The organism is Nostoc sp. FACHB-152, assembly GCF_014697475.1.
In the GTDB taxonomy this organism is placed as follows: Bacteria; Cyanobacteriota; Cyanobacteriia; order Cyanobacteriales; family Nostocaceae; genus Nostoc_B.
Genome location: NZ_JACJRV010000009.1, coordinates 1 through 115,343, shown reverse-complemented (window position 1 = coordinate 115,343; position 115,343 = coordinate 1). Strand labels below are relative to the sequence as shown.

Annotated in this window: 84 protein-coding genes, 1 tRNA gene, 3 pseudogenes and 1 CRISPR repeat array (1 of these 89 running past the window's edge); of the genes and pseudogenes, 45 read left to right on the top strand and 43 right to left on the bottom strand. The window is 40.8% G+C overall.

Annotated features, from left to right (window positions below; all coding sequences use genetic code 11):
- Together H6G76_RS10590 and H6G76_RS10585 are read left to right on the top strand one after the other, a co-directional pair.
- Positions 1-226: the 3' end of a histidine kinase dimerization/phosphoacceptor domain -containing protein gene (locus H6G76_RS10590; RefSeq protein ID WP_190699490.1), read on the top strand. 1,694 nt of this gene lie to the left of the window's left edge; only the last 226 of its 1,920 coding nucleotides appear in the window; its start codon lies beyond the left edge, outside the window; the stop codon is at positions 224-226.
- Between the two features lie 14 nt (positions 227-240).
- On the top strand, positions 241-1,737 hold the full coding sequence (locus tag H6G76_RS10585; RefSeq protein ID WP_190699487.1) for an ATP-binding protein: 1,497 nt from the start codon (positions 241-243) through the stop codon (positions 1,735-1,737).
- A gap of 135 nt (positions 1,738-1,872) precedes the next feature.
- Here H6G76_RS10585 and H6G76_RS10580 read toward each other — a convergent pair whose 3' ends face one another.
- A complete protein-coding gene (locus H6G76_RS10580; protein WP_190699485.1) occupies positions 1,873-3,981 on the bottom strand; it encodes an ATP-binding protein in 2,109 nt (702 codons plus the stop codon).
- 711 nt (positions 3,982-4,692) lie between these two features.
- On the opposite strand from H6G76_RS10580, the gene H6G76_RS10575 reads away from it, so the two are divergent.
- Positions 4,693-5,619, top strand: a complete 927-nt coding sequence (locus H6G76_RS10575) for a cobalamin-binding protein (protein WP_190699481.1) — start codon at positions 4,693-4,695, stop codon at positions 5,617-5,619.
- 48 nt (positions 5,620-5,667) lie between these two features.
- On the opposite strand, the gene H6G76_RS10570 is transcribed toward H6G76_RS10575, so the two are convergent.
- The 5 genes from H6G76_RS10570 to H6G76_RS10550 all read right to left on the bottom strand — a co-directional run bounded on the left by H6G76_RS10570 (position 5,668) and on the right by H6G76_RS10550 (position 11,710).
- The gene (locus tag H6G76_RS10570; protein ID WP_190699478.1) at positions 5,668-5,967 is read right to left on the bottom strand and encodes a protealysin inhibitor emfourin; all 300 of its coding nucleotides are present in this window, start codon (positions 5,965-5,967) and stop codon (positions 5,668-5,670) included.
- A 171-nt stretch (positions 5,968-6,138) separates the two neighbouring features.
- Entirely contained in the window at positions 6,139-7,215 is a 1,077-nt protein-coding gene (locus H6G76_RS10565) for a M4 family metallopeptidase (RefSeq protein WP_190699475.1), read from the bottom strand.
- Between the two features lie 141 nt (positions 7,216-7,356).
- Positions 7,357-9,609, bottom strand: a complete 2,253-nt coding sequence (locus H6G76_RS10560) for an O-linked N-acetylglucosamine transferase, SPINDLY family protein (protein ID WP_190699472.1) — start codon at positions 9,607-9,609, stop codon at positions 7,357-7,359.
- A gap of 97 nt (positions 9,610-9,706) precedes the next feature.
- Entirely contained in the window at positions 9,707-10,264 is a 558-nt protein-coding gene (locus tag H6G76_RS10555) for a type IV pilin-like G/H family protein (RefSeq protein WP_190699469.1), read from the bottom strand.
- A 111-nt stretch (positions 10,265-10,375) separates the two neighbouring features.
- Positions 10,376-11,710, bottom strand: coding sequence for a class I SAM-dependent methyltransferase (locus H6G76_RS10550; protein ID WP_190699466.1), 1,335 nt, complete (start codon positions 11,708-11,710; stop codon positions 10,376-10,378).
- 171 nt (positions 11,711-11,881) lie between these two features.
- Between H6G76_RS10550 and trxB the strand changes: the two genes are divergently transcribed.
- The 4 genes from trxB (at position 11,882) to H6G76_RS10530 (ending at position 15,536) form a co-directional block, all read left to right on the top strand.
- Positions 11,882-13,252, top strand: a complete 1,371-nt coding sequence (gene trxB, locus H6G76_RS10545; RefSeq protein WP_190699463.1) for a thioredoxin-disulfide reductase — start codon at positions 11,882-11,884, stop codon at positions 13,250-13,252.
- Positions 13,253-13,367: 115 nt separating this feature from the next.
- Positions 13,368-14,264 (top strand): ABC transporter permease, encoded by an 897-nt coding sequence (locus tag H6G76_RS10540; RefSeq protein WP_190699461.1) that lies wholly within the window; start codon positions 13,368-13,370, stop codon positions 14,262-14,264.
- A gap of 100 nt (positions 14,265-14,364) precedes the next feature.
- Positions 14,365-14,565 (top strand): hypothetical protein, encoded by a 201-nt coding sequence (locus H6G76_RS10535; RefSeq protein ID WP_190699458.1) that lies wholly within the window; start codon positions 14,365-14,367, stop codon positions 14,563-14,565.
- 44 nt (positions 14,566-14,609) lie between these two features.
- Positions 14,610-15,536, top strand: coding sequence for an ROK family protein (locus H6G76_RS10530; RefSeq protein WP_199337323.1), 927 nt, complete (start codon positions 14,610-14,612; stop codon positions 15,534-15,536).
- Between the two features lie 172 nt (positions 15,537-15,708).
- Here the strand turns inward: H6G76_RS10530 and H6G76_RS10525 are convergent, their stop codons facing one another.
- Positions 15,709-15,852, bottom strand: coding sequence for a hypothetical protein (locus H6G76_RS10525; RefSeq protein ID WP_190699456.1), 144 nt, complete (start codon positions 15,850-15,852; stop codon positions 15,709-15,711).
- Here H6G76_RS10525 and H6G76_RS10520 point away from each other — a divergent pair.
- Positions 15,851-16,216 carry a hypothetical protein gene (locus H6G76_RS10520; protein WP_190699453.1) on the top strand — a complete coding sequence of 122 codons (366 nt, stop codon included), beginning with the start codon at positions 15,851-15,853 and terminating at the stop codon, positions 16,214-16,216. The two genes, H6G76_RS10525 and H6G76_RS10520, sit on opposite strands and share 2 nt — an antisense overlap.
- A 76-nt stretch (positions 16,217-16,292) precedes the next feature.
- Here H6G76_RS10520 and H6G76_RS10515 read toward each other — a convergent pair whose 3' ends face one another.
- The 3 genes from H6G76_RS10515 to H6G76_RS10505 all read right to left on the bottom strand — a co-directional run bounded on the left by H6G76_RS10515 (position 16,293) and on the right by H6G76_RS10505 (position 18,983).
- On the bottom strand, positions 16,293-16,589 hold the full coding sequence (locus H6G76_RS10515; RefSeq protein WP_190699449.1) for a hypothetical protein: 297 nt from the start codon (positions 16,587-16,589) through the stop codon (positions 16,293-16,295).
- A 308-nt stretch (positions 16,590-16,897) separates the two neighbouring features.
- Positions 16,898-17,068, bottom strand: coding sequence for a photosystem II assembly protein Psb34 (gene psb34, locus H6G76_RS10510; RefSeq protein ID WP_190699446.1), 171 nt, complete (start codon positions 17,066-17,068; stop codon positions 16,898-16,900).
- A gap of 160 nt (positions 17,069-17,228) precedes the next feature.
- Positions 17,229-18,983, bottom strand: coding sequence for a ShlB/FhaC/HecB family hemolysin secretion/activation protein (locus H6G76_RS10505; RefSeq protein ID WP_190699443.1), 1,755 nt, complete (start codon positions 18,981-18,983; stop codon positions 17,229-17,231).
- An 851-nt stretch (positions 18,984-19,834) separates the two neighbouring features.
- Here H6G76_RS10505 and H6G76_RS10500 point away from each other — a divergent pair.
- Positions 19,835-21,616: an ATP-binding protein gene (locus H6G76_RS10500; protein ID WP_190699441.1), complete on the top strand. Its 1,782-nt coding sequence runs from the start codon at positions 19,835-19,837 to the stop codon at positions 21,614-21,616.
- A 128-nt stretch (positions 21,617-21,744) separates the two neighbouring features.
- On the opposite strand, the gene H6G76_RS10495 is transcribed toward H6G76_RS10500, so the two are convergent.
- Positions 21,745-22,236 carry a hypothetical protein gene (locus H6G76_RS10495; RefSeq protein WP_190699438.1) on the bottom strand — a complete coding sequence of 164 codons (492 nt, stop codon included), beginning with the start codon at positions 22,234-22,236 and terminating at the stop codon, positions 21,745-21,747.
- A gap of 228 nt (positions 22,237-22,464) precedes the next feature.
- Positions 22,465-24,099, bottom strand: a complete 1,635-nt coding sequence (locus H6G76_RS10490) for a DUF3352 domain-containing protein (RefSeq protein ID WP_190699435.1) — start codon at positions 24,097-24,099, stop codon at positions 22,465-22,467.
- A 118-nt stretch (positions 24,100-24,217) separates the two neighbouring features.
- On the opposite strand from H6G76_RS10490, the gene H6G76_RS10485 reads away from it, so the two are divergent.
- The 5 genes and pseudogenes from H6G76_RS10485 to H6G76_RS10465 form a co-directional block, all read left to right on the top strand.
- Entirely contained in the window at positions 24,218-24,577 is a 360-nt protein-coding gene (locus H6G76_RS10485) for a rhodanese-like domain-containing protein (RefSeq protein WP_190699431.1), read from the top strand.
- Between the two features lie 372 nt (positions 24,578-24,949).
- Positions 24,950-26,026, top strand: a complete 1,077-nt coding sequence (hrcA, locus tag H6G76_RS10480; RefSeq protein ID WP_190699429.1) for a heat-inducible transcriptional repressor HrcA — start codon at positions 24,950-24,952, stop codon at positions 26,024-26,026.
- Positions 26,027-26,140: 114 nt separating this feature from the next.
- Positions 26,141-26,818 (top strand): DUF2834 domain-containing protein, encoded by a 678-nt coding sequence (locus H6G76_RS10475; RefSeq protein ID WP_190699427.1) that lies wholly within the window; start codon positions 26,141-26,143, stop codon positions 26,816-26,818.
- A gap of 229 nt (positions 26,819-27,047) precedes the next feature.
- Positions 27,048-27,716: a hypothetical protein gene (locus tag H6G76_RS10470; protein ID WP_190699649.1), complete on the top strand. Its 669-nt coding sequence runs from the start codon at positions 27,048-27,050 to the stop codon at positions 27,714-27,716.
- Between the two features lie 424 nt (positions 27,717-28,140).
- Positions 28,141-28,374, top strand: a pseudogene (locus tag H6G76_RS10465) (SDR family NAD(P)-dependent oxidoreductase); the annotation flags it as partial.
- A gap of 295 nt (positions 28,375-28,669) precedes the next feature.
- Here the strand turns inward: H6G76_RS10465 and trpE are convergent.
- The 3 genes from trpE to H6G76_RS10450 form a co-directional block, all read right to left on the bottom strand.
- On the bottom strand, positions 28,670-30,199 hold the full coding sequence (gene trpE, locus H6G76_RS10460) for an anthranilate synthase component I (protein ID WP_190699421.1): 1,530 nt from the start codon (positions 30,197-30,199) through the stop codon (positions 28,670-28,672).
- Between the two features lie 128 nt (positions 30,200-30,327).
- The gene (locus H6G76_RS10455) at positions 30,328-30,747 is read right to left on the bottom strand and encodes a photosystem I reaction center subunit II PsaD (RefSeq protein ID WP_190699418.1); all 420 of its coding nucleotides are present in this window, start codon (positions 30,745-30,747) and stop codon (positions 30,328-30,330) included.
- A gap of 202 nt (positions 30,748-30,949) precedes the next feature.
- Positions 30,950-32,983, bottom strand: coding sequence for a DICT sensory domain-containing protein (locus H6G76_RS10450; protein ID WP_242056364.1), 2,034 nt, complete (start codon positions 32,981-32,983; stop codon positions 30,950-30,952).
- Positions 32,984-33,632: 649 nt separating this feature from the next.
- Here H6G76_RS10450 and H6G76_RS10445 point away from each other — a divergent pair.
- Complete coding sequence (locus tag H6G76_RS10445) at positions 33,633-35,921, top strand: amylo-alpha-1,6-glucosidase (protein WP_190699415.1); 2,289 nt, start codon at positions 33,633-33,635, stop codon at positions 35,919-35,921.
- 107 nt (positions 35,922-36,028) lie between these two features.
- Here the strand turns inward: H6G76_RS10445 and H6G76_RS10440 are convergent, their stop codons facing one another.
- Together H6G76_RS10440 and H6G76_RS10435 are read right to left on the bottom strand one after the other, a co-directional pair.
- Positions 36,029-36,343: a DUF2973 domain-containing protein gene (locus tag H6G76_RS10440; RefSeq protein WP_190699412.1), complete on the bottom strand. Its 315-nt coding sequence runs from the start codon at positions 36,341-36,343 to the stop codon at positions 36,029-36,031.
- A 259-nt stretch (positions 36,344-36,602) separates the two neighbouring features.
- The gene (locus tag H6G76_RS10435) at positions 36,603-36,920 is read right to left on the bottom strand and encodes a DUF2605 domain-containing protein (RefSeq protein ID WP_190699409.1); all 318 of its coding nucleotides are present in this window, start codon (positions 36,918-36,920) and stop codon (positions 36,603-36,605) included.
- 405 nt (positions 36,921-37,325) lie between these two features.
- On the opposite strand from H6G76_RS10435, the gene thrS reads away from it, so the two are divergent.
- The 4 genes and pseudogenes from thrS (at position 37,326) to H6G76_RS10415 (ending at position 40,594) form a co-directional block, all read left to right on the top strand.
- Positions 37,326-39,167: a threonine--tRNA ligase gene (gene thrS, locus H6G76_RS10430; protein ID WP_190699407.1), complete on the top strand. Its 1,842-nt coding sequence runs from the start codon at positions 37,326-37,328 to the stop codon at positions 39,165-39,167.
- Between the two features lie 86 nt (positions 39,168-39,253).
- A pseudogene (locus tag H6G76_RS10425) lies at positions 39,254-39,670 on the top strand (XisH family protein).
- The gene (locus H6G76_RS10420; RefSeq protein WP_190699404.1) at positions 39,658-39,993 is read left to right on the top strand and encodes a XisI protein; all 336 of its coding nucleotides are present in this window, start codon (positions 39,658-39,660) and stop codon (positions 39,991-39,993) included. Before H6G76_RS10425 ends, H6G76_RS10420 begins: the two are co-directional and overlap by 13 nt.
- Before the next feature lie 133 nt (positions 39,994-40,126).
- A complete protein-coding gene (locus H6G76_RS10415; RefSeq protein ID WP_190699401.1) occupies positions 40,127-40,594 on the top strand; it encodes a hypothetical protein in 468 nt (155 codons plus the stop codon).
- A 45-nt stretch (positions 40,595-40,639) separates the two neighbouring features.
- Here the strand turns inward: H6G76_RS10415 and H6G76_RS10410 are convergent, their stop codons facing one another.
- Positions 40,640-40,864 (bottom strand): hypothetical protein, encoded by a 225-nt coding sequence (locus tag H6G76_RS10410; RefSeq protein ID WP_190699398.1) that lies wholly within the window; start codon positions 40,862-40,864, stop codon positions 40,640-40,642.
- A gap of 109 nt (positions 40,865-40,973) precedes the next feature.
- Here H6G76_RS10410 and thrB point away from each other — a divergent pair, with 109 nt between their 5' ends.
- The 3 genes from thrB to H6G76_RS10395 all read left to right on the top strand — a co-directional run bounded on the left by thrB (position 40,974) and on the right by H6G76_RS10395 (position 44,335).
- Positions 40,974-41,888 carry a homoserine kinase gene (gene thrB / locus H6G76_RS10405; protein ID WP_190699395.1) on the top strand — a complete coding sequence of 305 codons (915 nt, stop codon included), beginning with the start codon at positions 40,974-40,976 and terminating at the stop codon, positions 41,886-41,888.
- Positions 41,889-41,913: 25 nt separating this feature from the next.
- Positions 41,914-42,420 (top strand): hypothetical protein, encoded by a 507-nt coding sequence (locus tag H6G76_RS10400; protein ID WP_190699392.1) that lies wholly within the window; start codon positions 41,914-41,916, stop codon positions 42,418-42,420.
- A gap of 301 nt (positions 42,421-42,721) precedes the next feature.
- Positions 42,722-44,335, top strand: coding sequence for an NAD(P)H-quinone oxidoreductase subunit 4 (locus H6G76_RS10395; RefSeq protein ID WP_190699389.1), 1,614 nt, complete (start codon positions 42,722-42,724; stop codon positions 44,333-44,335).
- A 215-nt stretch (positions 44,336-44,550) separates the two neighbouring features.
- On the opposite strand, the gene miaA is transcribed toward H6G76_RS10395, so the two are convergent.
- The gene (gene miaA / locus H6G76_RS10390) at positions 44,551-45,456 is read right to left on the bottom strand and encodes a tRNA (adenosine(37)-N6)-dimethylallyltransferase MiaA (RefSeq protein WP_190699386.1); all 906 of its coding nucleotides are present in this window, start codon (positions 45,454-45,456) and stop codon (positions 44,551-44,553) included.
- A 379-nt stretch (positions 45,457-45,835) separates the two neighbouring features.
- Here miaA and gyrB point away from each other — a divergent pair, with 379 nt between their 5' ends.
- Together gyrB and rpoD are read left to right on the top strand one after the other, a co-directional pair.
- A complete protein-coding gene (gyrB, locus tag H6G76_RS10385) occupies positions 45,836-47,773 on the top strand; it encodes a DNA topoisomerase (ATP-hydrolyzing) subunit B (RefSeq protein ID WP_190699384.1) in 1,938 nt (645 codons plus the stop codon).
- A gap of 1,718 nt (positions 47,774-49,491) precedes the next feature.
- Positions 49,492-50,667 (top strand): RNA polymerase sigma factor RpoD, encoded by a 1,176-nt coding sequence (gene rpoD / locus H6G76_RS10380; protein ID WP_190699381.1) that lies wholly within the window; start codon positions 49,492-49,494, stop codon positions 50,665-50,667.
- A 250-nt stretch (positions 50,668-50,917) separates the two neighbouring features.
- On the opposite strand, the gene H6G76_RS10375 is transcribed toward rpoD, so the two are convergent.
- The 3 genes from H6G76_RS10375 to gyrA all read right to left on the bottom strand — a co-directional run bounded on the left by H6G76_RS10375 (position 50,918) and on the right by gyrA (position 54,428).
- A complete protein-coding gene (locus tag H6G76_RS10375; RefSeq protein ID WP_190699378.1) occupies positions 50,918-51,103 on the bottom strand; it encodes a chlorophyll a/b-binding protein in 186 nt (61 codons plus the stop codon).
- Positions 51,104-51,234: 131 nt separating this feature from the next.
- Positions 51,235-51,921, bottom strand: coding sequence for a phosphatase PAP2 family protein (locus H6G76_RS10370; RefSeq protein WP_190699375.1), 687 nt, complete (start codon positions 51,919-51,921; stop codon positions 51,235-51,237).
- A 5-nt stretch (positions 51,922-51,926) separates the two neighbouring features.
- A complete protein-coding gene (gene gyrA, locus H6G76_RS10365; protein ID WP_190699373.1) occupies positions 51,927-54,428 on the bottom strand; it encodes a DNA gyrase subunit A in 2,502 nt (833 codons plus the stop codon).
- Positions 54,429-54,655: 227 nt separating this feature from the next.
- On the opposite strand from gyrA, the gene H6G76_RS10360 reads away from it, so the two are divergent.
- Positions 54,656-55,051, top strand: a complete 396-nt coding sequence (locus H6G76_RS10360; RefSeq protein WP_190699370.1) for a response regulator — start codon at positions 54,656-54,658, stop codon at positions 55,049-55,051.
- Positions 55,052-55,413: 362 nt separating this feature from the next.
- On the opposite strand, the gene H6G76_RS10355 is transcribed toward H6G76_RS10360, so the two are convergent.
- Both H6G76_RS10355 and H6G76_RS10350 read right to left on the bottom strand, forming a co-directional pair.
- The gene (locus H6G76_RS10355; RefSeq protein ID WP_190699646.1) at positions 55,414-56,274 is read right to left on the bottom strand and encodes a tetratricopeptide repeat protein; all 861 of its coding nucleotides are present in this window, start codon (positions 56,272-56,274) and stop codon (positions 55,414-55,416) included.
- Positions 56,275-56,703: 429 nt separating this feature from the next.
- On the bottom strand, positions 56,704-56,967 hold the full coding sequence (locus H6G76_RS10350; protein WP_190699367.1) for a SemiSWEET family sugar transporter: 264 nt from the start codon (positions 56,965-56,967) through the stop codon (positions 56,704-56,706).
- Between the two features lie 590 nt (positions 56,968-57,557).
- On the opposite strand from H6G76_RS10350, the gene H6G76_RS10345 reads away from it, so the two are divergent.
- The 3 genes from H6G76_RS10345 (at position 57,558) to H6G76_RS10335 (ending at position 61,784) form a co-directional block, all read left to right on the top strand.
- On the top strand, positions 57,558-58,910 hold the full coding sequence (locus H6G76_RS10345; protein WP_190699365.1) for an NAD(P)/FAD-dependent oxidoreductase: 1,353 nt from the start codon (positions 57,558-57,560) through the stop codon (positions 58,908-58,910).
- A 191-nt stretch (positions 58,911-59,101) separates the two neighbouring features.
- Complete coding sequence (locus H6G76_RS10340; protein ID WP_190699363.1) at positions 59,102-60,388, top strand: FAD-binding oxidoreductase; 1,287 nt, start codon at positions 59,102-59,104, stop codon at positions 60,386-60,388.
- A gap of 40 nt (positions 60,389-60,428) precedes the next feature.
- Positions 60,429-61,784 carry a (Fe-S)-binding protein gene (locus H6G76_RS10335; RefSeq protein WP_190699361.1) on the top strand — a complete coding sequence of 452 codons (1,356 nt, stop codon included), beginning with the start codon at positions 60,429-60,431 and terminating at the stop codon, positions 61,782-61,784.
- Between the two features lie 16 nt (positions 61,785-61,800).
- Here H6G76_RS10335 and H6G76_RS10330 read toward each other — a convergent pair whose 3' ends face one another.
- Entirely contained in the window at positions 61,801-61,941 is a 141-nt protein-coding gene (locus tag H6G76_RS10330; RefSeq protein WP_190699358.1) for a hypothetical protein, read from the bottom strand.
- A gap of 302 nt (positions 61,942-62,243) precedes the next feature.
- Between H6G76_RS10330 and H6G76_RS10325 the strand changes: the two genes are divergently transcribed.
- On the top strand, positions 62,244-62,828 hold the full coding sequence (locus tag H6G76_RS10325; RefSeq protein ID WP_190699356.1) for a pentapeptide repeat-containing protein: 585 nt from the start codon (positions 62,244-62,246) through the stop codon (positions 62,826-62,828).
- A 22-nt stretch (positions 62,829-62,850) separates the two neighbouring features.
- On the opposite strand, the gene hisC is transcribed toward H6G76_RS10325, so the two are convergent.
- Positions 62,851-63,900 (bottom strand): histidinol-phosphate transaminase, encoded by a 1,050-nt coding sequence (hisC, locus tag H6G76_RS10320; protein WP_190699354.1) that lies wholly within the window; start codon positions 63,898-63,900, stop codon positions 62,851-62,853.
- 421 nt (positions 63,901-64,321) lie between these two features.
- Between hisC and H6G76_RS10315 the strand changes: the two genes are divergently transcribed.
- Positions 64,322-67,162 carry a CHAT domain-containing tetratricopeptide repeat protein gene (locus H6G76_RS10315; protein WP_190699351.1) on the top strand — a complete coding sequence of 947 codons (2,841 nt, stop codon included), beginning with the start codon at positions 64,322-64,324 and terminating at the stop codon, positions 67,160-67,162.
- Positions 67,163-67,261: 99 nt separating this feature from the next.
- On the top strand, positions 67,262-67,885 hold the full coding sequence (locus tag H6G76_RS10310) for an NUDIX hydrolase (protein ID WP_190699644.1): 624 nt from the start codon (positions 67,262-67,264) through the stop codon (positions 67,883-67,885).
- Positions 67,886-68,079: 194 nt separating this feature from the next.
- Here H6G76_RS10310 and H6G76_RS10305 read toward each other — a convergent pair whose 3' ends face one another.
- The gene (locus H6G76_RS10305) at positions 68,080-71,922 is read right to left on the bottom strand and encodes a PAS domain S-box protein (protein WP_190699348.1); all 3,843 of its coding nucleotides are present in this window, start codon (positions 71,920-71,922) and stop codon (positions 68,080-68,082) included.
- Positions 71,923-72,484: 562 nt separating this feature from the next.
- Here H6G76_RS10305 and H6G76_RS10300 point away from each other — a divergent pair.
- The gene (locus H6G76_RS10300) at positions 72,485-72,952 is read left to right on the top strand and encodes a hypothetical protein (protein ID WP_190699346.1); all 468 of its coding nucleotides are present in this window, start codon (positions 72,485-72,487) and stop codon (positions 72,950-72,952) included.
- A gap of 81 nt (positions 72,953-73,033) precedes the next feature.
- Here H6G76_RS10300 and H6G76_RS10295 read toward each other — a convergent pair whose 3' ends face one another.
- Positions 73,034-73,675 (bottom strand): transaldolase family protein, encoded by a 642-nt coding sequence (locus H6G76_RS10295; protein WP_190699342.1) that lies wholly within the window; start codon positions 73,673-73,675, stop codon positions 73,034-73,036.
- A gap of 84 nt (positions 73,676-73,759) precedes the next feature.
- Positions 73,760-74,242, bottom strand: coding sequence for an adenosine-specific kinase (locus tag H6G76_RS10290; RefSeq protein ID WP_190699339.1), 483 nt, complete (start codon positions 74,240-74,242; stop codon positions 73,760-73,762).
- Positions 74,243-74,770: 528 nt separating this feature from the next.
- On the opposite strand from H6G76_RS10290, the gene H6G76_RS10285 reads away from it, so the two are divergent.
- From H6G76_RS10285 to H6G76_RS10275, 3 genes are all read left to right on the top strand, one after another.
- Entirely contained in the window at positions 74,771-77,539 is a 2,769-nt protein-coding gene (locus tag H6G76_RS10285; RefSeq protein ID WP_190699337.1) for a zinc-dependent metalloprotease, read from the top strand.
- A gap of 220 nt (positions 77,540-77,759) precedes the next feature.
- Positions 77,760-78,026, top strand: coding sequence for a type II toxin-antitoxin system ParD family antitoxin (locus H6G76_RS10280; RefSeq protein WP_190699334.1), 267 nt, complete (start codon positions 77,760-77,762; stop codon positions 78,024-78,026).
- Positions 78,023-78,322: a type II toxin-antitoxin system RelE/ParE family toxin gene (locus H6G76_RS10275; RefSeq protein ID WP_190699331.1), complete on the top strand. Its 300-nt coding sequence runs from the start codon at positions 78,023-78,025 to the stop codon at positions 78,320-78,322. Before H6G76_RS10280 ends, H6G76_RS10275 begins: the two co-directional genes overlap by 4 nt.
- Before the next feature lie 382 nt (positions 78,323-78,704).
- Here H6G76_RS10275 and pgmB read toward each other — a convergent pair whose 3' ends face one another.
- From pgmB to H6G76_RS10260, 3 genes are all read right to left on the bottom strand, one after another.
- Entirely contained in the window at positions 78,705-81,605 is a 2,901-nt protein-coding gene (gene pgmB / locus H6G76_RS10270) for a beta-phosphoglucomutase (RefSeq protein WP_190699328.1), read from the bottom strand.
- A gap of 110 nt (positions 81,606-81,715) precedes the next feature.
- Positions 81,716-84,133: a sucrose synthase gene (locus H6G76_RS10265; RefSeq protein WP_190699325.1), complete on the bottom strand. Its 2,418-nt coding sequence runs from the start codon at positions 84,131-84,133 to the stop codon at positions 81,716-81,718.
- A 312-nt stretch (positions 84,134-84,445) separates the two neighbouring features.
- Positions 84,446-85,342 carry a metallophosphoesterase gene (locus tag H6G76_RS10260; protein WP_190699322.1) on the bottom strand — a complete coding sequence of 299 codons (897 nt, stop codon included), beginning with the start codon at positions 85,340-85,342 and terminating at the stop codon, positions 84,446-84,448.
- Positions 85,343-85,510: 168 nt separating this feature from the next.
- Here H6G76_RS10260 and H6G76_RS10255 point away from each other — a divergent pair, with 168 nt between their 5' ends.
- Positions 85,511-86,446, top strand: a complete 936-nt coding sequence (locus tag H6G76_RS10255) for a hypothetical protein (RefSeq protein ID WP_190699319.1) — start codon at positions 85,511-85,513, stop codon at positions 86,444-86,446.
- A 286-nt stretch (positions 86,447-86,732) separates the two neighbouring features.
- Here H6G76_RS10255 and H6G76_RS10250 read toward each other — a convergent pair whose 3' ends face one another.
- Together H6G76_RS10250 and H6G76_RS10245 are read right to left on the bottom strand one after the other, a co-directional pair.
- A complete protein-coding gene (locus tag H6G76_RS10250; RefSeq protein ID WP_190699317.1) occupies positions 86,733-87,425 on the bottom strand; it encodes an N-acetylmannosamine-6-phosphate 2-epimerase in 693 nt (230 codons plus the stop codon).
- A 98-nt stretch (positions 87,426-87,523) separates the two neighbouring features.
- A complete protein-coding gene (locus tag H6G76_RS10245) occupies positions 87,524-89,458 on the bottom strand; it encodes a GAF domain-containing sensor histidine kinase (protein ID WP_190699314.1) in 1,935 nt (644 codons plus the stop codon).
- A 136-nt stretch (positions 89,459-89,594) separates the two neighbouring features.
- Here H6G76_RS10245 and cobN point away from each other — a divergent pair, with 136 nt between their 5' ends.
- A complete protein-coding gene (gene cobN / locus H6G76_RS10240) occupies positions 89,595-93,428 on the top strand; it encodes a cobaltochelatase subunit CobN (protein WP_190699311.1) in 3,834 nt (1,277 codons plus the stop codon).
- Positions 93,429-93,446: 18 nt separating this feature from the next.
- Entirely contained in the window at positions 93,447-94,637 is a 1,191-nt protein-coding gene (locus H6G76_RS10235) for a peptidoglycan-binding protein (RefSeq protein ID WP_190699308.1), read from the top strand.
- 123 nt (positions 94,638-94,760) lie between these two features.
- Here H6G76_RS10235 and H6G76_RS10230 read toward each other — a convergent pair whose 3' ends face one another.
- From H6G76_RS10230 to lipA, 4 genes are all read right to left on the bottom strand, one after another.
- Positions 94,761-95,216, bottom strand: a complete 456-nt coding sequence (locus H6G76_RS10230; protein ID WP_190699306.1) for a Fur family transcriptional regulator — start codon at positions 95,214-95,216, stop codon at positions 94,761-94,763.
- Between the two features lie 449 nt (positions 95,217-95,665).
- Positions 95,666-96,916, bottom strand: coding sequence for an RNA polymerase sigma factor SigC (gene sigC / locus H6G76_RS10225; protein ID WP_190699305.1), 1,251 nt, complete (start codon positions 96,914-96,916; stop codon positions 95,666-95,668).
- Between the two features lie 469 nt (positions 96,917-97,385).
- On the bottom strand, positions 97,386-98,309 hold the full coding sequence (locus tag H6G76_RS10220; RefSeq protein ID WP_190699642.1) for an NAD(P)H-dependent glycerol-3-phosphate dehydrogenase: 924 nt from the start codon (positions 98,307-98,309) through the stop codon (positions 97,386-97,388).
- 42 nt (positions 98,310-98,351) lie between these two features.
- Complete coding sequence (lipA, locus tag H6G76_RS10215) at positions 98,352-99,257, bottom strand: lipoyl synthase (protein ID WP_190699303.1); 906 nt, start codon at positions 99,255-99,257, stop codon at positions 98,352-98,354.
- Between the two features lie 181 nt (positions 99,258-99,438).
- Between lipA and H6G76_RS10210 the strand changes: the two genes are divergently transcribed.
- Positions 99,439-99,512, top strand: a tRNA-Pro gene (locus tag H6G76_RS10210).
- 323 nt (positions 99,513-99,835) lie between these two features.
- Positions 99,836-100,384: direct repeats of the CRISPR family, unit length 36 nt; unit sequence TTTCAACCCACCCCTAGCCGGAATGGTTGTTGAAAC.
- Between the two features lie 495 nt (positions 100,385-100,879).
- Here H6G76_RS10210 and cas12k read toward each other — a convergent pair.
- Positions 100,880-102,787 (bottom strand): type V CRISPR-associated protein Cas12k, encoded by a 1,908-nt coding sequence (cas12k, locus tag H6G76_RS10205; protein ID WP_190699301.1) that lies wholly within the window; start codon positions 102,785-102,787, stop codon positions 100,880-100,882.
- A 162-nt stretch (positions 102,788-102,949) separates the two neighbouring features.
- Here cas12k and H6G76_RS10200 point away from each other — a divergent pair, with 162 nt between their 5' ends.
- From H6G76_RS10200 to hsdR, 5 genes are all read left to right on the top strand, one after another.
- On the top strand, positions 102,950-103,123 hold the full coding sequence (locus H6G76_RS10200; RefSeq protein ID WP_190699300.1) for a hypothetical protein: 174 nt from the start codon (positions 102,950-102,952) through the stop codon (positions 103,121-103,123).
- Positions 103,124-103,390: 267 nt separating this feature from the next.
- Complete coding sequence (locus H6G76_RS10195; RefSeq protein ID WP_190699298.1) at positions 103,391-104,905, top strand: N-6 DNA methylase; 1,515 nt, start codon at positions 103,391-103,393, stop codon at positions 104,903-104,905.
- Positions 104,902-106,122 (top strand): restriction endonuclease subunit S, encoded by a 1,221-nt coding sequence (locus H6G76_RS38015; protein WP_190699296.1) that lies wholly within the window; start codon positions 104,902-104,904, stop codon positions 106,120-106,122. Before H6G76_RS10195 ends, H6G76_RS38015 begins: the two co-directional genes overlap by 4 nt.
- Entirely contained in the window at positions 106,119-107,165 is a 1,047-nt protein-coding gene (locus tag H6G76_RS10185; RefSeq protein WP_190699294.1) for a YhcG family protein, read from the top strand. The genes H6G76_RS38015 and H6G76_RS10185 overlap by 4 nt, the downstream gene beginning before the upstream one ends.
- Positions 107,165-109,519 (top strand): EcoAI/FtnUII family type I restriction enzme subunit R, encoded by a 2,355-nt coding sequence (gene hsdR, locus H6G76_RS10180; RefSeq protein WP_190699288.1) that lies wholly within the window; start codon positions 107,165-107,167, stop codon positions 109,517-109,519. The genes H6G76_RS10185 and hsdR overlap by 1 nt, the downstream gene beginning before the upstream one ends.
- A gap of 134 nt (positions 109,520-109,653) precedes the next feature.
- Here hsdR and H6G76_RS38220 read toward each other — a convergent pair whose 3' ends face one another.
- The 4 genes and pseudogenes from H6G76_RS38220 to H6G76_RS10165 form a co-directional block, all read right to left on the bottom strand.
- Positions 109,654-110,808, bottom strand: coding sequence for a S1C family serine protease (locus tag H6G76_RS38220; protein ID WP_397333675.1), 1,155 nt, complete (start codon positions 110,806-110,808; stop codon positions 109,654-109,656).
- A gap of 111 nt (positions 110,809-110,919) precedes the next feature.
- Positions 110,920-112,248: pseudogene (locus H6G76_RS38215) on the bottom strand (AAA-like domain-containing protein); the annotation flags it as partial.
- Entirely contained in the window at positions 112,248-114,383 is a 2,136-nt protein-coding gene (locus tag H6G76_RS10170) for an AAA-like domain-containing protein (protein WP_190699285.1), read from the bottom strand. The pseudogene H6G76_RS38215 and the gene H6G76_RS10170, both read right to left, overlap by 1 nt.
- A 9-nt stretch (positions 114,384-114,392) precedes the next feature.
- Positions 114,393-114,737: a CU044_2847 family protein gene (locus H6G76_RS10165; protein ID WP_190699282.1), complete on the bottom strand. Its 345-nt coding sequence runs from the start codon at positions 114,735-114,737 to the stop codon at positions 114,393-114,395.
- A 364-nt stretch (positions 114,738-115,101) separates the two neighbouring features.
- Between H6G76_RS10165 and H6G76_RS10160 the strand changes: the two genes are divergently transcribed.
- On the top strand, positions 115,102-115,281 hold the full coding sequence (locus H6G76_RS10160; RefSeq protein WP_206757039.1) for a hypothetical protein: 180 nt from the start codon (positions 115,102-115,104) through the stop codon (positions 115,279-115,281).
- The last annotated feature ends 62 nt before the right edge of the window (positions 115,282-115,343 follow it).

Sequence of the window (115,343 nt, the reverse complement as noted above, 5' to 3'; positions counted from 1 at the left end):
AGGTACTATCTCTATAAATCTTCACACTGTTGGCGGTGATATTGAAATGTCTGTGATAGATGATGGGATTGGTATTCCAGATGATTTAGATTGGAATAATACCGAGTCTTTGGGCCTATCTTTGGTTTCTGACTTGGTTACAGAACAATTGGAAGGTAGCATTACTTTAGAACGTCATCATGGCACAATGTTCAAAATCCAGTTTCCCCAGTTAACATTGCAATAATAAATTTCTTTCAAATGGGTCAAGTAAGAATTTTAGTTGTAGAAGATGAGGTAATCGTTGCTAGAAACATTGTCAACCAACTCACCCAATTAGGATATACAGTTATTGGGACAGCTTCTTCCGGACAAGCAGCCATTGCTAAGGCCTTAGAAAGCAAACCAGAACTAATTTTAATGGATGTTATCTTAAAAGGTGAAATGGATGGCATCACAGCAGCATCTCAGATTCGGGAACAGTTAGATATCCCAGTTATATTTCTAACTGCTTATGGTGACGATCATACTGTACAACGCGCAAAATCTACACAACCTTTTGGATACGTCGTTAAACCATTCACTCCTAAAGATTTACGTATAGCTATTGAAATTGGTTTATTAAAATACCAACTTGAACGTGATTTAAAAGAAAATCGAGATAGATTAGCAACTTTATTAAACTCAATGAGTGATGCGGTAATTGCCACAGATGAACGAGGAATTATCACATTTATTAATCCAGCCGCAGAGTCACTCACCGGTTGGCAGCAAGTAGATGCATTAGGGCAAGACGTATCACATATTTTTCAACTGATTGATGAAGTTACCGAAGCTAAATTAGAAAACCCTGTGGCAAAAGTTCTGCGAGAACGACAGGTAATTTATTTAGATGATTTTACATCTCTAGTTACTAAAAATGGCTCTAGAGTTCCTATTGGTGATAGTGCATCACCGATTATGCAGCAGCCTCACCAAATCAATGGTGTAGTAGTGGTTTTTTGGGATCTGAGTGAAAGACGACAAGCACAACTACTAGAGCAAGCATTGCATAAAGAACGAGAACTTAACCAACTAAAATCTCTCTTTATTTCTACAGTTTCGCATGAATTCCGTAATCCTCTGAGTGTGATTCAATCATCGGTAGAACTGATAGAACTACAAGGAGATAACTTAACAGCAGAAAAAAGAAATACATATTTAAAGCGAATTAAAGGTGCAATAGAATCCATGAAACAACTCATGGAAGATGTACTATTCATGGGTAAATCTGAAGCTGGAAAATTAGAGTGTCATCCTACGCCTCTGCATTTGGAGAAATTCTGTCGAGAGTTAATTGCCGAATTTACTGCTATTCACCATTACAAGCCGGAAATTATCTTTAATAGTAATAGCGATCGCACCTACGCTTGCATGGATGAGCAACTTTTACATTACATATTTACTAACTTACTCGTTAATGCTGTAAAGTACTCTCCTAAAGGCGGAAATATTCAGTTTAATCTAACTTGTGATCTTCTAGAGGGACTAGCTATTTTTCGCATTCAAGACCAAGGAATTGGTATTCCTGAAGCAGATCAAACTCGACTCTTTGAATCATTTTATCGAGCCTCTAATGTCCACTCTATTCCCGGTACAGGTTTAGGTTTGGTGATTGTTAAAAAATGTGTAGAAGCTCATAACGGTAAAATCCACTTTAATAGTCAAGCTGATGTTGGTACAACATTTACAATTACTTTGCCGTTAAATCCTGAGTAGCAATTAAACTCAATGCTGGATAGTTAATTATAGCAATAGCCATTTTGTTAGGACACTGGTACAAGGATACAATCTCGACAGCAAAAAACTTTTAACCCTGTCACCTCTCACCTATTACCTGTTCACTGCTATATATTAGCTCAAATATCGCATTAAAATTGATTCTAACTGTACTATGCGGATTGGTTGCACAAGATATCCATAATTTTTTCCGTGCAGAGTAGTAAATTCGGCAAAATCATTTTCACTATTACAGATAATCACAACTGGAATATCTTGTAAATTGTCTTCTTGTCTGAGAAGATTCAGCAAATCTCCCTTATATAATGCTTTGAATGATTCTTCATCGAGCAAAATTAAGCTTGGGCTAAAATTCTTGATTTCTTCTAAAAATTTGGCAGAATTGTTTAACCATCTGACTTGATAGCCAATTATTTGAAGATAATCTTGCAAAAGGATAGCTATATTTTGCTCTTGTTCAGCTAGGAGAATTCGCTTTTTATTTAATGCAGTTGGTAATGGAGTAGATGTAGTTGTTGCTTCATCAACTTCGTTATTTGATATTAAATCTAATTGATCTGGGATAAATAGCGTAAAACGACTACCTTGCCCCAATGTTGATACCACTGTGACATCTCCACCATGCAAGCGTGCTAACTTACGTGTTAATGCTAATCCTAATCCAGTACCTTCGTACTGACGATTTAATTGACTGTCTAACTGTTTAAATGGTTCAAAAAGAAATTGAAATTGATTGTTATCAATTCCAATCCCAGTATCGATAACTGTAAAAGTAATTCCTTTGACTACTTTTTTGATTTCTAAAGATACCTGACCAGATGGAGTAAATTTAATAGCATTAGTCAAAAGATTCATTAGCATTTGTTTGATGCGTCTAGCATCACCCATGCAGGTTTCTACCTGTGGATCAATTTCACTTGTGAGTTGTAATCCTTTTTCGGCAGCCTGATCACGCACACTCGAAATCACATAATTACATAAATCTACTACCGATACAGGCAATATATTTAAATCTTCTTTACCTGCTTCTACTTTAGAGAGGTCAAGTATATCGTTAATTAGGGCTAGTAAATGTTCACCACTACTATATATACAACTGATATATTCTTGCTGCTTTTCATTGAGAGAACCCACTATTTCTTGTTGCAGTAACTGCGATAAGCCCATAATTGCATTCAAAGGCGTTCGCAGTTCGTGACTCATTATAGATAAAAATTCATTTTTTGCTCTGTTACCAGCTTCTGCTGCTGTTTCCGAGGCACGTAACTTTAGCTGAGTTTGTTGGCGTTCAGTAATATCTTCAATAAAGGCTAGCAAAAATTCTGGTGTATTGTTATTCCCCAGAATTGTAGAAATGGAGAACTTAGCCAGAATTAACCTCCCATCTTTGTGTAGTAAGTGCCTTTCGATTTCAATGCGATCGCTTATTCCTGATACTAGTTGTTGATATAGCTCTACATCTTCTGTCTGATGGGAAATAAAATTTTTAAAACATTTGCCGTATAGTTCTTCTCGGCTATATCCTAGCATCTGACATAGTGCCGGATTAATATCTACTATCTCTCCTTTAATATCTGCCAACCCAATACCAATTGAAGAGCGTTCAAAAATGGCTTGCAATTTTGCCTGAGTTTTTTGTAATTCTGTTTGTGCAGTGTGGCGATCGCTTGATCCGATAGCCAATGCTACGTAGTCTGCAATAGAACTCGCAAAGTTTTCTTCCTCTACACACCAATGACGTACTTCACCCAATTGTTCATAACAAACTACTCCCACCATATGCCCTCCTAGCCAGATTGGTACATCTAATAATGATGTAATACCCAATAAGTTTAAATAAGATGCAGATAACTCTTGGGTTCTTTTGTCATTAATAGCATCATCTACAGCAATCAGGCGTTCCGTCTCTAAATTGAGAAAATAATTAGGGTAATTTACTTTTAATAAAACTTGTCCCGATGAATGCTCGTTTTTCCCAATATCGTATACATCCAAGCATTCAATTGCTGTACGCTCTTGATTGTATAACCAAACGCCAACTCGGTTTACTAAAAGTGTCCTAGCTACTACTTCTGTAATCTCTTGTAATGTGGCTTTGAGATTGCCTCTTTGTAAGTTATTGCTCCTTGCTAATTGCACTAAGATTTGGTTTCGTTGTCTCTGCTTGTGATCTTTTATCGGCACTATCCTTTGTGTATCATCATTAACCACTACCACCTGCATTCTTTGCCTCTATTAAAAAATTTTTTGACGCGGATCTCTTGCAAAAGTAGAACCATATTTTATAAATACAATTACTCCACAGAATTTTTCATAACAGGATAGTATATTTTTTTTCATCAAAACTTTTAATTCGATTGCTACACTGATCACTACAATTGCCGGTCAAGACGATATTTCTATTTCATATCAATCTAATCTATAAATAAGCGTTTAATTGCTGCTCGTTAAAAAAGTAACATTCTGAATAGATAAATATAATATAACTACTATGGTTGTAAAATTGAGTCTGTCAGATATGTATAATCTCCAAGAATTTTTGGGTTTAAATTAGTACCATCTAAAAGTATAGGAATCTGGTTTGATTACTGAACATACTGGTGTAGTCAGGTAATAGGCATCAGCAAAGAAGGCCGCTAAGAATCGGATTTTTTCAAAAATCTAATATGAGTCCTATATTAGGTAGTCTTAATTAAGACTTACATGGACATAACACATAAAATATAAAAATAGCATCAATCTCAAAGAAGATATCTTACAGAGTAAGAATTAATTAATTTAAATATTGTATTAATTTATGCAAAAACCCTGAATAGTAAATTTTGTAGCTGAATATTGACTGCTTTAAATTTGTACATTCTCCTACAGAAAGATACTAAATTGCTGAAAATTTGGGAAAATTGAGGTATGAGAAGCTGTCGCAGAGGTGGAACAATGACTAATGATCGTGTAAGAATTGTTTCTCTGATACCCAGTGCAACGGAGATTCTGGCAGTATTGGGATTAACTAATGCTATTGTTGGGCGATCGCACGAGTGTGACTACCCTCCAGAGATTCAAAATCTTCCTGTTTGCACCGCAGCACGCTTTAATACCGATGCCCCTAGCAGCGAAATTCATGATAAAGTCAATGATTTGTTGCAGTCAGCACTGAGTATTTATGAAATCAAAACCGATGTTCTAAAGCAATTACAGCCTACCCACATTCTTACTCAAGACCAGTGCGATGTCTGTGCGGTGAGCTTACAAGAAGTTGAAAAAGCAGTTGCTCATTTAGTCCCGACTGCACCAAAAATAATTTCTTTGCAACCCCAGGTTCTTAAAGATGTTTGCGCTGATATTGAACGAGTCAGTAATATATTTGATGTAGACTCAGTGCAAGTCTTAGAAAATTTAGAAGCTCGCGTCAAAATTTGCCAGCAAAAAATCCAGGGACTTTCGCTCACAGAATTACCAACTGTCGCCTGTATCGAGTGGACAGATCCTTTAATGACAGCAGCAAATTGGATTCCAGAATTAGTTAACTTAGCAGGCGGCCAATCGATGTTTAGCGTTATTGGTGAACCTTCGGCTCAGTTAGACTGGGATACACTCATAGCCAGCAACCCAGATATAATTGTTTTTATGCCCTGTGGTTTTGCCTTAAGTCGCACTCGCCAAGATGCCGAATTATTAACTCAACGTTCAGAGTGGCAAAAACTCCACGCCACTCAAACGGGCAGAGTATATATTACTGATGGCAATTCTTACTTCAACCGTCCAGGGCCACGCTTGGTAGATTCTTTAGAAATTTTGGCAGAAATCTTACATCCAGAAATTTTTGACTATGGTTATAAAGGCACAGCTTGGGAACAGTTATAAAATTGCCGAGTAAAAAATACTAGCCCCTAGCCTCTCATCTCTAGTCTCTTATCTTTGCACTGCTGCGTTATTTAACCATTCAATTAGTGGTCTTAAAGTTCCTGGCAAGCCTGCTTCACTGACAATGATTGTATGTTGTTTACCGTTGTCTTCTACGGTTAATTTATACTGAAAGCGATCGCTCTGAGGATGAGGCGACGGAATTTGATCTGGCAAATTAAATAAATCTGCGGCGGTGGCTAGTCGCAGAACATCGTTAGCTTCGTTTACTGGGAGAATGGCAGTATCAAAGGTTTTTTTTCGAGTTATCCCAGCAAACCCTCCCGTGCGTTCCAATGTGATTTGCATTGTTTTGCTCTTTGTTGTGCTGTTTATCGGTAAAAATGCAAAGCCTGGGAGATAGTAATTATCTTCTCCCAGTTTAGCAACACAAGAACACACGTTAAAAAATCACAGGGAAATTCCCAATTTTTTCCTGTTAAGTGTTAACCGTCAACTATCAACAGTTTACAAATTAGTTTAAAGCACTCCTACTTGTTGCCAAGCATTCTGTACAGCTTTCTGTTCTTTGCTGTCATTACCATATAGTTCTCCAGCAACTTCAATAGTTGCTTTTGCAGCTGTTTTGAATTGTGCTTGGTTACGTAAGCGATCGCGCAAAGTTATATACCAAATTTTACCAGCTTTCTCCCATGCATAACCGCCAATTTCCATAGCTGCTATATAGAAAGCATAGTTGGGAATACCTGAATTTATATGCACTCCCGCATTATCATCCAAGCCAGTATATTTGTTACGCATATGTGCAGGTTGTGGATCTTTACCTAGCACAGAATCATCATATGCTGTTCCTGGTGCTTTCATAGAGCGAATACCAATGCCCTTAACACCTGGTGCTAAAACACCTTCACCAATTATCCAGTCTGCCTGCTGCACGGTTTGATTTTTTAACTTTTGTTTCACCAAGCAGCCAAAAACATCAGCAAAAGACTCATTCAGTGCGCCTGGTTCACCATAATATTGCAGACCAGCTTCGTACTGAACCACTCCATGAGTTAGCTCATGTGCAATAATATCAATTGATTTAGTAAAACATTGGAACATTTCACCATCACCATCACCATAAACCATTTGATCTCCGTTCCAAAAGGCATTGTCATACTTAACACCATAATGTACGGTAGAGTCTAAACGCAGACCCTTATCATCAATAGAATTACGTTCAAAAATCTCATAAAACAAGTCATAAGTAGCACCAGCAGCGTCATAAGCTGCGTTTACCGCTTCATCATTGCTAGGAGGATCGCCCTCTCCACGTACTAGAGTACCAGGAAGTTGTTGTCCATTTTTTGCATCATATATAGTACGTCGCTTCTCACCAGGAGAAGGAGCTATGAACAAGTTTCCAACAACATCTCGTCGTCCACGCAACTGTGCTGACACATTTAATGTATGAAAAGCCCAAGAACGTTGTTGAGGATTTCCATTTACAGCTACATTTTCCAGCATATGTGGTGGAACAATACAACAGATAGGGCATCTAGTATGCAGTGAATGCTGAAATTTAGAACCCGATGATTTTTTCTTACGAGCCATCTGAGGTATTCTCCTTTAAAAGCTAAGTGATGGCCAAAATTGGCATTAATTCCAATGTCAAAATCCGTAGACTAGCTCATGCGAATGAAACTTTGAGCCTCTTTAGCAAGCCTAAACAGAGAACTTTATAATCTACTAAACCTAAGAACTAATTTCGTTGGCATCAATATACTTCTGCCACATTTGCTCGTAAGCCTTTTCCATCTCGCAAGCAAACTGCTTACCATTCCACAGTGGCGCAGTTTGTCGAGATAGTTTCAGCTTTTTGACTACTTGCTGACGTAAACTTTCATCCTTACCTAAACGCATACCCCACTCTACATACTCTGCATCTGTCCAGGCTATACCTTCTGTAATGCCAGCATTAACCATCATGGTGTAGCTATTACGCGCTGCGAATTGCTCACCAACTCGCGTCACTAAAGGAATTCCCATCCATAAAGTTTCTAGAGTTGTTGTCGCACCATTATATGGATATGTATCTAGCACTATATCGACAATGCCTAAATTTGCCCGGTGAGTTGCTTCTGATGGTGCGTTTGGTAGAAATCGTAATCTTTCAATTGCTACGCCTTCTTCTTCTGCTAATTGATAAAAGAAGCCGTTCATCGATTCTTCGTCAGCGTCACCTTTAATTAAAAAGTAGCTATTGGGTACTTCTTTAATGATTTTTATTTGCAGGCGTGCAGTATCGGGATGTCGCTTAAAACCTCGTTGTCCGCTAAAATAAACCACTGCATCAGCAGGAATATTCAAATCATCACGGCGTAATGTAGGAACACCTACCTCAAAACCATCTACTGCTATGTATGTTTGTGGCAAACGCCAGATTTTTTCGCTGTAATATTCCTCAGCCGCGTTTGGCAAAACATAAGGATCAGCAATAAAGTAATCAACAGCCGGAATACCAGAAGCATCCCAGCCCAACCAAGTAGCTTGAATTGGTGCAGCCTTGAGAGATACCAATATACAACTTAAGTCTAGAGTAATACTATCTAAATCAATCAAGATATCAATTTCATCGTCATAAATTTTGTTGGCTAGAGCCTGAACATTTTCACTTTTATGGGTGTTGTCAAAGTGATTTAGATACCATTCATGTAAAGGATCAAATACTGGATCAGTATAAATACAATAACCATTTATTTCAAAGCGATCGCGGTTATGGTGCTTAATTAGCCATCTCGCTAACCAACCCACAGAATGGCTGTTAAAACAATGAGACAAGTAGCCTATTTTTAACTTTTTAGTTGGTGTTATTAGTTTTTTACGCTGTATATGACCTTGCTGATATCGCTCTACTGCTTCATGATAATAAGTATTAATATTTTTTTTGCAAATCTCAGCTAATTGAGCGCGTAATCTGCGATATTTTTGCGGCTCATCTTGCAAATATGGAGTGAAGTAATTAGTATTAAACACCCGTGATACTTGCAGAATTGGTAAATCTTCTGGATGCTGTTTTACTAGGTCTTCTAGCAATAATTCATGCTCTGCCCATGTTTGATCGGCAGCTTGCCAATTCGTACCACTGGAACTAATCAGACCTTTTAAAATTAAATAGTGAGCAAAAATTATATCGGGTAGCTGTTGAGCTATAGAATAAACTAATCTAGCAGTTTCTAGTCCTTGTGCATATTTAGACTCCATGTAATAAAAACTAGTCCGATGAAAGAGCATTTCTTGATTCTTCGGCTCTAGTTTTAAACCTAAATCTATAAAATTACCTGCAATTTCGGGTTGTTTTAAAGAATAGGCAATGCTCACACTGTATGGAATTAAATTTTTTAGAAAATCCTTAACTCTTCCTGGGCTATTAACATACGGAATAATAGCAGTCGCCAGTTCTAAAGATGAAGAATGTAATGGAACAGTCTCTAAAACATTTTGCAAGGTAGAATTTAACAGTTCCCAATTCACTGCTGCTAATTCTTCTTGAGACTGGAGTAGTGTAATTATGCCTAAATCTGTTAATTCATCACCAGTATAATTTTTCTGCTCAACTTCTAGCAGTACCAAATGTAATAAATTTTTAATGTCTGTAGGGCAAATTTCTTTAATCTGCTGCCTAATTGTTAGGGATATTTCAGCTTCTTTTAATGCCTCTTGTCTTGTGGCTTCCTGAGATAAAATCGCTCCTAATTCCTGTGTACACTGATTGATTTCGCTTTCATCATCCTCCATCATCACCATCAGCCAAGTTGCCTCAGCTTCTGCCTGTTGCCCTTGTAACAACAATACTAGTCCCAGATATAAGTAATTTGACTTCACATCTGGTTCAAAGGTAATTGCTTGTTCGTAGCAGTTTGCTGCCAAATTATAGTTACCTTGAACCAGATAGTTATAGGCTGTTTCTTGCCAAGTTGCTGAAGTCTTGGTTGCTTCTATTAACATAATTTGAAAAGCTCCTAATAAATAAAGTGAGTAGCTTAATTGAAGACTACCCACTTCTAAAAAAGTACCTATCCAACAACCTTTTCTTATTTGTTGCTTATCTTGCTAGAGATTTGTAGTTTGCTGGGCAACCAAGTCCTGTACCAGTAATGGGAGTAGTTACTACACCTGGGTCATTAGACTCACAAGCAAATGCTACTGTCAAAGCTTCACTAGTTGAACCAGCACCTTGTGCAGTACCTACAACGCCTACATAGCTTTTGAGTGCAGCTTTTAGGGACAATGCATTATGAGAGATCACAGCAATGTTGGCACCACTAGTAGCACCGTTAATTACGCTGGTGTAGCCATAGTTGTCGGTTTGGGTTTTGATACCAATACCCAATTGAGTTAAGTCAGTATTGAATGCTTGGTATTCCAAAAAGTAAGCTTGTTGAGCGCGGTTGATTGCACCAATGTTGTTTTTAGCTTCTGACTGCTTGGCTTTGTTAACTTGACCGAGCAAAGAAGGTAGAGCGATCGCAGCAAGAACACCGATAATAATTACTACTACGAGCAATTCAATTAATGTAAAACCTTCTTCGGCTTTATTTTTACGATTGTTGAGGTGTTGTAAGAATTTAGCTTGAAGTTCTGGTTTGATGGCGGGCTTCATTTATAGATTCTCCTTAGGGGGGTCAAATGTATTTTTCTTAACCTCTGGGCTTAATTTACCCACTTGTTTTCGGTTTCATATCATCCCCACTGAAAAATTCTGGAAATGTGGTTATGAATTGTAGACACCGCGTTCTAAGAGAACGTACAGAAAGACTTCCAGTTTGCTCAAAAGACTTTGTATTTGATAGCAAGCTTGTTCGTAACTGGTCGGTTTTAAAGTGACAATATTTATTGGCTTAATCACTAGCCATCGTTGTACTAGAGAGTCGAATGGTTGTTCTCCCTCCCATAGAGGTAGCAAGCAAGCGGCTAAGGTAGGGTCTAACTCTACAGGCCCCTTCAACGGAAGATTTATATAGTTACCAACAGACCATAAACGGCCTTGAGCAATGCAGTTAATTAAATCTTGTTTAATTTGTTCTGTTCTTAATTGGGGGTGGAGATGTACTTTAGTACTTTGCCAGTCTCTCAATGTCCACTCAGCAACTCTTTCAGGTAAGTTTGCTTGGTTTGGATGACCACACCAAAAATCTAGTAAACGATGAGCAGGATGTAACAGTTCAAATATATGTAACTGCTCTTCAATAGACAGTTCGGGTAGACTCATGGCTAAAAATGCTGGCAAATCATCTCGATTTTTGAATAAATCTATTAATTCCCAGTGTCGCCATTCCACCATACTGATAAATTCGAGGTCAGCAGCTTGCAGCATGGTAAACATTTGCTTAACTGTGTAGCCTTTGTCTCCTTGGAGTAAATGATTAATTAAAGCTAGGCTAGGTGATTGTTCAAATGTGTCATCCCAGACTTTTTGCTTGAGTACAACATCATCTCTCAAAGCTCGCATCGTTTCTCTAACTAATTCAGCTTCAAATTGTTGGGGAGCATCGTCCAAGAATCCCATTAGTTGAAATAGTTCTTGAGCTTGGTAATAAAAAAATCTCTGGCGATAACTATGTAGATTAGTATGAATAATGCCATGCGGTTGTAAAACAGATTTCATCGCTTGCAAACCCAAGACTGGTTCTGGCAACAAATAAAGGGTTTCATCACAGTTGATGTAATCAAATTGCATTCCTAACTGTGATAAATCTTCGATGGAAAGTGTATAAAACTCTGCATTATCAAAGCCATGATATTGCAATCGCTGACGGGCTAATTTTACAGATTCTGCTGATAAATCAACACCAATTATCTTGGCATCGGGGTTTGCCTCTGCTAAAGCTAATGATGTATAACCAGAACCACAACCCGCATCTAAAATAAGTTTATCTTTAGTATTTATAAGTTCTTGGTTTCTTAAATAAAAAGGTGTGACAAAATTATAAACGTATAGTAAGTTCAGCTTGTTTTTAGGGGATTCCTCTAGGGAATTATTAGGATATGGAGTTGCTTCAAACTGCTGACGAATTTTTTCTTTTAAGTCTGATGTTGGGTTAGTCATAGGTAAATTGCTCCTGTGATTGCATTCTTCGCAGTCTGTCCACATAGCCTTTAGCAGTAGCAAGACCAAAAAGAATTGGCTTAAGTTTGAGTATTCCCATTTATGTGCCTTTGCTCTCACACGATGGTTATGTTATATTAAACGTAGTCGTTATGAGTTCGTTATAAACATATGTCTAACCCAACTGTAGAAAACGTAGTGATTATCGGTTCCGGGCCAGCAGGTTATACTGCTGCCATCTATGCAGCACGAGCTAACTTAAAACCTGTTGTGTTTGAGGGATTCCAAGCAGGGGGTTTACCGGGTGGACAACTCATGACAACCACTGAGGTGGAAAACTTTCCCGGCTTCCCTCAAGGTATTACTGGGCCTGAACTAATGGATCGTATGAAGGCGCAGGCAGAGCGTTGGGGGGCTGAGTTATATACTGAGGATGTGATATCTGTTGATTTAAGCCAGCGTCCGTTTACTGTGCGCTCAGAAGAAAGAGAAGTTAAAGCCCACAGTTTGATTATTGCCACTGGTGCGACGGCAAAGCGTTTAGGTTTAGATAGTGAACATCTATTTTGGAGTCGCGGGATTTCTGCTTGTGCGATTTGCGATGGTGCAACACCAATTTTCCACGGTGCAGAGTTGGCGGTAATTGGTGCTGGTGACTCGGCGGCGGAAGAGTCGATTTACCTGACTAAGTACGGTTCCAAGGTAAATCTGTTGGTGCGATCTGATAAAATGCGGGCTTCTAAAGCTATGCAAGACCGAGTTTTGAGTAACCCCAAAATCCAAGTGCATTGGAATACAGAAGTTGTGGATGTGTTCGGTAATGGTCACATGGATGGGGTGAAAGTCCGCAATAACAAAACGGGTGAAGAAAGCGAAATCCATGCTAAAGGATTATTCTACGCCATTGGTCACAGACCTAATACTTCTTTATTTCAGGGACAACTAGAACTAGATGAGGTGGGTTACATCGTCACCAAAGATGGTTCTGTCGAAACTAGTGTAGAAGGCGTTTATGCTGCTGGTGACGTGCAAGACCATGAATATCGCCAAGCAATCACAGCTGCGGGTACTGGCTGTATGGCGGCGTTGTTGGCAGAACGTTGGTTATCTTCTAATGGTTTAATTCAAGAGTTCCATCAACAGCCAACAATTAATAATGAGTTAGAACATGAGCCAGTACAGCAAAAAACTGAAGCTGAACAGGAAGCAGGGTTTGATTTAAATGCAACGCGCCATGAAGGTGGTTACGCTTTACGTAAATTATTCCACGAAAGCGATCGCCTGCTCATTGTCAAATATGTCGCGCCCGGTTGTGGCCCATGTCATACTTTGAAGCCGATACTAAATAAAGTCGTGGATGAATTCGACGGCAAAATTCACTTTGTCGAAATTGACATCGATAAAGACCGCGAGATTGCGGAAAACGCTGGCGTGACAGGTACACCAACAGTGCAATTTTTCAAAGACAAAGACCTACTGAAGGAAGTTAAAGGTGTGAAGCAAAAGAGCGAGTATCGCCAGTTGATTGAAAGCAATCTTTAGGGAGTAGGGAATGGGGAATAGGGAGGAATATTTCTAATTCCTACTCCCTACTCCCCACTCTCTACTCACCTATGTACAATGGTCAGCGTATCTTGCTCTATGCAGGCGATCGCACATGACCATTACTAAACGGCAACTGCCAACTTTTTTACGTTTTGCTAAAAATTCCAACCTTTCGCAGAAATTAATGATCATCGGGTTAGCCATCACCCTGTTTTTTATTTTTCTGGCATTTTTTACCCCGGTATTGCAGGCTTGGGGATGGCTACAAAACCCCAAAGATTTTCTTTCTAACCCTATTCAAGAAGCACCATCCGCTAAACATTGGTTTGGTACTAGTCGCTTGGGTCATGATGTATTTTCTCGTACGTTGTTTGGCGCGCAAGCCGCTTTACAAGTAGTCATTTTAGCCACCGCGCTAAGTATGATTATCGGCGTACCTTTGGGAATGGTAAGTGGCTATCTTGGCGGTAACTTAGATAAGGTATTGCTGTTTCTCATGGATAGCATTTACACCTTACCGGGATTATTACTTTCTGTAACGCTGGCATTTGTTGTTGGTAGAGGAATATTAAATGCTGCGATCGCTATTAGTATTGCTTACGTCCCTCAATATTACCGGGTTGTTCGTAATCATACCGTGAGTGTAAAAACAGAAGTATTCATCGAAGCAGCGCAAGCAATGGGTGCTTCTACCTGGACTGTTCTGTCTCGCTATCTATTTTTCAACGTTATTCAAAGTGTACCTGTATTATTTACCCTCAACGCCGCCGATGCAATCTTAGTATTGGGCGGTTTAGGCTTTTTAGGCTTAGGGCTACCAGAAGAAGTGCCAGAATGGGGGCATGATTTAAAACAAGCTCTCGAAGCACTACCTACAGGAGTTTGGTGGACTACTTTATTTCCTGGTTTAGCGATGACACTAATGGTAGTAGGGTTATCCCTACTTGGAGAAGGGTTAAATGAATTTGTCAATCCTCGTTTACGGGGAGAAAATAGGATTCGGAAATAGTCAATAGTCAATGGTCATTTGTCCTTGGTTAATGGTTAAAGTCAACTACTCTTGACTATTGACTTTTGACCAAATTTGTAATTTATACTGAGAGATTAGTGTGAAAGATAACCTTACTTTAATTGCTGCTGCTGCTGGTGGGTTTATGCTATCTATAGCTTTGTCTGGAATTTTGCGCGGTACACCAGTCACAGCTTTGCAAGGACAATCAAGTATTAATTATTACTCAATGAATAATTTTCAGGTTGCGTCTGTACGTTCTGAAGAAACAACCGATTACATCCTAGAAAAGCAAAAGTAAAATATTTCTCTTAGATGTAGATTCAGTAACTATATGATACAGTGCTGAATCGCAACTTAGATGTTGGATGTGCAATTGTGGATAAACCGGAAGTAATTGGTATTGATATTGGGGGAACAGCAATTAAGTTAGGGCGGTTCAGCCAAGATGGTAGTTGTGCAAAATATTTAACTGTGCCTACTCCTCAACCGGCGACACCAGAGGCAGTTTTGGCGGTAATAGTAGATGCGATCGCGCAAATTGACCCTGATAATCAAACTATTGCCATTGGTGTTGGTACTCCTGGCCCGGCTGATGCGACTGGACGTATTGCCAAAATCGCTATTAATCTACCTGGCTGGCACAATATACCTTTGGCTGAATGGTTAGAGGCGAAAACAAGCAAACCCACTGTGATTGCTAACGATGCTAACTGTGCAGGAGTGGCAGAAGCTTGGTTGGGTGCGGGTCGCCACTTTCAAAATTTTATCATGTTGACCTTAGGTACAGGGGTTGGTGGAGCAATTATTCTGGATGGAAAGCTATTTATTGGACACCAAGGCGCAGCTGGAGAATTAGGTTTAATTAGCTTTAACCCCGACGGCCCAATGTGCAACAGTGGCAATCAAGGTTCTTTAGAACAATATGCTTCAGTTATTGCCATTCGTCGCCGCACTGGGAAGGAACCGGCCCAATTAGGTGAACTTGCTCAAGCAGGAGATGCTGATGCTTTAGCTTTTTGGCAAGAATATGGCAGAGATTTGGGTATTGGTTTAGTTAGTTTAGTTTACGTCCTCACACCAGAAGCGATCGTTATTGGTGGCGGCGTTAGTGCGAGTTTTGAGTTTTTCTTACCAGCAGCCAAGGCAGAAATTGAGCGGCGAGTTATGCCTACATCTCGTACAGGTTTACACATTTTGCCAGCAGAGTTGGGTAATTCTGCTGGAATTGTAGGTGCGGCAAAATTAGCATGGCAGAAGGTTGCTTTTTAAAAAAATTTATACTTTATTTACTGGCTATCTGCGAATTTAAAAACCATACCACTATTACTTTAGATAGATATGTTAATCGCAGTGCAATTCGTGTTTTGGGCTATATAACCTTAAATATGCATCTCTTGGGCAGAAATAAGCTCTGACTTCTGCTAGAGGAATACTTAGCTTTTTACAGATAATCTTTATATGTGGTTAAAAGAGCTAATTGGCTAATTAAAAGGTTGGGATTTGGCTGAATTTCATTACTAACATCTATTTCCAGCCAGCCGAGGAGTTCCAAAAACGTAAAAATAATGGAGTACAGTCTGGTCATGATAAAGTTAATCTCTAAAGCATTTTCTCAAATCAGTTCCCTGCTTAATGGACTTCAAGCAAAGCGTTTTTTGGCTGTTGTTCTAGTTGGATTTATAGTGCTGACAACCAATGTTAATGCTGACCGTGGCAACACTAAGGCTGTAACTAAAGAGCTTGATAGAGTAGTACATCAAGACAACGCCGACAGACCAAAAACCACAGGTGAGTGGAATAGAGAAGCCCGCCAAACAGAAGATGCTCCTGGCAAACGCGTTCAAAGAATTGCCAAAGAATCAGCTGAGGCTGTAAAACAATTTGGTGGCGTTTATCCCGATACTGCTAAGAGAAGCGCAAATAGCGTAGATGAAAATGTCAACAGATAAGCAAAAGTTGGTCAACTTTCTTTAAATTTGCATTAGGTTTTTGAATCTGCACTGACTTATCCAGTGCAGATTTAGGTTATTGTTCGGTAATAGTCCACTTCCACATTGTTATCAGAAATTCCCTTAATTGGTAACTCTCCTCATACCATTCGAGTTGATCGGCATTGAAACATTGCCAAACTATAGGATTTATTTTGCTCAGGTCAGTCTTCAAAATTCCCCAGTAAGTAATTCCTTGATTCTCTTCCATGAATCCAAGTTTATCGTCAATCCATTCTAGTTCTTCTATATTTAAAAGGCAGTTGTGATTTTTGTTAATCCAATGCTGCCCTGCTAATACATAGTAATCAAAAAGTGCTTGAAGAATTATCAATCACTGCTATATTAATTTTGTTTGAACAGTATCTTCACTAAGACCGTCTGATGGCTTTAGAGGCAATTCCAAAATTTTGCTGAATTGATGTTTGTAATATTCTTTAAACAATGCGATCGCTCCAAAACGAAAGTTTAAAACACTGTTCTCAAATGATTTATGACTGCTATGCAAGGTAAAAATTTCAATGTGATGGTCAACCAATGAATCGCACTCCCAAACACCAAAAACCCCGGCTTTAATTACCGAGGTTTACATCAGAAGTCCTTTGGGTTTATAGGAGATGCCGATACTGAAATTTACAAATATTAGCTAACCGCAGACGCAAGCAAAACTAGAGTAGTAACAAACACAGCTGCAATCGCACCCTGTATAACGTAGTTCCGTTGTTCCCAAATTGCGGGGTACTCAGCGTAGTATACCTGGGGTTCAGTGGGGTAGTTGTTGAGAACGCCGTTTTCATTAACTGTGGTGTACATAGTTTTTTTATTGCTATTTATTAACTTATGTAAATAAGTATAACAATATTGTTACAAATCGTCAACATGACTTGACAAAAAAAGGCTGATAGCGTTATTAAAATTCGCTAATCAGGATCAGTGATTCAATCAGCTACACCTGTTTCCCTACTTAAAACCTCTACAATCGATACCCGACACTGAAGTAAAAACCATCATCTTGAGCATTTCTGCCTCGATCATCTAGATCTACCAAGGGAACACCATAATCGAGCCTGATATCAAGTTGCGGTAGTGGTTGGTATAAAACCCCTAGACCCAAACCAGCGATGAATTTTTGACGTTGTAAAGTGTTGGGATTATCATCTACATTCCAGATGTAGGCCATATCAAAAAAGGGAGCAACTTGCAGTGTGGCGTTACCCGCTACATCTCGTTGCACTGTTAGGCGGTCTTCTAAGGAAAATCGCACACCGTTGTCACCAGCACGGACGTTTTGACGATAGCCACGTACTGACTGACCACCACCAACGACAAATTGCTGGGAGGGTAACAAGCCATTAGGCGTAAGTTGTAACTCAGCTTGAGCAATTAATATGTTATCTGTACTCAAGCTTTGCACCCGTTGGACTTGTGCCAACCAACTAAAAAAACGCCCATCGGGGATAGGATCTGAGTTAATTGTGGCATCAAATATACCAAGTCCAAAGCTTAATAGCGATCGCAACGCCCAAGCACCGTTAACATCTCGCCGCACATAATCTTGTCCGAATTTAATTACACGGGTGCGACTGTTACCCTCTTCATCAGGGCCAAAACCAAAGGGTGTCGCTCCAGCAAAGGTAAAGGTTTGACCATTCTGCGCCGTAAAACCTAGAGATAGCGCAAATTCTTCGCGGGGTGTTCTTAATAGTGGTTGTCTAAAACTAATTTCGTATAGTTGCGATTCACCACTTATATCTAAACTCTTAAACGGCTCTTGAACAACATTAGTATTATTAAACGATGTTCTCAGTTGTAACGTGCCATTCATCGGATTTAAAGGCACAAGATAATTAAAATCAAAAATATCTGCGCCTCCCTGGGTTGTTCGGTAATAAGATGCTGCTATTTCGTCACCATTACCTGAAAGGTTGCGATAACTAGCATTTACACCCAATCTTTCCGAACCGATGCTGGGGGGAGAATAGTTGTCAACACCTAAAAATGCGTTGAAGTTTTGTGCTTCTGTCACACGTACTATCAAAATACTTCGACCAACACCACTACCAGCACGTAAACTCGCTTCTACGTTAGATAATAGAGGATCAGCCCGTAGTAATCGCAATTGGTCTTCTAATGCAGATGTTAACAGTGGCTTACCCGTACCTAAAGCTAGACGCGATCGCACATATTCTGGGTTTAAGCGTTTCGTACCCTGAACTTCAATTTTTTCAACAATACCTTCAATTATCCGAATTTCTACTACCCCATTATTCACTGTTTGATCTACCAAAATTGCTCTGGAGGTAATGTAACCTATGTCAAGATAAAGCTGAGTTATAGCATCAGCAATTTTACGTAATTCTTCTATGGTGACATTACGCCCTTCTGCTGGCTGAGTAATCTGTTTAAATTTTTCTGCGGTAAATACGGTACTGCCAATGACGATAATTTTTTCTACTCTAATAGTCTGTGAACTTTCGGATGTCGGAATTTCTGGGGTAGGAGTAGGCGCTGGCTGAATAGGTGGTTCTGATTGCGGCAGTAAGGGTTCTGGAATTGTTCCTGGTTGCGGAAAGCGGTCTTGGTTAGGGTTTCCGGCTGGATTTGGTGCTTGTGCTAGTGATGGCTGAGTCAAAAGTACACAGACACAATTAAAAATTAAGCTAGCAGTCAGCCAACGTATGGTTTTTAGTAGTGAAATAATATAATTTAGATACTGTAAATTTGGCATATTAATTTTTTTAGCGATAAAAAATGGCGAATTGGGAGTTTATCCATTACTCAAGGACTTATGATGAAAGCGATCGCCTGTTTTGCCTCCCTACGAATTTGCATCACCTTCGCTACCGTCAAATTTTATACTTGACAGTTTAAGCAATTCATATCTGCTACTGCTAAGGCTACCCCAGCAACTTTCAAAAAGTAATGGTACGTTGCTACTTAGATGAACTTCAGCAGCATTTAGCAGTTATATCAATTCGTAATTTGTAATGTCCTATCCTTTGACTTCTCCTGTGGAATACGGTCAGCAGTTCACAGCGCGCTACATAATGAAGAGTACAGAATTCCTGCCTTCTGCCTCAAAAACCGTAACTTTGTAGTTCCTACCACAGAAAACTTCTATTTGCTTGGGCTAATCTAAAATTTAATTTCTAACACATCCTGTTGAGGATGCAACCTATGTATATTCACTTACAATCAAAAAATCAATGAATTTACGGTGAAATTTATTAAATTAAAATTTTATAATAGCAGCAAATTCTGTGTAAAATATATTTGATTTTTGCCTCACTCAAAAGTTTTATAGTTAATGGTAACTATAAGAATAGGGACTTTAGTTTAGGTTTATTGATGTTACACCCAGATTTTAAAAATTAACTAGTGGTGACTAACAGAGATAAAAATTTCCTAGAATGAAATAGGAGTCAAAAGATCGTGAGTCTAGTTTATTTTTATTTTAATAATTTTTATTTGTCTAATTATAATTAAAATAATACTTTTGTTAGCTATTATTTGCTAAGTTTCCGACTTCATAAACCTTTTGGTTAAGCAAAATCCTAAATGGGATAAAGGTGGGTGCAGATGTTAAAAGTTGATTTTAAAAAGCTGATTTCCAAAAAAGATATCATTGCTCTTTTAGATGATTTTGCTAACACGATTGGTAGTCAATTTAACATAGAAGACACAGCAGGTAAAACATTATTTGGTACAGCAGATAAATCTGTATTTATTAAACATCCTGTAGAGTTCTCTGGAGAATTGATTGGGTGGGTAAACGGTTCGCAAAATGCTGCTGGTGTTGTTTCATTACTTGTATATGCACTGAAACAAGAATTTGAGAAAAAAAATCTAGCTCATGAATTACTAGAAAGGTATCAAGAAATTGATTTACTTCATGATATCTCTATTCAAGTTACTGCTAGCCTGAATCTTAAACAAGTGTCTCGACTACTAATTCAAGAGGCTGGACAATTAATCCCATCAACTGGTGGTGCTATTTTATTGTTAAATAAAAAGACAAATATCTTTGAAATTCTGGCTGAAATAGGTGGTATTAGTTACCTCAAAACCCCAATAAAATTAGGCGAAGGCATTATTGGTAATATTGTCCAGATGGGCAGAGGAGAAATAGTTAATAATATAGTAACTTATCCGATATTTGCTGGTGAAGGGAAACAATTTAATTCCTTGATTTGTGTGCCACTTAAAGTCGAAGAACGAGTAGTTGGTGCAATTGTCATTGGCAGCGAAACTCCTATCAACTATACAACCAGAGACTTAAAACTATTAAGTATATTAGCAATGCAAGCTGGAGTAGCAATAGAAAAAGCACTACTCTATGAGCAAAGCTGTGAAGCTGTGAAAATCGCCCAAACTCAAGCGCAACAACTACAAAATACGCTCCATGAATTGCAGCAAACACAAGCGCAGTTAATTCAAAGTGAAAAAATGTCGAGCTTGGGGCAGTTGGTAGCAGGAATTGCCCATGAAATTAATAATCCAGTTAACTTTATTAGCGGCAATATTAGCCATGCTCAACAATATGTTGATGATTTATTGCGTTTAGTACAAAGTTATCAAAATAATTGTAGTTACGTACCTGAAGTTCAAGCCATCACAGAGGAAATTGATCTAGACTTTCTCACTGAAGATTTGCCTAAGCTGATCGGTTCGATGAGTTTAGGAATTAAGCGTGTGCGTGAGATTGTTTTGTCTTTACGCAACTTTTCCCGCTCAGAACAAGCTCAGATGACTGTGACAGATATTCATGAAGGTATAGACAGTACACTGCTGATTTTGAATAATCGTTTAAAGACAAGATGTGGAAAATTTGGGATTGAAGTAATCAAGAATTATGATGTGCTGCCTTTAGTGGAATGCTATCCCAGCCAACTTAATCAGGTATTTATGAATATTATTGCTAATGCGATCGATGCCGTTGAAGGTCAAGAAAAAGAAGGTATCATAACTATTAGCACCTCATTAGAACATAGCAACGCATCTGCAAATTCTCCTAGTGCAGTGATTCGGATTCAAGATAATGGTGCAGGGATGACTAAAGCAGTACGCGATCGCTTATTTGAACCTTTTTTTACCACAAAACCTGTCGGTAAAGGTACTGGTTTAGGGATGCCAATTTGTCGCCAAATTATCGAAAAACACAACGGTATCATTGAATGTCTATCTGAACCTGGACAAGGCACTACTTTTTACATTCAGATTCCGCTCGCTTCTCGCAAAAATTCTGAATCACCAAAAAACATTCTCACAGGAGCTTCTTTTAGCTTTAAAGCTCCCATTAATACTGTTGGCGCAACTACAGTTCATAGTAGGCCAGTAACAGTATTCACACCAGCCACTTGAGATGGATTTGGGATTTTTTATATTTTGGTTCAGTCCTAGAAGTTGACGTACTCACCGGGCTAAAAGCTTGCTTCCCCGTAGGGGTACGGGAAGCCTCCCAAAGAGTGTCTACAGACTTCAAACTTTATTTATAACTGCTGAACCGTCAGCGTATACTTACGCTTGACACCCGCATTAAATGTACCTACCCAAATTTGATAAGTACCTTTTTTCCAATTGCGATCGTCAATGCTGGCATCTTTACTCTTACCAGTATCATCACCACAACGAATTATGTTATCGTCTGGCCCTTGAATCAGTAAAGTTGTATCGGCATCACCAGTGTTAACCAGTATTCTCAGATGCTCAAAGTCTTTTTCTAGTACCATTATGTGATCTGGTTTAGGATCAGCAAAGCCAATACAAGCGTTTTTATCACGATCGCGGTTACTAATGGCAGACACGGAATAAGAACCACCCGTATAGCCCGAAAATTTACCTTGAGAAGCTTCAAAGCCCGGTAACAGACTGAACTTACCAAAATTTGGTGTCTCTGCTATTACTGGTGTAGTAGTTACAGCAGCTAGGACAGCTAAAACCCAGCCGATTTGCTGGTTAAGTCGGGGGCGACAGTCCTTCATAGTAGCCCTCCAACAGGCTTGAATAATTGTAGTTATATATACATATTGTAATTAAGTTATTTTATAAGAATTTGGTGTGTCTGTGTCACATCTTAATGTGGCACAGAAGTATGAAGTATAAAGTGTGAAGTCTGAAATTAAATCATTCATGATTTTGGAGTTGTCATAGTACAACTTTTATTGCCTTATTCTTGCTTAATTTCATACTTCATACTTCATACTTTTTAACTATTCTTGAAGCTGTAAGAAGACACCGCCTTTCAGTGCATTTATTTCGCTAGCGTAACTACTGACGGTAAGCGATCGCAAGTTGTTAAAAAATGGTTTACCCAATACTTCTATCAGTTTCAAAACAGGTAGTTGTCGTTCTAAAATCCCTTGACTTTTTGCCCAATCAAGATATAAATATCCCTGGTTAGGTTGAGGAATCGCAGCTACACTGTTTTGAAAATTGCGATCGTTAATCAAGGATTTTTCTTTACTTATGAGAACTTCGTTCATTGTTGCCAAGTCGGAAGTGAAAACTTCGTAATTGTCTAAAGTTGTATGTATCCCTTGGGCTTTAGCTTCAATGGCGAACGAGGGACGGTCTTTGGCTTGGGTTTGTTTAGCTGTTAACTGTGTCCAAGCCGAGATTTTTTGTTGATCTAAATTCAGGTTACTGCTGCTAAGTCCACTCTTAGATGCGATCGCATCTAAATTCGCAATAGCTTCGGGTACACCCTCTGTTCTCTCCACCACAAAAACCCAATCAGGAAGAGTTTGTTCTGCACGAGGTAAAAGTGCGATCGCATATTCTCCTTTCACCCAGCTAAAAATATCTTGTGCAAAGTTAATCCCCCAGGTTTTCTGCACTTGGGTTAATGGTGCTACCAATCTGGAAATCACATCTGTTCCTGAACCGGAGATGGCTGTTTTAATTTGTGTCCATAATTTGGCTAAATCGCTATCACCCAAATTGCTTAAATCTGCGCCGGAAATTGCCAACCCCGCCGATGCTGGGATATATTTCAACGCCCCTACTGGTTTGATTAATGGTGATGATGGCGGCGTAAGTTCTAATGCAGTTAAAAAACTGGTTTCTGCCAATAAACCTTTAGAGTTTAACCCCAGAGAAATAATTTCACTATCGTAGATTGGTTCTGGTAGTTCTAAACCTTGCCATTGGGCAATGATCGGCAAATTTAAGAAAGCTACCCCTAAGGAAACTTGAGGTAACTGCTGGGTGGCTTTTTGATATTGGGGAGAACTAGTTAAATTGAGGTCAGGTGCTTGGACATTGTTGATTGCATCCTTGACAACGCTGGGATTATTGGCAAATAAAACAAAGCCATCGCCAACCACTGCGGCTGAGAGTTGGCTGTCATAAAGCACTTTGACACCTTGATATTCTTCTACATCTAATTTACCACCAGCTAATACCCGCTTAGAAAACAACAAATCGATAAACTCGCGGCTTTTTTCTTGTTTATTGGTAGCTACAGCCATGAGATATCCTGGTTGTTTGCCGTTACTGGAATCGCGGTCTATATCTGTGGTGGTGACGGCTAATGTAATTTCGTTACCTAGCCAAGGCTGAACATCTTTTTGATAATCTATCCCACTCTTAGCCAATAAACTAGTTTTGATTTTAGAAATTTCCCCCTCCCGTTCTAAGGCTTGCAAGCGGTCGGGGTTGGTGAGTAACGATACCATCACAGGAGAGAGTTTCGACACGAAGATGGCTGCACCAGGCTGGGAGGTGGAGGCGACTAGGTTCACTGGGCTTTTGGTAGAAAACCAAAAACCGGCGATCGCAATTAATAAAAGTGCGATCGCACCCGCCACAATAAAACCAAAGAATGAGTTTTGCCGATTCACCATAAACCTATTAAATACTTAGTTTCACAGCCATTTAACCAGAATTAGTGAGGATGGATGCTCATGCTAAGGGAAAGATTTTCTGTAAACATAAATGTATAAGCTCGTTTACAAAAACTTCATGACAGATAAATCTTTTGGTCAAACCATGACTCAGATTAGTGTTAAGGAATTAGCAGAACGTTTAGCTGCTAGTGATGCAAGTATTCAGTTAGTAGATGTGCGTGAGCCACAAGAATTAGCGATCGCTAATCTTCCAGGGTTTGTTAACTTACCATTAAGTGAATTCGCCGACTGGAACCAACAAATATTTGCTATGTTAAATCCGGAAGCGGAAACCCTCGTACTCTGCCACCACGGTGTTCGTTCTGCTCAGATGTGTCAGTGGTTGGTTGCTCAAGGATTTACCAATGTCAAAAATATTGCAGGTGGTATTGCTGCCTATTCTCAACTAGTTGATCCAGCAATTCCGCAATATTAGTCAATGGTCATTAGTCCATAGTCAAAAGTTATTATCCTCTGCTCCCTGCTTCCCACACTCTTACATAATCAGCATTTATCCTGACGACATCTATCTCAAATAGTGAGAAAAATAAGTAGCGAACAATACAACTAATTTATGTAATTTGTGGGAAGATACTTAATAATTAAAAAATTTTAAATTGTAAATAAGCTTTTTTGCGGGAAATATTTAATAGTTCAAAAATAGCAATCTGAAAATGTTGCTATAAGTAACTATAATGTAAATACATATTTTGCCATCTTACTTAATTAATATTAATCTTTTTTTTGCATTAGCACAAAAAATTTTTTCAAACCTTACTTAACATTTGCTTTCAGTAATACATACCTTATGGAAGTCCAGTTGACAAATCGACAACAGCACATACTTTGGGCAACAGTACGTCACTACATTGCTACAGCAGAACCTGTTGGATCAAAAGTTTTAGTTGAAGAGTACGACCTTGGTGTTAGCTCGGCCACCATTCGGAATGTCATGGGTGCGTTAGAAAAATCAGGGCTACTTTATCAACCACACACCTCTGCTGGAAGAGTACCTTCCGACTCAGGCTATCGCATCTATGTTGATCAGTTAATTACACCTTCTGAATCATTGGCCAAAGCAGTAGAACTGTCATTTCAACAGCGTCTTCATTGGGAAGATTGGAGTTTAGAAGCCCTTATTCACGGAGCAGGGCAGATATTAGCTACATTAAGTGGTTGTATTAGCTTGATTACGATGCCGCAAACTTCGACAGCAGTGGTGCGACATTTGCAATTGCTGCAAATTGAAGCGGGTAGAATCATGCTGATTGTGGTTACAGATGGTTATGAAACTCATTCTAAAGTGATGGATTTGGCTTCAAAAAATCAAGATTCACCAATTGAGCCAGAAGTAATTGATCGTGAATTGCAGATTGTTTCTAACTTTTTAAATAGCCACTTGCGAGGGCGGAGTCTATTAGAAATAGCTAACCTAGATTGGAGCGAATTAGCTCAAGAATTTCAACGTTACGGAGAATTTTTGAAAAGTTCAGTTGCTGAATTAAGCCGTCGCACTCAAGCACCAACTACAACACAAATAATGGTGCGGGGTGTAGCAGAAGTCTTGCGTCAGCCAGAATTTTCGCAATTGCAGCAAGTAAAAACAATTATGCAATTGTTAGAAGAAGAACAAGACAAACTATGGCAATTAATCTTTGATGAACCAGAGACAGAAGATGCAGGTAAATCTAGGGTGACAGTGCGTATTGGTGCTGAAAATCCATTAGAGCCGATACGCACCTGTAGCTTAATTTCTTCTACCTACCGCCGAGGTTCTGTGCCTATAGGTAGTGTAGGGGTTTTAGGCCCAACACGGCTAGATTACGAAAGTGCGATCGCAGTAGTAACCGCCGCCGCAGATTACCTCTCAGAAGCTTTTAGCTAAGTAAATCAACATATCAGGCAACAGGCTTGAAAGTCTTTTTGTGTCTGGGTTTTACCGTCAGCTTATGACCTAAACTATGCTTCAATTGCTATAACAGATGTTTTAGCGATCGCTATGTTGAGGAAAGTAGTACTTTTTTCCCTTTGGGTTGTGTTGGCTATTTATGCTTTTTTCTTAGCACCACCAAATCAACCTGACACATTCGAGTTAATCAAGAAACTTTCTTTTGGTCAGTGGCAAGGGATTAATCCTTTAATTGTTTCGTTATTCAATATCATGGGTGTTTGGCCTCTCATCTACAGTGCAGTAGTATTTGCTGACGGTAGAGGTCAAAAAATCCCAGCTTGGCCGTTTGCTACTGCCTCTTTTGGTGTTGGTGCATTTGCATTATTGCCTTATTTATTTCTAAGAGAACCAAATCAAAACTTTGTTGGTCAAAAAAGTATTTTGATCAAGCTGCTAGATTCCCGTATTACTGGTATTTTACTTACAGTAATGGCAAGCATAATAGTTGCTTATGGTTTACAAGGTGGAGATTGGCAAGATTTTATCCAACAGTGGCAAACTAACCGCTTTATCCATGTGATGAGTTTAGATTTTTGCCTACTATGCTTGTTATTTCCGGTGTTACTAATAGATGATATGGCGCGTCGGGGTTGGAAAAATCCTCAAATATTTTGGTTAATCAGTTCGGTTCCGTTATTTGGGCCGTTGATTTATTTGTGTGTACGCCCAAATTTACCAGAAGTGGATGCAACAGGCATACCCAACAAACAAACGGCTATTAATTAACAATTCACTCATTCAAAAAACATAACAACAGTATCCCCGACTTTTCAAAGAAGCCGGGTTTCTTTAATTTCATACTTCATACTTTTTATCTATCTTGTGGCGGAAACATTTAATATTCATCAGACTGAATTATTTCCTGCATACTATATTTTTTCTCTGCCTTTAGAGCTTTGCATCCTTTGAAATTGTTGAGAATAATTTAGGTGTTCGGCTGACTTAATAAAATATGATGACAAAAAAACTTATATTGTGGCTAATATGGATTGGATTCATAAGTTATATTGTGTTGTTTGCCCCTCCTCTACACATTGAAGAAACCCTAACACTACTAAAAAATATAGTTACTTTTAATTGGGCTGAGATTAATCCCATTATTCTTTCGTTATTTTCTCTGGTTGGAATTTGGCTTTTAATTTACAGTGGGTTGCTGTTCATCGATGGCAGAATGCAATGGATTCCGTTTTGGCCTTTTGCTTTAGCATCAGTAGGTTCAGGTGTGTTGGGGCTTTTACCATATTTGGCTTTGCGTGAATCCAATCAAGAATTTTCTGGACAAAAAGATGCGTTTTTGCATCTGTTAGATTCTCGCTTGTTCGGGATAATTTTGAGCTTTAGTACTATTGTGATAATTGCCTATGGCTTGTTAGGTAATTGGGCAGATTTTGTGCAGCAATTTCAAAGCGATCGCTTTATTAATGGTATGAGTTTAGCATTCTGCCTATTCTGTCTTTTATTACCCACAGTTCTGGGTGATGATATGGTGCGTCGTCGCTGGAATAATCCTACAGTTTTTTGGATAGTATCACTTCTCCCGTTACTTGGCTCGCTGGCTTATCTTTGTCTACGCCCATCTTTGCAAGCAAATGTTGGTCAAGAGTTTGCTGTGGCAAATAGATGAACTTGAGTAGATAATCGTTGAGCGATCGCAAAATATTAAGAAAGGGGTTATAGGATTTATATATTCTCCTATAACCCCGTTGTTTTCGGAGTTTCCAACTTTAAAGGAATCTCATTATTCATGATTAATGTGCATTATAAGCAACTAAAATAATATAATTACAGTTTTTATACTAGTTAGCCAAGTAAATACTATTATCTGTCTATAGTTTCAAATAATAAGTAAACCTTGAGAAAGAGATTTCATAGACCAGTAATACCACAAAGGTTTAATAACTATTTTGTTATTTTCAAAGTTATTAGTTTAATTTGAATCATTAATAAGTATTTCTAAATTCTTTAGTAAAATACTACATAAGTTAGAAGGTATTTTAATTTTTTTTAATCAAACTAATATAAAGTTCCGAATATTTCTAGCTAAAATTATGGCTCCTACCGTATTAATTACTGGTGCTTCGCAAGGTATTGGCAAAGCAACTGCTCTTTTATTTGCCCGTAAAGGATATGATCTAGTGCTAACGTCTCTTAACATAGATACCTTACAGGCTGTAGCTCAAGAAGTGCAAAATTTGGGTAGCGCAGCACCACTAATTGTTACTTGCGATGTGAGAAATCCATCTGAAGTAAACACTTTAATGCAGAAAGCGTTGGAATATTATCGTTAAAAAATGATCACAATTAATGTGATACCAATTTGAAAAAAGAATGCGACACATAAATAAGACCCCTCCCCAACCCTCCCCTTGCCAAGGAGAGGGTGCCGTCAGGCGGGTGGGGTATCTGTCGCAAACATTATTTGAATTGGTATGAGTTCGACGGTTTAAAAAAACCTCTCCAAATCTTTTTGCTACCAGACGAGAAGCTTTAAAGGTTCAATTGTTCGTTGGTATGAAGGTGATTTAAAGCCCCTTTCCGACGTGGAAAGGGGCTGGGGTGAGGTTTATCGGAGTTACGTTAACGTAAACAGCGAATTGCTACTAGTAAACCTCTGGCTTTATTCAGCGTTTCTTCGTATTCTTTTTCTGGCTCAGAATCAGCTACCAAACCTGCGCCAGCTTGAACACTGACGATATTATCTCTTACTACCATTGTGCGAATAGCGATCGCACTATTCAATTGTCCTTCAAAATCGTAATGTCCATACACCCCAGAATAAACACCCCTGCGACTTGGTTCTAATTCGTTGATAATTTCCATCGCCCGAATTTTGGGTGCGCCGCTAACTGTCCCCGCAGGGAAGCAAGCTTTGAGTAAGTCCCAGGCGGTTTTATTGGGTGCTAATTTTCCTACCACATTGCTCACAATGTGCATCACATGAGAGTAGCGTTCCACTACCATCAATTCATCAACTTTCACGCTACCACTTTCGCAAACTCGCCCTAAATCATTTCTTCCTAAGTCAACCAGCATGACGTGTTCGGCTCTTTCTTTAGGGTCTTGGAGTAAATCTTCGGCGAAAGCTGCATCTTCTTTGCTTGTTTTACCGCGTGGACGCGTCCCTGCGATAGGACGCACTGTGGCGACAATTTCCCCATCAGGGTCGCATTCGGCTTTTACCATCACTTCTGGACTGGAACCAATAATCTGCCAATCTTGGAAGTGGAAATAAGCCATGTACGGCGAAGGATTAATCTGACGCAGGGAACGGTAAAGAGAAAAGGGGTCGCCTGTGTATTGGGTAGAGAGTCGCTGAGAAATCACGACTTGAAAGATATCACCTGCTTTGATGTAGTCTTTTGCTTTTTGTACACTGGCGCAGAATTCTTCGCGGGTGAAGTTGCTGCTGTATTCTACCTCTGTTTGTCCAGCTTTCTGACTGCCTGGAGGTGTCCATTCAAAGATGGTTTTTTGCGGTGACAGTGGTAGAGATAGCTTGCTGACCATATTGGTGACGCGATCGCAGGCTTTTTGATACGCTGCTTGTAAAGACGTTAAATTTAACGTCTCTACATTACGTAAATCAGCATAGGCGATCGCCCAAATTTTGCGTTTCACCTGGTCAAAAATTAACAAATGGTCTATTTGCATCCACAACCCATCAGGGATATTGCGCTCATCTTGTGGATGGACAGGTACACGCGGTTCAATCCAGCGAATCAATTCATAGCCCCAAAACCCAAACAAGCCGCCAATTCCCGGCGGTAGTTGTGGTAACTTGACTGGATGATAAGGTTCTAAACATTGGGCTAAAGCCGTAAAAGGATCACCTGCAAACTCAACTTGCGAACCATCACGATGGGTCTGAGTTGTTTTATCTCCCCTGGCTTCTAGCACCCATAGCGGATCGCAACCTACAAAACTATAGCGTCCGATTTTTTCACCGCCTTCTACCGATTCTAGCAAAAAGCTATAAGGCTGACCTGCACAAACTTTGTACCACGCAGAGACAGGTGTATCTAAATCTGCTACCCATTCCTGATACACCGGGACAAAGTTACCTTGCAAAGCTAACGCAGAGAAATCAGCGAAATCGGGAAAAATCATAGATTACTACAGAGATTAGGTTGAATGGGTTAGGGACTAGGAAGCAAAAGCATGAAATCTCAAGGATAAAGTTTCAGACTTCATACTTCACACTTCACACTTCATACTTCCTCTGTCCCTTCTAGTCCCTAGGCATCGTAGGTAGCTGTACCACTAAACTTAAGTTTTGCTGGGCTGGGGTTTTCGCCAATCCTACGGTCTGAGTAACGCATTTTCTCACGGCCTGGATTAACTTTTTCAGGGAAGACACCATCAGCTGGGTGAATAAAAGTGGTTTCTCCGCTAGCTAAAATCCGGTAGATTTTGTAATCTGTGATTTTGAACTTGCGGAGTTGACCGCCCAACGAAATGCCATATTCTTTACGAGCTAAGTAAAGCAAGTTTTGACCTTGACGCATAGTAGCAGCGCCACCTGTAGGTAATTCAAATACTTGCTCCTTGGGGCTAGTCCAAGTGATAGCGTACTTTTCTTCCTCTGTTGCTTTGTTTAGCAAGCCGCCAGTGTTACCGGCGAACAGTGGGGTTTGTCCAGAAAGTGTTTCTGCCATAGAACAATCTCTCAAGGTTTTTAGGGCATCGTAACACCGCCATTACGATCATATTGCGATCGCGTCATAGTCTGTAACAGTTGTTTGTCATTGGTCATTTGTCGATTGGCTATTTGTTACTTTTCATTACAAATTACCAATAACTATTGACTATTAGCCAAGCAATAGGTCATTCATCCCTGTTTCCTGTCCACGCCAGTCGCTACAAGTCGGCAGAGCCGCCCAACACACTGGCTCCCCTGCTCCCTGCTCTCCTGCCCCCTGCCTCCTGGTGGGCAATGGGAATAGTGAAATGAAACTGGCTACCTTGGTCTTTACCTTTTGACTCTGCCCAAATTTCCCCACCCCAACCATTGACAATTTGCCGACAAATTGCTAGCCCCAAACCTGTACCGCCTGCGGTACGCCGTAAAGCCCCCTCTTCTTGATAAAAGCGGTCAAACACGACTTCTAAACGGTTTGGTTCGATACCGCGTCCGGTGTCGGCCACTGTCACTTCAACCATCTGAGAGCCATTCTGAGCCGCTTTAATAGAAATTTTTCCATTGGATGGAGTAAATTTACAGGCGTTGTCTATCAGTTTGGCTAATACTTCCACTAGCCAATCGCCATCTGCTTTGACTAAAGGCAGATTTTCAGCAATTTGCGTTTTAATTTTGGGTGGTTCGTCCATTGTGGCGCGAGTGCGAGTCCGACTCAGGGCTAAATCTACACACTCTTGTAATGTGAGCGATTCTGGATGCCATTCTACGCGGCCACTTTCGAGGTTAGAAAGGGTGAGAAAATCTTGTACTAGTTTCCGCATCCGTTCGGAATCAGCCAGGGCGGTGGTCAACATTATCTGCTGTAATTCCAAAGGCATATCTGGCTCACTGACGAGGCTCTCTAAGCAAACTTGAATGGTAGATAGAGGGGTACGCAGTTCGTGTCCTGTGATAGCTATCAAGTTGCTGCGGGTGCGGTCAAGGGCTTCTAGTTGTTTGTTGAGTTCTTCTAGGTTGGCGTAAGCTTCTGCTTGAATTAGGGCGGCTCCGATTTGGGTGGCGATCGCTTTGACTAAATCAAATTCCCCAGCTTGCCAGTGATGGGTAGGTAAGCTGCAATAATGTAATTCGATTATGCCTAGTAATCGCCCTTGAGATAGCACTGGTTCTATCAACCAAGAACGAATACTAAATTTTTTTGCTATCAAGGTCAGCACTTTTGAACTACTGATCCGCAGATCATTGGCGGTATCCGCTACGCAAACGCCTTCACCTTGTTGAACAACTTCTTGAAATAAGGCATTGTTATCTAACTCCCAGGTTTGCCCGTAGACAGATAAAATACTAGGAGTCAAGAATTCATGTTCAATTGTGGCTTGGCCTTGTGTAGCTTGAGCGCGGTAAATTAAACAGCGATTAGCCCCTAAATGTTGCCCCAGTTCTTGGGCAGCAATTTGCAGTACTTGATGCGGATCGAGCGATCGCCGAATCGCTGTACTAATAGAATTAACCAAGCGTTCTTTTTGTGCCTGGGCAATAATCGAGCGATAGGCTTTGTGCAATTTATACTGACTAGCTTGCAGATAAGTCACCAATCGCTGCACAAATGGGTCTGTATCAATATCACAGGCAAATTCAGGTTGTCCGATTTGAGAGTAAGTTCTTGGCTCCCCAATGCCAAAGCGTTGGCGTGCCTCCTTAATTTTGCTGGCTAGTTCTGGTCTATAAACTAAAATCCTGTCTAATAGCAATTGTGCGGCTTTGATACTAACTCCCCGCTCTGATGTCCAAATACCCTCAAACCTGCGCGCTGTGTCCATATCCAGACCAGTGCTAAACTCTGGTACTTGCTGATTTTTGGCAATCGAACCCAGGCTTTCCCGACATACTAAGCAAGTAGCATAGTTATCAGCAATCACTACTAAGTGCCACTCTTGTGTTAAAGCATCATCTGCTTCAAAAGCCACCTTTTCGTAGTATTCCGAGCTATTAGCAAATTCCGTTTCTGGTGCAGATAAAACGTATATTTGATTACTACGCTGTGCTAGGCGTTGATAGCGATGAGCTTCTTGGCGATAATATCGTTCTCGCTGAAAGCTAGCAATGACCAAGGGCTTGTCTAAAGTCGCAGCCAAAACCTGATCTTCCATTGCATGGGAGAGGGCCGTTAACGAAGCTTTGAAATATAGCTGGGGACGGAGGTAAGGGATGGACTGTAGCAGATCACTCAGCACGGAAGTCGAAATGCTCATGAATATTGTTTAAGGAGCCACTTTCACAGAAAAATTCCACGTCACAGCTGCATTGTACAAACTACAATGGACTCTCAAGCCAAGGAAACAGTTGCATTATGTAAAGAATCCTAAACTGCACTGTTCATAAAGGCTGTAAAAAGGATTTGCATTTACTCAATACTGTTTGGTCTGGAGTTTGGGACTTCTAGCGTTGAGATGGCAAATTACTTCGGCCGAACTGCATAAGGCAAAGCTACTATAACTTTCTTTACAAATTTCCTCGCTGAGAGTAAAAAATAGACCAACAACGGCAATAGATGTCGTTTGCACCCAAGCGGAGAACGGCATAGACGTGGCATAGCCATGCGCCACAGGTGCAGTGGTCTTTACCGTTTACCTATATTGTGAACATCGGGATCTTTTAAATCATAAGCTACTAAGCTCAATATACATTCTCAGCCAGTACAGCTATTGCACTAACTAAAAGTTTTTTGACAGAGATTTATGTTCAAACTAGACCTTAGGGCTAACAAAACAAGAGTATCTAGCAAGATTGATGTAATTAAGCCAAAAACCCTTTATTATCAGCCTTGACTTTAAATTAAGACAATATAGATTTATAAAGATTTGCTACGACAATACAGACCTGTACACGGAATTTTTGCTGATGACACCGGATTTGCAAATTACTCAAGAAAAAATTTCTTTGGACGGAAAGACTTTTATTCCAGCAGAACAATTACCTATCCCAGAGTGGCCTTGTGTTGTGAGTGAAAGACCACAACCAACGCTGACAGTGAAAGATGATGATTTATTTTTAGTCACAGATACAATAGGGAACATTTCTGGCTGTTCCCTCAATGATGGCAATCCTAGTATGGGATTGTTTTGTTGTGATACGCGATTTCTCAACCGTCTAGAATTGCAAATTGAAGGGCGATCGCCTGTACTCCTCAGCAGCACAGCCGAAAAGGGATTTTCGCTTTCAGTTCTTTGTACAAACCCCAGAATTGACGACCGCCTCAAAGCCGATACTGTCGGACTACGCCGCGAACTTGTTCTGAATGGCGCATTATTTGAAGAAATAGAAATAGCTAACTACAGCACTACTACCGTTAGTTTTGAACTCAGTATTAGCTTTGATGCAGATTTTGTCGATTTATTTGAAGTGCGAGGCTACGACAGAGATAAACGCGGTAAACTTTTACGCTTAGTAGAACCGACGCACGAAGACGGAAGCACACTAAGCGGTGATGCTGTGTCTGTATCTTCTCACTCTGGTACACACAAAACAGAATTCCTAACTTTAGCCTATCAAGGTCTGGATGGCTTAATCATGGAGTCTCGTATCCAATTTCAGCATCGCCTACCAGATCACTTCAAAGGTTACACTGCCGTATGGTGTTTAGAGTTAGCTTCTCATGAAACTCAAAAAATTGGCTACCGCATCAATTTATTAACCAACAATACCTCTAGTTCTACCGTTAGTGCCGCTTTTACCTTAGGACAAGCCAAAGCCGCAGAATTGATGGAAGAACAACATTGGGTACAACAAACTACCCGTCTTACCTCAGACAAAAGTCTACTCAATCATGTAATTGACCGTGCTGAACAAGATATGTACTTGTTACGTCAATCCTTTGGCAAATACAAGACTGTTTCTGCTGGCGTACCTTGGTTTTCAGCACTGTTTGGTCGAGATTCTATCATTACGGCTTCTCAAACCTTGATGTTAAACTCGCAAGTCGCCAAAGAAACCTTGATGTTATTGGCAGAATATCAAGGAAAAGTTGAGGATGATTGGCGAGAAGAAGAACCAGGCAAGATTCTGCACGAATTACGTTTAGGGGAAATGGCACGCTGTCAAGAAATTCCCCACACACCATACTACGGTACAGTTGATGCTACGCCCCTGTGGTTGATGCTGTATGCAGAATACTACACTTGGACTCATGACCAAGAAACCTTAGAACAGCTTTGGCCGAATGCAATAGCCGCGATGGAGTGGATTGATCGCAATCTGCAAGAAACTGGCTATCTGCGCTACTATCTCAGATCTAAACGTGGTTTAGTTAACCAAGGTTGGAAGGACTCAGGCGACTGTATTGTTGACCGTAAGGGTGATTTGGCTAATGGCCCCATTGCTTTGTGTGAAGTACAAGCCTATGTTTACGCTGCTAAGACTCGCCTAGCTGAAATTGCCAGAATGAAGAAGCGGCTGGATTTAGCAGACCGTTGGCAAGAAGAAGCCAGAAATCTTAAGGTGCGTTTTAATCGTGACTTTTGGATGGCAGATGAAGATTTTTGTGCCTTAGCTTTAGATGGTGAGGGCAAACAGGTCGATAGTATTACATCTAACCCTGGTCACTGTTTGCACTTGGGCATCTTTACCCCCGAAAAAGCTTACAGTGTGGCAGAAAGGTTACGCGCCCCAGATATGTTTAATGGTTGGGGGATTAGAACTTTAAGCAGTTTATCACCTGCATATAATCCGATGGGTTATCACATCGGTTCTGTGTGGCCGCATGATAACTCTTTGATTGCGATTGGTCTGCGATCGCTCGGCTTAATTGATCAAGCTTTGGAACTTTTTCAAGGCATCTTCGACATGACTATTCAGCAGCCCTACCAACGTCCTCCAGAACTTTTTTGCGGTTACGAACGCAATGGTGACAATGCCCCTGTACAATATCCTGTTGCTTGTACGCCGCAAGCTTGGGCAACTGGTAGTGTATTCCAACTGCTGCAAATGATCGTCAACTTAGTACCAGACGCGCAAAACAACTGTTTACGAATTATCGACCCCGCTTTACCAGAGTCGATTAATCATCTTTCCTTTCACAATTTGCGAGTTGGCACAACTATTTTAGATTTAGAATTTGAGCGTTCTGGTAATACTACAGCCTGCCGTGTAGCTAAAAAACGTGGGAATCTCCGTGTAGTTATCGAAGCTTAATCACACAATGTGAAGTATCAATGAGGCTAGGGGCTAGAACGTGAAATTTGATTCTTGTCTGTTGGTTTATTAATAATATTTAGTCTCCAGTCTCTAGTCTCTAGCCCCTATTTTTCCTGATTTTCACTCTTTTGTCCTGGAGAAGCTTCGTAAATCGCATCTAGCTGTTGCCTAGCATCTTCAACATTAATCGAACGCATAACTAAAAGCGGTTCTTTAATTATGTTTCCAGCACTATCTAATAATTCTGGATGGGGTACTTGTTTTTTAGATGAATAATAACCTTGATTCCCCATTCCTGAAGTTCTAGCTGGATAGCTTCGCTCTCGGTCAAAACTAAACATAATTAGGTTACGAATTAAATTGGCAACCGCGATACAAGCAAGAATCGTAAAAGCGAGAATGTAAAGTAAGTGCAACATAAAGATTTCCTCCAGGGGCAGCAAGTTTAAAAAACTATAGACAAAAAAGCTTCGTTAATGATGCCAATTGCAGTGAGTGTAGATGTTTGACGCACTTTTAGTGCATCTATATTATTTATGTAAAAAAATCGTGAACCTTATTCAGTCAACGGTAGCATACGATACATTAGTTTGTTAATAAAAAATTTATTAAGGATTTTATAGTATCTATGCGATTGATGTCATGTATCTCTGGTGCGAATAAGTGATAATTACCTATTTAATTTTCTTTTTCTTGGTGGAAGCGCATAGCTACATTCCAGCATTGGGTTACCAGTTGATGCCAAGGCATTATGGTTGTCATATCAATTCCGACTTGTTGATCAGTGGCATTAAATAGCATCTTTGCTGTATTTAATTCTGCTTGTGCTTGCTTGACTCGTAACAGCAGGTCAGATTGTTCTTGATGACTCATAAATGATAGTTGCTCAGTTTCCAACAGGTTACGCGATCGCGAAAACCAATATTGAAAGTCTTCTAACAAAGGCTCTAAGACCGTTTTGAGCAACTCAGTCCCTGGTAAATTTGAGTCTTGCATAGATCTGAAGGATACTTCTATTCTTATGACTAATATTAACGTTTTTTACAAAACTTAACGTTATTATATGCTATGTCTCTAGAAAGATAGTTAAAAAAATCTGTCATAATAGTTACAATTTTTTAGTTTTAATAAAATAAATATAATTCTTTTTATATAGAAAAATTAAAGCTCAAGACTGTCGTCTAGAAGCACCCTGCCGCAAGCTAGGATTAATTTTTCATACTTCAGACTACCCTGCGGGAAGCCACCTATAGGGTGTCTACATACTTAAGACTTTTATAGAATGCTAGAGTGCATCCAGAGCAGCTAAAAGTCTGTCAAGCTGAAAGATAACCATATGTTATATTTGGGTAAGTTTTTCAGCATTTTAACTAATAAATTACCTTTTGTAATCCTTCGCCAATGGTTCAGCAGCCAATGTCGCCTAATCAAGATTTGCATCCAGCAGAACAACCAGAAAAAGTTTATTTACCCCGTACCAGCGAATCGGAGAATTTAAAAAAGATTCGCCACACAACGTCTCATGTGATGGCAATGGCAGTGCAGAAGCTGTTTCCCAAGGCGCAAGTTACAATTGGCCCGTGGATAGAAAATGGATTTTATTACGACTTCGACAGTCCAGAGCCATTTACTGACAAAGACCTGAAAGCCATCCAAAAAGAGATGGCTAAGATTATTAATCGCAAATTGCCAGTAATTAGAGAAGAAGTCAGCCGGGAAGAAGCCGAACGCCGCATTAAGGAAATTAACGAGCCTTATAAATTAGAAATTCTGGCAGACCTGAAAGAACCCATTACTATTTATCACTTGGGTGATCAATGGTGGGATTTGTGCGCCGGGCCTCATGTAGAAAATACCAAAGATTTAAACCCGAAAGCGATCGATTTAGAAAGCGTTGCGGGTGCTTATTGGCGTGGAGACGAAACCAAAGCGCAACTACAGCGCATTTACGGTACTGCTTGGGAAACTCCAGAACAACTAGCTGAGTATAAACGCCGCAAAGAAGAAGCCCTACGTCGTGACCACCGTAAACTCGGCAAAGAACTCGGATTATTTATCTTTTCTGACCAAGTAGGGCCGGGTTTACCTTTGTGGACTCCCAAAGGTACTGTATTGCGGAGTATCTTAGAAGACTTCCTCAAGCAGGAGCAACTAAAGCGTGGTTATTTACCTGTGGTGACTCCGCATATTGCTAGGGTGGATTTATTTAAAACTTCCGGCCACTGGCAAAAATATAAGGAAGATATGTTCCCTTTAATGGCAGAGAATGAAGCAGCCGCAGCTCTTGAGCAAGGCTTTGTCATGAAGCCGATGAACTGTCCCTTCCACATCCAAATATATAAGAGTGAATTGCGGTCTTACCGAGAATTACCGATGCGCTTGGCCGAATTCGGTACCGTTTACCGCTACGAACAGTCAGGGGAATTAGGCGGATTAACCAGAGTGCGCGGCTTTACTGTGGATGACTCACACTTGTTTGTCACCCCAGAACAGCTAGACGCAGAATTCCTCAGCGTAGTGGATTTGATTTTATCGGTATTCAATAAACTGCAACTGAAGAACTTCAAAGCCAGACTTAGTTTCCGCGACCCTGCTAGTGATAAATATATCGGTTCCGATGAAGCTTGGGAAAAAGCTCAAGGTGCAATTCGCCGCGCTGTGGAACAGCTAGGAATGGATCATTTTGAAGGTATTGGCGAAGCTGCATTTTACGGGCCAAAACTCGACTTTATCTTCCAAGATGCGTTGGAAAGAGAATGGCAACTAGGAACTGTGCAAGTTGACTACAACTTACCAGAACGCTTTGATCTAGAATACGTTGCTGAAGATGGTTCGCGCAAACGTCCGGTGATGATTCACCGCGCACCTTTCGGTTCCTTAGAACGGCTGATTGGAATATTAATTGAAGAATATGCAGGTGATTTCCCCTTGTGGTTAGCACCTGTGCAAGTTCGATTGCTATCTGTGAGTGATGCACAGCTAGACTTTGCGAAAAATGTCGTAGCGAAAATGCAAGCTTTGGGTATCCGTGCCGAAGTTGACACCAGTGGCGATCGCTTGGGTAAATTAATCCGCAACGCCGAGAAAGATAAAATACCTGTAATGGCAGTGGTAGGTGCAAAGGAAGTGGAAACCAACTCCTTAAGCATCCGTACCCGCGCTTCTGGGGAATTAGGCGCAATTTCTGTACATGAAGTAGTGCAGAAATTGAAAGATGCGATCGCTAACTTCGAGAACTTCTAGTAAAAAGTAGGCTGGGTAACACCCAGCCGAAAAAAATAATATTCACTAATCTATGACTCCAGTGAAAGCTAAATAAAAATCAAATAATGCCAGCTAAAGACATTTATCATGAATGTGTAAAAAATGCACTTATTAAAGACGGATGGCAGATTACCCATGACCCACTTAGCCTTAAGATTGGCAAGAAAGATATTTTTATTGACATAGCAGCAGAAAAACTTATAGCAGCAGAAAAATAAGGAACAAAGATAGCTGTAGAAATAAAAAGTTTTGTTGGAATATCAGAAGTAGAAGACCTCAAAAATGCTCTTGGTCAATACATCTTGTATGAAAAAATTTTGCAACGTCTTGAATCAGAAAAAATTCTTTATTTAGCTATTCGTGACACAGTATTTAACAAGATTTTTATAGAAGAAATTGGCAGGATTTTGTTAGAAGACAATACCATAAAACTGATTGTATTCGACTCGCAAGCGGAGGCAATTACCAAATGGATAGACTAGATAATTACCGAAATATAATCCGTAAAATACTCAAATCATATCTGGACATTTCCTATGCCAATGCTGATATCCGTAATCGAGCCGCATTTGATTCAGAAAATGATGAGTATTTGATTATCTCTGAAGGTTGGCAAGATAAACAACACTTGCACAGTTGTTTAATTCATATCGAAATTACTAATGGTAAAGTTTGGATTCAGTGCGACAATACCGAAGATGGTATTGCTAATGAACTGGTGCAAGCTGGTATTCCTAAAGAAGATATTGTTTTAGGATTTCACGAACCTAATGTTAGGCAATATACGGGATTTGCTGTTGCTTGAAAATACCTGCGATCTCTTGGGTAAATTAATCCGCAACGCCGAGAAAGATTGATTAGCTATTTAGGTATAGAAATTGACGATATTGCTCAAGTAAAGCTAAAGTAGCGATCGAAAATCTTTGGTAGGCAGAAGAATGAATTTTTCTCGTCTGGAATACATCAAGAACATAAGTGATGATGATAAAAAATGGGCATATGAGTACTACAAAGTTAGCGGTTACTACCATTTAAACTTTAAACAGAGTGCAGGAGTAGAGAATCATGCCTTACACTTACCTAAAGGCGCATTGATCATCCTGTCCCAAAATCCATTCGATCAAGAGCGGTACTTGACGCATATAGTTGAACTGGTTAATGAAGGAAGCGAAGATAAACTTCAATGGGACGAATTAGATATTTGGGGTATTTTTAGATGGGTGAAGGTTCATTGGGTGGTTGATTTCAATAATCCTAGTAATATTCCTCTTGATAAAGAAGTAATGCAAGCAAATTGGGGTTGGTACAATACACAAGCAAAGTTACTAACTGGCGAAAGACTGATGTCTCGCTGGGAAAATATAGAAAATTTGAGAACGCATTTGCAGAAAGTCTTTAAACAATAGCTACAAGGGACGAAAGTTTGAGTAATAGTATGCAAAAAATACCGACTACCATTCATCTCTCAACACTTTTTGCATTACTAGTGCATCTTCCTGCCAAACTAATTTACCAGCAAGATCGGAAAAATCATAATTAGATTTCTGTGTGCTGTCTGATGTAACCGGACTTAGCACAACCACAATATTTACCTGTCCAGGCGATAGCTGTGTTGGGATGTCAAGATGCAAATGCCCAGATGCATCAACAGTTGTCGTCAGTTGCAAAACTTCCATCCATACAACATCTATACGCTATCTATCTATACACCATTTGTACCTCAAATAATGACTAATCAACCAGTTACATGGGATGCTGGTTGATCGGTTAGGTGAGTATTTGCAGATGTCTGTTATTTCTTCTGTCACAGTTAATGTCCCCGCTACAACTGCTAATTTAGGGCCGGGTTTTGATTGCATTGGTGCAGCTTTGACGCTTTGCAACCAGTTTAAGTTTACACGCTTAGACGAAGGCGGTTTAACTATTCATGTCACAGGTGCAGAAGCCGAACGAGTGCAAACTGATGAGAGTAATTTACTTTATCAGGCGTTTTTGAAGTTTTATCAATATATAGATCAGACACCGCCGCCCGTGAAAATTGAGATTATTTTGGGTGTACCATTGGCGCGGGGTTTGGGTAGTTCAGCGACAGCAATTGTCGGCGGTTTGGTGGCGGCGAATCAACTGGCGAGTGAACCTCTGTCTCAAGTGCAGGTGATGGAGTTAGCGATCGCAATGGAAGGACACCCTGATAATGTAGTTCCAGCATTAATCGGCGGATGTCGTCTGGCAGCTACTAGTGAAACTGGTTGGGAAATTTGTGATGTTCCTTGGCATGAAAATATTGTCCCTGTAGTGGCAATTCCTAATTTTGAGTTGTCTACTTCAGAAGCGCGCCGCGTTTTACCCACCGAATTTAGTCGTGCAGATGCAATTTTCAATACTGCCCATTTAGGCTTATTGTTACGCGGTTTAGAAACTGGTAACTCAGAATGGCTAAAAGCAGCTTTACAAGATAAATTGCATCAGCCTTATCGTAAAGCTTTGATTCCTGGTTACGATGCTGTGAATGCGGCGGCTGTGGCGGCTGGTGCTTATGGCATGGTGATTAGTGGTGCAGGGCCGACGCTGTTGGCTTTAGCTGATGTCGCACATTCCCAAGCTGTCGAGTTAGCAATGATCACAGCCTGGAAAGTGGCAGGTATTGAAGCCGAGGTGCGATCGCTTGCTTTAGACACCCAAGGCGCAACCATTTTATAAAACTCTTTTACTCAGCATTTTAACTATGGATCAGATTCAGTCCGAGATAGCAGCACTCAAGTCTCACATTCAAGTTCTTCAGCAAGAACGCGCTGCTCTGACTATTAATAATGAGATATCTGGCGATAATACACCTTCAGCGATTGTTGAGGCTTACCGCCGCAAAGCTAGAGAAAATGCTCAACTGTCAGTGGAACTTAAAGGTATAGATGATGCGATCGCCGCTTTGTCAATGCAGTTAAAGCAGAAACAAGCCCAATTAGTTCGTTGGCAAGTTGAGTCTAAACAACTTACCCTACAGCAGCAGCTAGAAGAAGCAAAAAAGGTGGCGCAGGTTCACGCCGAACGTGTTAACGAACTGGCGGCGGAATTAGCCAGCGAAATCCGCCAATTAAAAGCCACTGCTGATTATCTCAGTCCTTTATATTGGCAGGTTTATTACAAACCCTTTATTACCGGGTTCAAGACTATCTCAGTTCCCTATGTCCGTTCTGATGGGGAAGTTTGGACAATTGTCAACCGCATAGTTTAAGCGTTGACCCAAAATCTTTAGGGTAAGATCGCTCTTGTGACATACTTTAAGTTAAGAAATGTAACGGTGGTATAAGCCACCGTTTTTATTGACTTTACAAAAGTTTATATCTAGAATGGATTTGCTTTTAAAAAGGATGAGTATTTATTCTTGTTTATCTTCTAAATTGCAGAATTGATGAGTATATATCCTCATCATTATCCAAAATTTCATTTTCTAGAGATAAATAACGTTTACAAATATACGAATTCCTTAATATAATGTAATTAAAAGCAAAAACAAAAAACGATTGTCAGAAGTGATGAATGTCGTCGAATTTCCTTGGCTAACTGCCATAATTGCCTTGCCCTTGGTGGCTGCCTTAGCCATCCCCATAATTCCAGACAAAGAAGGAAAAACAGTCCGGTGGTATGGTTTAGGAGTAGCGATCGCGGACTTTGCCTTAATGATTTATGCTTTCTGGCATAACTACGATTTTCAAAGCTCAACTTACCAATTCGTCGAAAAATACTCTTGGGTTCCACAAATAGGTTTAAATTGGTCTGTAGCAGTTGATGGCTTGTCGATGCCACTCATCTTGTTAACAGGCTTAATCAATACCCTCGCAATATTCGCGGCTTGGAAAGTTACCAACAAGCCGCGATTGTTTTATGGGTTGATGATGGTGATGTACAGCGCCCAGTTGGGTGTATTTCTTGCCCAAGACTTGCTAATGTTCTTCCTGATGTGGGAAATCGAGCTAGTTCCCGTATACCTGCTAATTTCCATCTGGGGCGGTGCAAAACGCCGCTATGCTGCTACCAAATTTATTCTTTATACTGCTGCTGCTTCCATATTTATTCTTGTTGCTGGTTTTGCGATGGCATTCTCTGGTGATACCGTCACCTTCGACATCGCTTCTCTAGGAATGAAACAATATCCTAAAGCTCTTGAATTATTAGTTTACGCTTGTTTCTTAATTGCCTTCGGTGTGAAGTTGCCAATCTTCCCCTTACACACCTGGCTACCCGATGCTCACGGTGAAGCATCTGCACCTGGTTCCATGATTTTGGCTGGTGTGTTGTTGAAGATGGGTGGTTATGCCCTAATTCGCTTCAACATTGAAATGTTGCCTAACGCTCATGTTTACTTCGCTCCAGTTTTAGCCATCTTAGGTGTAGTCAATATTGTCTACGGTGCTTGTTGCGCTTTCGCTCAAACCAACCTCAAACGTCGCTTGGCTTACTCTTCAATTGCCCACATGGGGTTTGTACTAATTGGTTTAGCTTCTTACACAGAAATTGGTATTAGTGGAGCCATGTTACAAATGGTTTCCCACGGTTTGATTGCTGCTAGCTTATTCTTCCTGTCTGGTGTAACTTACGAACGCACCCACACCTTGATGATGGATAAAATGGGTGGCATTGGTAAGGTAATGCCTAGAACCTTCGCGCTGTATACTGCTGGTGCAATGGCTTCTCTCGCGTTACCTGGAATGAGCGGCTTCGTCGGCGAATTGATGGTTTTCCTCGGTATCGCTACCAGTGATGTTTACAGTTCCAGTTTCAAGGTTGTAGTTGTGCTACTGTCAGCAGTTGGCGTAATTTTGACACCAATCTACCTGCTGTCTATGCTCCGTCAAGTATTCTACGGCAAACAAAGTGAAGATTTACATTTAGATGCTGTAGTCTCTGATGTTAAACCTCGTGAGTTGTTTATCACCGCTTGTTTGCTACTTCCCATCATCGGTATTGGCTTCTATCCCAAACTAGTAACGCAGACTTATGATGTGAAAACAGTAGAAGTAGCTACTCACGCTCGTCAAGTGCTACCAGTTGTGGCTCGTCAACAACCAACAAGTCTATACTCTCAAATCTTTACTGCACCAACCTTGGCTAATGCGCCAGTTGATAGTTTAGTTAATATTTCAAAGTAAAAATAGATTCTAAACAAAGGTGCTGAAAGTAAATTCTAATATGAGGGGAATATGGGGGTGATTACAAAATCACCCCTTAAATTTTGGATTTTTTACGCACATAAAACTATTGCGCTCTTCTCTGCGCGGCAGTTGCTTCAAGTCGGCATAGCCGCCCAACGCACTGCCTTGCCTTTGCGCCTTTGCGTGAGACAAAAAAGATTTATGCCAGAGGTCTAATGACCAGGGCAATTAATAAACTCATCAATACGTTGCCAAACTTTTTCTACTAAATCAGGATCATCTGCATTAAACCACTCAATTTGCGGATATGCTCGAAACCATGTACGTTGCCGCTTGGCAAATTGCCGGGTATGTAAAACTGTTAATTCTTTTGCTTCATTTAAGGAAATCTCACCAGCTAAATATTGCCTAATTTCTTGATAGCCCAAGGTGTTTAACAAAGATAAATCAGCACCATATTTTTGGCAAAGATATTCCACCTCAACGACTAAGCCATCAGCTATCATTTGTTCAGTACGCTTGTGAATGCGCGCATCTAATTTATCAACATCACAATCTAGGCCTATCTGCAAAATTGGATAATTTGGTGGGTTTTCGCCTTGTTGTTCTGAGATAGGAATTCCAGTTATGTAAAATACTTCTAATGCTCTTAATGTTCGCACAGGATCGTTAGGGTGAATCTTTTGTCCAGCAGTAGGATCAACTTGTTGCAACATCCTATACAGTTGATGTTGACCGAGAGATTCTAACTGCGATCGCAATTGGTAATGAGGCGCAACTGGGGGAATTTTCATCCCCTGCACAATTGAACGTATATATAAACCAGTTCCACCCACTAATAAAATCGGCTCAACCGGAACAGACGCAATCAAAGCTTGTGCTTGCTCTTGATAGTCTGCTACCGTCATTGTGTCTGTGGGATTGCAGATATCTATTAAATAATGCGGTACTAACTTTTGTTCCGCTAAAGTTGGTTTAGCTGTGCCAATATTAAACTCACGGTATACCTGACGCGAATCTGCACTGAGAATTACCGAACCTAAGCGCGTAGCTAAACTTAAAGCCAATCCCGACTTACCTGTTGCTGTTGCGCCACAAATTACAATTAATTTCGTCATTGGTCAATAGTCATTAGTCATTTGTGGCTTACCCTGCTCTTGAAGTTGCCTTCAAAATTTTTATGTTACAATCTCGCAGCATGGTAAAACAAATACTCACCCAGAAATAACATAAAGGCTTAATTATTCAACTTTCGTCGCTTCTGGACTTTTTAGAATAAACTTTCTGTACTCCAAATTTACGGAGTCTGGATTAAGTAAGTTCATTTTGAAAATAAGAGGCTATCCATACGAAAAACTTATGAGGATACAGCCCCTACATAAACTTCTCACAAAAAAGCCCTACAGTCGTCACGAAGGCTTTTGTGTTAGAATTTTGGTGTGATTTTGCTTTTTTAGCCTTTAGGCGATTTTAACCCCACGCATCAGGAGAATTTTCATGACGAGCAGTTACAGTGCCGATCAGATTCAAGTTCTGGAAGGTCTGGAAGCCGTCCGCAAACGACCGGGGATGTACATTGGTTCTACCGGGCCGCGAGGACTCCACCATTTAGTTTATGAAGTGGTAGATAACTCTGTTGATGAAGCATTAGCAGGATACTGCACTCATATAGAAATAGAGATTAATGCAGATGGTTCTGTGAGTGTAACAGATGACGGTCGGGGTATTCCTATTGACACTCATTCGCGGACGGGGAAATCAGCTTTGGAAACCGTAATGACAGTGCTGCACGCTGGCGGTAAGTTTGGCGGCGGTGGCTACAAAGTTTCTGGAGGATTGCACGGGGTTGGGATTTCTGTAGTTAATGCCTTGTCTGAAGTTGTAGAAGTTACAGTTTGGCGGGATAAAAAGGTTCACACCCAACGCTATGAACGGGGTGTTCCGGTGACTGAATTGATAGCGAAGCCATATAAGGAAGCAAGAACCGGAACTTCTGTAACTTTCAAGCCAGATGTTCAAATTTTTACTACTGGTATTGAGTTTGATTACATCACCCTATCAGGCCGTTTGCGAGAATTGGCTTATCTTAATGCTGGGGTGAAGATTACTTTCACAGATAACCGTTTAGAACTCCTCAAAAGCGATACACCCAAGGTTGAATCCTATGAATATAAGGGTGGGATCAAAGAATATATCGCCTACATGAACCGCGATAAGCAGCCACTACATGAAGAAATTATTTATGTGCAGGGAGAACGCAGCAACGTCCAGATAGAAGTGGCGTTGCAGTGGTGTACTGACGCTTATACAGACAACGTGCTAGGTTTTGCGAATAATATCCGCACCGTTGATGGTGGAACGCACTTAGAAGGTTTAAAGGCGGTGCTGACTCGCACATTAAATGCGATCGCCCGCAAGCGCAATAAAATCAAAGAGAATGAACCGAACCTTAGCGGTGAACACGTACGCGAAGGTTTAACAGCAGTAATTTCGGTTAAAGTTCCCGATCCTGAATTTGAAGGGCAAACTAAAACCAAACTTGGGAACACCGAGGTACGGGGAATTGTTGATTCTCTAGTAGGCGAAGTTCTGACTGAATACCTCGAATTTCATCCTGGGATAGCAGACTCTATTTTAGATAAAGCCATTCAAGCTTTTAAAGCCGCAGAAGCCGCACGCCACGCACGGGAGTTAGTTAGACGCAAATCAGTCCTAGAATCGTCTCCATTGCCCGGTAAACTGGCTGATTGTAGTTCTCGTGATCCTGCCGAATCAGAAATTTATATTGTAGAAGGTGACTCAGCAGGTGGTAGTGCTAAACAAGGACGCGATCGCCGCACCCAAGCTATCCTGCCCCTCCGTGGTAAAATCCTGAACATCGAAAAAACAGACGATTCTAAAATCTATAAAAATAACGAAATTCAGGCGTTAATTACAGCCCTAGGTTTAGGGGTCAAAGGTGAAGAATTCGACTCCACCCAACTGCGCTATCACCGTATCATCATCATGACGGACGCTGACGTAGATGGAGCGCATATCCGGACATTACTGTTAACTTTCTTTTACAGATATCAGCGATCGCTCATCGAACAAGGTTTCATATATATTGCTTGTCCTCCGTTATATAAGGTAGAACGCGGCAAGAATCATGAGTATTGTTATAGCGAACGAGAACTACAACAAGCAATTGCTAAGTTCCCTGCTAACGCCAACTACACCATCCAACGCTTCAAAGGTTTGGGTGAAATGATGCCAGAACAACTCTGGACAACCACAATGAACCCAGAAACTCGCACCCTGAAACAAGTTGAGATTGAAGATGCTGCTGAAGCTGATCGCATTTTTACGATTTTAATGGGCGATCGCGTTGCCCCTAGACGTGAGTTTATCGAAACCTACGGCTCTAAACTTAATTTGGCAGAGTTGGATATCTAGTATCAAGCGAATATCAATATTTGGTATCCTGATGAACAGTAATGGGGCGGTAATGGGCTGTTGCTCATTACCTTTTTTTTGGCAGTTTTTCTAAGATATGCTCTGTAAATCAAATCTTAAGGAGGCTTAAATCCTTACTGGGTTTAAGTTTCAGTGAATCTTAAGTGCTGCATTAACTTAAATTCCTGAGACCCTAGTAAAGCAAATACTTTACATTAGTTTACAAAATAGCTAAATTGTGCAGGGAACAAAGTCCTTGTTTTCAGTAAAAATACAGAAAAATTGTTTGTGAACATTTTCTTCTATAGAATTTGTTTGATAAAATACATAAGTATTAATTACTAAAATCATTAGCATTTTCCGCACAAGCACCTGCACAAAATAACAATATTGTCAAGCAGTCTGATTTATTGAGTTTTGCTTATGCATCGGAACTCCATTCTTATTCTCGGAGAATATAAAACTTTTAATAAGTTGTGTGGATAAATTTTATACAATCTAGAAGCGCATTTCTGCTGTTGGAGGTGCCAAGCCCAAGATTGCTTATTCCACAAACTTACCTGAATATCATAGTATTGTAAAAATTACAGTAAGTAATACTTTTTTTGAAAAAAAAGTATTATATTTCACATATGCTTACGTAAGATGAATAACTAACATATTCCTCACCCAGACACAAACTTCTCTATGTTCAAATTACTCGTTCCTGGCGACAGACAATTCCTGATAACAAACATGGACATATATTTACTCTTGTGCTAGCTAAATCTTTGATTTCATCTTTACCTCCAGAAATTTTGTCTTAAGTAGCTAAATATTCAAATTTCCAACTGCCAAATCCTTTATGAATTGTTTAAAATATCTTTGTATACAATAGGAACAGTTTGTCAAGATTCATAGGGTTGAAATCTCATCTGTGCGCTAATGTGTGAATAAGACCAAACAAGGAAAACCCAATTGAACGCTATCTGGCAGATTGTGCCGTACCCTCAACTCCTCAGTTAAGGTGGCTGGCATAAACCAAAGTTCAGTTGTTTCAGATCTACCATGCGGGAATTGTCGTCTAACTGTTTGGAATGAGTCATTTATGAAGGAAATGTAAAAATATCAGCCTAAATGATTCTCACTTCGGTTAATATAAAACACGCTGTTTCTAGGTAATTAATGTTGTAGTTAATACCTAAAATTGTGTAAAGATGGGAGCGATTCTCTTTAAATGTCAAAGTATTGCCACTGTTGAAAAAGGTTAAAAAAAATTTAATAGGGAAACCTACCATTTTTAATATCTTTTTGATAGTAGTGGCTTTAACTTACATAATGGCCTCACGATTAACACACAAAAAGAGTGCAATTTCTGTGAAACAGGCTACAATCGGAACAGTCTTTGTAAGAAAATATGCCAACAGTCATCACTGTTTATATGCAACGGTTAATTTTTTATCAAGACAAAGACAAGCCCTTTTTTCAACAAATCAGTTAAAAGTGGTGTGCGACAGCAACACGTGACTGTTACAAAAGTGAGTAAGTTAGCATTTAGTGCGACTTTTCACACTTCAATAATAAACTCCTGCAAACTGGAGTGAAACTGCCGAAAAAATTTCAGGGAAAACAGCCTAAAACCCGATTTTCGGTTGTTAACTAGCCCTCATAAAAAGAGTGCTAAATACATCTTGAGTAATTGAAGTAATTGATTCTGCAAGGAGCATGAGGAACGCGGCATGAACCAGGCTAACAACGTACTCGAAAGCAATTTTCAGCCTGACCTAGAAATAATAAATCAGCCTGATTTTGAGGAGTTAGAAGACCTCTTGATTGAAGAAGAGGATGACTTGCTCCTCGTTGATGAGGGCATGGAAGATGAATTTTTAGAGCCTCAGTCTGATGAGGACGACGCAAAGTCTGGAAAAGCCGCTAAATCGCGTCGTCGCACACAAAGCAAGAAAAAGCACTACACAGAAGATTCGATCCGCCTTTACTTGCAAGAAATCGGTCGGATTCGCTTGTTGCGAGCAGACGAAGAAATTGAATTAGCGCGGAAAATCGCAGATTTACTAGAATTAGAAAGAATCCGGGAAAAACTTTCAGAACAGTTAGATCGTGATCCTCGTGATAGCGAATGGGCAGAAGCAGTACAAATACCTTTGCCCGCATTCCGTTATCGTCTGCACGTTGGTCGCCGGGCTAAAGATAAAATGGTGCAATCGAACCTGCGGCTTGTGGTTTCGATTGCCAAGAAATACATGAATCGTGGCTTGTCATTCCAAGACTTAATTCAAGAAGGTAGTCTTGGTTTGATTCGTGCGGCTGAGAAATTTGACCACGAAAAAGGTTATAAATTCTCCACCTACGCTACATGGTGGATTCGTCAGGCGATTACACGTGCGATCGCCGATCAATCGCGTACTATCCGCCTACCAGTTCACCTTTACGAAACTATCTCCCGGATTAAGAAAACTACCAAGCTACTTTCTCAAGAAATGGGACGCAAACCCACTGAGGAAGAAATCGCTACTCGTATGGAAATGACCATCGAGAAACTCCGGTTTATTGCTAAATCCGCCCAGCTACCCATCTCTTTAGAAACGCCCATCGGTAAAGAAGAAGATTCTCGATTGGGCGATTTTATTGAGTCTGATGGCGAAACCCCAGAAGATCAAGTTTCTAAAAATTTGCTCCGCGAAGATTTAGAAAAAGTTCTTGATAGCCTCAGCCCCCGTGAACGTGATGTTCTCAGACTCCGTTACGGCTTGGATGATGGCCGGATGAAAACCCTTGAGGAAATCGGCCAAATCTTCAACGTTACCCGCGAACGTATCCGCCAAATTGAAGCCAAAGCCCTCCGCAAATTACGTCACCCCAACCGTAACAGCGTCCTTAAAGAGTACATTCGGTAGTCAATGGTCAATGGTCAACAGTCAATAGTGAAACACTTAATTGCTTTCTACTTTTGACAATTGACTAAGAAAATAAAAAACCTGGTAGTTAAATACTGCTACCAGGTTTTTATTTTTTATATTTCAACAATTTTGTTTTTTGTATAGCAATAGTCAAGGTAATTAAGACGTTGGTAAATAAGAAAACTGAGACTATAGAAGATTTTTAACTCTGTCTCTTGTCACCTATCACCTGTTCCCTGCTATAAAACTACAGAATGCCCCAAAAGTGGAGGAAACCTTGACCAGAGAAAATCTCAATCAATGCAGCCGCTAAAAATCCAATCATTGCCAAGCGACCGTTCCAAATTTCTGCTTGAGGAGTAAAGCCCCAACGCCAAGCGTTGCGGTCTTCAATTACAGGGGCAGTGATGTTTGTGGTGGTTGTGTTAGTCATGGTTTGCACTCTAATCAGGATTTACTAAGGTTTATTGCCTTATGTAAATTAATATAACAACTATCTTTAAAAAATGTAACGTTAATTCAGCTTTTTACTACTAAAGTTAGAAATCAATAAAAAAATTAATACTAATTTTGTCTAAGTTTTTGCAGTTTGAGCATTGTGATACAAATTGTTAGCCAGAGAAAGCCGACTCCGTAACCTGCAATGATATCTGTAGGCCAATGCACGCCTAAATAGAGACGACTGAAACCAATAGCAGCGATCGCAATAACTGCCACACTGTAAATCAATTGAGAAAATCTGGGATAGTGCGTTGCTAACAAATAAGCCAGCATTCCATACAGCACTAAAGAACCTAGCGCATGACCACTAGGAAAACTAAAAGATTTTTCAGTAATTAATTGAGGCCAAAGTTGAGGACGAGGTTTAGTAAAAAGTAACTTCAGTCCGGTATTGAGAATGAAAGCTCCCAAACAAGCAATGGCCAATACTCTGGCTTCCTGAAATAAACGTTGCCACTGGAGTAGAGATAAACTCACAACTACAACAATCACCACCACATTAGGATTGCCCAGGTTTGTTATAGCCAGCATCACATTGTCTAAGCTGGGGTTAGCGAACTGATGCAACCACAACAAGAAATGGGTATCAAATTCAAAAGCTTCTCGCTCTAAAACTTCTTCAAAAAGCTCTGCTAAAACAAACAGAATTAATAGACAACTAGCCAGCCCAAAAATACCAATTGTGGCAATCAAGGGGGCTATCCGTGGATGTATGTATCGCAACCAAAAATTTAAGATTTTTCGGAGCATCTACACTAACGTACTTCAACAACAGCGATAATTTTTTCATCCCGGTTGAGTTGTATGATGCTCTCACCTGTAGCATCACGACCCAAGATAGGTACTGTGTCTACAGCTAGTCGAACTACACGTTCTTTGTTGGTTACCAACGCCACTTCAGGAGTAATCGTCTTCACCATACTAGCTAAGTTGTCAGTTTTACTAGCAAATTTCAGTGCTTGTGTGCCTAAATCTCCTCGGTTCGCTGCTCTTAACTGGCTTGCAGCCATGCGCTTGGCATAGCCTTGTTGAGTGACTAATAGCAATTGATCATCTTTGCCTACAGTTGCACAGCCAACCATTTGCTGACTTCTCAACAGACGAAAGGCTTGTAAACCCATCGCTGTTCGACCCATAACGGGTAGTTGTTCGTCATTCAGGGCAAACCGCAATAACCGTCCACCGGAACTAGCTAAAATTAAATGTTCTCCTGTGTTAGCAGATTGGGTAAATAACAATTCATCATCATCTTTGAGTTTGACAATTGTAATGCCGCGACGAGTCAGGTTAGTAAATTCTACAAAAGATAAGCGTTTAATTCTGCCTTGTTTTGTGAGCAGAATCATTTGCTTGGAGTCGAAATCTTCTGGTAATAAAAAGCGACTGACTACAGCTTCTTGAGTACCTTGGGCAGTAGTTGTGAGTGTGGTAATTAATGGTGTTCCCCGTGGAGAACGCCCAGTGGTTAAAGGAATATCCCCAACTCGCACAGGGTAGACTTTGCCACCACTAGTCAAGATGAGCAAGTCTTGGTTAGTGTCGGTTAATTCAGTTTGGATCAGGAAATCATGATCGGGAAGACCGTTTTCTACTTTTGATTTTTTCCCAGAGGTGGACAGACGACGTACATAACCCCGTTGGGTAAACTCTAGAATTGCTTCTTCTGCTGGCTGTTCTGATTTGAGTTCCTCATCTTCTTCTGGGCTGCGGCTTCTTTTACCTTCTGCTGCTTTGTTTTTCGGCAATTCTTCAGGAATATGCGTTATTAGCTGAGTGCGCCGAGGATCGCTGTACTTACGCTTGAGCGATCGCAAATCTTTTTTCAGTGACTTTAATAATTCGCGGCGATCGCCAAGTAACTTTTGCAAGAGGGCAATCTGTTCAGTTAGTTGTTCAAATTCCTGCTGCAAGTTCTGTTGTTCTAAACTAGTTAAGCGGCGCAAAGGCATTGCTAAAATTGCATCTGCTTGTGCCTCACTCAAATCTAGTTGGTTGCTCAAATTAATTTTTGCTGTGCTACCATCAGCAGCTTGCCGCAAAATGCTAATTACCTCATCCACATGAGATAAAGCTGTGAGTAAACCGTCTACTATGTGCAAACGACTTTCGGCTTTACCTAACTCGTAACTATAGCGACGGTTTAAGGTTGCTTCACGGAAATTTAAAAACTCTAGCAACAATTGCCGCAGGCTTAATTGTCGGGGTTGTCCTTCGACAATCGCCAGAAGGATTGCTCCAAAATTAGTTTGCAATGCGGTTTGATGATATAAGTGTTGCAACACTTCTTGAGGGTTCGTATCGCGTTTAAGTTCAATTACGACGCGCATCCCTTCGCGATCGCTTTCATCTCGGATATCCGAAATTCCTTGCAAGCGACCTTGATTAACTAACTCCGCTACCTTTTCTATCCAGCCAGCCTTATTTACTTGATAAGGCAATTCGGTAATCACAATTGCTGTCCGGCGTTTGGTTCCTTTACTACCAGCAACCTCTTCTATTTGGGCAACTCCCCGCAGGACAATGCCACCTTTACCTGTGGTGTATGCTTCCCGAATTCCTGTATCACCAACAATTTCCCCACCTGTCGGAAAGTCTGGGCCGGGAATTAACTCTAGTAATTTCTCATCTGATAAATCAGGTTGGTCAATTAAGGCAATTAAACCATCGACTATTTCCCCCAAATTGTGCGGCGGAATATTTGTAGCCATACCAACCGCAATTCCCGCACAACCATTGAGTAATAAAAAGGGTAACTGTGCAGGTAATACAGTTGGTTCTTGCTGGGAATTATCAAAGTTGCCGATAAATTCTACAGTTTCGTCACCAATTTCTGACAGCATACCCTCATGGCTAATGGATGCTAGGCGAGTTTCGGTGTAACGCATCGCCGCCGGTGGGTCATTATCCACGCTGCCAAAGTTGCCATGTCCTGCCAGTAAGGGATAGCGGCTGGAAAATTCTTGCACCAGCCTGACTAAAGCATCGTAAACTGCTTGATCTCCGTGAGGGTGGTATTTACCAAGTACATCACCGACAACACGGGCGCATTTTCGATAAGGTCTGTCTGGCGTTAGACCTAGTTCATGCATAGCGTACAAAATCCGGCGATGCACAGGCTTTAAGCCATCGCGCACATCTGGTAAGGCTCGCCCAACAATCACACTCATGGCATATTCTAAGTAAGACCGTTGCATCTCGGTGTGCAGGGCTGTTGTAATTACCTGTCCCGTGGAGAGAAGGTTTAACTGTTTTGCCATGAGTTTTTTCCCTGAAATTTCACTATACAAAAATCGCTATAACTGAACAATGCAGCAAACACAGCATAACGGATGTAAAGGGATTCCTAACATAATCTTGCTAGTCAGAGGATAAAAAGCAGTAGTATTATCCTTGATGACGGGGATGCACTTTGATGATTAAAAAGGAGCTAGACAACTGTGTTGCTTAGGTCATTCTCCCCTTCACCTCTATAAATAAAATTCTCATGAAAACTGTTTTAATTGTTGAAGACGATCTCATTAATGCTCGCGTGTTTTCCAAAATTTTGACCAAGCGCGGTGGCTTAGATGTAAAACATACTGAAAATGTAGAAGAAGTGATCGAAATTGCTCAATCGGGGCAAGCGGACTTAATTTTAATGGATGTTTCTTTGTCTAGAAGTGTTTATCAAGGTAAATCTGTTGATGGCATTAAGATTACTCAAATGTTAAAGTCTGATCCGCAAACAGCAAATTTACCTGTAATTTTGGTGACGGCACACGCTATGGAAGGCGATCGCGAGAACTTCCTCAAGCAAAGCGGTGCTGATGGTTACATCTCTAAGCCTGTTGTTGACCACCAACTATTTGTTGACCAAATCATGGCACTTCTCCCCAAATAATGACCACTGAGAATTGACTAGACTTTATAAGGAATATTCGCCTGGGACATTGGTAGGCGAATATTTAACTTTTATCTAGTATAGACGTACTATATAATACTAGTTTTTCGCAAGTAATAGTCAAGAAGAGCCGAAATAAAGGCAGAGAGTAGGAGGTGAGACGCTGTACCGTTAGCAAAGTAGGAGCGTCACCTGTTCGGCGTAGCCTTTGCTGTAGACGCGTATCGGCTTGCTACAGGCTAGAGTAGGGCAGGAGATAGAAGATTATGTAAAATAATTCTTCGCTCTGTCAACAAGGTTAAAATGCCTAAATTTATTTATAGGAATTTCCTCCTGCTTCCTGCCTCCTGCCTCTTTAACAATTACTCCTGATTTGGCTGCTGCTGTAAAGCAGCTTGGATGCGTGGTAGTTCCAAAAATTTCTTTGTATCAGCTAGTAGACGTTCACCCCAAAGATTTTCTTTGAGGAAATCTAAATCAGCATAACGCTGATCGATGCGTAAAGCAGCTTCTCCGAATGTCAGACTTTGTTGACGATCGCCTTTGGCATATAATGCCACGGCTAAAGCCAATAAAGGCTCGGCTGCTTGTTTATCGATAGATATAGCTGTTCGCCATTGTTTAATTGCGACATCAGCATTACCCTGTTCGTATTGAATTAAACCGATGTTATTGATTGCCGCCCAGAATTTTTTATTTTGGACGACTGCCTGATTGTACTGCGCGATCGCCTCTGGTAGTTTACCAAGCATATAGTAGGCGTTACCTAAATCAAACAACGCTTCTGGGTCATTTGGTTTAAGTTTTAAGCCTGCTTGATAATTAGCGATAGCAGCATCGTACTTTTTCTGTTGGAAATTAGCCGAACCAATCGCAAAAACAACATCGGGATTTTTGGGGTTAAGCGATTGGGCCTTTTTTAAAGACGCGATCGCCATATCAAATTCCCGATTTTGTAAATGCAATCCACCCAATAGAAGCCACACTTTATCATTTTTGGGAGCTAATTGGCTAGCCAGTCGCGCTCGCGGCAAAGCTAAATCAATCTGCTGAAACTGGGCTAATTGAGCAGCTTCTTGCGCTAGAACCAACCCTTGCTTCTCTAATTTGGCTGGGTCTAATTGCAGTGTATGGGGAATTAGTGCCTGGGCGTGAGCCACTTTAGGCATACTCAATAAACTACAGGCAGCCAGAAACGAAATCAAACGAACGTGTTTAGGCACACTACCGCCTCTTAACCACAACTCAAATAATCTTTCAGCTAGCTTAAACGATCTGTTTAACTTTCGGTGAAAGGCAAAGTTTACAGTCGTTGGCACTGGCTGTATTCATCACCTTAGCTTAACTGCATTAAAAGTGCTGAGTGCAACAGCCTGAATTAAGCTGTTAATCACCTAATTTGCAGTTTAGACCGCAGAGGAGGGGTTTTAGTCAGTGATTCATAATTTCAATAGTGCAGTTTGCAGGCTGAACAGCTTAACTAATAACCCTGCCTATTTTGGCATCAACAAGCCTGAATCCTGAGAAGTTAGCACTAAAGATTACCGAAAGAATAATACATCAATTTAGGTAAACATCTTTTTACCTGCTCTCATCAATTACCTAAAATAAAAAACAAAAAACATTTGCGATCGCCATTCATCTACTAGTAACTATGCTTTTCTGTAGTATATTGCCAGAGATGTTACAGCAAAGCAACAAATAAAGCTAATCAAATTTCCATACATTAAAATCAAATCTTTTTGATAGTAACCATAAAGAACACTATTTAATTGAATCAAATTGAAGCCAACGAAAGTTATTAAAGAAATATTCCGCGCACTTTTAGTTTTAATAATTCTAATAGCTTGAGGAATAAATAGACTGGCATTAAAGACAAAGCCTAACCCAAATAAAAAGGTGACTATCTCTCTCATAGAAATTAATGAAGCCGAGAAAATTTAATATTGGATTTTGTTTTTATTTCCAATCTTTTACAGCTTATTGAAATTGGATATGTTTTCTATCTATCTAAGGTCAAAAAAATAATTGATTGTTTCTACCTGAAAGTAGGACATTAATCTAGACGAACTAAAAATTTATAGTAATTATCTACCTGACGCGGCTTGTTAATTTTTGTTAACGGTTTATGAATTACAACTGAATTATTGTGCATTCTACTGTGGCGATCGCTAAAACTCAATTAATTTACTAATCTGTGCAATTAAATTCGTTTTGATGTCGAAAAATATTATGCTCCCTAAACAATGTACAAACTTTTCAATATTGGTCTAAAACAAGCTAGAAATGCTCTAAACTCACAAGGAATCAGGTTTTAAGCTGGCCTAGCCACAGCAATAAATGTAGTTTACGTATACAAAGGTAATATCTGTTACCTTATTTATGTATCGCTGCTCACCTTGACATTTTTTTTGTTTGTGCAAAGTGAACAGAAAAACATATGACAAATTTGATACTTTTTTGTTAAGAATAGTTACAGCACTCGTAACACTAGGAAATATTTCTTATGGTAGACTCCCTTGACAATAAACCACCCCATCAGGTTGTAATTATTGGTGGTGGCTTTGGCGGACTGTACGCTGCAAAGGCACTTGCTAAGGCTAAGGTAGATGTTACCCTGATCGATAAAAGAAACTTTCACCTATTTCAACCACTACTATATCAAGTTGCCACAGGTACACTATCACCAGCTGATATTTCCTCACCCTTGCGTTCCGTACTCAGCAAGAGCAAAAATACAAAAGTATTATTAGGGGAAGTCAATGATATTGACCCCAAAGCGCAACAAGTTTCTTTGGGCGAACAAGTAATACCATACGATACATTAATAGTTGCTACGGGTGCTAAACATTCTTATTTTGGTAAAGATAACTGGGAAGAGTTTGCCCCTGGTTTAAAAACTGTTGAAGATGCGATAGAAATGCGCCGCCGAATTTTCTCGGCGTTTGAAGCAGCAGAAAAAGAAACAGATCCAGAAAAACGCCGGGCTTGGTTAACCTTTGTGATTGTCGGTGGTGGCCCTACCGGAGTGGAATTAGCAGGCGCGATCGCTGAACTAGCTTATCAAACCCTCAAAGAAGATTTCCGCAATATCGACACATCTGAAGCCAGAGTGTTGCTTTTAGAAGGATTGGATCGGATATTGCCACCTTTTGCCCCAGAGTTATCGCAACAAGCAGAAGCATCTTTAGAAAAATTAGGCGTAGTAGTCCAAACAAAAACTTTAGTTACAAACATTGAAAATGATGTTGTCACCCTTAAACAAGGTGATGAAGTCAAAGAGATTGCTGCCAAAACAGTATTATGGGCAGCAGGTGTGAAAGCTTCGCCAATGGGTAAAGTTTTAGCCGAACGCACAGGTGCAGAATGCGATCGCGCCGGACGGGTAATGGTTGAACCTGACTTAAGTATTAAAGGATATCCCAATATTCACGTAGTGGGAGATTTAGCTAACTTCTCCCATCAAAACGGCAAACCCCTCCCTGGTGTTGCACCAGTAGCAATGCAAGAAGGAGAATATGTTGCCACATTAATTAAGCAAAAACTCAAAGGTAAAACTCTATCTGCATTTAAGTATAGCGATCGCGGTAGTTTAGCGATGATTGGCCAGAACTTAGCCGTCGTTGATTTAGGCTTTATGAAACTGAAAGGTTTCTTTGCATGGATATTCTGGCTATTAATTCACATCTACTTTTTAATCGAGTTCGACAACAAACTAATAGTCATGATTCAGTGGGCATGGAACTACGTCACCCGCAAGCGTGGCGCAAGATTGATCACCGGGCAAGAATCGTTGCGAACAGTCGAAAATAGTCAGTATTACAAAGCATCAGATACGAGGCAACCTGTCAACGTTTAGTTTTTGATTTGTCAAAATCGGTAGGTTCAGATTCCCGGCTTTTTGCAAAAGTCGGGAATTTTGTTGTTCATGAATGATCTAGGATGGCTATAGCAGTCTTTAATATTCGTGAACAGCAAGATACCCAACTTCTTTAAGAAGTCGGGTATCTGAAAGCTTACTCATTAAATGTAAGGATAAGAAAATAACTAATGAAAGGTATCGCTTCTGATATTGCATCTATCGTTGGCGAAGAAAACATTGTTTGCCCTTGGGAAAATTTAGAAATCCGTCAGCAAAAATCTATTCAACGGACAACCACATCCGTCAATCCTCCTAGTTGTATTGTCTATCCATCTACACAAGAACAACTGGCCGTAGTCATTGCAACTGCCTACCGTAATCAGTGGCGCGTCCTTCCTTGTGGTAATAGTAGTAAACTTACCTGGGGTGGTTTAGCTAAAAGTGTTGATATCGTAGTTAGTACAGAACGCATCAATCGACTTATTGAACACGCGATCGGAGATTTAACTGTCACAGTCGAAGCTGGAATGAAATTCTCCCATCTCCAAGAAATGTTGGCTAAATCGCGCCAATTTCTCGCCCTTGATCCTACTAACCCAGAAGCAGCAACTATTGGTGGTATTGTTGCCACCGGTGATACAGGTTCTCTGCGCCAACGTTATGGTAGTGTGCGAGATCAGCTATTAGGTATTACCTTTGTCCGTGCTGATGGCCAAATTGCCAAAGCTGGCGGAAGAGTAGTAAAAAATGTGGCTGGCTACGACTTGATGAAGCTATTTACTGGTTCTTACGGTACATTAGGAATTATTAGTCAAGTTACTTTCCGTGTTTACCCTAGCCAAGAAGTATCGGGCAGCGTAGTTTTAACTGGTACAGCCGATGCTATAGCCCAAGCTGCATCTATCCTGCGCAGTTCAGCATTAACACCAACTCAAGCAGATTTACTATCTGCACAACTGGTATCTAACCTAGAGATAGGTAAAGGACTAGGATTAATTGCCCGTTTTCAAAGTATTAGTGAGAGTGTCAAAGAACAATCAAACCGACTTTTGGAAGTAGGGCGAAATTTAGGTTTAGATGGGGCAATATATGCTGATGAAGCTGATGCTAATCTATGGCAGAGATTGCAAAAACAAATCCACTTTCCGTCCACAGAAACTACAATTAGTTGCAAAATAGGAGTATTACCTAGTGCTGCTGTCGAAATTTTGAATCAGGTAAAAATTGGTTTAATTCACATGAGCAGTGGCTTAGGAATGGTGCAATTAGAGGAGCAAAAACAGGCTTTAAAAGTGCGCGATCACTGCCAAGCTAATCAAGGTTTTTTAACTATATTAGATGCACCTGTAACAGTTAAACAAAAATTTGATATTTGGGGATATACAGGTAACGCTTTGCCATTAATGCGCCGCATTAAAGAACAGTTTGATCACAAAAATATTCTAAGTCCAGGTCGGTTTGTCGGTGGAATTTAATTACAAACCACCAAGTTACAGGGATGCAAAGAGGGGAATTATGCAAGTTTCAGACAATTCTGTTAACAATACAGCTAGTTTAAAAAATTTAAAAGGATTTGATGCCAATCATCCGCCCGATCCAAAATTAATTGATACTTGTGTACATTGTGGATTTTGTCTTTCTACTTGTCCTAGTTATCGGGTAATTGGTAAAGAGATGGACTCGCCTAGAGGACGTATCTATTTAATGGATGCGATTAATGAAGGTGAAATTGCCCTTAATACAGCTACAGTCGAGCATTTTGATAGTTGTTTAGGATGTCTGGCTTGTGTTTCAACTTGTCCTTCTGGTGTGCAGTACGACAAGTTAATTTCAGCAACTCGCCACCAAATTGAACGGAATTATCCTCGCAGTTTACCAGATACACTTATTCGCAAACTGATATTTTCACTGTTTCCTAACCCCGACCTTTTAAGAATTTTACTTGTACCATTATTTTTCTATCAAAAGTTAGGAATTTATAAGTTAGTCCAGTCTACGGGAATTCTCAAGAATATATCTCCTCGGTTGGCAGCAATGGAATCAATTCTGCCAAAAATTACCCTCAAAACTTTTCAAGATAATTTACCAGATATTATTCCGGCAAAAGGCAAGAAACGTTACCGAGTCGGCGTGATTTTAGGATGTGTACAACGGCTGTTTTTCTCACCTGTAAATGAGGCGACAGTACGAGTATTAACAGCAAATGGTTGTGAAGTTGTCATTCCTAAATCGCAAGGTTGTTGTGCAGCACTTCCCGAACACCAAGGACAAACAGAACAAGCAAAAGCATTAGCAAGACAGATGATTGATAGTTTTGCTGATACTGATGTTGATTTCGTAATTATCAATGCTGCTGGTTGTGGTCATACATTAAAAGAATACGGTCATATCTTAGAAGATGACCCAGAATATCGGGAAAAAGCGCGAGATTTTGCTGCTAAAGTAAAAGACGCGCAAGAGTTTTTAGCAACTGTTGGCTTAACAGCAAAACTTTCACCACTCACAAATAAACCTTTAACTTTGGTTTATCAAGATGCTTGTCATTTATTACATGGACAAAAAATTAGCTTACAACCGCGTCAGTTATTGCGACAAATTCCAGGTGTAACTTTAAGAGAACCTTTAGATGCGGCTTTGTGTTGTGGTAGCGCAGGTGTTTATAATATGCTGCAACCAGAAGTAGCTGAGGAATTGGGTCAGCAAAAAGTACAGAATTTATTAAATACTGGTGCTGAATTAATTGCTTCTGCTAACCCTGGTTGTACTTTGCAAATTACCAAGCATTTGCAGTTGCAGGGTAAAAATATTTCTGTCATCCATCCAATGGAGTTGTTAGATTATTCCATTCGGGGTGTGAAGTTGAAATTATAACAAGCAGCAAAATTAATTAGACATAAAATGTAGCCAGTAGGGTGTGTTGTCGCGCAGCGCAACGCACCATTTTAATATTAGAATTACGAACCACAGAGGAGCCAGTCGCGTGGGCGGGCTTCCCGACTTGAGAGAACTGGCGTAGAGCAGAGGTCATGGAGATACTGTATATTTAACGTACTAGCGCGTTTATGCAGTTAGTTTTATTTATTCCTATCTCTCATATAACTAGGAACTATCAGCCAATAGCTGAGAAATTATTGTGATTTTGTAACGGTTTTGTTATATTTCTTTACATAACGAGACAAAAGATATCTCACACGCTTTACATTGTAGGCGGCAGACTCAAGCATTGTTTCTCAGTCTCCAATGGAAAAGCCTGTTCAAGCGTGCATTTATTAACCAATGTCAACTGACCCAGTGATTTTTAGGTAAATGAAGATTTGGAAGGCAGGCTGTATGAACGCTGATGAACTTCTCAGACGCTATCAGGCAGGAGAGAGAAATTTTACTCATGTATGCCTGCACTCAGTTAATCTCAGCGAGGTATGTTTAGCTGGGATTAACTTAGATAAAGCAAGCTTAGTGAATGTGACTTTATCTCATTCTAATTTGCGGGGAGCGAACTTAATTGAGGCAAATTTAACTGCGGCTTGTCTTTGGCGAACTAATTTAAGTGGCGCAAATTTAATTTGGGCAAATTTGAAAGCAGCTAATTTGATTCGGGCAAATCTGAATGATGTAGACTTACACAAAGCTGCGCTACAAAAAGCCGACCTGCGTTTAGCACAACTGCAAAAAGCCGACCTCAGTGGTGCAGATTTAAGTGGTGCAGATTTAAGCTATGCAAATCTCAGTGGGGCAAATTTGGCAGGCGCAAATCTTAATAGTGCCAACCTGACTGGGGCAATTTTGAGTAATACAGATCTGAGTTATGCCAGTCTGATTAAAACTATTTTGATTAAAACTGACCTGAGTAGCCTTGATTTATCACAGGTAGATTTGAAAAAAGCTGAGTTGTATGACTGTATGCTGAGTAGATGATTTCTGAGTTACATTAAAACTCTCATATTAACGCTTTTATTACATCTATTAAAACTTGATTTTGCTCATCTGTGCCAACGGTGATGCGGAGTTTATCTAACAGTCCGGGGTGGGGAAAGTAGCGGATGAGGATTTTTTGTTCTTTGAGTTTTTGATAGATAAATTCGGCGTTTCCTTGGGGTGGTTGCACTAGTAAAAAGTTGGTGTGAGAGTCCCAAACTTGGAAGTTTAATTGTTTTAATTCGCTGGCTAGTTGAGTGCGTGAGGCTTTAATTTTAGCTACGCAGGCGTTTTTATAAGCTTGGTCGGTGATGGCGGCTGTGGCAACTGCACAGGCGATCGCATCAATGTTATAACTATCCTTAACTTTAAATAATCCCTGCAACAGCTTGGGATGCGCTACACCAAAACCCAAGCGTAAACCTGCTAAAGAGTAACCTTTAGATAAGGTGCGGATGATTATTACATTCTCGTATTCTTTCACCAAAGTTAAGGCATCCCCTTCAGCAAAATCTACGTAGGCTTCATCAATAACTAAAACCCCAGATAACTGACTGGCGAGTTTTTCTAAGTCTTCAATGGGTACAACATGACCAGAAGGACTGTTAGGTGAAGCAATGAATGTTACCGCACCATTGGCAGCAATTAATTCTGCAATAGGTAATTGATAGTCTTCACTATAGGGAATTTCGACAATATCTGCCGCCTGCATCTCTGTAAGTGTACGGTAAAGGACGTAGGTTGGTGTGGGATAAACTACCTTGCGTCCTGGTTCTGTACAGGCGCGCATGATGACATTTAAAATTTCGTCGCTACCATTACCAACAATAATCCAATCACTCGGTACACCTAAAACCTGACTGGCGGCTTGGCGAAACTCTCCGCCAAAAGGTTCGGGGTAACGCCGTAACCACTCAGCGTCAATGTTTTGTAGTGTGGCTAAAGCTGCTGGTGAGGGAGGGTAAGCATTCTCGTTGCTGTTGAGTTTGATGACTCCAGTACCACGTTTCGGCTGTTCACCAGGAATGTAGCTAGCCATTGCATCAACATTGGCGCGGAAAAAATTGGTCATATGGTGGGGGATAGGTTACAGGTGACAGGTTACAGAGTAAAAAGTCTCGGTAAGAAATGGGTGGATGAGTATTTTAGCTTGTTAATTACTATTCAAGCTAGATTAATGAGGCTTTTTTCTTTATTAATGAGTATTGGAACTCCATTAATGAGGCTTTTTTCTTCATTAATGAGTATTGGAACTCCATTAATGAGGCTTTTTTGCTCATTAATGAGTATTGGAACTCCATTAATGAGGCTTTTTTCTTCATTAATGAGTATCGAAACTCCATGAATGAAGCTTTTTTCTTCATTAATGAGTATCGGAACTCCATGAATGAAGCTTTTTTGCTTCTGTCCGATACTGTCATGCGAGTTTTAGCTTATTTTTGGGAATTCTAACTCTAGAAAAATCTGAAACTGCAAAGAAACAAGAGGCTTTTATGAGCAAATGGAAGATATCTAAGTCACTACAACGGCAATCTCTTCTATTTGCATTTAGCCGCAGTATTTTTCTCTTAAGCAGTATTATATTATTTTCTCATTCAAGTTTGGCAATAACTGAACAGCATCCAGTCAATATTGCACAATTGAAACAGACAAAACCAGCAGATACAACTTCTACTGCTGCTGATGAAGCTTATCAAAAAGCAAAGCAACTATATCAGCAAGGTACAGGAGAGTCTCTACAACAAGCAATTGGATTTTTTGAAAAAGCACTTTTACTATATCGTGAAGCAGGCGATCGCACTTCACAAGCTTTTACTGTAGCGCACCTTGGCAAAATTTACTCCGATTTAGGACAACAGCGCAAAGCACTTGATTATTTAAATCAAGCCTTGGTACTTAGGCGAGAGATAGGAGATAAAAAAGGCGAAACTATTACTCTCAATAACATTGGCAATGTTTACACAGATATAGGCGAACTGCCAAAAGCTTTGGAATATTTTCAGCAAGCTTTATTACTCAAGCGGCAGATGGGAGATAAAGCAGGAGAAGCTATAAGTATTAATAATATTGGCAATGTTTATCTAGAATTAGGAGAACCACAAAAAGCTTTAGATAACTTCGAGCAATCTCTGATTATTAGGCGAGAAGTCAAAGACAAACTAGGGGAAGTTCGGACTCTCAATAACATTGGCGTAGTTTATTTAGAATTAGGAGAACAGCAAAAAGCTCTTGAGTATTTTCAGCAATGTTTGCCATTGTATAAACAAACAGAAGATAAATCAGCCCAATCTCATACACTCAACAATATTGCATCAATCTACTTAAATTCAGGAGACAAACAACAATCTCTTGATTATTTTCAGAAATCTCTAGCTCTCAGACAACTTCTAGGAGACAAATTAGGAGAAGCTAGAACTCTTAATAATATTGGTAGAGTTTATTTAGCTTTGGGAGATAAACAACAAGCTCTTGATTATCTTCAGAAATCCTTACCTTTATTTAAATCTGTAGAAAATAAATTAGGATTAGCTGCTAATCTCAATAATATTGGCTATGTCTATTTAGATGCCAAAGAACAACAAAAGGCACTAGATTATTTTCAGCAATCTCTACCTCTATATCAACAAGTCGGCAATAGAGGCGGAGAAGCTCAGGCTTTATATACCATTGCTACTGCACAACGCAATTTAGGAAATCTCCAAGCAGCCCTAAATAATATTAAAATAGTTATCAATATTATTGAAGACCAACGCACTAAAATTAACTCTCAAGAACTTCGCACATCTTATTTTGCAACAGTTCAAAACTATTATCAATTTTACATTGATTTGCTAATGCAGTTGCATAAACAGCAACCAGCAAAAGGATATGATGCTTTGGCACTTCAAACTAGTGAACGCGCTCGCGCTCGCAGTCTTTTAGAACTTCTGAGTGAAGCAAACGCGGATATTCGCCAAGGTGTAGAGCCAAAGTTACTTTCGCAAGAAAAAAACTTGCAGCAACAACTGGATACTTTAGAAAAACGTCGAATCCAAATATTAAGTGGCGAACCTACGACAGCCCAGGTAGAAGCTTTAGAAACAGAAAGTCAAACACTTTTAGAACAATATCAGCAACTCCAAGCAAAGATTCGTGCTACTAGTCCGCGTTATGCAGCCCTAACTCAACCACAACCTCTTTCTCTGACACAAATTCAGCAGCAAGTACTTGATGATGACACCTTACTTTTAGAATATTCTTTAGGGAAAAATTGCAGTTATCTTTGGCTGGTTACTAATAAAAATATTACTAGTTATGAACTGCCTAAACGTGCAGATATTGAAGCGGTCGTACAAGATTTTCGTCAAGCGATAACTAGCCCACATATTAGAAATAATTCATCGATAAATTCTCTTTCTAAGTTAGTCCTTGCACCAGTAGCAAAACAACTAAAAAATAAACGATTACTAATTGTTAGTGACGGTGCTTTGCAGTATGTACCATTTGCCGCCCTAACTCAACCTAATTTACAAAAAAGTAGCTATAAACCATTGCTACTTAACCACGAAATTATTACTTTACCTTCAGCGTCTACAGTAGCTATTCTCCGACGTGAACAAAAACAGCGTAAATCTGCGGCAAAAACATTAGTTGTGTTGGCAGATCCTATTTTTAGCAGCGATGATGAGCGTATCCAGGGAAAAAGCCAAGTTGTTGCTAACAATAACTTAGAAAGTTTGGCTTTAACTAGATCTGCTAGAGATGCAGATATTAGTTTTGATCGTTTAAATTTTACACGCCAAGAAGCAGAGCAAATTTTGGCTCTTGTTCCTGCTAATAAAGCCAAAGAAGCTGTTGACTTTACCGCTAGTCGTAGCACCGCCACTAGTAATGAGTTGAGTCAATATAGCATTGTACATTTTGCTACTCATGGCATTATTAACAGCAAACATCCAGAACTTTCGGGAATTGTTTTATCTTTATTTGATCAGTCGGGAAAACCACAAAACGGATTTTTACGCCTGCATGATATTTTCAATTTGAAACTGCAAGCAGAACTAGTGGTACTGAGCGCTTGCCAAACTGGACTGGGTGAAGAAGTACAAGGAGAAGGATTAGTTGGGTTAACTAGAGGGTTTATGTACGCGGGGAGTCCGCGAGTTGTAGTGAGTTTGTGGAGTGTAGATGACCAAGCGACATCAGAGTTGATGAAACTATTTTATGAGAAGATGCTCAAAGCAAAATTAAAGCCTGCGGCGGCGTTGCGTGCAGCACAAATTGAAATTTGGCGCAGTCAAAAATACACTGCACCTTATTATTGGGCGGCTTTTACTTTACAAGGTGAATGGAAATAAGGTTATGTTTGCAGTTCGCTAGAATTAGCCTTGGTAGCAAATCGCAGTTGCAAGATTATGACCAAAATTCCGCCAGAAATAATCACACAAGAAGCTGAAATGAGCCATAAGTGGCTAGAGTGGGGACAAAAATTACAAGCGATCGCTCAAATTGGTTTAACTTACAATAACAACCCATATGATATAGAACGTTATCAGCAAGTGCGTCAAATTGCTGCGGAAATTCTTTCAACTTACTCTAATGTTGAAACTAGTTATATCCTTGATTTGTTCAGTGGTGAAGTCGGTTATGCCACGCCAAAAGTAGATGTCCGCGCTGCTGTGTTTCAATCAGATAAAATTCTCTTAGTTAAAGAAAAAGAAGATGGTTGCTGGACATTACCAGGCGGATGGGCAGATATAGGTGATTCGCCCAGTGAAGCTATTGTTCGAGAAGTATATGAAGAATCTGGATATCAGACACGAGTTGTTAAATTAGTCGCTGTTTACGATCGCAATCACATTCGTCATGGACATCCACCACTGGCACACCATGTTTACAAGCTGTTTTTTCAGTGCGAATTGATCGGTGGAATGCCAAAAGCAAGTTATGAAACCGAGGAAGTTGCCTTTTTCGGAGAACAAGAAATTCCAAACTTGTCGCTTACTCGTGTTGTGCCATCGCAAATTACTCAATTGTTTGAATATTACCGCGATCCAAATAAGCCAACAGATTTTGATTAATGAAGCGTGAAGTGGGCAATTCACACGCCAGTGAGAGAGTCTAGCGACCGAATGCCATACCCCACCCTAACCCTCCCCTTGGAAAGGGGAGGGAACAATTTCCCCCCTTTCCAAGGGGGGATTAAGGGGGGTAATTGGACTTGTGTTGACACTTTAACTCTGTCACCTGTTGCCTATTGCCTATTGCCTATTGCCTATTGCCTTTTATCAGAAATTAAACTAGAGATCGCTTGCACTAATTTTTCTGGATCTACTGGTTTAGATAAGTGCTTTTGAAACCCTGCGGCTAAGGCTTGTTGTTGGTTAGCTTCACCAGCATAGGCAGTTAATGCGATCGCTGGTATCTCTCCGCCTTGCTGTTTTGTCCAAGTTCTTACCTCACGGATAAAGGTGTAGCCATCCATCTCTGGCATCGCAACATCACACACGAGAATATCTGGCTGAAATTGTGGCCAAATTTCTAAGGCTTCAATTGCTGATGCGGCGGCGGTAACTTCCGCACCATATTGCTGAATCATAAAAACAAGAAATTCTCGTGTATCAGGTTCATCCTCAACTGTTAGCACCCGCACACCGCGCAAATTTATCGAGTCTTGGGCTACAGGTTGGTTTGAATTTGTTTGTGCAACTGTAGTGATAAACGGTAATTTAACTGTAAAGGTAGCTCCTTGGTCTTCTCCGAGACTATCAGCACCAACTGTACCGCCGTGCATTTCTACAATGTGACGCACGATCGCTAATCCTAATCCTAAACCGCCAAACTTGCGGGTTGTGGCACTATCGGCTTGGCGAAAAGTTTCAAATACATAAGGTAAAAACTCTGGTGTAATGCCTTTGCCGGTATCACTAACTTGAATCTGGGTATAGTTAGAGGCAGATTCAAGTTTGACTTTTATCTCACCACCAACAGGAGTAAACTTCACTGCATTAGACAGCAAATTCCACACCACCTGTTGCAAACGACTGGCATCACCCATAAACGGCTGCACATCTGGTGCAATCTCGGTATGAATCTCTATCGATTTAGCTTCTGCGGCTAACCTCACGGTTTCTTTGGCGGCGGCAATAGTTGTAGCTAAATCCACCTGAGAAATATTTAGGGTTAATTTGCCTTGCAGAATGCGAGAAACATCTAATAAATCGCCAATTAGTTGAGTTTGTAATTGGGCATTACGTTCAATTGTTTCTAATGCGATCGCTTTTTTCTCTTCATCTAGTTGGCGAGTCCGCAGCAATTTTACCCAACCAAGAATCGGATTTAGTGGCGTTCGCAATTCATGAGATAACACTGCCAAAAATTCATCTTTGATGCGGTTGGCAGTTTCAGCAACTTCTCGTGCTGCTTGTTCACGTTGGAGTAACTCTTCGCGTTCTTCTTCGGCTCGCCTGCGTGCTGTGACATCAATTGCGACTCCTCCCACCAGAGATTGCCCAGATAAATCAGTAATGGGGAATTTATACACGAGAAACTCGCCGATTGTGCCATCCAAACGCGGTGCTGTTTCAATTGTCTCTAAAACTTGATTACTTTGAGCGACTGTTCTGATGTTGTTTAAATATTGCGTGGCAAACTCAGCATCATACAGTTCATATACATTTTTACCGATCGCATCTTGAGTAAACAGTCCAAATGTCTTGACATAAGTTGGGCTAAGGTAAATAATTTGACCGTTTACATCTGAAATCCAAGAGGCAGCAGGACTATGTGCCATGAAAGCCTGAAAGCGTTCCTCACTTTCACGCCGCACCTCTTCGGCTTGCTTGCGTTCACTAATGTCAATGTTTACTCCTAAAAATCGCTCGGCAAGTCCTGTGGCATCTCGGATAATTTGCCCTTTTGATGCTAACCATATAACTGTGCCGTCATTACGAATAATGCGGAATTCGTCGTAATATTCATCACTTTCAGCCAAGGCTTTTTCCACCTTTTCCATCACCCGTGAGCGATCTTCAGGATGGATGAAACTTACCCACGGTTTCAAGCCTGGTTCTTCTGTACCTACTTCCAATCCTAAAATATCCCAAATTCCTTCCGACCAAGAAACCTCATTGTTAGATAAATGCCATTCCCAAGTGCCAATTTTTCCTGCCCGTTGTGCCAACCTTAACCTTTGTTCGCTTTGTCGCAGTGCTTCCTCTGTACGTTTGCGTTCGCTAATGTCGCGCGATACTGCAATCACACCAGCGATGGCTTGCTCCCGATTGTATAGAGGAGCCAAAATATATTCGTAACAATGCAGCCCATCCACGGCAGTATATTCTGTCTCTGCCCTGAAGGGTTGCCCTGTTGCCATCACTTGTTCGCGTTGGCTATCTAGCTGTTGCATTGTAGTCAAAGATTCCGGGGCAAAATCAAGTTCTTGCCAAGCCTTGCCTACCATTTCCTCTGGTTTCCAGCCCAAAACGGCAGCACCATCTCCACTAACATATTGATAACGACCATCCCGATCAAAAATGAAAATGTGATCTACCGAGGCAGAAAGAATGGCATTTAAAATATTAGCTTGGTGTTGCACCTGACTCATTAACTGATGTGTGCGTGCTTCTGCCTGTTTGCGTTCAGTAATATCTAAAAACGCAGCTACCGCACCTCTGGCATTACCTTGCTCATCGACTAAAGGGGCAGCATAACCAAACAAATTAAATATTTGACCATCGCCCCGGACAATATCAACTTCTGTGCCTTTGACTTCTATATTATTTAGGGCAGCATAGCGTAGCGGAAATTCTTCTGGTAAGAGTTCCTTGCCATCGCGCAAAATTTTATATGAAGGGCGATCGCCACTTGCTGGAGTGTAAGAAGCATTAGCTTTTGATGCAAGTCCCAAAATCTCAGCAAATGCTGGGTTTGCTCGTACCTCTTGGAAATCCAGACTGGGAGTAATGATAATCCCGATGGGAATTAATTTAAACAGAGTTTCTATGTCTTGGTTCAAAGAAGCGATCGCTTCTTCCCGCCTTTCGAGTGCCGCAGCCATTTCATCAATTGCTTGCGCTAGTTGACCAACTTCTCCCGATAAATGAGCAAGTCCAGTACGTGCGTTTAATTTACCACTGCCTAAAGTCTGGGTTGTTTGGATTAAAGAGTTTATCTGCCTGAGAAAGAAAACATCTCCACCAACCCAAGCAGCAATTAACGCCAAAATAGTTACTGCACCTAAACTGACTAAATTACAGATTAATAAACCATTAGCCTCTGACAATATTTGAGATGTCGGAATACCAATTCTCACATATGCATCCGGTTGCAGTGGGTTTTCACCCAACGAAACAAAAGCAAACATTCGACGCACACCATCAAGGCTATTCACTTCATAGACACCTTCTCCACCAATTGTCATTTTGTTGAAGGCATCCTGTGATATTGACTTTCCTACCCAAATTTGCGAATCAGGATAGCGAACTAATAGTGTTCCTTTATGATCAACTAAACTCAGGACTGAATCTGGGGGCATCTTGATTTGCGCCGCTAATTGATTCAAATGAGCTAAATCAACCGCCGCCACGACTATAGTTTGCACTTGCCCAGCTTTGTCGAGAATGGGGTAAGCAAAATTTATGGTTGCTCTTTTAGCGAGCCGACTTATTTGATAATTACCTACTGCAAATTTGCGGGTTTGCAAAGCAAGTCGAAAATAACTACGGTCTGCTACATTTACCGAGCCAGAATCAGGAATTGCACTGCAAATTAGGTTTCCTTTGGTATCCGAAACAACAAAGTTAGCGTAAATAGAATCCTGTTTGAGGATATCTGCTAGGAGTTGATTACATTCTGCTGAGTTATTTTGCCGGACAACTGGCAACTGTGCCAATACTTTTAAAAGTTGACGTGTGATTTCAAAAGTCTGCCTTTGGTTATTAGCTGCTAATCTTGCTAGCCGTAATGTATTTTCTTGTGCCTCTGTAATGGCAGTACGCCGTTGTTCTGAAGCGGTGTAAAAAATTAGCCCTAATGCTGGAACTACAGCTAAAAGGACGAGAAGAATTAGACGAGTACGAAGGCTGGATAAGAGTCGGCTATTTAACCAAGAGCGCATTATGATTTAGTTTGGCTTTCTACATATAATTTTGAACCAAAATCTAAAACCCTAAAGTTAGTCGGATTTTGCGATCGCTTGCCTGCTTAGGATCTAACCATCTGGAATTTCGCTTGTAAATCGGAGCATAACATACCCAAGATTTTGAATTAACTCTCCCAAGGGGTAATATCGTGTCCGGTAAAAGACTTCTCATTCAGACCGCAGGGGTGCAGGGGAGAGGGTTTGAAGTTTTTACCCAAAATTTCAATTGTGTAACTTGTAAGGACAAAAGCTTAGAGGTTGTTTGAAAAGCGATTGGAAATCGCGGCTACACAGACGAAACCCACCTACGTGGGTTTGAAAACCTTGATTTTGTGTTAGTCCACGCAGGTGGACTTTGCTTGTGTAGTAGCGAAGTCTATTCGCTTTTCAAACATCTTCTTAGGCAAGGTTAAGCTAAATTTTTTTAGGTAAATTTTATTAAATGTTTAAGTCTTAAATTTCCTTGCATTTTTCAGGGCAATTGTTTCAACATAAAAGCATGGTCATCTGGTAATTAAACTCAAAATTTTCCGAATGTATGAAATATGAACTATTTCTGCCATTGATATCTTTCTTGGCTGTAGGAAACATCATGGCTTTTAGCAACCCTGTCCAGAGTGCGACAATCACTTATCAAGGTATAGCAGGCGGTACTTTACCAAATGTTGTCTGTCCTCGTCGAACGCTCATAGTAACTAACACCTGTGGAGTAGGTATAGCTTTTCGTTCTATTATTGTAGATATTGCACATTCCAATGCATTTGTTTCAGTTTCTAACCCTTTCAAATTAAATAACAGCACCCCATCAATCTCTGAAGATTTAACTTTCGATAAGACACAAAATTGGGTATTTACTGTACCAAATAGATATACTTTTGTGCCTGGTGGTAGTGTAAGTATATATACTGTAGCTGCTGTTCCTGAACCTCAACCTGTTAGCTTGATTGGTTTATTGTCTGCTTTAAGTTTAGATGCGTTATTCAACAGAAAAATTCAAAAGAAATGAGTCTAGACAAATGTAAGGTGCGTTGTTGTTTAGTGCAACGCACCAGGAACTTATTTTTATTTTAATATTCCCCATTACTACCTATAAATGTAAAATTCCGCGGCCATTTTCGGCGAATTCATCAATATTTTGCAGTGATAATTCATGATTTGTCATTTCTTGCAACATAGCTAAAGGTAATGTCAAATGATGCGCGCCAGCTTGTAAAGATGCGACAGCTTCTTCGGGAGATTTAATACTAGCTGCCATAATTTCTGTGTTGCTTCCAGCTACAACACGCGCCATTTCTCGCACTAAAGCTACTCCATCACCTAAAAGTCTAGTGGCTCGATTGACATAAGCGATCGCATATTTTGCCCCAGCTTCTTGAGAAACGGCTGCTTGCGCTGCACTATATATAGCTGTGACTGCACAAGGAATTTCTGACGCTAGTTCAGCTACTACCTGAAAACCAACCAAAGAGGCGGGAATTTTTAAAACAGTTTGTTTTCCTATCAGTTTAAAAGCAGCCCTTCCTTCTGCTACCATCTCTTCAAATTCATCTGCTATCAACTGATAAAATACTGGGCCTGTGGTCAATTCTGCCAGCTGTTTGAGTGTAGTCTCGGCTGGTAATGGGCTTTTGGCTAATAATGTTGGGTTAGTAGTGATGCCTTTTACCCAACCTAATTTTCTAGCAGCTTCTGCTTCCGCCGCGATCGCTGAGTCCAAAAATAAGCTCACTGAATCTTTTTTCCTTAATATGCTATCGCTGGCATCATACCAATTTTGGCTTCCTTTATTCTGTCACCTGTCACCTGTTACCTTTCATAACTTATAGCCAAACCGACGTAGTATCTCCTGACGCGCTTTGACATCCGCCTCTGTTTCAATGCCTTTGGGAGAAAAACCATCAATTACACCCATAATTCCTCTGCCTTGGTCAGTTTCCGCCACAATTACCTGCACTGGGTTAGCTGTAGCGCAATAAATCGTGCAGACTTCAGGACACTGCTTAATTGCATTGAGAAAGTTAATCGGATACGCCTCTTTTAACAAAATTATAAAACTATGACCTGCGCCAACAGCTTGAGCATTTTGAGTGGCGATTTCTTGTAAAGAGCGATCGTTACCCACAATTCTAATTAAACATGGCCCCGATGCTTCACAGAAGGCAATGCCAAATTTCACTTGTGGGGATGTACCCACCATAATTTCGTACAAGTCTTCTACAGTCTTAATAAAGTGGGTTTGCCCCAAAATCAAGTTGCAACCCTCTGGAATTTGCAATTCTACTGCTTTGAGTTCCATGTTGTTTTCCTCTGATAATTCAGAACTCAACAATGTTGTGATGCCACTATTTTTCTATTTTTTGCAGCACAAAACGCCAGAAGTACACATTTCCTAACTTTGAGATGAGGTAGGGCGTGTTGTGGTGTAGCTTAACGCAACGAAGTATTCAAGTCGATATTTAACCATCAGCTGCTACATCGGAGCCGTTGAAGAGTGCAAGCACGGATAAATGTAGCAGTCAATACTTTCTTGGATCATACACACCATATATATTTCAAAATAACATATATCTACAGATGGAAAAATCATCTACCTTAAGATACAATTGCTTCCATTTCCTACATGAAAATTTTTCAAAAGCCCAACTATCAATTACAAAACTTTTCATGTTTTTTAGATACAACAATCTTTTGTCTGACCACAGTAAATTTACACAAAAGGTCAGCCTTAAGTATTGAAGAAGTCTTGGATAAGCTGACTGAATCACTACACATGATTCCAACAGTTTTTCTCCGACACTAACCACTTCATAACCAACGCTAAAGGATGAAACACTGGATCTCCAAATTAGCAATCTGTATTATATTGCTATATAATTTTTTTCTAAACAATAGTTGGGCAACAGCAAATCAACTTTCAGAACATGATGTTCAGCAATTCAACCCCATCCCAGTAGTTGAAAATTTAGCTATTGCTAATAATCTGGGAGAGACTAAAAAAGAAGACTTTCGCCGATACCGTGACATAGTTAGAGGGGGGAATAAGCAAGAAGGACTATTCACACTTTATAGTAATGAAGAATCTGGCAAAGTTTATTTAGAAATTAAACCAGAACAGCTAAATAAAAGTTATCTAGCAACAGTAACTTTAGAATCAGGTGTTGGTGAAAGTGGGATTTATAGTGGATTAAACCTAGCTGATTTTTTGTTTTATTTTAAACGCGTAAATAGTAACTTGCATTTTGTAATTCAGAATGTCAAATTTCGGATAAAATCTGGTGAACCAGAACAGCGATCGCTTGCTCGTTCATTTAGCGATTCAGTACTTTATTCATTAGATATAGCTAATATTGATCCACATAGTAAAAATATTTTAATTAACCTAGAAGATTTGCTGTTGGAAGATTTTCCAGACTTAACTTCTTTACTAAAGTACTCGTTACAGGCTGATTATAGATTAGATAAAAATAAATCTTATTTTGGTGATGTCAACAGTTTTTCTGAAAACGTAGAGATTGATTCAATTTATGGTTTTTCCTCACCAGAAGGTGCAAATTTAGTCACCTTACCTGATAACCGCGCTCTGAGCCTCAAAGTTCATTATAGTTTTTCTCAACTGCCAGAAAACAACGGTTATATTCCCAGAATTGCTGATGACAGAGTAGGATATTTTCTGACTGCTTTTCAAGACTTTTCTCAGAATAATATTCAAGAACCCTTTGTTCGTTATATTAATCGTTGGCATTTAGAACCATCTGACCCTAACGTACCTTTATCTCCACCTAAAAAGCCAATTGTATTTTGGATTGAAAATGCTGTCCCACCTATCTATCGAGATGCAATTCGTGAAGGCGTTTTGATGTGGAATCAAGCATTTGAAAAAGCCGGATTTCAAAATGCGATTGAAGTGCGTCAAATGCCAGATGATGCTGAATGGCATCCAGCAGATGTGCGCTATAACACTATTCGCTGGTTCAATTCTTTAGATGCAGGTTTTGCTAGAGGGCCGATGCGGGTTAACCCACTCACTGGCGAAATCTTAGATGCAGATATTATTGTTGATGCCAATATGGTGCGCTCAATTGGGCAAGAATATCATGCACTGATAGGGGCTGCGTCAATGTGTCAAGCAGAAGTTAGGGGGCAGAGGCGCAGAGGCGCAGAGGCGCAGGGGGGCATTTATGATGAAACTCATTTTTTACCCTATTCCCCACACCTAACTCCCCACTCCTCTTTACCAATGTCTGCATCAGAGTTTTGTTATGGTGCAGAATCTACAGATCAAGTAGCTATGGGAGCATTAGCATTATCCCTGCTACAAAATACTAAACCCAATAGTGAAACGATGAAGGAGTATGTAGATCAATATTTACGTTCTGTAATTGCCCATGAAGTTGGACATACTCTCGGTTTACGGCACAATTTTCATGGCAGCACCATGTTATCGCCCCAAGAGTTAAATAACACGGAAATTACCCATACCAAAGGTTTAGCGGGTTCGGTGATGGATTATTTACCCGTGAATATTGCACCTCAGGGAGTAAAACAAGGTGAGTATTTTCCTAGTGTTGTTGGGCCTTATGATGAATGGGCGATTCAATATGGGTATCAAAAAATCCCTGATGTAGTAGGTGAGGTAGTCACGCCGGAAGCAGAAAAAAGCTTTTTAGAAGAAATTGCGTTAGCATCGCCGCAGCCAGAATTATCTTATGCAACTGATGAAGATATCCGCGACATCAACCCACTAGCAAATCTTTGGGATATGAGTAGTGATGTACTGGTTTATTCTCAATGGCAAATGGACAACGCCCGTATGATGTGGCAACGTCTTGATGAGAGTGATTTACCAAGGGGAGAAAGCTATAGTAGCTTACGCGTCTTATTTAATCGAGTGCTGAGATACTATTTTCGTAATGCTAGTTTACTTGCTCAGTATATTGGTGGACAATCATTTCGGCGACTTCATACTGGTGATGAAAGTTCTTGGGCTTTTGTACCCGTTACGCTATCACAGCAACGTCAGGCTTTAGCAAAGTTGCAAGAGTATGTCTTTGCTGAAGATGCTTTTAGTTTCTCACCACAATTGTTAAATCAGCTTGCACCGTCGCGCTGGCAACATTGGGGAAGCCCTATACCTCACAGCCGCCTTGATTATCCCATACACGATCGCATTCTTAGTTTTCAGAGTGCCATATTACGATCGCTTTTAGATAGCGATCGCCTTAATCGTCTAAGAGATGTAGAATTAAAAACTCAACCTGGGCAAGCACTTTCTCTGCCAGAGTTATTTGACACCCTGCAAACAGGCATTTGGACAGAAGTTTTAACCCCAGAACAACCAAAATCAATTTCTAGCATTCGCCGTTCATTGCAACGAGAACATCTCAATCTTTTGTTAGAAATGGTGTTGAATAATCATGATGAGTTAGAAGACGGCCGAACATTAGCTTGGTACCAATTGCAGCAACTGCAAAAAGCAATTGACACCAAGCTGAAACAATTTGGCACAACATTAGATATTTACACAGTAGCCCATTTAGAATTTGCAGGCGATCGCATTACGAAAGCGTTAAACGCGCAGTTGGTTTCTAGGTAAAGGCTGAAGTAGGGTGTATTATATACTGTTTAGTTTATATAGTTAGCGAGTTCTAGCTGGTACTATAGCACTTATAACTCACTAACAAACTTGCAGATCTTATGTTGGCAGAAGGCATAATGCCCTATGAGAAGCGATTAAAAATGTCCAGTGTCCCCTGATAACAATTGAATGCTGTTATAACAAGATTAAAGCTTTTCATAAATTAAAAGTAAAAATCATGAATATCCAACTTAAACCTGAATTAGAGCAAATAATTGAAGCACAAATTGCTACAGGTAGATATAGTAATCCTGAAGAAGTAATTAGTAAAGCATTAAAGCTGTTATTAGAGTGGGAACAAGGTTATCAACAATGGGTAGAAGAAACACGGCAAAAAGTTGAAGTAGCTATTGAACAGTTGGATAGAGGGGAAGGGATAGAGGGGGAAGTTGTAATTGAAAGATTACGCTCCAAATTGCGTCAACCGAGAGAGACACAGGGATGAAACAACATATTATCTCTCCAGCAGCTAGCCTTGATTTAGCAGAAATTATTGATTATTTTACTATCAGAAATATTGAAGCAGGAGAGCGTTTTATTGATGAGTTTGAAAAAAAGTGTAAATACTTAGCTAATTTTCCTAATATGGGACGCAGTTATGCCAACATTAACAATGATTTGAGAGGTGTTCCATTGGATGGGTACATTATTCTTTACCGAATTATAGATAGCGGTATTGAAATTGTGCGTGTGGTTAGCGGTTATAGAAATTTAGAATCTTTATTTGCAGAGGATAATTAAATAAACCTGAGTTCGACAGAGCTAAAAAACCCCTCTCCAAACCTCTCCCCTGCAAGGAGAGAGGCTTCAAAACCTTTATTTTGTGTTGAGTTTTAAACATATTTAAGCCCCTCTCCGCGTCGGAGAGGGGTTGGGGTGAGGTTCATCGAACTCACGTTAAATAAAGTTTGTCTTGCTAGAGTTGATGGTGAAACCCTAGCACTAAAAGCATAGTAACCAATTAATTCTGTGATTTTTGAGTCGCTGTGCGGTTTATCAACTACAGTATCGTCTCCACTTAATTAATGTCCCTCTTACCAAGTTGAATGTTTGATTTGATTTCATCAAATAAATCCTTGGGTTCATACCGCTCACGCAGCAAAAATCTATTGACAATCACTACTCACCTGTTTTTTACTGCAACGTTCAACTTGGCTTTTAAGTCTACCCACGTCACACCGTCTAGGCTTGGTAATACCACATGGGCTGCGCCGACGCGTTCAACGGGGCCTAGTCCTACTGCTAACATACCGCCTGCTAAAGCGGCTTCAATTCCGGCGGCGGCATCTTCTACAACTACACATTGTGATGGTTGCAGTCCTAGTTCCTTAGCAGCGTATAAAAACAAATCAGGTGCAGGTTTAGGTTGTTCCACACTGTAACCATCAGCGATCGCATCTACTTTATCAGCAATTCCCAATAACTCAACAACAGTATGGGCATTTTTACTAGCAGAACCAATCGCAGTCTTAATTCCAGCTTGCCGTAATTCATCCAAAAGTGCGATCGCGCCTGGCAATAAATCTTGTGGTGTCATGTGGTGAATTAGTTCTATATAGTAGCCATTTTTCCGATCCATCATTTCTTGGATTTGTGCTTCTGAATACTTTCGATCCCCAATAATTGACATTAAAGATTCCCGCCTAGATATACCACGCAATGCTTCGTTAGCTTCACGGTCAAAAGGAATACCTTCTTCATCAGCTAACCTCTGCCAAGCTTGATAGTGGTATTCTGCTGTATCGGTCAGTACACCATCAAGGTCAAAAATCACCCCACGAATATCCGGGGTTGAGGATTGGGTAAATGTTTCCATTGTCTTTTGTTTGGGGTGCAAATCAAATTCTTGCCATTTGCCGCGCCAGTGCAGTTTAAACTTGAGGCGCGTCCAGTGAGAAGGTAGGTGCGGGTTCGCTACGAGTCCATTTTCTGTTAACTGAATTCCACCAAATCCAAAAACTACTGCTTGCCACACACCGCCAGCACTTGCACCGTGAATTCCTTCATGGGCATTACCGCGAGTATCTTCCAAATCAACCATTGCAGCTTGCATAAATTGTTTGTAGGCGATTGTTGATTTGCCCAAATCGGCAGCTAGAATGGCGTGAATTGCTGGGCCGAGAGATGAACCGTAGGTAATATCTGTGCGCGGTGCGTAGTAGTCCCAATTTGCTTGTAATGATTTTGGATTGTAAGGAAATTCTGCCGATTCCCGCATTAAATAAAGCAGCATCAAGACATCTGGCTGCTTTAGGACTTGCCGCTTATTGCCTTCTTCAATACCTAAAATAGCTTGAATGGAACGCCTTCGTGGTTCGTAGTCATCTAAGTTAATATCTTGGAGTTGGAAAAATCCCTCACACTGTTCAATTAATCCGGTTTCTGGGTCGTAGGGAATCCAGATTTTATCAATGATGTCTTGCCAGTGCGATCGCACTTCGGATGTGATTTGGAGTTTCTGTTCTAATTCTGCCGCCTGTTCTGGAAAGTTTTGCCGCAGCCAATTATCAATAATTAGTGCTTTTTCTAAATTCCATTGCACCATGCGGTTGGTGAAGGTGTTGTTATGCACTAATTCGTGATACTCATCGGCTCCAATTACCCCCCGAATTTCATACCGTTCTTGTTCTGGATTATACTCAACCCGGCTGTCCCAAAAGATAGCCGTATCTAAAACAATCTCTGCGCCGTAGTTTCGCATCCATTCATCATCACCAGTGACTAACCAGTAATACCAAACAGCATAGGTAATATCTGCACTGATATGAATTTCGCGATCGCGGCACCAAATCCGTATATCCTCACCATAAAAATCATTGGGAAGTGACCACCGGGGCGTAACTTCATCCCCAGTCACCGCACTTTCCCAAGCATACATTGCGCCTTTGTACCCAGAATGCGATGCTTTACGTCTGGCTCCTGGTAAAGTATGGTAACGATAACTAAGTAAATTTCGGGCGATCGCTGGTTGAGTAAATGTAAAAAATGGCAGGATAAAAATTTCTGTATCCCAAAAAATATGACCGCGATAGCCAAACCCAGAAAGAGTTTTTGCTGGAATACTCACCCTATCGTCATACCGAGGCGCAGCAATTAACAGTTGAAAAATGTTGTACCGAATCGCAAAAGCTGCTGTATTATCACCTTCGATCTGGATATCACTCTGCTGCCAAACTTCATCCCAGACTTGAGTATGGGCATTGAATAGGATTTCGTAATCTGGGAGTTGAGCCTGTTTTTCTTGAGCAGCTAGGACTGGATTATCAATCTCTCGTGAGGAAAACACTGTGATAATTTTTTCCACCGTCACAGTTTGGTGAGTTTTAGCGATAAAGGTAGCATTTAAGGAGGGATAACCAGGGGCAGTGTTAACTTGTATAGATGCTTCTGTCCCTAATACTGTCATCGTAGCTGTCATGCCAATCGCAATCCGGGAAGTACGGGTGCGGCTATGCAACCAGATGCCTTGCTGGGTTTTACCTTGGTCTAAATCTACCCAGTGATTGAATCCTTGGTTTTCAGGATAGCCATTGATGCTGCCTTGCACTTCAATCAAGCCGTCAAAATCTAGCGGTGTTAACTGACAGCGTTGTGCCAAAATATGCTGATCTGCAAGACTAGCAAAACGTTCAAAGTGAATATCTATAGTTTTGCCATTGGGAGTGCGCCAACGTAAGGAACGGCTGAGAAGACCGCGACGCACATCAAGCCGCCGTTCATAATGGGTGATTTCTCCTTCGTTGAGGCGAAAGCGATTACCATCGATAATCACTACCAAAGGTAGCCAATCAGGACAGTTGGCAAGCTCGGTATACACCACAGGCACATCATCATAGACACCGTGGATAAAAGTAGCTGGCAATTCACCAGGATAGTCTCTTTCAAAACTACCGCGTGTTCCTAAATATCCGTTGCCAATCGTGAAAATAGTTTCTCTAGAATGCAATTGCTCAGGCTCAAACTGGGTTTCGGTTAATGTCCAGTCTGTATAGATAAAATTGCCAGTCTTACTTTTTGTATCCATTGTTAAGCTAAATTCCAAATGCGAGGTTAGAGGCTAGGGGTTAGAGGCTAGAGGCTAGGAAATGTACACCTCGTGTGATTGGGAATTGCTATAAAAGCTGAGAAAATAGGTTAATTGTGCTTGTGCATATGTTGTTCTAAAATTTTTTCTGTCCTTGGTTTATAGATGAGATGGAATAAGGTTTCCATGTAGCGATCGCGTGCTTCATTGTTTGCCGGAGCGACAAAGTTCCAGAAGCTAAACATTTTGGCTAGTAACAATACTTGGTTAGCGTGTGATGACCAATTATAGTTGTTAAGAATTCGCTGACTCATCCATTCAGAAACTTCCTCCCAATAATGAGGATTATTTTCACACTTATCAAAGAAATTTAAAATTGACTGTGCTGTTCCTTCTAAGTCGGTCGGGTTAACAATAAATCCATCTTCTCGATTTTCTAGAATTTCGGAAGCACCACCAAATTTAGTAGCGAAACTCGGTAAGCCACAAATCATTGCTTCTAAAATACTGATGCCAAAAGCTTCAAAGCGAGCATAATCAACATAAATTCCTTGGCGATCGGCAATTACACGGTAGGCTTCGCCAAGCTCGTCGCTCGAAAGACGCATTCCCAACCAGCGAATATGATTATGGAGATGATGTTCATTAATAATGTCATGCAGCCGTTGGATTTCTTCGGCTTCTTCTGCATTAGCCGCTTCTGATGGATGTAATTTACTTGTTAATAAAATTAAATTACACCGTTTTTGTAATTCCTCACTTTTACTAAAGCATTCGGCTAACCCCGCCATATTTTTAATAGATGTTAACGTAGCTACAGCAAAGATATTTCGTTTGTTTTGCTCATCTAAATTACCCAATATGTGCTGGTCTTGGCGGTTAAATATTAGGTCTTCAACTTGTTTAGTTCGATTGAGATCCCGTCCGGCTTTTTGTGAATAGGGAAAGAATATTTTTTGATTAACTCCTGGTGGTACTAAATTGAATTTAGGGCTAAATAAATCAATGCCATTCACTACATGATATAGCTGAGGCATGGTAAAACATTTATAGGATTCGTACTGTCCTATGCTGTCGGGTGTGCCAACAATTTCTTGATAAGATGAGGTAATAATGAAATCGGCTGCATTCATACTAATTAAATCAGCAGTAAATTGAGCCGAAAAATGATATTTATCTTCTAGTTCATGCCAATATAAGTTACTAAATAGATATTTGGGTTTTTCTAAAGAGTGAGCAATATTACATTGAGTTATTTTGAGACGTTGGGATAAAACTGAGGCAACTAAACTACCATCACTATAATTGCCAATTATCAAATTTGGGCGACCCTGAAATACAGCTAGGAGTTCTTTTTCAGCATCATTAGCAAAGTTATCTAAATAAGGCCAAATCTCAAATTTAGAAATCCAATTGTTAGTAATCTCTGGATTAAATTCAGCGAAAGGTACGCGTAAAATCCAAGCGTTTTCTGTATCTTCAACTTTTTCTAAGCGTAGTCCACAGGATGTGCCTTCACAGTTGGGAATCAGCCGAGTCAGAATGATGATATGAGGTTTAATACCTAATACGTCAAGTCCAGCAAGTTTGATTTCTTCGCGGAGTTTGTTTTCTAAGCTGTGTGCTTGTTCGAGAACATAGACAACTTGACCTAATGTTTCATCGCGTCCCAAAACATCTTTTTGTCCCACCCAACCGTGAATGGAAACCAAGACGACGCGAAAAACAGCAGGAACACGCGCAACAAATGCTTCTAAGATAGCAGGTTGGGGGGTATCAATTAGCCTATCAAGTAATGATAGAGTTTCACTAACACGCGCCGCAGTATTTCCCCATCCCGGTTCTAAACCGATATCTTGGAGATGAACGCGAAATTTTTCGTAGGGTTCGTCAGCTGGTCTGTCACTTAAAAATTGGAGTGCTTGTTTGATTTGTTTGGCAAATTGTATACCTGAGCGAATGCGATCGCCTATTAACAAGCGTTTTCCATCATACTGCACTCGCCGCAAGGCTCGAAACAATATTTCTAACCAACGTTGAGGATCATTTAATAATTGATTGCACAGGTAATGGTTGAGAAACGCTAAACCTTGACCAATATTTCTGGGGTCATCGACTGAGGGCAAATCTTCATAAAACGGGTCGAGGTCAATTTCGAGAATATGAGGTTGGTAGCGATTAACTAAGCGATCTCTCATATCTAAAAAAGCCTGCGGTGACATTAACTCACACTGACTCAAGTCAGCGTTTAGTCGCCATAGTTCTTGGCTAGCAATCTTGGGACGAAGCACAAACCAAGTATTTTCCTCTGCCAAAATTATTTCATGAGTATAGTCAATAAGTCTGCCAAGAGAGGAAGAATAGTAAAAATATGCAGGCTTTTGGGAGTTATGGCAATAATCAGCAAATACTTGCAGAATTTGATTTCTCAGGAAATAATTTTTACCTGAGGCAGTTAATAAAAATATCAATTGCTGTAAATCAGCTTTTTCATCACTGTTCAGTACAGCGTGTAGCAGTTCATTCATAATGAATTCCACCACTCTAGTCGGTCACGACCTCATCTTTATCTCCTCAAAAATGGCAATCCTATTTTTAGGGTTTTTAGAGGTACATTACCGTTCTTACCCCAGTATCCTAGATAACCTTTCTATCGTTTGGCTTCTAACTCTGGTATGAATCATGCCGAAAATGGCAGTCTTCTATGGTTTAGCTATTGCAGAAATAGTTTTTAAGTAAATAAGCGATCGCAGCACAAAATTGAGTATACTACCCATTAGCATCAAGCTACTCATGCAATTTTGTGCTATTGCGCGCAAATTTAAATTTAACTAACTTAATTAAACACTTTTAATCTGAATTACACCCTTATCAAAAACACGCTTATCAGTAGAGATCGCACTCACTTCAATCCTATCTGGATAAACTTCATAAGCAGCAAAACTTAAACTAGAAGCAGAATACTCTGTCCACTCAGAACGACCTACAGGACGAGTACCCGCGCCACCGCCAGTAATTAAATAAGTTGTACCATTAATAGATCTAGTACGTTCATAGTGATGTTCATGACCATTTATATAAAGTTGAACACCATATTTTTGAAATAAAGGAGTAAAAATTTTAATAAACTCTGGATTATTACCATAAACACCAGAAGCATAAATTGGATGATGACCAAATACAACTTTCCAAGGTGTTTTACTACGGCTTAATTCTTGTTCTAACCAAGGTAATTGTTTTTTCCAGTCAGCATTGCTGTTAGTATCTAAAGCAAAAAATTGTACTTGATTGCGGCGAAATGTATAGTAACGTTTGCCATGCATATTAAAGCCGGGATATTTTACCTGCGGTTCACCGTTGTCTGTACGAATATCGTGATTTCCTAAGCAAGCTTGAAACTTTACGCCTTTTTTGAGCAATGCTTGATAGGGACGCTCAAAGACTGCACCAATTTTTTCTATCTCACCGTTATTGTAAATGTTATCTCCAGCTAAAACGACTAAATCATAAGGATGTTGCTGATGATAAAAATTCATTGCCTCCGCTACAGCATACTGTCCTTTTGCACCTGTACCTGTATCGGCTACAGAGACAAAACGCAATAGTAAGTCTTTTTTCGCTGGTTTAGCAGCTATGACAGCCAAATTATTTTGACGCGCTAAACTCCAGCCGAGAAATCCTGTACCAATAGTTCCTAAGCTACTTAAAAATAAAAATTGACGACGTTTTAGGTTCATAATTTTTCAGTATGAAGTATATGTAGAGTGTAAAGTATGAAAGTTGGCTAGACTGTCTCTATGCATCAATAGTTTCATACAAGCACGCAGTATAAGATACATTAAGGCAGAAGAAACAGCAGCAATATCATAGTTGCTTTTCTTTGATTCGCTGCTTTTGGTGAAACCATGTCACAAGACAACCAGAATTCACAACCCCCTGCTTCCCCTGAACCAAAGAGAAATCGTTCTCGCCAAGAACGCTACCAGAGACAGCAGCCAATTTGGAAGACTACAATTATCCGAATTCTGCGGGGAACTATTGGGGTTTTAGAAACAGCAGTGGTCAAGCTAGAGACTGCACCACCTCCAGGAACGGAGGAAACTCCGGGTTTTTGGCAACAGTTACAGTCGCTATGGAGTGGACTGTTAGCTAAAATTCGGTCTTTATTACCAGTAAATTTATCAAGGCAGTTGTCAGACACAGCTTTGACCGGAATTATTGCTGGAATTGCTGTGATTTTAGTTTGGACAACTTCTAGCATCTTTACGAATAAACCTACTGAGATAGCAACAGTTCCACCAGTTGAAGAGGTTCCTGTACCTACGCCAACAGTAACTACTCCGCCAGAGTCAACCGCACCCGAACCTGAAACCGAAGCAACTCCCACCCCAACACCAGAAGCAGAAGTAACTCCAACGCCGGAACCGGAACCCGAAGTAACACCTACACCAGAAGCAGAACCAACTCCAACGCCGACACCAGAACCAACACCAACACCAGCCGTAGAATTGACACCAGAACAAATTTTAATTGCATCCATCGAGAATCAAGTGGCAGAAATTAGCGATCGCATTGCCTCTGGTCTGATACAGTCAATTCAAGCTAACTTTCGTACTAGCAATTTAACTGTCAAAATTAGTAACGATTGGTACACTCTTAAAGAATCTCAACAAGATAAACTCGCAGATGAGATTCTACAACGTTCTCAAGAACTCGACTTTACTCATTTGGAAATAGTTGATGCTCAAGATAAGTTGATTGCTAGAAATCCTGTTGTCGGCAATCAAATAATTATTTTCAAACGCCGCGCACTAAATCAGGCTATCTCATCTCAAGGCTAAGATTCCAAAACATATTATTTGTTATCTAGAGTTGTAACTAGTTAATAAGTTTTGTAGCTTTCGCCTAATAGCTTAGGACATAAAAGCTTCATAAAACCTATACAAAAAAACACTTTCAAGCCTGTTCACTTTTAATTTGTGAACTTGGTGACTGTTTAGTGACATCACCAATAACGAAGCTAAAATAAATATGAGTTTTTCGGCACAAACTAGAAAAACCTGCTCTTGAATTAGAAGAGCAGGCGATGTAATTTGTATCAGGATTTTTCTGAATTAGTATTAGGCATTATCCGGAATTTTTGAGTGCTTGTTGATAATTCTTCACTTGTACATCAATTCCAGTGATGGCGGTACCAACTACAACAGCATAAGCACCCAAGTTTAAAGCTTGACGCGCCATCTGTGGTGAAGAAATACCGCCTTCACAAATTACCGGAATGTCTAATTCTGCGACTATCTGCGTCAAGAGTTCCCAGCCGGGAGGAGAATCATTATTAGTTTTGGCAGTGTAGCCATATAGTGTTGTGCCTAAAATATCTGCACCTGCGCTTGTGGCTGCTCTTGCTGCTTCAATAGTATCTACATCAGCCATGACAGGTTTACCTAATTCCTGATGAATTCGGGTAACTATATCGCCTACTGTCTCGCCATCAGGACGATGCCTGGTCGTTGCATCGATCGCAATTATATCGGCTCCAGCCTGAGCAACCTCAGCCGCATGGTAAAACTGCGGCGTAATGTATATATCATATCCAGGTATTACTTGTTTCCATAGCCCAATTATGGGAACTTTCACCCGTCTTCGGACTGCACTGATATGGCTTGGCGTATCTATCCGTACACCAACTGCACCGTTATTAACAGCAGCCTGCGCCATTGCAGCCATAATTCTTGGTTCATGCAGGGGTGAGTCAACAGGTGCTTGGCAAGAGACAATTAGCCCGTTTTTTAGGCTTTTAATTGAGTAGTCATTGGTCATTGGTCATTAGTCATTTGTCCATAGTCAAAAGTTATTCTCCTCTGCACCCCTGCTCCTCTGCCCCCCTGCTCCTCTGCCCCCCTGCACCCCTGCTCCCCTTACTCCTCACTCAGCACCTTTATTGACTGAGCAGGTATCCAGACAGTAAAAATTGAACCTATACCTACTGTGGATTCTACTTCAATTCGGCCGCGATGCAGTTCTACGAGTTGTTTTGTTAAAGCTAAACCGAGTCCAGTACCTTCGTAGCGACGGCGATATGGCGTGTCGAGTTGCTGAAATTTCTCGAACATCACTGGTAATTGCTCTTCAGAAATGCCAATTCCCGTATCTTCTACTTGAAAAATAGCTGTATCCTCTTCTACCCAAAGGCGCAAGGTTACACTGCCACCTTCGGGAGTAAATTTAATAGCATTGGTTAATAAATTCCACAAAATTTGTTCTATACGCTCGGCATCTGCGCTAAAGCGATCGCGTTTTGGATCGATTTGCAAATCTAGTTTGAGATTAACCTGTTGTTCAGTGGCCTTATCTATTAAGGCAGAAATAGCATTTTCTCCTATATGTGCCAAGGAAAATTCGCTAATATTTAAAACTGTTTTGCCAGCCTCAATTTGTGATAAATCAAGGATGTCATTAATCATTTCTAATAAATGTTCTCCACTGTCGTGGATTGTTTGCAGATAATCTCGCTGACGTTGGCTCAACTCTCCTATAGGCCAGCGTAACAATGTAGAAGACATCCCAATAACATAAGTTAACGGCGTGAGTAATTCATGGCTAATTGTGGCGAGAAATTCGTTACGCAAGCGACTAGCAGCTTCCGCAGCTAATAAGGCATCACGTAAAGCCATTGTCCGTTCAAGGACTCGTTGTTCGAGGGTTTGTTTTTCTTGAGTTAATGAGCGCATTAACTCCGATTGATGAATTGCGATCGCTAATTGTTCGGCAATAGCAGTCAGTAAATTGCTATCATTTTCATTCCATTGGCGGGGAACATCACATTGATGAGCAATTAACAAGCCCCAAAGTTTTTCCTCAAACATAATTGGTGCTGCCAACTTTGCCCGAACACGGTTAGCGCGGAGAAAATTCAATAAACATTCTTCTAAGGCATAAGTTTTTTCCACATCCTCGACAACTAGGGTAAAACCTTGGCGATACTTATCCCAACAAACAGAATGGCGTGTAAAGCAGTTTGCCTCTTGAGAATGTAACACCGAAGGAATCGCATCCGTAGCCTTAGCTTCATAGACTATACAACCCCCATACTTTTGCCAGTCTTGGATTGGGGGTTGAGAAGAATTTTGCGCTTTCAGGGTTGAGTTTTGAGTATTGACCCTTGCACTCTCAAATTTATAGATTACTAACCTGTCTAATTTTAAAAAATCACGTACTTGTGCGATCGCTGTTGCCATAATGAGTGGCAAATCTAAACTTTTGCGGATCTGAGTGGTAACTTGATTTAACAGTCGCTCTTGAGATATTTGTTTTTGCAAAGCAATTTCGATTGCTTGACAGAAATTTTCGCCCTGATTTGCGATCAGAGCTTCTGTGGCTTGCTCATTCTTGTGCGGCAGCAGATATTCTAGTAACAACAGCGTGAATTGACTTTGGAGCGTAGCATCATTAGGACGCAGAATTTGACTGTAGTATTCAAGATTTTGATAAGTATCAGAATTACTAGCAAACAAATCTTTCAATTTGCCAACAAAAGAAGCGATCGCCTCTGAACTAAATGTCAAGCTAGTGTTAAGTTCTTCCACTGCTCCTCTGCTCCTCTGCGCCTCTGCGCCCCTGCTCCCCTGCTCACAGGTTCCTAGCAAAAGCGCACTAAACTGTTCAGAAACCACTAATGTAAATCTTTGACCTTGCCATTCTTCAGGTATGATAATTCTCGCCAGCAAGGCTTCTGTCAGCACTAGCACAGAACTTTCCACAGATTGAGCCATTTGCTGTAATAATTTCCCAAGCTGATTAAATACAACTAAAGGCAAACTTCGAGAAAAGCTCAAATCAGGTGAACTAAGCATTTTCAATGGTCGGGTGAGAGGGGGTGAAGAGCCAGTGTATTGGAGATATTAACTCCGTCTTAGCAACTGGCTTTGCTAGGCTGAAATGTTTTTTAATTGTGTTCTAATCAACAGTTTAAGACGGTAAGGCGGGATTATGCATCGGATAAATGCCAAATCAGTCGGATGGAATCAGTCAGAAGGATTAATTTTTGTAGAACAAACTCCAGCGCCGTTTGTATTTATTACGGCCGCGGATACTGACATTCAAACTTTGGCAGCAGCAGTTACCAAATTACCGACAAATTTTCCTGCATTAAGAGTCGCTAACTTATTGCAGTTACAACAACAAATCAGTATTGATGCCTATGGCGAGCAAGTTTTGGAACTTGCCGAGGTAATTATTTTACGTCTTTTAGGCGGACGTGCATACTGGGCTTATGGTTTAGAAGTGGTGCAGGAAATTGTACAACGTAACGGTACAACCTTAATTGTCATCCCAGGAGATGATGGACTTGACCCGGAATTAATTTCGCAATCTACAGTTTCTGTCGATATTGTTAACCAAGTATGGCAATATTTCCGCGAAGGCGGCGTTAATAATTTTGTTAATGCTTTGAAGTTTATCGCTGATACTTGCTCAAACACATCCTTTAACCCTTTACCACCGCAAATTGTTCCCCGTGTTGGCTTATATGAATGGAGTATGGGAAGTGGTGAGTGGGGAGATAAGGGAGATATTAAGGAAATTTTCACCCCTGCACCCCCCCTATCTCCACTCCCCAAAGTCGGCATTTTATTTTACCGCGCTCATTATTTAGCGGGAAATACCAAGGTGATTGATGCTTTATGTACAGCCTTAGTTCAAAAAAACTTACAACCAATCCCAGTTTTTGTTTCTTCGCTACGTGACCCCAGCGTTCAAGATGAACTGAGCGAATTTTTCCAACCTAAAGATGCCGAGCAAATAGCGGTACTTTTGAATACTACTAGTTTTTCTTTGGCACGTTTGGACACAGAAACGCCCCAAACAGACCTGTGGCAAAAATTGGATGTGCCAGTGTTACAAGTAATCCTGAGTGGCGGTTCGGCTGAACAGTGGGAATCGCAATCTCAAGGGTTATCTCCTCGTGATATCGCCATGAATGTGGCGTTACCAGAGGTAGACGGACGGATTATTAGCCGTGCTGTATCTTTTAAAGCTTTGCAAACGCGCAACCCTGACCTAGAAACAGATGTAGTCGTTTATGAACCAGTGAGCGATCGCATTGATTTCGTCGCTCAACTTGCAGCTAATTGGGTACGCCTACGTTCTAAACCACCCCAAGAACGCCGCATAGCCCTAATTTTAGCTAACTACCCTAACCGCGATGGTCGCCTTGCCAATGGCGTAGGTTTAGATACGCCAGCTAGTTGTGTAGAAATTCTCAAAGCCATGCAACTTGCTGGGTATGAATTAGATAATTTACCCGCAGATAGTCATGAGTTAATTCAACGCCTCACAGATGGTGTAACCAATGATCCCGAAGCCAGAGAGTTGCGTCCAATCCACCAAAGTCTTTCAAGCGAAGAATATCGAGAATATTTTGCTTCCTTACCAGAATCAGTCAAGCAAGGTATTTGTGAAAGGTGGGGAGTTGGGATTGAGGGAGAAGCTTTTCAAACTCCTATACCAATTCCCGGCATTCAATTAGGAAACATCTTCATCGGCATCCAACCAGCGCGGGGTTATGATCTTGACCCTAGCTTGAATTATCACGCCCCAGATTTAGAACCCACCCATGCATATTTAGCTTTTTATTACTGGGTAAGAGAATGTTTTGGTGCTGATGCTGTGGTACACGTCGGCAAACATGGCAACCTCGAATGGCTACCTGGGAAGAGTTTAGCTTTATCCAGCAATTGTTATCCCGAAGTCGCTTTAGGGGCAATGCCGCACCTGTACCCGTTTATCGTTAACGATCCTGGGGAAGGTTCCCAAGCTAAACGCCGCGCCCAAGCTGTGATTATCGACCACCTCACCCCACCAATGACCCGTGCAGAACTGTATGGTGCATTGCAACAGTTAGAAAATTTAATTGATGAATTTTACGAAGCCGAAAGTTTAGACCCTTCCCGATTACCAGCAATCCGCGATCGCATCCGTGAACTAGTGATCAAAGAAAACCTCCACCTCGATTTAGGGCTAGAAAACAAACAAGCCATTTTCAACTTTGAACTATCAATATTAAACTCATTAGATGGCTATCTATGCGAACTCAAAGAAGCCCAAATCCGCGACGGCTTACATATATTTGGGCAATGTCCCCAAGGTAGACAACTGCGAGACTTAATCGTTGCGATCGCCCGCATCCCCAACTGTCATTCCATCGGCATCACCCGCGCCCTAGCCCGAACCTGGAACCTAGACATCGACCCCCTCACAGCCGAATTTAGCTCCTTCTTTACCCCTCCAGAATCACTCTCCGCGCCTCCGCGCCTTTGCGCGAAACTTAATTCCTGTCGCACCATCGGTGATGTCGTCGAACTCCTAGAACAACAAGCGGCCGAACTAGTAGAACAACTCCCCACCCTGCCCCCTTCCCCACTGTCCAGTACCCTAGACTGGATCAAATCCAAACTCCTCCCCGCCCTCCAACAAACCCCCACAGAAATCACCAACTTACTCCACGGACTTGAGGGCGGATACGTCCCCAGTGGTGCTTCCGGCGCACCCACACGCGGCAGGCCAGAAGTTCTACCTACAGGCAAAAACTTTTACTCAGTAGACATTCGTGCCTTACCTACCGAAACAGCCTGGGATGTTGGTAGAAAAGCAGCCGAAAACTTAATTGAATCCTATACTCAAGAGCATGGTGAGTATCCCAAAACACTAGGGCTATCTTTATGGGGTACGGCGACCATGCGAACTGGTGGTGATGACATTGCCGAAGCCTTGGCATTGTTAGGCGTGCGTCCTGTCTGGGATGGTGCAGCGCGACGAGTCGTAGATTTTGAAATTTTACCGTTGTCGATTTTGGGTCGTCCGCGCGTGGATGTCACCTTAAGAATTTCTGGATTTTTCCGCGATGCTTTCCCTAATCTGATTAGCTTATTTGAACAAGCAGTGACAGAAGTCACCGCTTTAGATGAATCTCCAGCAGAAAATCCCTTAGCGGTGCAAGTTCAACAAGATACCCAGTATTGGATAGAACAAGGTTTAACCCAACAAGAAGCAGTAGCGCGATCGCGTTATCGCATTTTTGGCTCCCAACCAGGTGCTTACGGTGCGGGACTCCAAGGTTTAATTGAATCGCAAAATTGGACTGATGACCAAGATTTAGCCCGTGCCTATATCAACTGGAGTTGTTACGCCTACACTAGTTTTAGTTCTACCCAAGAAAAGGGAGGACTCACAGGACTTGCTGCACCAGAAGCATTTCAACAGCGTTTACAGCAAATGCAAATTGTCTTGCATAACCAAGACAACCGCGAACATGATTTGCTTGATTCTGATGATTATTATCAATTTCAAGGTGGTTTAACAGTTGCCGCCCGTTCTCTGCAAGGCAAAAATCCGCAAATTTACTTCGGGGATAATTCTATTCCAGCTAATCCCCGCATTCGCCAACTTAAAGAAGAAATTGCGCGGGTATATCGTTCTCGCGTGATTAATCCTAAGTGGATTGCCGGAGTTATGCGCCACGGTTATAAAGGTGCATTTGAAATGTCAGCAACCGTTGATTTTCTTTTTGCCTATGATGCCACAACCAAATGCGTAGAAGACCATATGTATCAAGGAATCGCAGAGTCTTATTTATTTGATACAGATGTTTCAGCATTTATTCAGTACAATAATCCTCATGCATTGCGTGATATTGCTGAAAGATTACTTGAAGCACATCAGCGTGGTTTATGGGAAAATGTAGATCTACTGACACTAGATAATTTAAGAAATTTAGTACATCAAGCTGAAGCAGCCATCGAAGAAAAATATATTCCAAACAAATAAATGGTGTAGGAATCTACTATGGACAACCTTGCATATTTGCACTTAGCTTTCGCCTATGAAGACTATGAATCTAGTGATTTGGTGTCACTGAGTGCTTTGTTAGACAAAGCATCAGCACCAGACTGGAGTAAACTTTCTGGTAAGGCTTGGAAGTATATGTTACCTCTGGCTCTTACCTTGTCTATTCTCAGTAGTGTTAATAGTGTCTTGGCTCTAGAAAGAGGGGATCAAGGCCCTTCCGTCAGAAGCTTGCAACAAAAACTGCAACAAGCAGGCTTTTATCAAGCTCCTGTCACCCAAGTTTATGATTTTCCTACAGAAGAAGCTGTCAGACGCTTTCAAAAAGCAGCAGGTTTACCAGTTGATGGCGTAGTAGGAACCAGCACCCTGCAAAAATTAGACAACTGGCGGAAATCATCTGCAACTAGCCAAGCCAAAAAACCAGCAGTGGCGCGGACATCAGCTTCCAAGACTAGGGCGGCGGCAGCTAGTACACCAACCCAAAAAACTAGGGTTGCGGCTGCTAGTACAACACAATCTACCAGAAATACTACAGCCGCTACCAAACGCAGCAATTCTCAATACCTGATAAAAGGTGATGAAGGAGAACAAGTCAGAAATCTGCAAGAACGTTTGCGGGTTGCTGGTTATTATTATGGAAACGCCACAGGTGTATTTGGCCCCATCACCGAAGAAGCTGTCAAACGCTTCCAAGAAGCTTATAAATTAAGCGTTGATGGGATTGTTGGCCCTGCAACCGCCAGCAAACTGCCGCCAGCAGGCGTAGGTTATGGAGAAGATCCTGCGCCAAAACGGTCAGCTGATAGAGACAATCTTCGCAGGGGCGATCGCGGTGAAGCTGTTAGAGTTCTGCAAGAACAATTAATTAAAGTTGGATATTTACAAGGAGAGCCAAATGGATACTTTGGTTCTTACACTTCCGATGCTGTGCGTCGCTTCCAAGCAGACAATTACTTAGCTGCAAGTGGGATCGCTGGCCCTACTACCCGCGCTCGGTTATACAACAAGGTAAACCCTGCATCAAAAAATAATTTTAGTGTGTTAGAAATTCAAAGAAGACTCCAAGATAAGGGCTTCTACAAAGGTAAATTAACCGGAGTGATGGCAGACGACACCAAAAAAGCCATCAAACAAGCCCAAGAATTTTATGGTGTCAGTCTAAGCGATATCAGAAGCGGACGCTTTTAACATCCGCTTAGATTTGCCAATGTGAATTCCCAATCGGTTACTTGCCTCCGATAACATCAAATAGAAAATTGCTCAAATTATTGATAGTTTTGAGTAACTTCTTTTGATTATCCAGCCCCAATGTTACAACGGCATGAGTGCGCGTTGGCATTTGGGGCATACTGCGTGGATTGTCATTTGACAGTCGAGCAGATGAAATCCTTCTTTTTGAGCAGTTTTTGCACCAATTTTTAAAATCGAATCGTTTTTAAACTCAATAGTGCTGTTGCACCGAACACAAATTAAATGATGGTGATGGTGGGGGTAAGGTTGGTTGATTTCGTAATGTTTATGGCCTTCCCCCAATTCTAGTTCCCGCAAAATTCCCATCCGTGCCATCAGTTTCAACGTCCGATAGATGGTTGAAAGACTTATCCCTTCGCCATCGGCTTCTAATCGATGGTAAAGATCCTCGGCACTGAGGTGTTCACCTTGCGGAAGTTCTTGAAAAATATGTAAAATCGTTTCGCGCTGGGGAGTTAAACGCCAGCCTCTTTCATTTAATTCTGCTTTGAGTGAAGTAGTTGTGTAGACAGTCATACTAATTTTTCTCAACAAAGCCTATTAGTTGAGAATATAACAAATGTCTTGAGCAATTTGCAACAAACAATGCTTATTGATAATGTTTATTAAGTTCCCATAAATTATTATTGAACTTTTCAAGCGACTAATCTAGTAGCGATCCCCTTCTATAGCTCTATCCGGCAGCCGAATAAATTAGCATAGATTAGACTAGCTGCAAAAGTTTTTCATAAGCTAAAGATGGCAGGCGGTAAAAACATTACTGTTCTTAACATTCACGCTCTCAAAATCGCCGATCTTTTTACTATTGCTATAAATTCTACCTATGGACAAGCAAATTAATTTTGCTATAACTGAATAGTCCGAAATTAAAAAGTGTTGGAAATGTAAAGAATAAAGGATGAAGGATAAAATTTCACACTTCACACTTCATACTTTACACTTCACACTTCATACTTCATACTTTGTTAACTCAGAGACTCTAAATAATCGCGGATGAGGTTGCGCCGTTTGGGTTGACGTAGCTTTTGCAAAGCTTTAGATTCAATTTGGCGTACTCGTTCCCGTGATAAATCAAGTGCGCGTCCAATTTCGGCTAAAGAGTAAGGATGACCATCTGCTAAACCAAACCGCATCAGAATTACATCTCGTTCGCGGGTAGTTAAATCAGCTAACAGATTTTGCAAGTCTTTTTGTAAAGATTCTCGCATTAACATTTCTTCTGGAGTAACGCTATCTGTTTCTAGCAATTCTCCTAACTCAGTATCTTTATCTTTGCCGACTTTAGTTTCTAAAGAAACAGAACGAGGAACTCTTAATAACACTTCTCTAACTTGAGATGGTGTCATTTCTAACTCAATTGCTAAATCTTCTAAGGTAGGAGTCCGACCTTTTTCTTGAGCAATTTTGCGTTGAGCTTTTTTAATTTTGTTTAATTTTTCGGTAATGTGGACAGGTAGGCGAATTGTGCGGCTAGAAGTAGCGATCGCTCTTGTAATCCCTTGACGAATCCACCAGTAAGCATAGGTGCTAAAGCGATAGCCTTTAGTAGGATCAAATTTTTCTACAGCTCTTTCTAAACCAAGAGTTCCTTCTTGGACTAAATCTAATAATTCCAAACCACGATTTTGGTATTTCTTGGCAACAGAAACCACAAGACGCAGGTTCGCCTTGATCATGTGTTCTTTAGATTGAAGTCCTTGAGATTGAATTTGCTCCAGTTCTTCTACTGTGATTTTGGCAATTTCGGCCCAACGGCGTTTGCCTTCTGACAAAATCGGCTTGAGATCCGACACTTGCACACCAGCAGTAGAAGCCCATCTTTCCAAAGAAGGACGGTGTCCGAGTTCAGATGCTAAACGTTCTTGAACTTCAATTAATCGCAGATAAGGCCCAACTACAGCATCTCCGTGCTTGGCAGCATTGGCTAGTACTGTCCGCATCCGCAGGTAGCGTTGAACTTTTTGAGCTTCTGAAACTTCTTCATCACGCCCCAACAACCGGACTCGGCCAATTTCCTGAAGATATAGACGTACTAAATCAGTACTACGACGGTTAGTATTTGCACCAAAGCTAGCAGGGTCAACAGTAACTATCTCCAAATCTTGGAGATCTTCGACCGACAAATCACCGTCGTCAACCGTGAGATCTGGGTCTAAAACCTGGCGGGATTTTTGGGAATTGTAGGCGGCATCCGGGTAAAAAGATGTTGCTGGCATAGTCTCAATGGCTCCAGGTAACAATAGATTTCGGTCAGCTAATCAGAATCAACTGTTGCTATTGTTCCCGTGATTCAAGATGAAATAACACGGTAAAGGGTTCCAATACAATTTTTTTTCAAAAATTGCACTAGTGTTTCCAACATTTAATGCCGAAAAGCTTCGGCTGCTGAAGATTTTGATTGAACCAATAGCTATTCAAATCTATAGATAGGCTTTAAATTTTGCGCTACCTCGTCAGTGTTTTAACTTAATAAGTATTAAATTTTACTTTTTAAGTGGTATAAACATCTTTCAGTAAAGTTATGTTTAACATCTGTTAGTCCTATCTACAGAGCTATGAAAGTGATTTCCTGACGATTTACTATTTTTTGTCTCAGGATTTTTTGGGAATCTCAGAAGGTAAAAAGAAAAGCAAAATATGGGGAGTGGGGAGTAGGGATAATAACTAATGACAAATAACTAAATATTAGTGATACTCTGGCTTAATGTTCCGCAGCATCAGTTCATCAAGTGCTTGTTGAGGCGTAACTTCACCCTGGAGTAATCGATAAACTTGCTCTGTAATTGGCATATAAATATTTTGCTGCTTGGCTAATTGCATCAAAACTTGGCAAGTGTTGACTCCCTCGGCTGTACCTGGCAAATTAGCAAGAATATTTGTCAGGGTTTTGCCACAAGCCATCTGATAGCCGACTTGGTAGTTGCGACTCAAAGGACTATTGCAGGTGGCTAACAAATCTCCCAGACCTGACAAACCATAAAAAGTTTCCGTTTTCGCATCTAAAAAATTGCCGATGCGAACCATTTCTGTAAGTCCACGGGTGACTAAAGCAGCTTTGGCGTTGGTTCCTAATTGTAAGCCATCACATACACCAGATGCGATCGCCATTACATTCTTAAGTGTTCCCCCCAATTCCACACCTAAGGGATCAGGATTTGTATAAACTCGGAAACGCGGTGAAGAAAATACCAATTGAACTTTTTCTGCCGCAGTTGTGATGTTGCTGGCTACTACAGTTGCAGCAGGTAATGATTGTTGAATTTCTGCTGATAAATTCGGGCCTGACAATACAACTACTGCATTGTCAGGAAATGCAGCTTGCCAAATTTGCGATGGCGTTGCAGTTGTTTGTGGGTCTAAGCCTTTTGTTGCTGTGACAAAAATTGTCTGTGGCGAAAGGGAGCAAGACTGTACTTGCAAGGCGACAGTTCTTACCCCTTTCATTGAAATGGCAGATAGCACTATTTGAGCATCTTGGAGAACAGCTTCTAGAGTTTCTTTGCCATGACGCGACCATATTCGTACCCTGTGGCCATTGGTAGCAGCTAGATTTGCTAAAGCTGTACCCCAAGCACCTGCGCCCAAAATTGCAATGGTAGTTTCTTGCACCACTTTCAACAGTTATCAGTTATCAGTTATCAGTTATCAAGTCTACTCCCTGTTCACTGATTTATTGGCACTCAGAACTTGTCGAGGATAACGTTGCATTAATTCCCGGACTTGTTCTGCATGATATGAGCTTCGTGTCAACGGAGAAGAAACGACTTGTAAAAATCCCAGTTCTTCGCCAAATGCTTGCCAAGCAGCGAATTGTTCTGGGGTAATAAATGCATCGACTTGCAAATGCTTTTGACTGGGTTGGAGATATTGCCCTATTGTCAAAATATCACAATCGACTGCGCGTAAATCTTGCATAACTTGGCGAATTTCGCTATCGGTTTCGCCCAAGCCCACCATGATGCCAGATTTAGTGTAGACCCAAGGTGCTATTTGACGCGCTCGCTGCAATAATTCGAGTGTGCGATCGTAGTTTCCTTGAGGACGCACCCGACGGTATAGGCGGGGAACCGTTTCTGTATTATGGTTGACTACCTCTGGACTAGCTTGCAGAATTATTTCCAAAGCATCCCAATTGCCACACAAATCAGGAATTAGTACCTCAATTGTGGTCTTAGGTGAAACACTACGCACCTCTGTAATGCACTCTACAAACTGAGAAGCACCACCATCAGGTAAATCATCTCTGTTCACAGAAGTGATTACCACATGATTTAGCCTCATGCGGCGAACTGCTTCGGCTAATCTTGCTGGTTCGGTAGGATCTAAAGGTTTCGGTTTTTTCTCAAAATCGATATCACAATAAGGACAAGCGCGTGTACAAGCTGGCCCCATAATCAAAAATGTGGCAGTACCTGCATTGAAGCACTCACCAATATTCGGACAGGACGCTTCCTCACAAACCGTATTGAGTGCTAAATCCCGCAAAATTTCTTTAACGTTACCGACGCGCTCCCATTGAGGAGCTTTTACTCGCAACCAGTCTGGCTTTACAGTCACAATCCGCTTTTACCACTGAAAGTTATACAAATTTAATCGTAGCAAGCAAAGCCCTTGCTGCACACATATATAGTTATTGGTCAATAGTCATTTGTCCTTTGTTACTTTCATCAGCCTGATTGCTAGCACTCGCTTTTCATTGTTTGTTGTGGTAAAATAGACAGATAGTGCCATTTTTTGGCGGGATGTAGCGCAGCTTGGTAGCGCACTTCGTTCGGGACGAAGGGGCCGCTGGTTCGAATCCAGTCATCCCGATATGTTTTTGTACATTCGCACATTATATGTCGCAATTTGCAAATTAATGTCGTTTTTTGCAAATTAGTGTCGCTTTGACTGTTTTTTGCAATCAACTTAGATTATACTAAGTTTTCGCAAATTAATGTCGCAACTGTGATGTGGTGGAGTGATTCCACTACACTTGTAGAATATGCTAAAAAGTTCAGAATATTCCCGAACGAAGTGCGCCTTTCAACCCTCTCAAAAAAATTTTAATGCTTCAAATATTCTTCTTAACCCAGTTCTAACTGTAATGTTTATTTAAACCAAAAGACTCACGAGAATTACTTGTGAGTCTTTTCTGTTTCAACCCACCCCTAGCCGGAATGGTTGTTGAAACCAAACAACACGCCATTTAGCCAAAGTTGTCCTGCCCTTTCAACCCACCCCTAGCCGGAATGGTTGTTGAAACCTATCTGGGGTAGTGGTGTTGAACGATCTTGCTTCCTTTCAACCCACCCCTAGCCGGAATGGTTGTTGAAACTTCAGCGATTTCTACATTCCGCTTATCGTTTCTATATTCTTTCAACCCACCCCTAGCCGGAATGGTTGTTGAAACAGTGCTGCCATCCAAAGAAAGGGAAGCGGTTTGATCTTTCAACCCACCCCTAGCCGGAATGGTTGTTGAAACGGTACTGTATCACGGCATCTATAGTCTTGATGAATCTTTCAACCCACCCCTAGCCGGAATGGTTGTTGAAACAAACGTAGCCATTGAGTTACAGAGCAACTAGGTATATTCTTTCAACCCACCCCTAGCCGGAATGGTTGTTGAAACTTGCTTTTTTAGTGCGTAGCAATGCGCGTAAAGAATCTTTCAACCCACCCCTAGCCGGAATGGTTGTTGAAACCCCGCCGTCTAGACCCCTTGTAAATAAAGCTTTCCAGATACAAATTTGGCATATCTCTGAAAAAGCCTCCTTTGTCTTACATCAAAAAAGTAAATCAACTGACATACTAGTTTCTAAAGTTAAGATATGACAAGGGTTTTAAGATTTTGGCAAGTCTCCAGGGTTTTTGACCCCGCTTCGATATGCCAAAAAAATATTTGAGAGGGTTCCCCCGACGAAGGGGGTGATTCAGTAGCCACCACTGTGGTAATCCACACCGTTATGAATAACAGCTATAGCTCAAAGCCTTACTTCTTATTGCTGGGAGCGCACCTATCCCATCTATAAAATTTTACAGATGGCAGCATCAGAAGCGGGCAGCTACCAGGGTCAGAAAGCATGACAGTCTTCCAACCGCCAAACTAACCCAGATTTTTCACAGCACATTGGCTCAAAAGAGCATGAACTGCGGCGCTATTACAACAATATTATATTTTCAAGGTTCGGATTGTTGAGTTAACTTAAAGCAGCTTGACGTTCTTGGTATGCAAAGACGGCTAAATCACGCGCTTTTTCCTGTGGACTCCCTCTGATTGGCTGTGTACCAATTTCAGTAGAAATTCCGACTTTTGCAGCTTGGGATTTAATACTTTCAATTAATCGACCATAACTCCAGCGATGAACGCTTATACGGTATTCTTTGGCATATTTGCGTTGAGCTTCCTTGTAACCAAGGCATTTCTTCTCTGCTCTGGATTGGATTTCACTAGTGATTTGCTCACGCATATCGCGGAGTTTTGGCATCACTATGCTGCCTGCTTGATAGGTTTTGGCGATCGCAATTATTGCATCAGCCAATAATCTATCCACGTATTGCCCTAACTCTGATTCTCCGAAGGAGTTTGGCGCATTCTTTTTCTGAGCTTTATGGCGTTCGTGAGATAAGCGTTGCTGTTGTTGTCGCTGGCGATTGAGAAGGTTGTAGTTTTTGCCAAGTAGTTGTTTGACACTGCGATAAGCTAGAACTTCATTTTTAACAACATCCACTACAGCTACTGTTACTGGCTTTTCTAGACCACAACTAACGCCAACAAGAATGGAGGATTGCCCTTGATAATTAGGCTTACTGGGACGAGGGAAAGGGTTATTAATTCGATCTAGCGTTGATTTCTGACGAGTAATAAAAGCTTGTTTTTGAGCATTGAGGTCTTCTTTGGTTTTTTCTTTCGCTAAAGTTTTAGTAATTTTCCTGACTCTCTCTTCAATTACCTGTTGAGTTCCTTCAATAGTCAACAATCGAGTATCTAAAGCACAGTAAAGATTCAGTTGATTTACTTTCCAGGCTTCGCCTTTTTGGTCTGTTTGCAACCAAACAAGCCTTCCTGAGCGTAACGTAAACAAAGTGCTTGAGTGTTTATCTTTACTGTTGCGTTTAATTTCTTGATCCTCTAGGAAACGCTGAAAGTAGTGCAAATGACGCTTATCACAGTAAATCTCAAAGATTAGTTCTTTTGAACCCTTGAATCGAACAATGAAGCGACCTTTATCATTTTGCAACCATGTCATATCTTCGCCAGAACCGTAAGCTACAGGAAAGGGGACATCAGCAGTTTTTCTTAAAAGTGATGCTTGCCAAGCTTTTGCCTCATTTTCATCTTGAGGTACAGTGGTCGTAGCTATTTCTAAAGTTTCTAACCACTCTTCCCCTGTCAAATCTCTACCTTTAGGTATGCGACTTTGGAGTTGGTCTTTTAATCGTTGAATTTCTATTTCCTTTTTACGTTTTTTTCTAGTAAATTCTTCTGGGTCTTCGTCAAGTTCACTAATTTGACAATTATTTTTGAGCAGATATGCAAGAGCGCAACGAATAAGAGGGTCGTCTGTTTCTTCGTGAGAATTTAAAACAATCTGAAAAAGCGAAGGTTTCTCGGACTTTTTAGGTTTTTTAGTTTGTTTGCGTTTTCTCTGGTTTTTATTCTGCTCGGACTGGGAAGTAAGTTTGGTAAGAATTTCGGTGGCTTTAGTACGAATTACCTCTAAGCTACGCTGGCTTTCTTGTTCCAGTTCAATATCACTTTTGAGAACTTTGAGCCAACGTTCTTTCCCTTCTATTTGATACTTCCTTCTTTTTTGTAAAGCGAACCAGGATTTATATAAATAATCTACTAGAGCGATCGCGGAAGCGTAAAAGCGGTGAGGTTGATTAGCAAAATGCTCTTGAGTTTTGAGGGAATTAACAAGTGTTTCAAGTAAATCAGTAGGTATTTTGCCTTTTTTTAGCCAGGTTTCAAATTCTGGGTGTTTTCCTACCTGTGCCAATAGTTCATTGATAAGTGGTGTATTTTTGCCAGCCATAAGTTCCCACAGAGTGCGGAGGGTTTTTTCTTCGGCGACCAAGCGACATTGAATTGTAATAACGCTCATGGTGTCCTCAGCTTTGTGGTTTCGGTAAAACTGACAGGGTTGTTAATTGTTTTTTTACTTATCAGATTATAGCGCAATTCCTCAATAGCGCAATGACGCAAATGTTTTTTTCCTGAGAGGCTGTGCAAAAATGAAAGCCGCAAGCTTTGGCTTCAAATTAGGATGGCAGAAGAAACAAGAGAAGTTCGGGGGAGACTCCCTAAAGACTTAAAAATCGCATTTGAAATTGCCTGTGCGCGTCTGGAAATCACACAGACTGCGGCTTTGGAGGAAGCGATTAGAGATTGGTTGCAAAAAAAAGATTCCCCTACTGATAGAAAGTCGCAGGGGAGTTAAAGGGTTATGGTTAAAACTCCTGAAACGTTTGTATAATATATGGCTTAAAACTTATTAATTATTGATTCCTTAGCCTTTCTGAAAAATCAAGGTTTACACTTGCATTAATCAGGAAGTTAAATCTAGGGTTAGGAGCCTTGGGCTTCATTAACTATGTATGGTTTTTAACCGTTACGTAGCATTTAACAAATCATACGCTCATGTCACCCTGTAGGTGCAAAATTATGAGCCAAGCTATTAATATTAAAAATCCCACAGTAAGGCTAAATGTTCGAGCAGACTTTTAAAAATATTGATGATGTTCTCTGGAAAGAGGCGGGTTGTACTACAGAGTTAGATTACACCGAGCAAACGTCTTGGTTGCTGTTTCTGAAGTATTTGGATGATTTGGAGCAGGAAAGGGCGTTAGAGGCGGAGTTAGCTGGCAAGCAATACGAATTTATTATTGATGAGGCGCATCGCTGGTCATCTTGGGCAGCACCGAAAAAAGCGGATGGCACATTGGATGATGATAATGCGCTGATTGGCGATGATCTGATTGATTATGTCAACCGCAAATTATTCCCGTATTTACAAAGTTTTAAGGAACGGGCTACTAGTCCAGACACAATCGAATACAAGATTGGGGAAATTTTTAGCGAGATTAAGAATAGGTTTCAAAGTGGTTACAGCTTGCGAGATGCGCTGGAGTATGTTGATGAGCTACGGTTTCGATCCCAACAGGAGAAACACGAGCTATCGCATCTCTATGAAGCCAAAATCAAAAATATGGGCAATGCAGGACGCAATGGGGGTGAGTATTACACACCGCGTCCGTTGATTCGAGCAATAATTCAGGTGGTGAAGCCGAAGATTGGCGATCGCATTTATGATGGTGCTTGTGGTTCGGCTGGGTTTTTGTGTGAAAGTTATGACTATTTACGTCGGGGTAAGCTGACAACAAAAGAACTTGAGATTCTTCAGAAACATACGTTTACGGGTAAAGAAAAGAAAAGTTTGGCGTATGTGATTGCCATCATGAATATGATTTTGCATGGCATTGATGCGCCGAATATTATCCACACCAACACGCTGACGGAAAATCTCAGTGATATTCAAGACAAGAATCGTTTTGATGTCATCTTGGCTAATCCGCCATTTGGGGGTAAGGAACGCAAGGAAGTACAGCAGAATTTCCCGATTAAGACTGGGGAAACGGCGTTTCTGTTTTTGCAGCATTTCATCAAAATGCTGAAGATAGGCGGTAGGGCGGCGGTGGTAATAAAAAATACATTCCTGTCAAATTCGGACAATGCTTCGCGGGGGTTGCGTCAAGAGCTTTTGAGTAGTTGCAATCTGCACACGATTTTGGATTGTCCAAGTGGGACTTTTATCGGGGCGGGGGTGAAGACGGTGGTGCTGTTTTTTGAGAAAGGAAAGCCCTTTGACTCCGTTCAGGGAACGCCTTTATTTTCTCAGGGGAAACCTTTAACTGAGGGGATGGCTACTCAGAAAATTTGGTATTATCAACTCGATCCGGGGCGGAATATGGGTAAAACCAATTCCCTGAATGATGAGGATTTGCGCGAGTTTGTGGAGTTACAGGCTAGGTTTGCGGAAACAGAAAAGTCTTGGCTGGTGGATATTGCTGATGTGGATCGGGAGACGTTCGATTTGTCGGTGAAGAATCCAAATAAAGCAGAGGAATCGACGTTACGAGAACCGCAGGAAATTTTGGATGAAATTGCGGCCTTGGATGCAGAGAGTGCAGAGATTTTGGCGGGTATTGGGGGAAGGCTGTGAAGAATAACTGGGAAAGGAAGAAGATAGGAGAAGTGTGCAAACTTTCTCAAGGACTAGCAATTAATGTCAAAACAAAACATTATCTAGTTGAAAAAAGTGATTTGCCACTATTGAGAATCAAGGATCTGAAAAATAACACAGTAGAACAATATGTCGATCCAAATAATTATCCAAAAAACTGTTTAGTTACTGAGAAGGATTTGATTTATACAAGAACAGGACAAATTGGGCTGGTTTTTACTGGAAGGTTTGGAATTTTACACAATAACAGCTTTAAAATTGAACCTGACAAGTCTTTGCTCAGAGAGTATCTTTTTTGGTTTTTGCAGAGTGAGAGCTTTAAAAACCAAATTTTAAAATTAGCTTCAAGAACAGCACAACCAGATATTACGCATAAAATTTTTAAGGAGCAGATTATTTTTGTTCCACCGATATCTGAGCAAAAGCGAATTGTGGCAATTTTGGATGAGGCGTTTGAGGGGATTGATAGAGCGATCGCAAACACCGAAAAGAACCTCGCTAACTCCCGTGAACTATTTGAAAGCTATCTAAATTCCATTTTTACCCAGAAAAACAACAGGTGGGAATGGATCAGTTTGTCTGAGATAACAACGGATATTACTGATGGAGATCATCAACCTCCGCCTAAATCACAATCTGGCATTCCGTTTATTACAATATCGAACATAGATAAACAAAATCGGAAAGTTGATTTCTCTAATACATTTAAGGTTCCACCTGAATATTTTGAAAAGCTAAAGAGCAATAGAAAACCGCGTAAAGGTGACTTGCTCTACACAGTTACTGGTTCGTATGGAATTCCAGTTATCGTTGATCATGATATTGATTTTTGCTTTCAGCGACATATTGGGTTGATAAGACCAAACGCTGAAACTAATTCAAAATGTTTGTATTACATACTTTTATCACGTTATCTTTTGGCTCAAGCTGATGAATGTGCCACGGGTACTGCACAAAAAACAGTTTCTCTGAGTGGACTTCGGCGTTTCTCTGTTCCTAAAATCCCTAAAGAACAACAGGAAATAATTGTCGCTGAACTCGATGCCTTATCAGAAAAAATTGGTCGCCTCGAAACCATTTACCGCCAAAAAATCGCTGCACTCAACGAACTCAAACAATCCATCCTGCAAAAAGCATTCACTGGCGAACTCACCGCAGATACCCCAAAAACTGCTAAACAGGAAATGGCAGCATGAGCGATGATTTGACGCAACCAAACGATCTATTATTTCAAGAAATCCGTCAACTGATCGACACTGCCAAACAACGCGCCGCCGTTGCCATCAATGCAGAAATAACTTTGTTATATTGGCAAGTTGGTAAACGCATCCAAACCGAAGTTTTACAAGGTCAACGCGCTGAATATGGTAAACAAATCATTGTTTCTTTATCTCAGCAGCTAACCCAAACCTATGGTAAAGGCTGGGGTGAAAGACAACTGCGACATTGCCTCCAGTTTGCCGAGACATTTCCAAATATCGAGATTGTGAACACACTGTGTTCCAAATTGAGTTGGTCACATCTGCGACTTTTAACAGCAATAGACGATCCCCTAAAACGAGAATTTTATATTGAAATTGCCCAACTGGAACGATGGAGCGTCCGCCAACTGCAAGAACGCATTAACTCTATGCTATTTGAGCGTACTGCCCTATCCCGGAAACCCGAAGAAACCATCCGCAATGATTTAGAGCAACTGCGCCAAACTCAACAGGTATCACCCGATATTTTACTCAAAGACCCTTATATTTTAGATTTTCTGGAATTGAGCGATCGCTATCTCGAAAAAGACCTCGAAGATGCCATACTGAGAGAAATTGAGCAATTTTTACTAGAACTCGGTGCAGGCTTTACCTTCATCGCCCGTCAAAAACGCCTGCAAATCGACAACGATGATTTTTATATTGACCTGTTATTTTATAACCGCAAACTCAAACGCCTTGTAGCCATTGACCTCAAACTAGGTAGCTTCCAACCCGAATATAAAGGACAAATGGAACTTTACCTGCGCTGGCTGGCTAAATATGACCAAGAGCCTGACGAACAGCCACCACTAGGAATTATTTTATGTGCAGGTAAAAAGCAAGAGCAAATCGAATTATTAGAACTAGATAAAAGCGGTATTCACGTTGCCGAATACCTCACCGTATTACCACCGAAAGAGGTGTTACAAGCTAAACTGCAAGAAGCGATCGCCTCTGCTCGCCGCCGACTCCCATATTCGAGAGATGAGCCATAATGAACGAAGCCGAAACCCGTGCCGAACTAATTGACCCCGCACTCAAAGCCGCAGGCTGGGGAGTTATCGAAGGTAGTCGCATTCGCCGCGAAGTTATTGCCCCTGGTCGATTAATTGGCAACGGTAGACGCGCTCAATCAGACATCGCCGATTATGTCCTGGTTCATCGTGGTGAAAAACTCGCAGTCATCGAAGCGAAAAAACGTGACTTACCAGATACCGAAGGTTTAGGACAAGCCAAAAAATACGCCGAAAAATTGCAGACTCGATTTGCCTACTCTACAAATGGCATCGGTATATACCAAGTAGATATGTTCACAGGGGCAGAAGGCTACATCAAGCAATATCCTACCCCAGAGCAACTGTGGGAAGCGACCTTTAGCGAAAATAATGCGTGGCGCGATCGCTTTGCTGCCATCCCCTTTGAAGACAAAAGCGGCACATGGGAAGCCCGTTATTATCAACACAATGCCATTAAGCACGTCCTAGAAGCAATCTGCCAAGGACAAAACCGGATTTTGTTAACAATGGCAACTGGCACAGGTAAAACCTTCATCGCCTTCCAACTCGCCTGGAAACTCTTTCAAAGTCGTTGGAACCTCAGCAGACAACCTACCCGTCGTCCGCGAATTTTGTTTTTAAGCGATCGCAATATCTTAGCCAACCAAGCCTATAACTCTTTCTCTGCGTTCCCTGACGATGCCTTAGTCCGCATCGATCCCGAAGCCATCAAAAAACGCGGTCGAGTCCCCAAAAATGGTAGTATCTTTTTTACCATTTTCCAGACATTTATGACCGGACGGGACGACGCTGGCAATTCTACGCCCAAATTCAGCGACTATCCCCCTAACTACTTTGACTTCATCATCATTGATGAATGTCATCGAGGCGGAGCCAGTGACGAAAGCACATGGCGGGGCATCTTAGAATACTTCTCCCCAGCAGTACAACTGGGACTCACCGCTACTCCTAAACGAAAAAACAACGCAGACACCTACGCCTACTTCGGCGAGCCAGTCTATACCTATGCCCTCAAAGACGGCATTAATGATGGTTTTCTGACTCCCTTTAAAGTCAGGCAAATCGAAACCACCCTGGACGAATATATTTACAGCAGTGAAGATGAACTGATTGAAGGTGCAGTAGACGAAGCCAGAACATATACTGAAGCCGACTTCAACCGCATCATCGAAATTGCCGAGCGCGAACGTTACCGAGTGCAACTGTTCATGGAAGAAATTGACCAGAATCAAAAAACTCTGGTGTTTTGTGCTAACCAACCCCATGCTCTAGCTGTGCGGGATTTAATCAATCAAATGAAGATTAGCAGTAACCCTAATTACTGTGTCCGGGTCACCGCCGATGATGGCAAACTGGGAGAACAGCACCTCAAAAACTTTCAAGATAACGAAAAAACTATCCCCACTATTCTCACCACCTCCCACAAGCTGTCCACTGGGGTTGATGCTCGGAATGTTCGCAACATCGTGCTGATGCGTCCCATCAACACGATGATTGAATTTAAGCAAATTATTGGTCGCGGTACTCGCTTATTTGAAGGGAAGGACTACTTCACCATTTATGATTTTGTCAAAGCCTACGAACGCTTCGACGATCCTGAATGGGACGGCGAACCCCAAGAACCTGGTGTAGTTACAATTTCCAAAGGTGGGGAGAAATCAGATAAATACAATACCTCCACAGCAGATAGTGGCAAAGATAGAAGCAACAATAGAAACGAAAGTACAGAAGATTACCGCCCCAAAACCATCAAAATCAAACTCGCTGACGGTAAAGAACGCACCCTCCAACACCGGATTTCTACCAGCTTTTGGAGTCCAAACGGTAAACCCATGAGTGCAGCAGAATTTGTAGAACGTTTGTTTGGAGAAATTCCTGAGCTATTCAAAGACGAAGACCAGCTACGAGCCATCTGGAGTCGCCCTGATACTCGTAGAGCTTTATTAGAAGGACTAGCAGAGAAGGGCTACGGGGAGGAACAACTTACAGAAATTAGCCGCTTGATTGATGCCGAGAAAAGCGATTTATACGATGTACTGGCTTATATCGCTTATGCCTTTCCACCCATTAGCCGACGAGAGCGTGTCCTTGCTCACAAGTCTTTAATATTCTCGCAGTATCTCGGCAAACAGCAAGAATTTCTTGACTTTGTACTAGAGCAATACATCAAAGCCGGAGTGGGAGAACTCGATCGCACTAAATTACCTCAACTGTTAGAGTTGAAATACCATACCGTTCGTGATGCTGTTGAAGAGCTAGGAAGCGTTGCGAATATTAGTGAAGTATTTATCGGGTTTCAGCAGTATTTGTATTCACAGGACATAGCAGCTTGATTGGGCAGATCGCTACAATTAAGCACCCCAGTTAGGTAATTAGCCCAAAGCTACATAACTATAGCTAAAAACGGCGATCGCTTACTTTGTGGTGAGGGTGCGATCGCTGTTTTTGCGCTCAAAGTAAAACCTCTCTATCTCGAATTAGTTGATTGACTTGATCTAAGCAGCATCAGAAAATAGCTAAGTGAGAGTATAGTTGTAATGATAAGTGTAATACTAATTAAACTTACGATTGATATTGATGAATACCAATTAGCAATTTTTTGATCGCTGTCACGGATGAGTTGATCTATCTCCGATTGTTGCGGAAAAAGTCCCTTAACAACTTCAAACTTTGCTTTAGCTCCCTTATAATCTCCCTTCCAATACAATTCGAGACCCTCGCGATAAAGACGGTCAATTACGCCTTGCTCATTTACAGTACCGGCTCTCCTAATAAATTCCTGAATCGTGTTTGCGGGTATTGCAAAGGGTATGAAAGTTTCTTCATCCTCATCTCTGCCACCACGCGCGATCATACCAATCACTTCACCTTTATAGTTTAGTACAGGGCTGCCTGAACTACCCTTATCGGCTAATACATCAATTTGGAGTACTGGGGAATTATTTGATAACTTTTTTTTAGTATTTGAAATTTTACCTTCACTTACGCTGGCTTCTGAAATTGACTCCGCTTTTAGTTCATCACCAATATCGCCAGCATATGGATATCCAATAACTAAGACATCATCCAATAACTGTACCGTATCTGAATCTCTTAATTTCAGGGTTGGGGCATTTTTAATCTCAATTTTGATAATTGCAACATCTTGAAAGCTTGCACGTGTACTGATTAATTTCAATTCAAAAGGCCAAAAACCATCCATATTTGGCAGTAATACATAGTTTAAAAAGTTAAATTCCAAAGATTGCTTGTTTCTTTTTATATCTTCTTCAACTTCACCTGGATATTTTGAAATGATATCTTTGACTAGTTGGTTTAAAAGCAGGGGTTCACATTCTTGTTTTACAAGTTCTACTGATTTTACCAGATGTGCGCTGGTTACTATATAGCCATTAGAATTTATAAAATAACCTGAACCAATGGAGGTTTTTTCAACCGAATAGGTTTTCTGTTTATATTGAAATATACCCCTGCAAGAGCGTAAAATTCTTACTACAGATGGTTTGATGAATATTCCTAATTTCTGAGATACACTTAATGAAGTTGATGAAGTTCGTGGAGTTAGCTCATATGTATTTTCAATATTTCTAGCTGTTAGCAAGATTGTACTTGCTGCCACCATAGAAATCCCAGCTAACCCAATCAAACCTCTACGAAGTGTTCGCTCTGTTTTCTGTTGTGTCTTTCTAAGTCTTTGATTTGCTTTCCTTTCTTTTTCCAAGGCTATTTCTACTTTTTTTTGCGCTTCTTCCAATATTTGCTTTGCCTGCTTCTCAGCCTCAAAAGCAATTTGCATTTCTCGTCTATCTAACTCCTGGCTAGCAGCTAAAAACTGATAATCCGCATCGCCTAAGCTTTTATCAACTGCCCAATTTCGAGCATCTATCAGGGCTTGTCCTCTTAGTAGTTGAGATTCATCTTGACAGTTAGAATCGAACCACGCCGCTATTGCTTTAGCGTAAGGTCGCAAATCTGCTAATGCCTTATCTACCCAGTTAGTGTTAAAAACTGACTGATAAATCCGGTTATAAACGCTTAACTCTCCATGACGCTTGACTCCTAAACCCGACAGCCGCAGTTGCATTTGTTCGGAACTGTCATCAGCGGCTACTTTTCCTTGCTGCAAAATTTGCTGATACAACCCCAACAGCCTTGCTGCACGTTGCTCATCCCTAAGAATGCGATCGCGTATCGTCTTTAAATGCTCTGGTTCATCTTGAGATTCCCAATTGTTAATGATATGCGATCGCACTAATTCTGCAACTTTCCCTGCCTCCATTCCCTGGCGAATCAATTCACAAAGCTTCTGTGTCAGAAAAGGTTGCCCGCCTGTCCAAGCCAACACCTCACGCAGCACCGCTTGGGGATTGCTAACTTTCCCCACCAATCCTTGGGCTAATGGTTCAACTTCATCGACTTGAAAACCGTTGATTTCAATGGCACGACCAATATTAAAAGGTGTGCGCCTTTTATCGGCAATCAAATCTGAAGGTGTGGCGACACCAACCAGGGCGAACGTCAGCCGTTTGTATTCTGGTTTATCGGCACGCTGGTTATAACAGTCTCGAATTAATGCAAAAAAGTCGTCAGTCGCAAAATTTAGGCTGAGAACGCTATCGATTTCATCTACAAAAATGACAATGGGTTGAGAAATTTTAACCAGCAGAACTTCTTCAAAAAATTCGCTTAATCGCTGTAATGGAGAAAGATGATCGTGATCGCGCCACCAACTACGTAAATTAAACTTGCTTACAAGCTCAAAACTACTCACCAAAATCCGCACTACACCCGCATACCATTGATCTGGTGTAACATACTGGCTACCAATTTTTGTTAAGTCAATCACAGCACAGGCAATATCTTCCTTTTGTAGCCGTTGCATTGTTTGCACTCGCAAGCTAGACTTGCCCATCTGCCGCGAATTCAAAACATAACAGAACTCGCCAGCCTTCAACGCTTCATACAAATCTATATCTGCTTGGCGCACCACATAACTGGGGGCATCTACTGGCAGACTTCCTCCGACTTGATATTCGTAGGCTGGGTTTGGTGCTGCGTTCATTAACTCACTCTCAGGCGATCGCGGAAATATTGACGATACAAATTGCAACGCGGCGTGACATCATTTCCTTGCTGTTGTAGCAAGCCCATGCTGAGTAATTTAAAGCATTCTATCGAATCCAAGCGAACAGGGCTAGTAGTGGCAACTACTTTCTTAATTGCAGCAGCTAATTCTGGACGCTGTTCTAAATTCCACAAATGCCGTCGTAAATGGTCGCTATAAGGCCCCGCTTCTGTGGGTGCTTTTTGTAAAAGCAAATCGAGGGTAATATCTTTTCTGGCAATGCGATAAAGTGCTACCCGTACAAGATAAGGATGCCCTCCTACCATTCTCATTAACTGCTCAACTTCGGTAAAATTCCAATCAAGTCCGTGCCTTTGTGCTAAATCCAAAACCTGTTGGGCATTAAACTCCGGTAATTCAATTGGCAAGCCTACGTTAAACGGCGATTGGTTAATATTCAAAGGAATATAAACTTCAGTCGAATGTACCACTACCAACCGCAGTTTCTTCCAAATCTCTCGATTTTTTGCATCTTCATGCCAAGCGCGTAATAGTCCAAAAAAGTCGGCAGCAATTTCGGGATATTGAAATACACAATCAACTTCATCCAATCCCAACACTAGCGGTTGGTTGATTTCTGCCAAGAGATACTCCTCAAAATAAGCAGTGCAGTTATCTTTACTACCAAAAATCTCGTCCCAGTAATCCGTTAACTTGTTGGGTATCTTTAACCTCCGTCCTATACTGGCACAAAACCACTGGAGAAACTTATCCAAATCAGCAAAAACCTTTCCGTCGGCTAACTGAAAGCTTAAAGGCACAGTTAAATAATCTTGTTGTGAAGCTTGATGAAGAATCCGCGCCATGAGAGAGGTTTTACCCATTTGCCGAGGTGCTTTAATCCGAATCAGAGAACCTGGCTTCAAAATTGCCTCATGGCAGCGAGATTCAATGGGAGGACGCTCAACATAAAACTTTGAAGCTAAATCCACTTGTCCTTCAGGTAATTCTGGTTCTGCTACTGGCATGGGTGGATCTGAAGACAGAAGGATAATTTTCTCCTCTGTGTGAGTGGTGAAGTCTTTAGCTTCCTTACTACCTGCCAGTAAACTCAAGACTTCGTGCAAAATTCTAGAAGTATCAGCAGGCGACTTCCATTCTCGCTGCTGAATCTGATTTAAATAACCTCGCAAATCATAATTAAGTGGTTCACTCCAAGGGAAGTTGACGCGAATCGGCAAAATTACTGGTTTATGTTCTGAACGTAAATCCTGCAACTGTTTTGCCCGTCTCACCTCTTCTGTCACCATTTCGCTAGTGGCTGATTGTGGAGACAACAGCAGTAAGAAGTAATCACAACGTTCTAGTTCTCTATCAATGCGTTGAGGCCAGTTTTCTCCTAAGCGAATACTCTCCCCTGCCATGAATACTTGATGCCCAGCAGCTTTGATAGCTTCGTAGAAATTCTGGGCAAGGCTCAAATCTGGATCTTGACTGCGATAGCTAATGAAAACTCTGGCAGTTTTGCTGGCTGGTGGTAATGGTGGCACATTGAGATGAATATCTATAAACTTTGATAAATTTGACCATTTTTCTAACACTGTCGATAGTGGTAGAGCCAATGCACCTTCTGTGTTGTCGTAAGCCGCAATTAATCCAATGACTCGTTGAGTTTCAGCATCAAACACAGGTGAACCACTGTAACCTCCTTGTACCTGTTGAGAATTCGCTTTGACACGCAATCGCAGCATTGGCAAATTGCCAAATTCAGACTGGGAGTTCATGTCAGTGATCGTGCCATCAATCGAAGCGCCTAGAGGAAAATCTAGCCGTCCATAGCCAATAGACAAAAATCGATCCATTGGCTGAAAATTTAAAGATATAGGTGCTGAAGCACCCTGATAACCAGGTAATTGCAATATGGCAAAATCATCGCTGGTGCGATCACCCAAATAAATTAACTCAACTCTCCGACCATTGATTCGGACTTTTGTCCAACCACCGACTGACTCAACTACATGGGCGCAGGTGAGTAAATGTCCTGTAGATGAGATGAAAAAGCCCGTGCCTTGGATATTGCCTTCTGGAGTAGCGATCGCCACAGTACAAGCTTTAACTAAATCCCAACTCATGAAAATTTATTACTTGTTTACTTCTGGTGTCAGATTCCATGTGATTTTCACCTTAAGTGATGCTTGTCCAGCAGATTCGACTATATAGACAGAGCCTTTGGCAGTAAAATTCACGCCAAACTCAACTTCTCCACTCATGGGTTGCGATTCTTGTTGCAAAGTACGAAATGCTTTTGTAATTGGGCGACACCCATGAACAATCAAATCTCTCACTGCATCAAAGCTGGCTTCTACTTTTTCTATAGGCAATTCACCAGGGGCCGATACACGGCCTACTGATACATCTGGTACATCAACTGCTACCAAAATCGTTCCGCCATCATCTGCATTCAGTTCTAAAAGTTTACGAGCCATAATTCAATTAGCTTGTGAATATCTATAAAAGTATCAATTAAGTAATTTTTCAAATAAATTCATCTAGAATTTTTAAGTAAATATTTTTTTCGGAGGAAATTTAACTAAGGATAATTGCTAAAAAAATGATACCAAAAAAACCATTCCTCTAAAAACTTATACCAATTCAAAAAATGTTTGCGACAAATAGAGTATTAGAACGAAGTGCATCTCAACAAATACGTGTAGACGCGGAGCAGTTTGTCGTATACATCACATGAGTTGGTATGGACTGACCAAAAGGTAGTTCTCAAAGCCGTGATAGCGGTAATTATTCCAGGTACTTACAGAACGCATGGATGCTAACCTGGAATTACATGTACAAATGATTTTTAACATCCAACGTCCAGATTACAGTGAAGTAGTAGAGTCAGTTTTATTGAGAGAATTTACACACCCCTTTCGCTGCGATCTCTGGACAGGGGAGAGATTACCAGAAGTTTTTTATGATTTGCGATCGCAACAATATAGAACCCATTTGACATCTTATGAGGTTTTGAATTAAGGTACTCCTCAGCATCTAAAATCCAATGCTAATGGCGTATTCCAGCGACTTCACTGATGCAG

What these genes read in the sequence shown, in the direction of transcription:
- H6G76_RS10585 (WP_190699487.1), top strand. Translation starts at nt 241, where the DNA reads ATGGGTCAAGTAAGAATTTTAGTTGTAGAAGATGAGGTAATCGTTGCT.
- H6G76_RS10580 (WP_190699485.1), bottom strand. Translation starts at nt 3,981, where the DNA reads ATGCAGGTGGTAGTGGTTAATGATGATACACAAAGGATAGTGCCGATA.
- H6G76_RS10575 (WP_190699481.1), top strand. Translation starts at nt 4,693, where the DNA reads ATGACTAATGATCGTGTAAGAATTGTTTCTCTGATACCCAGTGCAACG.
- H6G76_RS10570 (WP_190699478.1), bottom strand. Translation starts at nt 5,967, where the DNA reads ATGCAAATCACATTGGAACGCACGGGAGGGTTTGCTGGGATAACTCGA.
- H6G76_RS10565 (WP_190699475.1), bottom strand. Translation starts at nt 7,215, where the DNA reads ATGGCTCGTAAGAAAAAATCATCGGGTTCTAAATTTCAGCATTCACTG.
- H6G76_RS10560 (WP_190699472.1), bottom strand. Translation starts at nt 9,609, where the DNA reads ATGTTAATAGAAGCAACCAAGACTTCAGCAACTTGGCAAGAAACAGCC.
- H6G76_RS10555 (WP_190699469.1), bottom strand. Translation starts at nt 10,264, where the DNA reads ATGAAGCCCGCCATCAAACCAGAACTTCAAGCTAAATTCTTACAACAC.
- H6G76_RS10550 (WP_190699466.1), bottom strand. Translation starts at nt 11,710, where the DNA reads ATGACTAACCCAACATCAGACTTAAAAGAAAAAATTCGTCAGCAGTTT.
- trxB (WP_190699463.1), top strand. Translation starts at nt 11,882, where the DNA reads ATGTCTAACCCAACTGTAGAAAACGTAGTGATTATCGGTTCCGGGCCA.
- H6G76_RS10540 (WP_190699461.1), top strand. Translation starts at nt 13,368, where the DNA reads ATGACCATTACTAAACGGCAACTGCCAACTTTTTTACGTTTTGCTAAA.
- H6G76_RS10520 (WP_190699453.1), top strand. Translation starts at nt 15,851, where the DNA reads ATGATAAAGTTAATCTCTAAAGCATTTTCTCAAATCAGTTCCCTGCTT.
- H6G76_RS10525 (WP_190699456.1), bottom strand. Translation starts at nt 15,852, where the DNA reads ATGACCAGACTGTACTCCATTATTTTTACGTTTTTGGAACTCCTCGGC.
- psb34 (WP_190699446.1), bottom strand. Translation starts at nt 17,068, where the DNA reads ATGTACACCACAGTTAATGAAAACGGCGTTCTCAACAACTACCCCACT.
- H6G76_RS10505 (WP_190699443.1), bottom strand. Translation starts at nt 18,983, where the DNA reads ATGCCAAATTTACAGTATCTAAATTATATTATTTCACTACTAAAAACC.
- H6G76_RS10500 (WP_190699441.1), top strand. Translation starts at nt 19,835, where the DNA reads ATGTTAAAAGTTGATTTTAAAAAGCTGATTTCCAAAAAAGATATCATT.
- H6G76_RS10495 (WP_190699438.1), bottom strand. Translation starts at nt 22,236, where the DNA reads ATGAAGGACTGTCGCCCCCGACTTAACCAGCAAATCGGCTGGGTTTTA.
- H6G76_RS10490 (WP_190699435.1), bottom strand. Translation starts at nt 24,099, where the DNA reads ATGGTGAATCGGCAAAACTCATTCTTTGGTTTTATTGTGGCGGGTGCG.
- H6G76_RS10485 (WP_190699431.1), top strand. Translation starts at nt 24,218, where the DNA reads ATGACAGATAAATCTTTTGGTCAAACCATGACTCAGATTAGTGTTAAG.
- hrcA (WP_190699429.1), top strand. Translation starts at nt 24,950, where the DNA reads ATGGAAGTCCAGTTGACAAATCGACAACAGCACATACTTTGGGCAACA.
- H6G76_RS10475 (WP_190699427.1), top strand. Translation starts at nt 26,141, where the DNA reads ATGTTGAGGAAAGTAGTACTTTTTTCCCTTTGGGTTGTGTTGGCTATT.
- H6G76_RS10470 (WP_190699649.1), top strand. Translation starts at nt 27,048, where the DNA reads ATGACAAAAAAACTTATATTGTGGCTAATATGGATTGGATTCATAAGT.
- trpE (WP_190699421.1), bottom strand. Translation starts at nt 30,199, where the DNA reads ATGATTTTTCCCGATTTCGCTGATTTCTCTGCGTTAGCTTTGCAAGGT.
- H6G76_RS10455 (WP_190699418.1), bottom strand. Translation starts at nt 30,747, where the DNA reads ATGGCAGAAACACTTTCTGGACAAACCCCACTGTTCGCCGGTAACACT.
- H6G76_RS10450 (WP_242056364.1), bottom strand. Translation starts at nt 32,983, where the DNA reads ATGAGCATTTCGACTTCCGTGCTGAGTGATCTGCTACAGTCCATCCCT.
- H6G76_RS10445 (WP_190699415.1), top strand. Translation starts at nt 33,633, where the DNA reads ATGACACCGGATTTGCAAATTACTCAAGAAAAAATTTCTTTGGACGGA.
- H6G76_RS10440 (WP_190699412.1), bottom strand. Translation starts at nt 36,343, where the DNA reads ATGTTGCACTTACTTTACATTCTCGCTTTTACGATTCTTGCTTGTATC.
- H6G76_RS10435 (WP_190699409.1), bottom strand. Translation starts at nt 36,920, where the DNA reads ATGCAAGACTCAAATTTACCAGGGACTGAGTTGCTCAAAACGGTCTTA.
- thrS (WP_190699407.1), top strand. Translation starts at nt 37,326, where the DNA reads ATGGTTCAGCAGCCAATGTCGCCTAATCAAGATTTGCATCCAGCAGAA.
- H6G76_RS10420 (WP_190699404.1), top strand. Translation starts at nt 39,658, where the DNA reads ATGGATAGACTAGATAATTACCGAAATATAATCCGTAAAATACTCAAA.
- H6G76_RS10415 (WP_190699401.1), top strand. Translation starts at nt 40,127, where the DNA reads ATGAATTTTTCTCGTCTGGAATACATCAAGAACATAAGTGATGATGAT.
- H6G76_RS10410 (WP_190699398.1), bottom strand. Translation starts at nt 40,864, where the DNA reads ATGGAAGTTTTGCAACTGACGACAACTGTTGATGCATCTGGGCATTTG.
- thrB (WP_190699395.1), top strand. Translation starts at nt 40,974, where the DNA reads ATGTCTGTTATTTCTTCTGTCACAGTTAATGTCCCCGCTACAACTGCT.
- H6G76_RS10400 (WP_190699392.1), top strand. Translation starts at nt 41,914, where the DNA reads ATGGATCAGATTCAGTCCGAGATAGCAGCACTCAAGTCTCACATTCAA.
- H6G76_RS10395 (WP_190699389.1), top strand. Translation starts at nt 42,722, where the DNA reads ATGAATGTCGTCGAATTTCCTTGGCTAACTGCCATAATTGCCTTGCCC.
- miaA (WP_190699386.1), bottom strand. Translation starts at nt 45,456, where the DNA reads ATGACGAAATTAATTGTAATTTGTGGCGCAACAGCAACAGGTAAGTCG.
- gyrB (WP_190699384.1), top strand. Translation starts at nt 45,836, where the DNA reads ATGACGAGCAGTTACAGTGCCGATCAGATTCAAGTTCTGGAAGGTCTG.
- rpoD (WP_190699381.1), top strand. Translation starts at nt 49,492, where the DNA reads ATGAACCAGGCTAACAACGTACTCGAAAGCAATTTTCAGCCTGACCTA.
- H6G76_RS10375 (WP_190699378.1), bottom strand. Translation starts at nt 51,103, where the DNA reads ATGACTAACACAACCACCACAAACATCACTGCCCCTGTAATTGAAGAC.
- H6G76_RS10370 (WP_190699375.1), bottom strand. Translation starts at nt 51,921, where the DNA reads ATGCTCCGAAAAATCTTAAATTTTTGGTTGCGATACATACATCCACGG.
- gyrA (WP_190699373.1), bottom strand. Translation starts at nt 54,428, where the DNA reads ATGGCAAAACAGTTAAACCTTCTCTCCACGGGACAGGTAATTACAACA.
- H6G76_RS10360 (WP_190699370.1), top strand. Translation starts at nt 54,656, where the DNA reads ATGAAAACTGTTTTAATTGTTGAAGACGATCTCATTAATGCTCGCGTG.
- H6G76_RS10350 (WP_190699367.1), bottom strand. Translation starts at nt 56,967, where the DNA reads ATGAGAGAGATAGTCACCTTTTTATTTGGGTTAGGCTTTGTCTTTAAT.
- H6G76_RS10345 (WP_190699365.1), top strand. Translation starts at nt 57,558, where the DNA reads ATGGTAGACTCCCTTGACAATAAACCACCCCATCAGGTTGTAATTATT.
- H6G76_RS10340 (WP_190699363.1), top strand. Translation starts at nt 59,102, where the DNA reads ATGAAAGGTATCGCTTCTGATATTGCATCTATCGTTGGCGAAGAAAAC.
- H6G76_RS10335 (WP_190699361.1), top strand. Translation starts at nt 60,429, where the DNA reads ATGCAAGTTTCAGACAATTCTGTTAACAATACAGCTAGTTTAAAAAAT.
- H6G76_RS10330 (WP_190699358.1), bottom strand. Translation starts at nt 61,941, where the DNA reads ATGACCTCTGCTCTACGCCAGTTCTCTCAAGTCGGGAAGCCCGCCCAC.
- H6G76_RS10325 (WP_190699356.1), top strand. Translation starts at nt 62,244, where the DNA reads ATGAACGCTGATGAACTTCTCAGACGCTATCAGGCAGGAGAGAGAAAT.
- hisC (WP_190699354.1), bottom strand. Translation starts at nt 63,900, where the DNA reads ATGACCAATTTTTTCCGCGCCAATGTTGATGCAATGGCTAGCTACATT.
- H6G76_RS10315 (WP_190699351.1), top strand. Translation starts at nt 64,322, where the DNA reads ATGAGCAAATGGAAGATATCTAAGTCACTACAACGGCAATCTCTTCTA.
- H6G76_RS10310 (WP_190699644.1), top strand. Translation starts at nt 67,262, where the DNA reads ATGAGCCATAAGTGGCTAGAGTGGGGACAAAAATTACAAGCGATCGCT.
- H6G76_RS10305 (WP_190699348.1), bottom strand. Translation starts at nt 71,922, where the DNA reads ATGCGCTCTTGGTTAAATAGCCGACTCTTATCCAGCCTTCGTACTCGT.
- H6G76_RS10300 (WP_190699346.1), top strand. Translation starts at nt 72,485, where the DNA reads ATGAAATATGAACTATTTCTGCCATTGATATCTTTCTTGGCTGTAGGA.
- H6G76_RS10290 (WP_190699339.1), bottom strand. Translation starts at nt 74,242, where the DNA reads ATGGAACTCAAAGCAGTAGAATTGCAAATTCCAGAGGGTTGCAACTTG.
- H6G76_RS10285 (WP_190699337.1), top strand. Translation starts at nt 74,771, where the DNA reads ATGAAACACTGGATCTCCAAATTAGCAATCTGTATTATATTGCTATAT.
- H6G76_RS10280 (WP_190699334.1), top strand. Translation starts at nt 77,760, where the DNA reads ATGAATATCCAACTTAAACCTGAATTAGAGCAAATAATTGAAGCACAA.
- H6G76_RS10275 (WP_190699331.1), top strand. Translation starts at nt 78,023, where the DNA reads ATGAAACAACATATTATCTCTCCAGCAGCTAGCCTTGATTTAGCAGAA.
- pgmB (WP_190699328.1), bottom strand. Translation starts at nt 81,605, where the DNA reads ATGGATACAAAAAGTAAGACTGGCAATTTTATCTATACAGACTGGACA.
- H6G76_RS10265 (WP_190699325.1), bottom strand. Translation starts at nt 84,133, where the DNA reads ATGAATGAACTGCTACACGCTGTACTGAACAGTGATGAAAAAGCTGAT.
- H6G76_RS10260 (WP_190699322.1), bottom strand. Translation starts at nt 85,342, where the DNA reads ATGAACCTAAAACGTCGTCAATTTTTATTTTTAAGTAGCTTAGGAACT.
- H6G76_RS10255 (WP_190699319.1), top strand. Translation starts at nt 85,511, where the DNA reads ATGTCACAAGACAACCAGAATTCACAACCCCCTGCTTCCCCTGAACCA.
- H6G76_RS10250 (WP_190699317.1), bottom strand. Translation starts at nt 87,425, where the DNA reads ATGACCAATGACTACTCAATTAAAAGCCTAAAAAACGGGCTAATTGTC.
- H6G76_RS10245 (WP_190699314.1), bottom strand. Translation starts at nt 89,458, where the DNA reads ATGCTTAGTTCACCTGATTTGAGCTTTTCTCGAAGTTTGCCTTTAGTT.
- cobN (WP_190699311.1), top strand. Translation starts at nt 89,595, where the DNA reads ATGCATCGGATAAATGCCAAATCAGTCGGATGGAATCAGTCAGAAGGA.
- H6G76_RS10235 (WP_190699308.1), top strand. Translation starts at nt 93,447, where the DNA reads ATGGACAACCTTGCATATTTGCACTTAGCTTTCGCCTATGAAGACTAT.
- H6G76_RS10230 (WP_190699306.1), bottom strand. Translation starts at nt 95,216, where the DNA reads ATGACTGTCTACACAACTACTTCACTCAAAGCAGAATTAAATGAAAGA.
- sigC (WP_190699305.1), bottom strand. Translation starts at nt 96,916, where the DNA reads ATGCCAGCAACATCTTTTTACCCGGATGCCGCCTACAATTCCCAAAAA.
- cas12k (WP_190699301.1), bottom strand. Translation starts at nt 102,787, where the DNA reads ATGAGCGTTATTACAATTCAATGTCGCTTGGTCGCCGAAGAAAAAACC.
- H6G76_RS10200 (WP_190699300.1), top strand. Translation starts at nt 102,950, where the DNA reads ATGGCAGAAGAAACAAGAGAAGTTCGGGGGAGACTCCCTAAAGACTTA.
- H6G76_RS10195 (WP_190699298.1), top strand. Translation starts at nt 103,391, where the DNA reads ATGTTCGAGCAGACTTTTAAAAATATTGATGATGTTCTCTGGAAAGAG.
- H6G76_RS10185 (WP_190699294.1), top strand. Translation starts at nt 106,119, where the DNA reads ATGAGCGATGATTTGACGCAACCAAACGATCTATTATTTCAAGAAATC.
- hsdR (WP_190699288.1), top strand. Translation starts at nt 107,165, where the DNA reads ATGAACGAAGCCGAAACCCGTGCCGAACTAATTGACCCCGCACTCAAA.
- H6G76_RS38220 (WP_397333675.1), bottom strand. Translation starts at nt 110,808, where the DNA reads ATGGTGGCAGCAAGTACAATCTTGCTAACAGCTAGAAATATTGAAAAT.
- H6G76_RS10170 (WP_190699285.1), bottom strand. Translation starts at nt 114,383, where the DNA reads ATGAGTTGGGATTTAGTTAAAGCTTGTACTGTGGCGATCGCTACTCCA.
- H6G76_RS10165 (WP_190699282.1), bottom strand. Translation starts at nt 114,737, where the DNA reads ATGGCTCGTAAACTTTTAGAACTGAATGCAGATGATGGCGGAACGATT.
- H6G76_RS10160 (WP_206757039.1), top strand. Translation starts at nt 115,102, where the DNA reads ATGATTTTTAACATCCAACGTCCAGATTACAGTGAAGTAGTAGAGTCA.